This window comes from Clostridium ljungdahlii DSM 13528, assembly GCF_000143685.1.
GTDB lineage: Bacteria > Bacillota > Clostridia > Clostridiales > Clostridiaceae > Clostridium_B > Clostridium_B ljungdahlii.
Genome location: NC_014328.1, coordinates 3,171,935 through 3,287,277, shown reverse-complemented (window position 1 = coordinate 3,287,277; position 115,343 = coordinate 3,171,935). Strand labels below are relative to the sequence as shown.

Here is a 115,343-nt window from a genome sequence, read left to right as displayed (position 1 = left end):
TGCGTAAATTCTATAACAAATATGGCTATGTTTATAAATGCAGTTCAGGACCAGGAATTAAAATCTATGATTCAAGCACACTTCCCAGCACATATTCAAGATTATAATATAAAGGTTGAATATTTAAGTAAAACTACAGGTCCTACACAAAAGTTAAATGTACCATCTTTGGTTAAAACTTTGCAAGATTATACTAAGTCACCAACTAATAATTTTCCATCAATTACACCAAGAACGGATATTCAGCAGATGAACGATAGAGAAATAGCAACTGCATATCTTTTAACTCTAAAAAGGGCAGGAAGGGAATATGCGTGGTCTGCTATGGAAGCTAGTAACCCTGGCGTGAGAGAATTTTTAAAGGATGCGTTTACTATGAGCTGCAATCATGCTTATGAAGTTTGGCAGTACATGGTGAAAAAAGGATATTATCCACTAGAGCCGGCACCTGAAAGTACAATAAATACAATGTCATCTATATATAAGGAAGTTCGTCAACCTTCATTAGTTTAGTTTTAAAAGATCAGCGTGCTATTTAATACGCTGATCTTTTTGTAACTATTTTTAAAGTTTTACATAACATAAATTGAAGTATTTAATTTGGAGGATATTATGCATTTTGACGAATATGAATGTCCCTTTATAAATCACAATTATTGTGGATATAGGGGTGATATGAATATGCATGCCACAAAAGCTGTAGCTCATATAACTGGAGGACCTTTAGCTCCTAATATAAGAGGTACTGTAACTTTTACTCAGGTACGTGGAGGAACTGAGGTTTCTGTAGAAGTAAATGGATTACCTCCTTATAGACCTGCTATGAATGGAAATCCACAAATTGGACCTCATGGATTTCATATCCACCAAAACGGTACATGTGCTGTTGGTAATCCTGAAGAACCATTTAAAGCTGCAGGAGGACATTGGAATCCAACCAATCAGCCTCATGGCAATCATGCAGGAGATTTTCCAGTTCTTTTTTCAAATAATGGTTATTGTAGAATGACCTTTTTTACAAATAAGTTTAATGTTGCTCAGATTATTGGAAAATCGGTAATCATACATGAAAGTCCAGATGATTATAGAACTCAGCCTGCTGGAGCATCTGGTAAAATGCTAGCCTGTGGTGTTATTAAGGCAATGATGTAATTAAAAGAATGCTGCTAGAAGGGTAGAGGGATCTTTTATTTGTGTGAAAAGTTTACATATGAAATATCCCTCTTTTGACATATTACCTATTTTTCAAATTATTTTTAACACCTGTAACCATGTTGACTATATTCATATAAGCTTGTTGTGTACCTTTTGTTACTATTGGTCTTCCAAAACTTACCCAATGAAGTTTTCTTGAAGTATATCCTCCTATATTCATAAGTAAATTGACAGTTGGTTTGGTGTCTACAATAATAAGTTCATCAGTATTTTTGTTAAAAATAGAGTACATATCCATAATAGCAGGTATTACTATGTCTGGAGCATATTTTCTAGCTAAAGTGTATACGTCTGCGTTAAATTCATCTTTTCCAATATAAATTAGCCGTCCAAGATCCTTTTTTTCCATTTTATCAAAGGTCGGTAAATCAAGTAATTCTTTTTTACTTGGTATTCTATCCATTGGCAGGTTCCCAATATGTATATTGGCTGCTACGGCAGTAGAGTGGGCACCTCCCACGTCATGATATATGACTATCATAATTATTTCACCTACTTTTGTGATATCATAGATTTATTATTTTACAAAAGTATAAATATATTCACAATTACGTATTTTACAATGTATTTGGTGTATGATTTCTACATATATTAAAGAGAAACATTAAAAATAGGTAAAGGAGTATTAATATGCGTCAAAAGATATTAATCATTGTTTCTGCTGTATTTGCATATTTTGTCATGCTTTTTGTAAGTTCGGCAAAAATTAATGTAATAAAGAAAATTAAACCAACCCCTAAAAAAGTAATTCATAAAGAATCACCTTATGAAAAGTATGGATATAATATAAATGCAGGTTTGTTAAAATATAAAAATAAATTGAAAAATACAAGTACCCAAAAGGTAAGAATATATTGTATAGGTGAGTCCAATACAAGAGGAGAATATTCCAGCGATGAGATAAACAAATCTTGGGTTGGTGTAATGAAGTCATCACTGCAAAATCAATTTGGAAATGCAGGAGAAGGCTTTATTAGTATTTATGAAGGTGCCCTTCCTTCTGGTACTAAACCTAGATGGAAACTAGGAACAGGTTGGAGTGTTTTTGGGGCCTCTAAAGAATTTACTTCTAATGTTGGTGGTTTTGGTGGATGCTTTGGAATTTCTAATAAAAGTATTTCACCGGCAACTTTGGTTTTTACTGGAACAAGTTTGGATTTGCTGTATTCTAAAGGAAAGGATGGAGGTACAGCTGTTGTAACTATAGATGGCAAAAAAGTAGGTTCTATAGATTGTTTAGGAGAAACAGAAAGCTTTTCACACAAAGTTTCTTATTCAGGCTTAACTAATACAAGGCATACATTAGTAATAACTCCAAATACAATATCCAATATTTTTATAGAAGGTGCAATTGCCTCATCAAGTACTACAGGAATTGAGGTAGACAAGATAGCAATTTCTAGTAAAACGGCAAGTTATTTTACTACAGATACCACAAAGAAAATTTGGAATGTATTATCAAAGCCGGATTTAGTATTACTATCTTTTGGGATTAATGAAGCAGGACGAGGTATTTCTGTTCAAGCTTACAAGGAAAGCATGATAAACTTAGTAAGCTATTGGAAAGAAAGAGGCAGTGATGTATGCTTGGTGTCAAATCAAATGCCTGCTGAGACATGGACAACAAATTGGTCTGCTTATGTTATGTCTTTATACGAAATAGCAGATGCTTATAATACAGGTGTTATAGACATTTATAAAGCTTATTATAAGGATTATACTACTGCACAAAAGGAAGGTTTGTTTGGAATGGCTAGAAACGATTATTCAGGCGGAAGTGGAACAAATACAGCACATCCTAGTGACAAGGGTTATAAATATATTGGAGACATTATATATGGTAACCTGCAGTAATTTTAATGCTTTACAACCATTTAATCTGACTATATAATTGGATAAAGAAGAAGATAAAACCAGTTGTTAATGTTTACAAGGAGTGATAAAAATGGTTAAAAATATTTTAGTACTTACAGGAAGCCCAAGAAAAAATGGTAACAGTGAAATGATGGCAGATGCATTTATTAAAGGTGCTAGGGCCAAAGGGCATATTGTAACAAAATTTGAAACAGCAATGAAAAATATTAATGGTTGTAAGGCTTGTAATACCTGCTGGAGTAAGGGCAGCGCCTGTTCATTTCAGGATGACTTTAGTGAATTAGAACCACTACTTGAAAGTGCAGATGTGATTGTATTTGTAACACCTTTATATTGGTCTGGTATGTCATCACAAATAAAAGCACCAATAGATAGACTATATGCTTATGTATCACCTAATTGCAAACGTCCACTTAAAATAAAGGAAAGTGTACTTATGATTTGTGGAGAAGGTAACGAAGATGGTATGTTTAATGGAGCAATTGAAACTTACAAAGGTATTATTGATTATCTGAAGTGGAACAATCTAGGAATAATTACTGTTCCGGGAGTCGCAGATAAGGGTGATATTGCTAATACTAATGCTTTAGAAAAAGCCGAAAATCTTGGCATGAGTATTTCTTTTACTTGTTAGAGACAAGTCTTAATTATATGAAATATAGATTTACTAAAAAATACATAATTATAATAGGTACTAGCAAATTGCTAGTACCTATCTAATATTATATTTTAATATTAATACCAGTCGTCATAATCACCATACATGATTACAGGGAATACGAATGGCATGAAAGGTCTATGCATCATTCTACGTCTTCTTCTACGTCTGGGTCTTCTACGTCGTCTTCTTCTAGGTCTCCCGTGCCTATATCCATCATCTTCAGGATCAAAGTCATATTCATCAGGATCTTCGTCCTCGTACTCATCATCTATTGGTTCATCATAATAAGACATTGAGTAATATGGACATATATTTTGAGAAACATCGAAGTTTTCAGCGCTTTCTTTGCTACTGCTGTCGCTAGTAGAATTGATATTCATGTAATACCTCCGTGAAAATATTTATATTATATACTATGGTTAAATTGCAAATTTGTTAATAAAATATAATTATTTTAATTGGAAATCACTGTATTTATTCTCAAATCATATTTTGACGGAATGTAAACAGAATTTTCTCCACTGGCATCTTTTTTACTTCTTATGTTAATATCTGCAGAAGACAACGCAGCATGAATGTCAATTTTATCTCCAGGCTTTATAGAGCCGTCTTCAAATTTATAGGTTACATTTTTACCACTTACGGATACAGATGTAGGATTCAGTTTTCCGCCAGTGCTCTCATTTGTAAATATAAAATCATCACAGTACAGTCCATAAATACTATCGTCGATATCTTCATCAAATGCTATTGTTACAGAGCTATTTCCCGTGGTGCTGCTTGCAAACCACAAACTGGAATTAGTTCTTGGAGGAAGCATCATACTGTATACCTTATCCAATCCTTCTTTCAGTGTACGTCCTGCTATATCTTTAGAAATTGAATTTTCAATTGTAAATAATGCATTAACTCCAGCTGACTTCACCGTGTTGATTTTTACATTATCTTGAATTCCACTAGAAAAAGTAAGAATTACTTTACTTCCGTATACAGTACCACCATCAGGAGTCATCCCTGCAACTTTAAAGTCATTTAGGTTTAAATTGTCCAGATTAGAAGTTAGAATAAACTGTACCTTTAGGTCATCACCATTGTAAAAAAATTTTACAGTATTTGAAACAAGAGATGGCCCTGTACTATAATCTCTACTTATGTTATCAACATAGGCTATTCCTGATAAAGTATTTAGAGATTTATCTTTAACATATTCTACACCTACTTTGAGTACATTATTTTCTGAAGTCCCATAGCTTAATATATAATTAGATGGAAATTTAATTAGAACATAAGTATTATCTTCACCAGGAGTAATCACTGCATTATAAGGCAATGTTTCAGTATCACCTGTACCATCTAAAAAATAATAATTTGAAGAATTTTTTAGTGAATCTATATCCATGGGTTCATTGAAAAAAATAACTATTTCTTGAGGATTATCTAATTTTTCAACTATAGCTGTAACTTTGGGATCTATGTTATCTATTCCATTGAAAGTTATAGTATAATCATCCATCACATTAGGCTTTAAGTTAGTATCAATGATATTTTTAATAACTAAAGTGTATGTTACATCTGCTAAGGCATTATCTCTTATAAATTTTATATTATAGGTATTTGTATTGTCATTGTTAACACCAGTAGCAGGCATTATTTCATCAATTTTATAGGTTATGTCTGTTCCATCAGAATCAAGCAATTTATAATTTGATTTATTGGTTGCATATATATTCATTACATATTGGTTGAATTTTATGTTTATTGTTTGACTGTCGAGTATTTTAAATCGTGTAATTTGTGGTTTTACAGTATTATCTTCAACTTCAAAACTCGTACTGGAATTGTCATATATATTATTGCCATAGGCGTCTTTAATATTGTTTGAGACACTTATAATATTACTTCCAATATTAAGTAAAGAATTTATAATTTTTATTTTAACAACTTTATCATTTGATCCCTGACAAAAATCTATGGAGGAGGGCGTTATTGTATTTCCATTTATTTTATAATTATTTATATTAAGTGTGGTTTTAGTATCCATAGATCTATTGTAAGTTACATAAATAATTCCATCTGTAGTATAATTAGCTTTTGCAATTTGAGGATTATCCTTTAATGAATTAATATTAAAATTTATAGAAGTTTCTTCTATAGGAAATCCTGCAGCGTCATCGAACTGTTCACCTGAGATTCCCCGGGAAATTTTAAAAGTATTGACACCTTCTTTAAGGGGTGTATCAAAATAAAGTACTACTTCCATTGACCATACGCCTGATTTTTCATAAAAAGTACTTAAGGATGTATTTAATCCAAGGCCTACTATACTTTGACCATTGATTTTCATGGAAGATAAATTATTTGTACTTATCCTTATTGGCTCTAAAAATTTAAGCACTAATTTATTACTTCCATACAGTGTTAGTGCTTGTATTTTAGGTGCAGTGATGTCTAAAAAGGTAATTTCTTTTTCAATTTTAGGTATCATCACATTTAAATCCTTATCTAGCACAGTGCTTTTTACAGTAAAAATTATGTTTTTATATTGTGAATACGGGTTTGCAAGGGTAACTAGTACAGTTCTATTATCATCTTGCAGCGAAGCTGAAGATATATTGGTGGTAAGGTCAATTCCGTCAATTTGATAATTCCCAACAAATTCAGCTGTTTCTTTATTGATTTCAGTATTGAATGTAATTTTAATTTGATTTAGTCCATTTGTAGTTATTGAAACAATGTCATTAGAAATTGCATTATTTATCTTTGAGATAATATTATCAGAAATAACGTTTTTTCCACCTATGGCATTTAAGTCTGTTAAATTAGTTGCTTTATTTTTTATGTAGTTTAATGCTTCCTCTGTAGATTGGGAATTATCACCATCTACAAGCACTAATGGTGATGACCATTTACCAGCTAAAGAAGAGGCTATAAGAGGATCTGGAAAATCTTCTCCACCTGCATTTGCTATAAACAGCTTATCATTTTTTAATATATCCTGGTATTCATTTAACATATTTAAATTGGTTTCAAATCTGTTAGCTCCACCATTTACTCTTTTCACAGCACCTATTTTATTATACATATTGTCATTTAATACGTTTTGTGTACCAATAACTGTAACATTTGAATTGTTATTTCTAATAAAGGTTAAAACTGGTTCCATTGAGTCGTCATCATTATTTCCGAGTAAAAGAATTTGTCCTTTAGCTGCTGCTATAGGCGCAGCTGATAGGGCATCTGAAAATCCTTTTCCTGAGACAAGCATTACATCCAGGGCATTAACACCTAATTTGACCAATTCATTAGCAACAGATACATTGGTTTCGTATCTACTTTTTCCACCTAATTCTATTAAATTGTAACCATAACTTTTAAGTTCATCTCTTATATTTTGTGATACACAGGAGACTCCTCCTATAATATATATGTTTTGGGGTTTTAAGGTGTCTAATGCAGATTTAGTATATGAATTAAGTAAGTTAGAAGTAGTTAAAAGGATAGGAGCATCTAACTTTTTTGCAAGGGTTACACCACTTACTGCATCTGCATATATTTCACCACACACCAATACTACATTTTTACTGCTAGTCCAATTTGTAGTTGCACTTTTAGCAGCAGTCGCATATCTATTAAATTCTCCGATCCTAGAAACCTGTCCAGAAGCAGCTTGAACTGATTTTGGTATTAAGATTAAGAAACAAATTAGGAATACAAATATGCTATTTATTATAAACCTTCCATAAGTTTTCCACATTTTACAATGCTCCTTATAATTGATTCTAAATAGTGTACCTAATTTAATTGTAATTGTAATCTAGTATCTTCACAACTTATAAAATCTGGTATAAAGTCTGTTATTATGAAAATCATTATTTTTTATCCAGATTATTTTTTTATGAATATTTACATAATGTATATGGTGTCATATTGTTAGAGATATTGGGTAATATAATAGTGTCCTAGGGAAATGACCTTAGCGAAAATGAGGATAGTATAATTATATGTATCTATTGAAAGAGGTAAGTGCTGGTAGCTAACAGTGCTTACTTTCTTATTACAAAGCAGTAAAAAATTTAAAAGCATTTATGCTTATTAACTTATATTGCAACAAGTACTAAATATTCATTCAATTACCTGGAGTAATTTTTTTAAAAATGTAGAAACTTTAAATGTAAGCAGTAAAGTTTACTATAAAAAGGAGTGAGTACTATGACAAACAGTAATAATCCAGTAGTTCCACAAGCTAAAGCAGCATTAGATCAATTCAAAATGGAGTCAGCTAAAGAAGTTGGAGTAAATTTAAAGAATGGTTATAATGGAGACTTAACTTCAAGAGAAGCAGGCTCTGTAGGTGGAAATATGGTTAAGAAAATGATTGAGGCTTATGAACAGAATTTAAAGTAAATATATGATAAAAAATCTGTACCTAAATTAGGGTACAGATTTTTTATTAGAATCAAGACATATTGAAAAAATAACTAGTCAGTATGCTAGCTTATTTTGCGTCTTTGACTTGTTACTTTGTTCCATATACTTAAGTTAACAACATTTTAATTCATAAAGTATTAAAAAAGTAAATAAATATTTAATATATTTGACACCATATTGTCACATAATATAGTTAATATTAACAATATACCGATGAAACAAAGATAGCATAATATTTTGATCCCCAATTATTATATTATGGAAAATAGGCACTAGTTATTACTAGTGCCTATCTTTTATGCAAATAATTCAAAATATATTTTCAAAGTTTATGAAATTTAATTCATTTATATATTTAAATGAATATATTATAATAATGGTAGAGGGGAGGAATGGCTTTGAAAAAAACTTATGTTTTAGACACCAATGTTATTTTGTATTCACCAGGGGCTATATTGACTTTTGATGATGGAGATGTGGTTATACCTGAAGTAGTACTGGAAGAGCTAGATGGATTTAAAAAGAATAAAAATGATCTTGGTGCCAATGCTAGGTATGCAGCTAGGCTTATAGATGACTTTAGGAAAAGCGGTAAGCTTAACCAAGGAGTGGACTTGCCAGGTGGTGGAAAGTTAAGGGTTGAAATGAACCACTATGATGTACAGATGCCCCCGGCTTGGGACAAAAGCAAACCGGATAACAGAATAATACAGGTGTGTAAAGGCCTTAAAGAAAGTGGTGAAAATGTATGTTTGATAACAAAGGACATATTTGAAAGAATTAAGGCTGATATAATAAATATAGAGGTAGAAGATTTCTATGAAAAAGTTGTTCCCGAAGATGAAAGTCAGTATACAGGAAGGATAGATGTATATGCTTCTGAAAAGGATATAACAGAATTTTATAGTAACAAATATATGAAAGTTGATAAAATAACTTGTTATAATGAGGACAATGCAGAATACTTTGATCCACCTCTTTATGTAAACGAGTTTATTATAATACATTGTTTAAGTAATCCTAAACAGACTGCCCTTGGAAGATTTGACGGTAAAGAAATAGTTTCACTTTGTTTTAAGGATAGTACACCTCTTGGAATAGTTCCAAGAAATGTGGGACAGAAATTTATGTTGGAGGCACTTTTAACAAATGCAGAAAAGGCTCCAATTGTGATAATAAAAGGTCCTGCAGGAACGGCAAAAACTTTATTTTCACTGGCAGTAGGTCTCCATAGTATAATGGAAGAAGATAAAGGAAAATATAGAAAGATGCTGGTATGCAGACCTAATGTTACCATGGATGAAGATATAGGATTTCTTCCAGGTACAGAACAGGAAAAGATATCGCCTTTTATGAGACCGATATTAGATAATCTAGAAATATTAGTGGATTCCGATGAAAAAGAAAGATATAAAAACGAAAAGGAATTAGCTGATAAAATAAGAGAATTATTTGACAGGGGAATTATAACTACAGAGGCGGTAGGTTATTTAAGAGGAAGATCTATTGTAAAAAACTGGCTTGTAATTGACGAAGCCCAGAATCTAACTCCAAAACAGGTAAAAGCAATTATAACGAGAGTTGGATCGGGTACAAAACTACTTTTAGTAGGGGATCCAGAGCAAATAGATCAAGCTTTTTTAGATTCAAGATCGAATGGGTTGTGTTATGCTTCAGAAAAGATGAAAGGAAGCAAGTTATGTTATCAAATAACTTTGAAACATGATGAATGTGAGAGGTCTCCTCTTGCATATGAAGCCTCAAAGAGACTGTAAATAGGAAATATAATTTTTAAAATAGATCGAAAATTGGAAAAACTTATTTATAATTTGAAACTTTATACAAGAGCACTTTGGTGTTAGATAATGGATTGTATACTGAACACCAGAGTGATTTTTTTATTTAGTCCTTTATCCGATGACTACCCGCTCTAATACTTCCACTTCTCCAAGTGGGGATAAAGAGCGGCTATGCTATGTCCCTGGATAACGATTTCTAAGCATCAAATGGAGTTTAAAACTCCATCTGATGCTTAGAAATCTGTTTATATTATATAAAGTTTTTAGTATGTTCATAATTATTTCTATTTAAAAATTTTATCATTTATTGTACAATGTTGAAGGATGTATTTTTTTTAGAAAGGAAAGGTTTCAACGTATGAAGAAGGGGAAAATTGAAGGCAAAAAGAAACGGCCAGTTTGGAAACTCATACTGTATTTCATATTATTTGAGTTTATATTTACTGGAATGACTGCTCCATTTTTAGTATTTTACGGTCCTTTTGAAAATGTAAAGAAAACAGTAGTAGGCGCAGCCATGACTACTTTAAGTCATCAGTACATAGCAAAAATATTTTTATCAGATAGTGAAATACAAAAAATACTAAGTGAAGACAAACCTAAAAATATAGAAAAAGATAATTCACCTTTAAAATTTGAAAATAAGCATGATAGTAGTATAGAAAGAGAAGAAATAAGTGATGGAAGAAAATTTAAAGGTTATATGCTTATAATACACGATCCTACTAGAGTTAAAGTAGGATACAGTAAAAAATTAGGGGTAGCTGGAGAACTTACAAGTCAAATAGCAAAAGATCATAATGCTGTAGCTGCTATAAATGGAGGAGCTTTTACAGACAGTTCTTCTAGTGATAGTGACAATAAGTGGACGGGTACAGGAGGGAAACCTACAGGTATACTTATGAGTGATGGCCAGATTGTTGCTAATGATATAACTGATCCTGATGATAAATCAAAAAGTGTAATGGCACTTACAAATAAAGGAGAGCTTATAGTAGGACATCACAGCTTAAATGAACTGAAAGAGAGAAATGTTACAGAAGCCATATCTTTTGAGCCTGCCTTAGTAGTGGGTGGAGAAGGAATGATATCCGGTGATGGTGGCTGGGGAATAGCTCCTAGAACTGCGATAGGACAAAGGTCAGATGGTGCTATTTTATTGCTAGTTATAGACGGACGACAAGCTAAAAGTATTGGTGCTTCCTTGAAGGATGTTCAAAATATAATGCTTCAATATGGCGCAGTAAATGCTACAAATTTAGATGGAGGGTCTTCTTCAACTATGTACTATGAGGGAGATGTAATAAACAACACTTGTGATCCCTTAGGTGAGAGATCAGTGCCATCAGCTATTTACGTAAAACCATAGAAGGTTATAAGATAATTATTAAAGGGGAGTAACGAATGAAAATTTTTAAGAAAATTACTATTTGGATAATTATATCTCTTGTAGTACAGTTTGCAGGATTGTTTTATATAAATAATTATTTTTTATCCTCTCAAACAGAGATAAAAACAAAAAAAATTGTAAAGAGCGAGCCAAAAAAAGCAGATGTTGTTATAAAGGTACCAGAAGATGCTAATAATATTAGTGTTTCCTTTGATGGTAGGTATCTGGCATATTGTGAATCAAATGTTTTGAAAGTGGTGGATACAAAGAATGGAAATGAAAAAAATATAGAATTTAGGGATGGAGTCAAGGTATCTTTTTATAAATGGCAAAACGATAGGGATAGAATACTTATAGCAGAAAAAGAAAGTTCTGATGACGGTTCAAAATTTGAATTATCATATTATGAAGCTGGTAAAGATATAAAAGAAAACATAAAATCATTGGATTCGACATATGAAAAAGCTAAAATTGATGATATAGAAGAATCTCCTTATACCAATGTTATATACGTTAAGATGGAAAGCAGTGGGGAAAGGACAAATATATATAGAATTGATATAATGAATGAAATACAAAAAGTAACTACAAGATCTTATATGGTAGGTAATATGGGAATATTATCTTTAGATGATAAACTTATATATGAAGATAAAGTATATGGTAAGATATATGTTACAGGTGATGATAGGTCACTTATGATAAATGGGGTAGAAAATCCTGTTTGGGTAGGAGTAGATGAAAATGATAAAATATACATAGGTGATGAAAAGGACAATAAAATATCAAATATCTACTGTGGAACTATAAATGACAGCGGAAGTAATTATCAAAACATAAATTTGGGCCAATCTGTGAATAAGGATGACGTGTTTGTCATGCCATCGGGCAAAATATATATAAATGACAATTTAAAAGGAATTGTTACGGAAATTACAAGTGGAAAGCAGTATGTATATAAAGGAAATTTTGTACAAATATATGAAGGCGGAATTGCATCGATAAATGATGGAAAGTTACAAAAAGTAACGTTAAATTAGTAAAATGAGGGGATGAAATTATTTGAATGAAATGATATTGGATAAGATACTTATTATACCAGGAATACTTATAGGGCTTACATTCCATGAATTTGCTCACGCCTTTGTGGCAGATAGATTAGGAGATAAAACAGCTAAATTTCAAGGAAGACTTACTTTAAATCCATTTGCACATATAGATATTATAGGTTTTATAATGATATTACTTGTAGGGTTTGGATGGGCAAAGCCTGTTGAGATCAATCCAAATGCCTTTAAAAATAGAAATAAAGATGATTTAAAAGTTTCTGCGGCAGGTCCTTTGGCTAATTTAATAACAGCATTTTTAGCTGCACTCTTGACAGTGTTTTTATATAAATTTATCTTTTCATCTAGTAATTATAATTTAGTTTCAAATATAGTAGTTAAAATTGTATTGTATGTAGTAAATATAAATTGTATGTTGTTTGTGTTCAATTTAATACCTATACCTGGATTAGATGGATTTCATATACTAAGGGATTTGTTTCCTTCCTTTTACTATAATATATCAGATACTTTATATAGGTATCAGCTTATTATACTTCTTATATTTGTAGCTACACCAATTGCAAACTATGTAGTAGGTATTCCGTCAATGGCCATATACTCTAAACTTATGGCCATTGCCAATAGTATAATCAGATAAACAGAGTTCTTGGCATCAGATGGAGTTTTAACTCCACCTGATGCTTATTAACAGGATTCTTAGTGCTTCAGCACTTAGAAGGCGTTATCCTTTAGGAGAAAATCGTTATCCAGGGACATAGTCGTTCTTTACTCCAACTTGAAGAAAAGCAGATATCCCAAATCTTTGATTTGGTGATAGTCGCTTTCGCTGTGTGCGTGGGAGTATTATAGCGAGTAGTCATCGGATAAACAGAGGAAGATTGTAAAATTGTTTTTTATTTACAATCTTCCTATTATTTTTTGCTGTGAAGTGCAAAGTAATTGTTTATTTCTTCAAATATGGCTTGGACTCCATTTCCCCAATTTGAATCTTCTGCATATTCTTTGCCTATCCACATAAAAGGGTTGTTTTCCTTTGGCATGTTTTCCGATAGATTTATAATAGTTCGTGCAGCTATTCTTGAAGAATCTTTTATATCAGTATTATATTCCTGCCAACTGTGATATACGTTAAAAGGGTTGTTAGCTATTTTAGAGGCACTTGGAGTATTTACAGGTACGAAGTCCTGTTCTTGTCCTGTTATAGCAAATAATAAAATTGGATTTAAATTAAACTCTCTTGCAGTACTCATTATAGTAGAAAAATATGGATCTTTGCCTAGGAGCGAATTGCGGCTGCTTAAGTAGGATTTCAATTTATCTTCATCTATTGTTTGATATTTTAAATATTCAGGAAGATATACATTCGGAAAATTCTTTTTAGCATTTTTTAGAGTTACTTGGTCAACCAGATCTTTTAAATAGCTATTCCCACTTTCAGAAGTACTGGCTATATAAAAAGGAATTTTAAATAGGCTTTTTTGAAAAAAAACTTGTCCTAATACCTGAGAAATTAAAACAAAAAATATAATTGAGGAAAATATTAAAAGTTTTTTATTAAATTTTAACTTGAAAGGTATAGCTGGAGCAGCTGTAGTTTCAATAGTTCTATTGGGGCTAACAGGCTCAGTTATTTTGTTGTTTAGGTTTTCATCTGTAACAGGATTCATTTTTGGATTTGTTATCCCTAAATAGTTGTTTAAATCTTTTTCTTCAACTGAACTTTCTATATTTGCATTTATCCAGCGGGTAATTTCTTTTGTAAAATTTTTCTTTAAAGGTTCGATTTTAATACAGCAGAGAAATATATCATACATGAAAATTGAGGCTTTATTTTTAGAAAAGGTATTTTTTAAAGTGTTTATTTTTACAGTTTGTCTATAATTTTCTGGTAGTTCCTTTAGATTTGTATCTAAAATATGGTGTATGGTGTTGGAAAGCATTTTTGCCTTTTCGCTGGATGGAATCTTAAAATATTTTTTATTAATGTATTCTTGCATTGTTTTTATATCATCAGTGTTAATTATCTTTTTGTTTTTTAGTTCTTCTATAAAGTAATCCATAATTTTCACAACCTGAATAGTATAATATTTTACTTATTATTATCGTATATTGTAGAAAAAACTTTAATAATGTATAGAAAACAATATTTATATAATAGCATTGACAGTTTTGTAATTTAAATAGATAATTTATTTTGTGATTAAAAATTTGGAAAGGAATTTAGAATATGAGACTTAGAAAAAAATGGTGGGCTAGACCTGAAATGGAGGCTAGTTCTTTAACTATAACAGAACCACAAAAGTATAAGGGAAAATGGAAAGAAGAGTTTAAAAATCAGAATGATATATATTTGGAGTTAGGCTGCGGAAGGGGAAAATTCTTGTATACTCAGGCGTTAAACAATACTAATATAAATTATATAGGTATTGATTTAAAAGATGAAGTTTTAATATATGCACTTAAAAAGCTTCAAGAAGCTGAGGTTACAAATGCCAGGATAATGCCTATGAACATAGCTCAAATTGAGGAAGTTTTTGATAAAGACGAGATAAGCAGGATATATATAAATTTTTGTAATCCATGGCCTAAGAGAAGACAAAAGAAAAGAAGACTTACCCATACTGTATTTCTAAACAGGTATAGAAAGTTTTTAAAACTAGGTAGTGAAATATGGTTTAAAACAGATGACAGGGAACTTTTTGAAGAATCTCAGGAATATTTCAAGGAAAATGATTTTGAGATAAAGTACCTTACTTATGATCTTCACAGTAGTGATTTTGCTGAAAATGTAGTTACAGAATATGAGGAAAAATTCACTTCCCTTGGAATGAAAACTATGTTTTTAATAGCAAAAATGTTGTAAGAGGAAGGGGAAAATAAAATGAGTATTGTATGTATTGGAGACAGCATAACTTTTGGTTTTAGAGTTCGTAAAACAGAGAGTTGGGTTAGTGTGTTATCTAAGGAAATAAAAGAAAACATTATTAATAAAGGTATACCAGGTAATACAACAGGCGAAATGAAAGAAAGATTTGAAAAAGATGTTGTTGAGTTTAAACCATCGAAAGTTCTAATTATGGGGGGAACAAATGATGTATTTTTAAAGACAAGTATTAATGATATTTTAAAAAACATAGATATGATGGTTGAGATATGTGAAAAAAATAAATTTGTTCCTATAATTTTAACACCACTGCCGGTTAAAGATGATATTGTAGAAAAGACATGGTTTAAAGATAGGGATTATAAAGAGGTTAATGACTATTTAGGCAAATTGCGGGAACTGTTAGTTGAATATGGCAAAAAGAAAAATATTGAAGTTATAGATGTAGGAACTATTTTAGCTGAAAATGGGAAAATGAAAGAACATTTCTTAGATGATGGAATACATGTGTCAAAAGAGATTCATAATGAAATAGCTAAAATAATAGTTAATTCAAATATAGTACAGTATAGTTAAATAGATGTATTTTTGTTGTTTTTAGAATAAAAGAAATCTATAATTATATAGGACATATAATTATAATTAAAAATATAGGGGATGAAATTGACATGAAAGTAAATAGACTAAACAAAGTATTGGGAAAAATGAAATCTCAAAATGTACCGCAGCTTATTGTATCAGATCCAGCATCCATATTTTATTTAACTGGAAAGTGGATACATCCAGGGGAAAGATTACTTGTACTTTATTTAAATATAAATGGGGATAAGAAGCTGTTTATAAATGAGTTATTTACTTTAGAAGAAGATATAGGGGTAGAGAAAATTTGGTATAAGGATACAGATGATGCTGTGGAAATAATCTCAAAATATACGGACAAAAATTCACCTATAGGTATAGACAAGAATTGGCCGGCCAGATTTCTTTTGAGATTAATGGAATTGAAAGCTAGCAGCAATTTTGTAAATGGTTCTGAAATAATTGATAGAATAAGAATGTGTAAAGATAATGATGAAAGAAGTTTAATGAGAGAAGCATCCAGGCTTAATGATGAGGCTATAGACAAGTTAATAAAACTGATTCCTGAAGGTTATACGGAAAAGAAGATGGGAAAAGCTTTAGAAAATATATATGAAAGTTTAGGAGCAGAAGGTTTTTCTTTTGATCCTATTGTGGCTTATGGAATAAATGCAGCTGACCCTCATCATGAGACAGATAATTCTATACTTAAAGAAGGAGAAGCTGTAACTATAGACATTGGATGTGTTAAAGATTCCTATTGTTCTGACATGACGAGAACTGTATTTTATAAATATGTTCCTGAAAATAGTAAGAATGTATATAATATAGTTTTAGAAGCTAATAAAAGGGGAATTGAAGCAGTTAAACCTGGGGTAAGATTTTGCGATATAGATAAAGCTGCAAGAGATTATATAGATGGGAAAGGTTATGGTAAGTACTTTACACATAGAACGGGGCACTCTATAGGAATAGAATGTCATGATTTAGGTGATGTTTCTTCTGCAAATAGCGATAAGGTACAACCTGGTATGATATTTTCAATTGAACCGGGTATCTACATACCAGGTGAGATAGGAGTTAGAATAGAGGATTTAGTACTTGTTACGGAAGATGGCTGTGAAGTTTTAAATAAATACAGCAAAGATATTATAGTGGTTGAGTAATAAACAGAGTTCTTGGCATCAGATGGAGTTTTGACTCCACCTGATGCTTAGAAATCGTTATCCAGGGACTTAGCGGCTCTTTACTCCCACTTGGAAAAGTGTGAGTATTAGAGCAGGTAGTCATCGGATAAAAAAAGATGTAGATTTCTAAATTTACATCTTTTTTTATTATCAATGAATCTTACTTAGAGGGAGCGTTACAGTAGGGTGACAGAAAAGGGAAGAGACTTTAAGCATGTGTTTAATTCGATTATTATATGGGCAAATAAATATTTAAAAAGTTGCAAAAGAACAGTATGTCATGAGAAGTGTGGAAAAGAAATAGAGATAAAATATTATTGCAAAAATTGTGATGAATATGTTGATGACCTGATAATTAAAGAATTAGAAACGAAAAATCAATAAACCGGGAGTTTTGACTCTCGGTTTATCTTTTCTCAGTATATGATAGCTTACTTCAGTGCTTCTCTAGCTTTTTCCACTTTAAAATCGGCAATAAAGTTTTTAATGTCTTTTAATTTTGTATCCTTTGGAATGGAATTAGGTATATTAAGTTTTTTATACAATTCGTTTAAATCAACTTTAAATGCTTCAGATACTTCTTGCAAAGTCATATAACCTTTTATTTCTTCAGGATTTATTTTAATTTCAGAAGTTTTAGTGCCAGAGGCAGTTGTAGTTTCAAGAGATATTTTAGGAGGCGTATCCTGGTATATTCCTGTAAGTTTAGTAATGCCTATTCCTCCAAAGAACAATAAAATTACAAAGCTTAAAATAAATACTGGTTTAACGGATTTATTTTTAATTTTAAATTCTAAGGCATTTTTTTCAGGACAAGATAGTATACAAGTTTGACAATTAATACATTCAGCAGATTTAATTTCTTTAAGCTCAGAAACTTTAATATTAACAGGACAATTTTTGCTGCATAGACCACAATTAATACAGGTATCATTATTTCTTACTATTTTTGCTGGACTTATTCTTGAAATTATGCCGTAAAATGCACCCATAGGACAAAGGTATTTACAAAAGAATCTGTCATATAATAAAGAGCCAATTATAGTGACTATTAGTATAATAAAAGCAATTAGGTATTCGCCAGTAAGGGAAGATATGCCTTCAGATATATGCCCATATGCTGCCCAGGGGTCATAGGGATTCATCCACAAACCAGCAGTTTTCCATGCGAAATATAGTGTTATTGCAAGGACAATGTACTTAAGGTATCTTAAAGGCTTGTCTATATTTGATGGTACAGTAAGTCTCGTTTTAAATATTTTTTTGCCTATAATCCCAAAGAACTCTTGAAGAGCACCAAAAGGACATATAAGCCCACAAAAGCTTTTCCTGAAGATCAGTGCGATTAATAATGTTATGATAAGGAGAATAAGTGTACCTGAAAATATTTTTTGTATAAATGTTCCGCCAAAGATCAAGCTGTAAAGTGATTCTAAGGCTCCATAGGGACACAGTGCATGTATAGATGGTGATTTGCTGCCTCCAAGCAGTTGATGGAGGTAAGCTTCAATTGTAATAAGTATCAAGAACACTGCAAGTAAAAAGTAGCGTAAGCTTTTTAATAATTTATTGCTTTTCATTCATTTGTCCTCCTGATATTTTTAATTTAAATTTATCATAGGAAAGTTTCCCCTTTGCAAGTTCTTCACATATAGAAGCATTATAATTATTACTTTCAATTTCATTTTTGATATTTAAAAATTCTTTTGTAGTTATTTCACATTTTGCATATCTTTCAATAAGTATAGGGGTATAAGAATTTGAATATTTAATATCTTCAATAATAGATTTCCTTTCTATAAATTCATCGGCAGTAAGGGCACCAGAAGCATATTCTTCTTTAAGTATATCTAGAAGCCTTATTATAAAGGAATTTAAAGAAGGCTTACTTTTTAATACTAAAAATATTAAGACTGAAATAATTAATAGAAGAAATATTAAAATATAAGAACCATAAAACCCTAGTCCCATATGATATCCATGTCTCATCATAATTTCACCTCATTTTTAGACTTTGCTGGAAAAGAAATAGTTATTCTTGTTCCTTTTGTAAGTTCACTTTCTATAGAAAAATGTCCATTTAAAACTTTTACTAATCTTTTTGCAATTGAAAGTCCAAGTCCAGTTCCACCAGCGTTTGAAGTTCTTGATTTGTCAGCTTTGAAAAATTTTTCACCTAAATACTGAATTTCATCTTCGGGTATACCAATTCCATTGTCTTCAATAGTTATACAAATATTTTCATTATCAGAACATGAGGATATCTTTAACTTACCTTTATTTTGTGAAAATTTAATTCCATTATCTAAAAATATTATGAGTAATTGCTTCAACTTGTCATAGTCACTAAATAATGGTGGTAAATTATTCTGTAAAGATAGCTGCAAATCTATGGATTTAGCATCTATTAGGGGCTTAATACTTCGTATGGTGTCATTAACTAGCATATTGATATCTAGTTCATTAAAATCAATCTCTAATTTACCGGATTCTAATTTGCTTAAATTAAGCAAATCTTTAACCATTCTTTCAAGCCTGTTAGTTTCATTTAGGAGTGTAATACAGGTATCTTGTATACATTCTGGTTGAGTTATTCCATCTACAATAGATTCTAAGTTGCCTTTTATGACTGTTAAAGGAGTTCTAAATTCATGTGAAACATTTGAAATAAAGTCTTTTCGCATTTGTTCAAGTTTTTCTTTTTCACTTACATCTTGAATAAGAATTACACCACCTATAACTTGATTTAAATTATTTTTTATAGGAGATATAGAGAAATTTAATACTTTATTTAGATATTCTTTTACTGTAGATTTTTTAGTATCATTTGATATAGTAAAATTAAACTCTTCAATTATATTTAAATTTAGTAATATTTCATTAACTTTTGTGTCTGATTCAATGTTCTTTAAAGACAGCAGTTCTAAGGTAGAGTGATTAATATTTATAATATGAAAATTTGTATCTAGAGATAAAATACCCTCGCTCATACTTGTTAGTACATTACTTAACTTAGTTTTTTCTTCAAAAAGTTTGCCTATGGTGTACTGAAGTTTTAGAGATAATAAATCAAATGAATTTGATAATTCTCCAATTTCATCTTTATGATATATATTTGTCTTTATTCCATAGTGACCTCTTGCCAGTTCAAGTGCAGATGAATTTATTTTTTTTAATGGTTTAGATATATTTTTGGAAAAATAATATCCCATAAATCCAGCAAGGCATATTTCGCCTATAAGAGTTAAAACTATATATATAAAAAATTTGTTCATAGAATTTGATAAATCATATAAAGAAGAATTAAGAATTACTGCACCTATTACAGTGCTGCTGCTATTTTTTATTGGAACTGCTGTAGTCATCATGTATTCTTTATAGTAAGGGTTGTATATCTCACCGTATGTTTCTGAACCAGTGAATACTTTTTTAGTAATAGAATTGTATGTTTTTTTTACATCTGCATCGTTAATGTAAGTGAGAGCAGTATCTTTATTATTTGACGCACTTATAATATTTTTATTGGAATCTAGTATCCAAAGTTTTGCGTTATCAATGGAGTCTATTAAATTTATAATATTTACAAAACTTTTTTCTTTAGTGCTTTGAGACATATAAGGCCTAATAGTATTTGAAATTTCTAAAGCATGTTTTTTCATATTATTTCTTTTGATTTCATAGATATTGTTTTTAAATACATTTAATGCAATAATTCCAATTAAAAGAGTTGAAACGATAACAATTGTTAAAAAGCCAAGGGTAAGCTTAAAAGTAATATTTTTTTTAAACATCTTTCACCTCAAATTTATATCCTATAGCCCAAATAGTTTTAATGTCCCAGTTATATTGCCCATTAAGGTGAAGTTTTGACCTTATCCTTTTTATATGGGTATCTACTGTCCTTGGGTCTCCAAAGTAATCCACACCCCATATGTTGTCCAGTAAATCATCCCTTGAAACTATTTTGTTAGGTGAACTTGAGAGCATCCATAAAACCTCAATTTCTTTTTTAGTAAGATTAATATTCTTACCTTTTAGTTTAACTGAGTAATTGTCAATGTCTAATTCAAGAGATTCATATTTAATTAGTGACATTTTATTACTTTCAGGAAAAGTAATTCTTCTTAAGACAGCCTTTATCCTTGCTACTACTTCTCCAGGGCTAAATGGCTTTACAATATAATCATCAGCGCCGGAATTTAACCCTAAAATTTTGTCGGCATCTTCACTTTTGGCTGTTATCATTATTATTGGAGTATTTGATTTTTCTCTTATTTTATTGCAAACCTCAATTCCATCCATTAAGGGCATCATAATGTCAAGTAAGATTAACTGTGGATTATAATGGTTAAATTTTAATAATGCTTCTTCTCCATCAAGGGCAAAAATTACGGTAAAGCCCTCTTTTTCTATATAAGGCTTTAAGATTTTAATAATTTCTATATTATCATCAGCAATTAAAATATTTTTATCCATCTTGTATCACCTCGTTATCTTGGTTAGATTATATCATCCGTAATAATTAGAAGTGTGAAATAATTGTGGACTATATTTGTTATGATTGTGATTTAATTGTAAACATATTCAAGTAAATTTTAATAAATATAACACAATTAGGACACTTTTTTATATTGAAATTTATTTATTATCATAGTATACCCAACAAATTGAAAGTAAAATTAAGGAGGAATGAAAAGTGAAAGGAAAGAATTTTTTAGCAGCATTGGCGGTGGTATTGGTAGTAGGAGCAAGCGCCACCGTTTATGCAGAAACAACAACTAATTATACAAATCATGGATTAGGATTTGGAAGAATAACTTCCATGAGAGGCTATGATTATGTATCTTCTGTATTAAAGGACAAACTTGGAATGACGGACAAGGAAATAACCGATGGCTTAAATTCAGGAAAGACCATGTATGATTTGGCAAAAGACAAGGGTATGACTATTGACGAATTCAAAGCAGCACTAATTAAAGAAAAGTCAAAATCTATTGATGAAGCAGTATCAAAGGGAACAATTACAAAAGAGCAGGGTGATTCTTTAAAAGAAAATATAAAGAATAATATAAACAGCTGTAATGGTAATACTGGTCATATGCAGGGAAATGGTATGAGAGGAAAAGGGCATAAGTAAATGAGAAATAGTATAATACATTGATTTTTGGTTGCAAATCTAATGTATTATACTATCTTTTTATTTTCAGGAAGTGTTAGTGTGACTAAGTCACTTAGATATTTAAATAATTAATTTATAATAAATTCATAAGAACTAAGCTGACGGAGGGGTTTTATGAAAGAAATTTTTAAATTGTGGAAAAAGTATTCATTTATATTATTAATTGCATTTGTATTATTAGGATTAATTGACCTGAGATTCTCAGTAGTAGCGGTCATCTGTATGGCAGCACCTATAATCGTTTCTATATTTAAAGGAAGATTTTGGTGTGGTAATTTATGTCCAAGAGGAAGTTTTTATGATAATATAGTTTCTAAATTTAGTAATAAAAGAAAAGTGCCTAAGCTTTTAAAATCTTATTATTTTAGGATTTTAGTTGTAGTATTTATGATGACTATGTTTACATTAGGAATTAAACGAAATTGGGGAAATTTTTATGGTATTGGAATGGTATTTTATAGGATTATTGTTGTAACGACAATAATTGGTATAGTATTATCTTTGTTCTATAATCATAGAACCTGGTGTAATTTTTGTCCCATGGGAACTATAGCATCAATTATATCAAAATTTAGAACTAATAAAAAAGTACTACAAGTATCATCGAATTGTGTTTCTTGTAAAATATGCGAAAAAAAGTGTTCATTAGGAATAGTCCCTTATGAATACAAAGGTGATCTTCTGAGTCATCCTGATTGCATACAATGTGAAAAATGTGTAAGTGTATGTCCTAGAAAGGCAATAGGACATAATAAGATTGACTTAAAATAATTGTAATTGTATTAAAGAGGGGATGCTGTATAGTAATTCATCCTCTTTTTTTGATATATTATATGTGTTGCCAAATAAAATATATTTGTTAAAAATTTATATATGGCAAAATCGTGGAGGAAAATAAATGGTTAATCGTGATGAAAATTTAAGCAATAGGTTAAAAAGTATAAAATCTTTATATAAAGCATATCCAGTATTAGAGAAAATCGATATAAATAATAATGGAATATTAAAAAGAAAAGCAATTTTTAAAATTATACATTTTAATGAGTATGCAAAATTAATAGAGGAAACATGTGAAGGAGTACCATTTGTCATAAAAGGTACAATAAAAATACAAAAAATTAATGAAGATGGAGATGAAACTAATCTTTATAACATAGAGCAAGGAGAATTTTGTCATGAAGCTTTGAGTTGTTTGTCAAACTTGAAATCTTTAAAAATAGTAGGTAAGGCGATTCAGAATTCTGAACTATGTATAATTCCATTTAACATAGTCGAAAAGTACCTTATAGAGAATAATGAGTTTTTATCATATATGTATAAAGACTTATATAATAAATTTAATATTGTTATAGAGAACAAGGAAAGAATAATTCATGAATCTTTAGAATCAAGGCTTATCAGGTTACTTATTAATAAAGATAGTAATATAATTTATACAACACACAGTCAATTAGCATTTGAGGTTGATTCGGTTAGAGAAGTTGTTAGCAGAAAACTAAAAGGTCTTGAAAAAAGAGGATATATAAGATTAGAAAGAGGAAAAATAGTAATACTTAAGGATTTGAATGAAATATTAAAAGACTAGACGTATTCTATGCCAGGCTAAATGTTTCAGTAAAAGCAAAGAAATGAAAGAAAAATGGTTGGTAAGTGATAATATACTGCTTTTAAATTACTTAATATATATTGACATGATACATATTAATATATATTATAAGCATATAAGCATTTAATTATAAGGTTATTATCTTGCGGAGGAAAATCATGAATCAACAAGAAGTGAGTGTTAGAATTTTTAAAGCATTGGGGCATCCTATAAGATATAAAATAGTTAAGTTTTTATATGATGGACCCAAATGTGTATGTAAATTAAATGAACATATAGAATTTAGTCAAGCTAATTTATCCCAGCATTTAAAAATACTTAAGGAAGCCGGTATATTATCATCTGAAAAAGTTGGCATGAATATTCATTACAAGATAAGTAGTGAAGAAATAAAAAGTATTATTGATAGTGTTGATAAATTTGCTGTGAGTTATTTGCACGATTTAAAATAAAATATAAATAAATTCAGGAGGTTTAATTATGGAAATAAAAATTTTAGGAACAGGGTGCTCAAATTGTAAGAAACTTGAAGCGAATGCCAGGGAGGCTGCTAAAGAGTTCAATGGAGATGTTAAAATTACAAAGGTAGAGGATATTAAGGATATTATGAAATATGGAGTTATGAGAACACCTGCTATAGTTATCAATGAAAAGGTTAAAATGGTTGGAAAGGTTTCAGGTGTTGACGAAATTAAAAAATATATTAATGATGAAAAATAAAAATAAACTATGTTAAAACGGGACTTGACCCTATTTTAATAGGATTAAAGTCCAATATTTTAAAAGAGAATATAAGTATTTAATTATAAAGTTATCTGATGGCTACCTACTGTAACACTCCCACTTTTATCAAAGTGGGAGCTAACAGTAGCTACGCCCCTAGATAATTCATCTAAACTTAGTGGGAGAAACAAACTCCCACTAAGTAAGATTCATTGATAATTTGAAGGGAGAGATACCATGTTTACACCATTACAAATTTTTGCTGATTGGCTTATTTATAATGTATTTGGAATTGTTAAAGAAAGTAGAATTGGCAGTGCTTTAAATTTCTTTGTATTTGATACAATAAAGATATTTATTTTACTATTAATTATAATTTATGTAATAACTTTTATAAGAAGCTTCTTTCCGCCGGAAAAAACGAAAAAGATACTTGCAAAGAGTAAAGGAAGTACATTTATTGGGCATGTTCTTGCAGCATTGCTTGGAATTGTAACACCATTTTGTTCATGTTCTGCAGTGCCGCTTTTTATTGGCTTTGTTGAAGCAGGAGTACCTCTTGGAGTTACATTTTCCTTTCTAATAGCTGCGCCAATGGTAAATGAAGTTGCATTAGGACTTCTTTATGGTCTGTTTGGAATAAAAATAGCTGTGATTTATGTAGTTTCTGGTGAAATAATTGCGATAATAAGTGGTATTATAATTGGAAAATTAAAAATGGAAAAGTATGTGGAAGGATATGTTTATAAAATGCAAATGAATTCTGATTTGGAATTGCCGGATCCAACTACAAAGGAAAGATTAATTGATTCCTGGAATTTTACAAGAGATTTGATAAAGAAAATATGGCTGTACGTAATAATCGGTATTGCTATAGGTGGCTTTATACATGGATGGATTCCAGCAGGAGCATTAGCAAAATATGCAGGAAAGAGTAATCCATTTGCAGTATTTGTAGCAGTTGTAATTGGAGTTCCATTGTATTCAAATGCTGCTGGAGTAATTCCATTAGTTAGTGAACTTACAAGAGCTGGAGTTGCAATGGGAACATCGCTAGCATTTATGATGGCAGTTACAGCACTTAGTTTGCCAGAGGCAATTCTTTTAAGAAGGGTTTTAAAGCCTAAATTATTAGCAGTATTCTTTGGGGTAGTAGCACTCGGAATAGTATTTACTGGTTATTTGTTTAATTTTGTAATAAGATAAATTAAAAAAGCAACGAAATAGATCTGCACTATGCACATATTGACAAAATTTAAGTAAAACAATAATATAGGTATTATAATTATATAGTAATGTTCTTATATAGTTATAATACTTTCACAGTTTATAAACTTTGCAAAGCAAAGCTTTTGAAAATAACAAAGTTCAAATAACAAAGAACAGATAAAGATGATTTCCATCGTACCTCAGGAAATCTATAATTTTAATATTTCCTGACGTTAGGAAGAAAATTATCCTTATTTGATATTTGAACTTTGAACCTTGTTCTTTAAAAAATTGCTTCGCAATGTTTTTATATTAAGTCAAAATTTTATATGTGCCAAATTTAATATAGTTATACACAAAAATATGGGAGGGTATAAATGCAAGAAATAGAAAAGGCTAAAATAATATCAAAACTACTAAGAGTATTGTCTAATGAAAATAGATTGGTAATAGTGTGCTATTTAATAGAAAAACCTATGACAGTAAGCGAACTTCATGAAAAAATGAGCTATTTAACTCAACCAGCTTTGTCCCAACATTTATCAATACTTAAAGCTAACAGAATATTGGATTCAAATAAAAGTGGATTGACAATAACTTATTTTATTAAAGACGAAAGGATAGTTAATATAATTCAAGTATTGAAGGAAAACTATTGTAAATAAAATTTGTGATAAATGTAATTTGCATATTGACAAAAATAAAATGGCATCTTAATATAAGTATATAAGAAAGTTATTATATATTTATTAGGAGGGTAACATTATGACAAAGGCATCAGAATATCATAAGCAAGGATATACCTGTGGAGAAGCTATAATTAAGGTGTATAATGAAAAAAATGGTACTAGCATTCCAATAAGCCTTGGCAGTGGCATGGGTGCAGGGTTTACTGTTGGAAGCACATGTGGAGCTGTTGGAGCTGCAGCTGTAATTATAGGTTTTATAAGGGGAAGAGAGAACGGTACAGAGAAAAATGAAGCAAGAGGACTTACAAGAGAATTAATGCAAGATGTAAAACAAAAATATGGCACAGAAACATGTAAAGATTTAAAGAGGAATGGTATAGGGTGTGCAGAAATTATAGAACATACTTTTGAAGGTTTAAATCATATTTTAAATAAATAATAGGAAAAATTTTTTTAACTATTATATTGCTATATTTAAATATAGCAATATAAATTTAACTTAAAAAATAATTTGTTATATAAATATAAGTTAAGATAAAAATATTAAAGAAAGGTGAATTTACTATGGTTAAGGTTACTAAGCGGGCGGTTGAAAAGTTTAATAAAATTAAGCAAAAAGATGAAAATATGTTAAATGCAATGTTAAGAATTAGTTTTGGAGGTTATGGCTGAGGTGGCCCCAAATTACAATTAGCTCTGGATGAGTTAAAAAATAATGACGATATACTTGTTAAAGTAGAAGGGATGAGTATTGTTTATAATTTGGATCTTGAAACATATGTAAATGGATCAGTTATTGATTATTCAAATAATTGGTTTAGCCCAGGATTCACTATAAGTAGTCCAAATTCTTCTTCATGTTAAAAATATAAATAACTGTGGAATGAAGGGAGTGGTTAAATGCATAAATTTGATATTAAAAAGTTAGAGAAATTGGATAATCTAAAAAGAAGAGAGAGTATGCCTCCTGAAGAAACTTTAAAAAAGTTTAAAATAGGGGATAAAGGTACATTGATTGATATAGGTTGCGGCATAGGTTATTTTACTATACCAGCATCAAAAATTATTACTAATGGAAATGTAATTGGTGTAGATATAATGACAGAAATTCTTGATATTGCGCGAGAAAAAGCAGGAGATATATCTAATATAGAATTTAAAAAAAGTGAAGAATATTCTTTTCCAGTAGAAGATAGTTCTATTGATTATGTTTTTGTATGTAATGTTGTTCATGAAATAGAGGATAAGGTAAGATTTTTCACTGAAGCAAAAAGAGTACTAAAAGATAAAGGATATGTTTATATAATTGATTGGGATAAAAGAGATATGAAAGATGGACCACCTGCAAATGAAAGAATATCAAAAGAAGAAGTAAGAAATTTAGTTGAAACTTTAGATTTTACATTTTTAGAGGAAGTAAATATTAATACTGAACATTATGGATTAAAATTTAAAATATAATGAAAAAGATATGTTTTAGTAAAAATTATTGACAATTATATCGTTATATCTCAATATATGAATGCAATAATCATACATGGTATTTGAAGAGAAGGGAAAGATTATAGATAAGAATTCTAATAAATATAATGCAACTGCTGAGATACTTAAATTATTATCACATTTGGTTGTATAGAAAAAGGCCTTTTAGATAACGGAGAATGTAATGATTGGAGGAAATATATATGAAAAAAATAGTGATAGTTGGAGGAGTAGCTGGAGGAGCATCAGCTGCTGCAAGACTTAGAAGACTTGATGAAAATGCAGAAATAATATTGTTTGAAAAAGGTGAATATATATCTTTTGCAAATTGTGGATTACCTTATTATATTGGGGAAACCATAAAAGAAAGAGAAAAGCTGTTAGTGCAAACTCCTGAGGCCATGAAGGCAAGTTTTAATATTGATATTAGAGTAAATAGTGAAGTAATAACAGTAGATACTAAAAGTAAAAAAGTAAGGGTTAGTAGTAAAGACAAGGGAGAGTATGAAGAAAACTATGATTATTTAATTTTATCACCTGGGGCAACTCCTATTAAACCCCCTATTCCTGGAATACAAAGTGACAAGATATTTACACTAAGAAATGTACCTGATACTGATAAAATAAAAGCTTATGTGGATAAAGAAAATGTAAAAAATGCAATTGTTATTGGTGGAGGATATATAGGAGTTGAAATGGCTGAGAATCTTAAAGAAAGAGCCTTAAATACAGCTTTAGTTGAAGCGGCACCACATATATTAGCACCTTTTGATTCAGAAATGGTAACTTTTGCAGAAAAAGAATTAGAGGATAACGGCGTAGGAATTGTATTAAATGATGGGGTTAAGGAATTTAAAGAAGATGGAACAGGAGTAAATGTAATTCTAAACAGTGGGAAAATTTTGTATGCAGATATGATTATACTTGCTATAGGAGTAAAACCGGATACTGCCTTTTTAAAGGATTCAGGAATAGAGTTTGGAACTAAAGGTCATATAATAGTAAATAATAAAATGGAAACTAAAGTGGAAGGGGTATATGCAGTAGGAGATGCTATTGAAGTAGTTGATTTTGTAAATGAAAGTAAAACTGCTATTGCACTTGCTGGACCAGCAAATAAGCAGGGAAGGATTGCAGCAGATAATATATGTGGTTTAAATTCAATTTATAAAGGAACAATGGGAACAGCAATTATTAAAGTATTTGGATTGACAGGTTCAAGCACAGGGAACAACGAGAGAACATTAAAATCAAAGAACATACAATATAAGGCTATATATCTTCATCCTAATTCAAGTGCTGGCTACTACCCAGGTGCAGCACCAATGACAATAAAGCTTATTTTCAATGATGAAGGAAAGATACTAGGAGCTCAAGCCTTTGGATATGCTGGGGTAGATAAGAGAATTGATGATATAGCTATTACTATGAGGCTTGGTGGAACGGTTTATGATTTAACAGAATTGGAACTTGCATATGCACCGCCTTATTCTTCAGCTAAAGATCCTGTAAATATGGCTGGGTTTATTGCGGAAAATGTCTTAACTGGCAAAGATGAAATAATACTTACAGAGGACATAGATAATAGAGATAAGGATAAAACACAACTTGTTGATGTAAGAACTGAATTAGAATGCAGCAATGGAATCATAGAAGGAGCTATAAATATACCTTCAGAAGATATAAGAGCTAGAATGAATGAACTGGATAAAAGCAAAGAAATATTAATTTATTGTCAGGTAGGACTTAGAGGGTATATAGTTGCAAGAATTTTAAGGTCAAATGGATTTAAAGTCAAAAATCTAACAGGTGGATATAAAACCTATACTATGGGTAAGTTTAAACCAAGAGATGTTGTAATGAATAATAGTGGTGAAGGCGGTTCTATGGATTTAAGAGGGAAAAAATCTAATGTAAGTTTAGAGAGCAATTTAAATGAATATAAAGAAGCTGATGAAGCATATAAAAAAGGAGACTTTGACAAAAACCTTGATGCTTGTGGAATATGCTGCCCAGGACCTTTAATGCGTGTTAATAGTAATATACAGGATATGAAAGAAGGAGAAGTATTAAAGGTAACGGCATCAGATCAGGGATTTTATGAGGATATAAAATCTTGGTGTGAAAGAACTAATAATGAACTCCTTGACAGGAAAAAGGAAAAAGGTAATATAATAGCTTTTATAAAAAAAGGCAATAAAAAACAAGCAGTTTCAAACAGTAATTCAGTTAATAATGGTACCATTGCACAGAAAGACAATAAAACATTAGTTGTGTTTAGTGGAGATTTGGATAAAGCTTTAGCATCCTTTATAATAGCTAACGGAGCAGCGGCTATGGGTAAAAAAGTTACAATGTTTTTTACATTTTGGGGACTTAATATTTTAAGAAAGCATGAAAAAGTTAGTGTCTCAAAGGGATTTATGGATAAGATGTTTGGATTTATGATGCCAAGAGGAGCTAAAAGATTAAAGCTTTCCAAAATGAATATGCTTGGAATGGGTACAAAAATGATGAAAATGGTAATGAGAAATAAAAATGTTTCTTCACTAGATGAGCTAATTAAAGCAGCTATTGATAGTGGAATAGAAATAGTTGCATGTCAGATGAGTATGGATGTAATGGGACTTAAACAAGAAGAGCTAATAGATGGAGTTAAAGTAGGTGGTGTAGGATACTATTTAGGAGAAGCAGAAGATTCTAACGTTAATTTGTTTATATAAAATTATTTATCAATTGCCATAGATGTGCTCTGTAATTTATATAACGAGACAAGGAGGTTAAATAAGTGAGTAATATTGTTTTATTTATTGTTATTGGATGTATCGCAGGTATTTTGAGCGGATTATTTGGTATAGGTGGAGGAATTATAATAGTACCTGCATTAATTTATCTATGTGGATTTACCCAGTTAAAAGCCCAAGGCACATCTCTTGCAATTTTATTACCTCCGGTAGGCATACTTGCATTTATGGATTACTATAAAAATGGAAATGTCAATATTTTAGCAGGAATATTAATATGCATATTTTTAGTTATAGGCTCAGTTTTAGGAGCTAAAATGTCTCATGTAATACCAGTAGGTATTATGAGAAAATTATTTGGTATTTTAATGATGTTAATAGCTGTTAAATTAATTTTTAGTAAATAAAAATTAATTCAATAAATGTTTTGGGAATGAGAGGAATAAAAGAGAATGTTGCATTATTTCTATAAATGATATAAAATTTTCAGGTAAAGACATATTATGGTGTAGTAAATTTAATTTATAATTTTTAAGAGGTGTTTTATATATTGGAGGAAACTAAAGATAATACATATTTAAAAGTAAATGCCGCAAACAAAATTGCATGTGTAAGAAAGGAGGATGAATTTGAGGAGTTTTCTTATGAAGATGAAGACAAGATAATGAAAACTGAATTAAAGAAAGAACTTAAAAGTTGGAAGCCTATTGAAGAAGACTTTTCACTGGAATATCATTTAAATAGACTAACAAAAGTTGAATTGCTGAATATAGCCAGAAATCTCTATATAAATAAAATTTCAAGTCTAAAGAAAGAGGAACTAAAAAATAGAATATTAGAATTATACGAGGAAAAGTCATATTTTCTTATAGAAAATATAGATGTTGAAAGATTTGAATTCTTAATTGACCTTGCAAGAAAAAAATTTTGTAAAGTTCGATATACAGATATACAAATAAATGATATTGGTTATTTTAGGGATATGGCATTTCTTTTTACAGGAATACTAAATGAAGAAGATGTCATTATTATGCCAGAAGAATTGCAAAAAATAGTTTTAAATAAAGATAACAAAAGTTTGAGAGATAGAATGAAAAATAACGGACAAGTTATAAAACTATTTTGGGGAATGTGTAATTATTATGGTGTTATTCATATTGATGATTTTAAGCAATTAATAAAAAAATATATTGATTTTGATTTATCAAGTATGGATCTTAAAATTGTATTAGAAAATGGAGCAGCTTATTATAATGAATTTGAGTATGATAGGAATATAGGTAATGATGTTTTAGTTGATAATGTGGATGATATATTTTTAAAGCAGCGTAAAAGAATTGATTTGGATTTTTATCCTTTCAAAAAAGAAGAATTGTTGGCAGCAGCAAGAGCAGATTTTCAGGATAAAACAAAAGCATATAAGAAATTTCATAGCTTTTTAATAAATAATTTTGATATAGATGTTAATGTAGCAGAAGATTTAATATTTTCCTTAGAGGCAGATATTAAAAATGATGAAAAAATTTCTGATGCTATTTCAGATTTCTTAAGTAACTTTCAGCTTTCGAATGTTGATGAATCAAATTTTATTGGAAGTGAAGTTATTAAATTTGCTAATAATATAAGGCAGTGGACTATAAAAGGATATACCCCTATGGAACTTAGTCAGCCTACTGCAGTTAACAAAAAAAAGATAGGAAGAAATGATCCTTGTCCTTGTGGAAGTGGAAAGAAGTATAAAAAGTGTTGTGGTAGAGGATAAAATCTTCAAATAAGAGTATATATACCTGCCATTTTAGCTATAATGGCAGGTATTAGTACTTATTTAAGTGATTTATTGGCTTCATTTTTAAATATCTACATAAAGCTTTAACAGTTTCATCTAAAATACGATTCCTGTCAATTGAGCTTTTATAAAGAGAAACATCGTCTACTACAGAATTTATAATAAGTGATGTAACTATGGCGGCAGCTTCATAATCGTCTATATCAATGTATTCTTTATATAGTTTTATAGAATAAAGTGCAGCATCTTGTATTTTTTGTCTTTGATCATCTGAAAGTGCTGCAACCTCTGGATCATAGTAGTAAAGTGTTCTTACTTCTCTTTGAAAATCCACAGATTTATCATGAATATCTATAAGTATTAACATGAATTCACGGAAACATTCTTCTGGTGATTTAAAAAGCAGCATTTTATTCATAAATTCATCTCGAAGTTTATCAAATTGTGCCTGATATTTTTTAAGAATGTCTAAAAAAATTGTATGTTTATCTTTAAAGTAAGAATAAAGACATCCTATTGAAACACCAGCCTCAGTTGCTATTTCTGAGGTTGTTGTCTTGTAATACCCATTTTTACAAATCAGTTTATAGCCGGCTTTAAGTATTTTATCCTTTTTTTCTATACTTCTTTTTTGCTGGGGTTCTCTTATTTTACGTTCATTTATCATGTTATCACATCCCTTATATCAACATTTTAAAAAAATAATAATATGTTGTCAATAAAAAATATGAATAAAAGTTCTTATTTATATATTGACTTATGGATAAACTTGGCGTAATATAATCAACATAAACAAGAATAAACATTCACATTCTGATTTGGAGGCTGTAAATATGAATTCAGTGAAAAGTAAAACAGGAGTAAGTACAGTAATTATAATTATGCTTGGTACATTTATATCTAGTTTTGATATAAATGTTGTAAATACCGCTCTGCCAATAATGCAGTCGTATTTTCATGCCGGTATGTCGTCTATAGAATGGATAATAGTAGGTTATTTAATGGTGCTTGGTGCAACACAGCTTACATTTGGAAGGCTTTCCGATATGTTTGGACATAAGAAAATTTATGTAGCTGGTTTAATGTTATTTACAATAAGTTCCCTTTTTTGTGCACTATCAACGTCTATTGTCATGTTGATTATTTTTAGAATCACTCAAGCAACTGGAGCTTCTATGATTTCTTCCAGCGGCAGTCCAATTATAATTGATGCAGTAGAACCTAAAAATAGGGGGAAATCCTTAGGAATGATAGCCATTTCTGTAGCCGTGGCTGTTTGTACAGGTCCAGCATTAGGAGGACTTTTGGCTTCTAGGGCAGGTTGGAGCAGTATATTTTTTATAAATGTTCCAATTGGTATAGTTGTCTCTATATTAGCTATTAAAGTTATTAAAAAAGATGATAAAAGAAGAAATGAAGTTCAGTTTGATTTTGCAGGAAGTACATTAATTATTGCCGCGATCTTCTTAATATTACTTCCATTAAACCTTTTAAGTAAATCTTATTTTAATATTGGAAGCATTGTTTCTTTTTTAGGAGGTATTTTTGTACTTTTATTGTTTATTGCATTTGAAAAGAAATCTAAGCATCCAATACTTAATATGGAGCTTTTTAAAAATAGAGTTTTTACAGGAAGTACTTTTGCAGCTATGTTTTTTTACATGGGAGAATTTATTTTAGTTTTTCTAGCGCCTTATTATTTGCAAAAGATGAGAATGCTTACTCCTTTTATGTCTGGAGTAATGATGTTGCCTATGTCAATAGCTATGATTATAGCAGCTCCGTTAAGTGGTACAATCTCAGATAATTTTGATAGCCGCTATATAGGATGTATTGGACTTGCAGTAATGGCATTAGCTACTTTATTCGTTGGAGGATTTAATGCTTCAACACCAATTTGGATGTTAGCTGTAGTTTTCTTTATATATGGGTTAGGAGGAGGATTTTTTCAAACTCCAAATACCAGTGCAGTAATGGGAAGTGTAACTGCAGATAGAAGGGGAGTTGCCTCAGCAGCTCTTGGTACAATGAGAACTTTTGGGATGATGTCAGGGGAGGCAATTTCTGCAGCACTTATTGCTTTTAGTATGAACAAGTCAGCAGCTGCATTCATATCAAAGGGGTTGAAAAGTACATTGCTGTGGCAAGCAGAATTTAGGTTTTCAACTAAGGTTACATGTATTGTAGCAGCAATATGTGTTATATCAGCAATAGTATTATCATTTATGCGTGGAAAGTCTGCAGCACCATGTGGAAATGCTGTAGTTAAAACAAATTAGTTGCCTGATATAGTTATATTACCATTGTCTGAGAAAATTTTGATATTGTTGTCATGGATATCTTAAAATCTATTACTTAATTTTTGCATATATAAAATTTTGACTTAATGTAAAAATATTGCGGAGCAATATTTTAAAGAACAAAGTTCAAAGTTCAAATATCAAATAAGGATAATTTTCTTCCTAACGTCAGGAAATATTAAAATTATAGATTTCCTGAGGTACGATGGAAATCATCTTTATCTGTTCTTTGTTATTTGAACTTTGTTATTTTCAAAAACTTTGCTTCACAAAGTTCTTAAACTGAGAAAGTTGAGTCTGTAAATAATAGATTTTGTCTATGCCATTTAATCTAAGGCAAACTCAACAGCAGAAACAGCATGAATTGCTGTTGTATCAAATATTGGAATGTTTACATCCTTTTGTTTTATCAAAAGAGGTATTTCAGTGCAGCCAAGAACTATTCCCTCAGCACCATTTAAAGATAACTTGTTTATTATTTTTTTATATTTTTCTCTTGATGGATCCTTTATTATACCTTTGCATAATTCATTGTATATGATTTGGTGAATAACTTCTCTATCATTTTCATCTGGAATACTTACGTTTATATTGAATTTATCTTTCAGCACTTTTTTATAAAAATCCTCTTCCATAGTAAATTTTGTTCCAAGGAGTCCTACAGTTTTTATATTTTTTTCAATTATTTTTTTACCTGCAGCTTCTGCTATATGTAAAACCTTGATTCCAACTTTACTTTCTATATCAGGAGCTAGTTTATGCATTGTATTAGTACATATTATGATAAAATCAGCGCCACCTTTTTTAAGACTTTGAGCAGCATTAACCATTATATTTGATAATTCCTCCCACTTATTTTGATGTTGAAGAATTTCTATTTCATTAAAGTCTACCGAATATAATATACATTCAGCTGAATGAAGTCCTCCTAAAGTTTTTTTAACAGTTTCATTTATAATTCTGTAATATTCCAAAGTGGATTCAAAACTCATACCGCCTATTAAACCAATTTTTTTCAAGTTAAACATCTCCTTTAAATTATTTCAGATATACTAAGTTGCAATAACTTTATACCTTTTATAATTTCTTCATTTTTAGGATAAGTAAAATTTAACCTTATAAAATTACCTTTTTCATCTTTTTTAATGTAGAAGGAGTCTCCAGTGACATAATTTACTCCATTTTTTAAAGACCTTTTTAAAAGTGACTTTAAGCAAATATTATCTGGAAGCTTACACCAAATGTAAAAGCCACCTTCAGGTTTAAAAAACTTTATACTTCTAATATTGCTTGTAAGTTTTTCAGACATCAAATCTCTTTTTAGAGAATAGCTTTTTCTTATTTTTTTAACATGCTTTTTATAATAGCCCTGTCTTAAAAATTCACATACAATATGCTGACTTAAGGTATTTACATGTAAATCAGTAAGTTGCTTAAACAAACTCAGTTTAGCTATTACCCTTTCTGGAGCAGCGATCCAGCCCACTCTTAAACCGAGAGAAATTACTTTTGAAAAGGTACTTAAATATATTACATAACCACTTTTATCTAATGCTTTTAAAGGCGGAAGATAGTTACCTTCATATCTGAGTTCACCATAGGGATCATCTTCAATTATGGGAATTCCATATTTTTCTGAAATTTTAATGAGATCATATCTTCTTTCAAGACTCATAGTGATTCCTGTTGGATTTTGAAAATTTGGTATGGTATAAATAAATTTTGGGTTAAATTCGTTAATTAAATATTCTAGCACATCAACTTTCATACCGCATTTATCCATAGGAATACTTATGATTTTAGCACCCAGTGTCTGAAGAAGTTGGATAGCTCCGAAGAACGTTGGGTTTTCCACTAATATTACATCATTATAATTTACAAAAGTTCTTACAACTAAATCCAACCCCTGCTGAGAACCAGAAGTAACAATTATGTCGCTTGTAGATATTCTAACTTCTCTATTTAACATAAGTTTTTTAATTTCATTTTTTAAATCTTTGTTTCCAGATACTGGACTTTGAAAAAACATGTTCTTTGCTTCATTTTTTAATAAATCAATTTGTATTTTCTGAAATTCCAATTGAGGAAATAGATCTGGTGATGGCATACCACCACCAAAGGAAATCATTTTGCTATTGATATCGGTATTCATAATTTTAGTTATTGTATTGTCAAAATTATTATTTGAACTTTTGCTGTATATTTCGTCCCAAAACAAGTACTTTTTATGATCATTTTCCTCATGGTTATCGTAAAAGCTAATATAAGTGCCTCTTCTAGCATTTGAATCAATGAGACCTTTTTCTTTGAGCTCTTCATAAGCTTTAATTATGGTACTTCTATTAACTTTTAATGTATTTGCAAGTTGTCTTTCAGATGGTAATATGTAGTTTTTAGGAAGTATTTTGGAATAAATCATATTTTTTATTTGGTTTTCAATTTGAATGTATAAAGCAATTTTACTTTTCCTGTTTATTTTAATTTCCATATAATCACTCGCTTAGCTAAGGTTGTTCTTAAACTTATTATATCAACTTGAGTGTATTTCAAAAACATCCAGTTTAAATATTTATAATACCATCCAGACTTTATTGACAAATAAACTATCATATTATAAAATGAATTACATATTCAGTTTTATATTGGCGGGGATAAAATGGCTCAAATAAAAAAAGACAAAATTAGGCAGGCAATTGAAAGTTCGGCGATAGATATATTTTTAGAAAAAGGGTATCTTAACACAAAAATGAAGGATATTTCTGAAAAAGCAAATATATCAGTAGGAAATATTTATATTTATTTTAAAAACAAAGAAAATTTATTTTATACTGTTTTACCACAATCTTTTGTAGATGCTTTTAGAAATTATAATTCTAATATATTTCCAATATTAACAAAAGCCTTTTTTAATAATGAACAAGATTTAGAAAGGTATGTTCCAAATCATAAACAGGTAGAGGATTTAATAGCAAATCGTAAAAGATTGTTAATATTATTAAGGTGCAGCAAAGGTACAAAATATGAAAATTTGAAAGAAGAGATATTAGAAAATATAATACAGCGGGAATGTAGTTATCTGCAAAAATATAATTTTGCAGATAACTGTAGGACAACTCAAAATTATAAAGTAATAAGAATGGTGTTTTACAATATGCTTAATATGTTACTGGATTCCCTGGAAGGTGATATGAATGGGGATGAACGAAGAAATGTGGTGAGATTTGCGTTTAAATACAATTATGATGGATTTAAAAGATTACTTACAGAATACACTAAGTAAAACTATTGCTATATCTTAAATATAAGTCACAAATAGAAAATATAAACAGAGTTCTTGGTTTCAGGTAGAGTTTTTTCTCCATCTGAAACTTATTAACAGGATTCTTAGTGCTTTAGCACTTAGAAGACGTTATCCTTTAGGGGAAATCTTTATCCAGAGTCGTAGCAGCCGTTATTCCCCACTTTATAAGAAGGGTATTACGGCTGGTAGCTAGCCATCGGATGAAAAATAGCTTAGATATATTGTATAAAGTATTTATAAGGTGGGAATAAAATGATAGATTTATTTAGAGCATTTGCTACAAAGGATGATTTTTTTTATGATGGTGCATTTATTGCCAAGGTAAAATATCAACGATTTCAATCAAAATCAGATAAAGAAACTTATAAAAATGAGATTATAAAAAGCAATAGACGACTTTCTGTAATCAACTGTAGTGGATATGTTAATAATGAAGTTGTAGAAACATTAACAGTTTATTTAATGATGAATGCTACAGTTAAAGAAGCTACTCAATTAGAATCTATCAAAGATGTGGGTACTTTATGGCGTAATTTTTCAAAAAAAGAAATTGCAGATTTTAGTCATCTTACAGGAGATACAAATTCTATTCATCTCACGGAAAATCCTGTTGTACAAGGATTATTTATACTGAAAGAACTTTGTGATACATCTCAAACCAATGAAATAGAAGTAAAGTATGTTCATCCTGTTTATAGTGGTAATCCGGTTTATATAAAATATGAGGGAAATCTCATTAAAGGTTTTAGTAATGGTATATTATGTTTTAAAGCAACCCTGCTTTAAAATATGAATAAAGAAAGTATAAACAGAATTCTTGGCATCAGATGGAGTTTTGATTCCACATAATGCTTAGAGATCGTTATCCAGGGATGTAACTACTCTTAATACTTTCACTTAGAGAAAGGCGAATATTAAGAGTAGATAGTCATCGGATAAAATTACATTGAAAAAGGAGTAGAGACTTTATGATGAATGTAAATAGTGAAAAGTGTATAGGATGCGGACAATGTGTTAAAGATTGTTTTGCAAGAGACATAGAGATAATAGATGGTAAAGCTAAAATAAATAATATTACTTGCATAAAATGCGGGCACTGTATTGCGGTGTGTCCTAAAAGTGCAGTATCAACAGACGAATATAACATGGAAGATATAAAAGAATACAATAAAGAAGATTTTTCCGTAGATGCTGATACTTTATTAAATTTTATCAAGTTCAGAAGAACTATAAGACAGTTTAAGGATAAAAAAATAGAAGATGAAAAAATTCTTAAAATTATAGAAGCCGGAAGATTTACCCAAACAGCAAGCAATATGCAGGATGTATCTTATATAGTTGTAAGAGATGGAATACAGGATTTAAGAAAATTAATAATTGAAAGTTTAAATCAAGTTGGAGAAAAAATACTTAAAGATACAAATGAAAAAAATATACTTTATCAAAGATATGCTAAAATATGGATTGATATGTATAAGGAATATAAAGAAAACCCTAAAAACGATAGATTATTTTTTAATGCTCCAGTAGTAATAGTTGTTACGGCAAGACAGGAAGTAAATGGAGCTTTAGCATCTTCAAATATGGAACTTATGATTAATTCTTTAGGACTTGGAACGTTGTTTAGTGGTTTTTCTGCTGTGGCTGCCCAAATGGATGAAAAAATAAGTAAGTTTCTTGGAGTTAAGAAAGGGAGAAAGGTTGTAACTTTCATGATAGTTGGATATCCTAATGTGAAATATCTAAGAACTGTACCAAGGAGAAAAGCAGATATACGCTGGAAGTAAATATTACAAATTACAAAGTAGTATATTGTAGGGCTTCAAAGAAGCCCTCTGTTACAAGGCAGATACCATGCATTTATTAAAAATGTTCATTTTTTCTATACGATTAAATGCTTCATTCATTTTTTTGGTATTTACTGTCATGGCAAGTCGTATGTATCCTTCACCACATTTACCGAAAGCATTACCAGGAAGTACAAGAACATGAGCCTCATTTAGCATTTTATCTGCTACTTCTTTTGAACTAAGTCCTGTAGCTTTTATATTGACAAAAAGGTAAATACTACCCCGTGGCTTTAAAACTGACATATTTGGAATTGAACAAATTCTATCATAGGCGTAAAAAATCCTCTTTTTATATTCGCAAGCAATCTGCGGTTGTATTTTATCTCTATTTTTAAGTGCATGAATCGCAGCACGCTGGGATATTGAAGGTGAGGCAAACACATTATTTTCATTTATATCTTTAGCAGTTTGAATGATAAATGAAGGTGCAATAAGGTAGCCTATTCTCCATCCTGTCATGGCATAGTTTTTGGAGAAACTGCCAATTGTAATTGTACGCTCACGCATTTTTTCAAGAGTAGTAATTGGAATAAATGGTTCTTCGTAGCTAAATAGTGTATAAATATCATCCGCAATTACGATTAAATCATATTTAATAGCAATTTCTGCAATTTCTTTAAGTGTTTCCTTTTTAAAACATGTTCCTGAAGGGTTGTTTGGTGTATTTATTATTATCGCTTTTGTTCTATTAGTAATTAAGTTTTCTAATCTTTTAGGATTTACTTGAAATCCTTCTTCTTCAAAGGTTTCAAGATGTACAGGAATACCTCTAGCTAGTTTTATTTGCTGTGGATATGGAGTAAAATAAGGATCATGTATTATGACTTCATCTCCATCATCGAGAATGGCTTCTAGAGTCAACCACATTGCATGACATCCACTTGTAGTGATCATGCATTCATCACTTTTAACGTTATAATCATATTTATTTAAGTAAAATTTGCGTATTTCTTTACGAAGTTCTGGATCACCTAAAGAGTCTGTATAGTGTGTATGGCCATTCATGGCATCTTCAAATGCTTTTTTTATTATAATTTCACTAGTTGTAATATCAGGATCTCCGAGACTGAAATCAATAATATCATCAAATTTTTTTAAAAGATCATTACTTTCACCCATTGGAGTGGATATACTATTCCAATATCTTTTAGATAAAAATTTATTTTTCATGCTAAATTATCTCCTTATAATGAAAATTGATTCTGAAACGGTGTTTCAAAAACTATTATAGCATGTATCAAAATATTTTCAATAAATATTCAACAATGTTTATAAATATTCAATAATAAATTGACGTAATTTATAGATAATATTATTATATTAACATAGTGTAATAGAGGAGGGAGTCCCTTTTGACTAATAATTCACAAAATTATGATAGTATTTCTATGGTTGATAGAGCGATTCAAATTATAAATGAAATATATAAATCAGAGGTTCCTATTGGTGTTTCCGAAATATCTTCTAATCTTGACTTACCTAAAGCAACAGTATATAGAATTTTAAATACCCTTTTTCAAAATTCTATTATAGAAAAAGATAAAAATGGGAAATATGGTTTAGGGTTAATCTTTATTCAGTATAGTGAAAAAGTGAAATCCAAAGTTGACTTAAATTTGATTGCAAAACCTTTTATGGTTGATCTTTCTGCAAAAACTGGAGAATCTACAAATTTGGGAATATTAGATGAGGATAATGTAGTGACAATTTCCAGTGTAAATGGAGAAAGTTCAGTACTTGTTTCAAGATTAATACCCGTATCTCCTCTGCATTGTTCATCTATGGGAAAAATATTTCTTAGTTATCAGGATGACGAAATGATTAAAGCTTATTTTAAAAGGCATAATCAAAAAAGAACAGTAAACACTATATCAAATTATGAGGATTTTTTGTTAGAAAGAAAAAAGATAATAGCAGAGCAAATTTCTTACGATATAGAAGAGTATGAATATGGTTTAGGATGTATTTCTGCACCAATATATAATAGTAAAGGAAAGATTGCAGCAGGGATAAGTGTTTCAGGACCTATTAGCCGCATGAGGTTTAAAGGTATAAAGTATATTGAAAATGAGTTAAAAAATGTAGCAAATAAGATCAGTGAGAAAGTGAAAGTACTAGGAATTAATATTACATATTAGGGTGGTTGTGAAGAAGTTATGGAAAGAACGGATGTTAATCAGTATTTAAGAAGTATAGAGCTTAGGAGAGATAAGATAAAATCTTTTTCAACATACCCATTTTGTTTACCAGTTATAAAAAATTTATCCAGTTTAAAGTTCCATCCTAAGGTTACATTTATTGTAGGAGAAAATGGGACTGGTAAATCTACAATTCTTGAGGCAATTGCTGTTTTATCTGGATTTAATGCTGAAGGGGGAACTAAAAATTTTAATTTTGCAACCTGTGATACTCATTCGAAATTATATAATTACATTAGATTGATTAAGGGTATTAGAGCTCCGAAGGATGGATTCTTTTTAAGGGCAGAAAGTTTTTATAATCTTGCAACAAATATTGATGATCTTGAAAAACAAACTCCAGGACTTTTATCGTATTATGGTGGACGTTCATTACATAAGCAGTCTCATGGAGAGTCTTTCTTTTCAGTATTTATAAATAGGTTTAGTGGAAAGGGATTGTACATATTAGATGAACCAGAAGCAGCACTATCTCCATCCAGGCAGATGGCTATGATTTCAAAAATACATGAACTTATAGAAAAAGATTCACAGTTTATCATAGCAACTCATTCTCCAATTATAATGGCATATCCTGACGCAGTTATATATGAGATAAAGGACTCTATTAAAAAAGTTAGATATGAAGAAACAGAACACTATCAAGTGATGAAGAGTTTTTTAAATAATACAGATAAGATGATGGACATACTTATAAATGACAAGTGAGGTAAAGTGACTATAATAAAATCACTTGGGCAATAGAATAGATAAAAAATTCTTATTGCCTCAAGTGATTTATTTTTAAATAGAAAACAAGGTACAACTACTTTTCAAAAACAAGATTTTTAGAGTTACTTGTAATCCAAGGATTTTTTATATTAGCATCAAATGTTATATTTTTAAATGTACTATTACTAAGATAATTTATACTAGCAGGTTTTGTATTTTTAAATGATGTGTCTGCAAAATTTATGTTGTCATCATAGGAATCTTTTAGTCCGGACACAAATATAGCATTACTTTTCGAACTGTCTATGCTACAATTGATAACGGAAATATCTTTAAATTGTGGTAGATTTAAAGCTGGTTTAAAGCCTTGAGCTTTATTTGAATCAGAATAATTGGATGTGAAAGTAAAAGGTTCACCTTCGCTGTCAGTAATGTTTTTGAGTGCAGAATCACGAAAGGTTATATTTTTTGCACCACCACCTGTTTGTGGTGTTGTTTTACATCTAAGGCCTGCACCTGTGCCATTTAACACATTGTCTTCGGCAAGAATATTTTCTATCCAAGCAGCTGTATTACTTCCAGCTACTACAGCACCATGACCGTGGGCAAAGTAATTATCAAATATCCATACATTGTCTACCGGGTTGCGAGTTTTTTCATCTTCTGCACCTTTTCCAGCCGTAAAATTTATATCGTCGTCACCAGTATCAAATACACTATTTAATACGATTAAACCATTTGAATCAAAATCGATACCATCTGCGTTATTACAATCAAAAGTTTTAACAAGGGCACCGTTTAAAACTGTGTTATTGCAGTGACTTGTTACAATAGTGTGCTGTGAAGGATTTTCAAAAGAAAGACCGTCACCTAAATATACATTATCTATATGGCTAATTGAAACAAGATTTGATCTCGTAGAATAGGCCTTAGTATCAGAAAGTCCATTATTTTTTGCTAACTTAAATTGATTGGCTGCCAGGATACCATTTCCTGAAACTGTTTTTAAGCTGCTTTTTAAAGAATTTGGGAATCCAGTGAGGGCATCAGCGTTACCCTGTTTCCATCCGTTTCCGTCTATTGTGCCGCTTCCAATTATTTTTAAATCTTTGCTGTTATTAGTGCCAATAGCATTAATAAGAGCATTACTTTTATTGGTATCTTTTGATGTAGCATCAGTTTTTATATAATCCTCCGGGTTATCTGAGCCAATAAGAGTTCCATCTACTCTGAAAATAATACCAGGTTTCAACCAAAGTGCACCTGACTTAAAAGTCTTTCCCGATGGAAGAATCACTTCTGAACCATTAGTAGAAGCATCAATAGCAGCTTGAATGGACTTTGTATCAAGGGATTGTCCATCACCAATAGCTCCATATCTAGTTACATCAAATATTTTTGGTATTTTAGTTGTAGTTTCAATAATGGTATTGCTGTCCTTTGATTCAGTTCCATTATTGTTAACAGATCTAACAGTAAATTTATAAGTGGTATTTGGTTTAAGTCCTGTAACAGTATAAGTATGCTCACTTATTTTTACGGCTGAATTATTACTAGGATCTTTATAAAAGTTATCAACCAATGATTTGGACTTGGATGATATACTATTTGTATTACCTATGTATTTTCCATTCAAATAGATGTTATATTTAGTAATGTCTTTGTAATTGTCTGGCTTGTGCCATGCTAAAGTAATGCTATTATCATTATAAGCTAAAGTTGGTACTATTAAATTTTGAGGTACTGATGAATCCTTAATAGTTTCATTACTTATACTCTTAGAATTTACGCTGCTGCATCCTATAAATAATGAACCGAGAACTATTAATCCTGACAATAAGCTTAGTAATTTAATATTTATAGTTTTATTCATTAGATCATCTCCTAGTATATTAATAGTATTTTATATCATTTTAATAGCTGATTATTAAAAGAATATATAAAAGTTATTATATTTTAATGAATAAAGCTGTAATACTGTGAAAATTTTAGTGAATATAATTTGATTAATTCATATTTTTTCATACATTTTTTAAAATTGAAGATAATATGTATGAGAGGAGGAATTATTGTGGAAGGAGATAGAACTAAAGATGGTTCCATGGAACTGCCAATTGAAAAACACGATACTGCAGCATGGGCAAATATCCATAAGGAAAAACCAGTTTCAAAAGTATCAGTGCCAAGTGAATTTGATGTTAAGAATGCTAAAGAATATGTAGATTCTAATGAAAAATAATTCCTATTATAAAAGACCTAACTGATTGGTTAGGTCTTTTATCTGATGGCTACCTACTGTAACACTTCCACTTCTATCAAAGCGGAAGATAACAGTAGATACGCCCCTAGATAATTCATCTAAACTTAGTGGGAGAAACAAACTCCCACTAAGTAAGATTCATTGATTGTAATCAATATTTTATTGATGATAATTTCTTGTAAATATCATATCTTTCATGAGCATTATTTTCAGATTCTTTAAATGCTTTTTCAACTGCATCAGGGAAGATAGTTTTTAATGAAGAATAACGGAGTTCTCCATTAATAAAGTCTATATATGATTTTGTAGGCTCTTTGGAGTCTAATATAAAAGGATTTTTACCTTCCTGTTTTAATAGAGGATTATACCTATATAGGTGCCAGTAACCGGATTCAACAGCCTTTTTCTCTTCTGCAATACTAGTACCCATTCCAGTTTTGATACCATGGTTTATACAAGGTGCATAGGCTATGATTAGAGAAGGACCTTTATAAGCTTCTGCTTCTGTAATTGCTTTAATGGTATGGTTCATGTTTGCCCCCATGGCTATTTGAGTTACATATACGTATCCATAAGTCATGGCCATCAAACCAAGATCCTTTTTCCTTATTTTTTTACCGCTGGCAGCGAGCTTCGCAACTGCTCCTGTAGGAGTTGATTTTGACGATTGACCACCAGTGTTTGAGTAGACTTCTGTGTCCATAACAAATATATTTACATCATCGCCTAAGGCAAGTACTTGATCTACACCGCCAAATCCAATGTCATAGGCCCATCCATCACCGCCGATTAGCCAATGAGATTTTTTGATTAAATAATCTTTCTTCATAAATATTTCATTTAAAATACTATTATTTTTTAAACTTTCATTGTTCAGGATTTTTAGTATTTTTGCAGAAGCTCTTTTTGAAGTATCTGCATCATTGAATCCTGCAAGCCATTCTTTAAAGGCTTCTTTCAGTTCAGAATTAATGTCCATTGTCATGGCTGTTTCCATCAAATCAGCTAATAGTTCTCTCATTTGTTTTACACCAAGGAACATTCCATATCCGTATTCTGCATTATCTTCAAATAATGAATTACCCCAGGAAGGACCTTTGCCAAAATTATTTGTAGTGTAGGCTATTGCAGGTGCACTTGCTCCCCAGATTGATGAACAGCCTGTTGCATTTGCTATCATCATTCTATCTCCATAAAGTTGAGTTAAAAGTTTAATATAAGGAGTTTCTCCACAGCCAGGACAGGCACCGTTAAATTCCAGGAGTGGCCTTGCAAATTGACTTCCTTTTACTGTATGCAAATCCATTAATCCTTCTTTAGGAGTAATTTTCATGGCATATTCAAAATTATCAGATTGTTCTTCTATTTCTTCTTTTGCAGGTTTCATTATCAAAGCTTTTCCTGGAGCAGGACATATATCTGCACAATTTCCACATCCGGTACAATCGAGTGGACTTATTTGAATACGATAATGTAAGTTTTCAAGGTCTTTACCAACAGGTTTTTTTGTTAGAAAATTTTCAGGAGCATTTTCTTTTTCTCTATCATCTAGTAAGCAGGCTCTTATTACACTGTGAGGGCAAACATAGGAACATTGATTGCATTGAATACATTTGTCAATTTGCCATTCAGGTATGAAAACTGCAATCCCACGCTTTTCGTAGGCTGTTACACCAAGTGGGTAAGAACCATCTTCCATTCCATTAAAAGCGCTGACTGGAAGTTCATCTCCTTCATGTCTTGCCATAGGTTTTTCAATTTTATTTACAAAATCAGGAAATTCTTTTTTTGGCATATCTGGATCTTTAGCATTTTTCCAGGATTCTGGTACAGTAACTTTATGGGCAGCATTTGCTCCTGCATCTATTGCTGCTTTGTTTGCATTAACTATATTTTCGCCTTTTTTACCATAGGCGTATTCTACAGAGTCTTTTAAGTATTGGATTGCCTGATCTACAGGAATTATATTAGCTAGTTTAAAGAATACAGCTTGCATTATCATATTTATTCTAGAACCTAATCCAACTTTTTGTGCTATTGAAACTGCGTCTACTATATAAAATTGTATGTTATTTTCAGCAATATACCGTCTCATTGAAGCTGGAAGATGTTCATCTAATTCGTTTTCACTCCAAGGGCAGTTTAAAACGAATGCTCCATTTTTCTTCAATCCTTTTAATACATTTATATTGTAAATAAAGGATTTATTGTGACAAGCAGTATAATCTGATTCATAAACTAGATAAGGTGATTTTATTGGTTTATTGCCAAATCTCAAATGAGAAACTGTACTTCCACCTGATTTTTTACTGTCGTAGGAGAAATAAGCCTGACAATATAAATTTGTTTTATCGCCTATGATCTTAACTGCTGTTTTATTTGCACCTACAGTACCATCTGATCCCAAACCATAGAATTTGCATCTTATAGTTCCTTCTGGTGTTGTATCTATTATTTCTTCCTCAGCCAGAGATGTATTTGTAACATCATCAACTATCCCGATTGTAAATCTATTTTTTGAATTAGGATTTTTAAGATTTTTAAATACAGCTAAAATTTGAGAAGGTGTTGTATCTTTTGAACCCAATCCATATCTTCCACCAACAATTACAGGTTTATCTGCATTATTATAAAATAAATTTACTACATCTAAATAAAGAGGTTCTCCTGTAGAACCAGGTTCTTTTGTTCTATCTAAAACAGCAATTTTTTTAACTGTTTTAGGTAAATATTTAAAGAAGTAAGAAGAAGAAAATGGTCTGTATAAGTGTACTTTTATAAGTCCTACTTTTTCATTATTTTGTCTTAAATAATCTACAGTTTCTTCTACAGTATCACAAACTGATCCCATAGCAACAATTATATATTCCGCATTTGGATCTCCATAGTAATCAAATGGATGATATACTCTTCCAGTAAGTTTTTCTATTTCTCTCATATAGCCTTCAACAATATCTGGAACAGCATCAAAGAACTTATTTGAAGATTCTCTTTGCTGAAAATAAATATCGGGATTTTGAGCAGTTCCTCTAACTGAAGGATGTTCTGGATTTAAAGATTTGTCTCTAAATTTTTGGATTGCATTATAATCAACTAATTTTGCCACATCCTCATGGTCAATTACTTCAATTTTTTGATATTCATGAGATGTTCTGAAACCATCAAAAAAATGTAAAAAAGGAATGCTAGCTCTAATTGCAGAAAGGTGGGCAATATTTGCTAAATCCATAACTTCTTGAACACTTGATGATGCTAAAAGCGCAAATCCAGTTTGCCTTGTTGCCATAACATCCTGGTGATCACCAAAAATTGATAGTGCATGAGTTGCAATTGCACGGGCAGTTACATGAAATACCCCAGGCAGCAGTTCACCTGCAATCTTATACATATTAGGTATCATAAGAAGTAGTCCTTGTGAAGCAGTGTATGTAGTTGTCAGTGCACCAGCAGCCAATGATCCGTGGACAGCTCCAGCAGCACCAGCTTCGGATTGCATTTCAACAAGTTTAACTGGTTGACCGAATATATTTTTTTTACCATGGGAGGATAGATCATCTACAAGTTCAGCCATCGGAGTAGATGGTGTTATGGGATAAACAGCTGCAACATCTGTGAAAGCATAGGAAGCTTCAGCAGCAGCTTGATTCCCATCCATGGTCTTTAATTTCTTTGTCATATCATGCTTCCTCCTCTATAAATAATTTTTAACATATTTAGTATTTACAAAGTATGCCTATTGAATTCATGAATTTAGGTTAAATCCTTAACTATTAATTTTTAATTATATTTTATCCCGCTTGCACTGAAAGCAGGTTTCATGAATGGAATTTTAGGAAGCATGAATATATTAACGTTTTCTTCTAAAATTAAACTACTCAATATATAAATTTTAATTCCACAATATTCATATTCATCATAAATTTCTTCTTTATTAAAATATTTTAAAACCTCAACACTGAGATTTGTGACTTTCGTCATCTCACTTGTTCAGCAGCTTATACAGTTAGAACGAGTTCTAATTAAAAAACAGCCTTGAATTTTTTTAGCATATTTAAGGGCTTTTTCTTGAATAGTTATCATATATTTATCACCTCCATAAATTTTGTAAATAAGTTTTATGTATATACAATTGAAATCTTAAAAAAAGTAACCTATACTATAAAATATACTAGTAGTTAATTAAAGGCAACTATTTATTAATATTCTTATAAATAATATATAACTCAGCTTTTGCAGTTTAAAAATAATGCGAATCAAAGCTTCGCAAGTTAAGAATTAATAATGAAAAATTAATGGTGAAGGATGATTTTTAGCTGTCGCAAAAAATCTTTAATTTATATAAATCAGCAATGCTTCGCTTTAGCGAAACAAGTGATGAAAAGCTTAATCAAAGATTTTTTATAGTGTAACGGAAAAAAATCCACATTAACTATTGATTTTTAATTCTTAACTATTAACTAAAGAAATTTTATATGTGCTAAAGTTGAGTATACAAAAAATAGTGTGGAGGAAAAATGCAGGGAATAAGATATTATTTCAGTGATTATAATGGAAATGTAGAAATAAAAAAATGTGAAAACTCAATACATTCATGTAAAGAACATTTCCATAATGAAATCTCTATTGGATTAGTTGAAAAGGGAAGTTGCAGTACAAAAATGCAAAGTGGAAAATATGAAATCTCGGAAAATACAATTTTGATAATACCACAAAATACAGTTCACAAATGTACTCCTTATAGCTATAAAAATTGGAATTTTAGAATGATTTATATAAATGAAGATTGGTTTAAAACTGTATTTAATAGAGATAACTTAGGTATAAAATTTTCATATATAAAATTAAATAAAATTGCATTTAAAAATGCTTACAAATTATTTGCAGACATTGAAAATAACATAATGAATATTGAAAATGAGACTAAACTTATAAATTATATTTCCTTTTTAGAATATGACAGGGACAAAAATTGGAATGAGCAAGCCGTTAAAGTTTCCAATCTAGCTGAATTAGAAAAAATTAAAAAATACATAGATAAAAATTATCTAAATAATTTAACGTTGAAAGATTTAGCTGAAATGTCACATATGAGTAAATACTGTGTAGTTAGACAATTTGAGAATTGTTATGGAATATCACCACACAAGTATATAACTAATCTAAGGATAAATTATGCCAAAAGGCTTATAAGAAAAAATAGAAGTTTTACGGATGCAGCGCTGGAATCTGGATTTTATGATCAAAGTCATTTTATAAAATATTTTAAAGATTATACAGGAGTTACACCAGGTATGTATAAACAATAACTGCAGCCTATAAATGGTGCAGTTATTGTTAATGAAATTTTTTTATTTTAATGTCGGCAAGCTTCCGGTTAAGCTTGTAATTGTTTTTTTACTACCATATAAACAAATTCCGAGATAGTTTAATTCTGATGAATCAGTGCAAGATAATCTTTGTATGTAATCATCGTATATTTTGCATTTTTGAGCTATGTCATTAAAGTCAATTATGGTTATTTCTTTGCTGTATTTTTCTTTTACTATAGTATATAAATCCCTTATTTTATTTTTGGTTGATGATAGTATTGGTATTGGTATTTTTACAATTCCCTTATGTGGAAAGTTGCCTATATCAGAAACATCTTCACCAACAATACTCCCTATAGATTTACCTAAGGTACAACCTAAGATAGCTGAGGTGTTGGCAATTAATCCTAAAGGCAGTTCTTTATCAATTATAATAACGCATTTTTTATCAGTACAGTTCATGTATAAATCCTCCTAAGTTTTTTTATAGTATAATATAATCATTTACTTATATATAGTAAAAAATTGCAGAGGTAAATTTAAAGTTTTATCAAGTGGAAGATTACATTGGAAGGAGCTATATAAGCATGAAAAAATATTTAACTATTGCTTTTTCAGTTATACTTTCAGATGCTGGAGAAGCAACGCGTGCTCTTGAGATAGCAGATGGAATTAGGAAATTTTGTCCTGAGAACTATGAAGTAGACATAGTTTTTTTATCTACAGGGAGTAGGTTTGAAGAAAAAGTAATTTCTAATGGATTTAAAATTTATAAGTGTAATCCTAAACTTCCTGGAATAGGATTTCATCAAGATTTTAAACCTACTAGTTTTAATTTAATCGGTGATAAAAAACTTGCTTTTGAATTGATTAAGGGAGAAATTGATGCACTTAATGAATTAAAGCCTGATGTAGTTATACATGGTTTTTACCCAATAGCAGGTATTGCACGTAGAATGCTTAATAAACCAGTGCTTGGTATTTGCTATCTTCCAATACCTTTACATGAAGACACTCTTAATAAATTGATGAAAGATATTCCGGACATGGTAAGGCCTCTAACATATCTACCATTAAAGCTTCGTAAAAAAATAATAAAATCTATACCAAAATCTTTAATGTTAAAAAATCCATCATTTGTACAAACTAATATTAGAGAAGCTTTTAGAAAATTTAATTACAAGGGACAATCCATAAATAATTTATTTGATATGCTGAGAGCTGACCTTACAATTGTAAATGACTTTGAGGAATTTTATAAAGGTATCACGCTACCAGATACTTTTAAAATTGTAGGACCATTGTATGCATCTTCTTTAAATGATAGAGTAGTAGATGAAAATATTTTTAAAATTTTTAACCATAATAATAAAAACTTAAAAATTTTTTGTACTCTTGGAAGTTCAGGAAAAAAGGAATATCTGTTTGAGGCTATAAAGGCGTTAACTCAAGGTATAGGCAAGAAATGGAGTGCAGTAATTTTAGCTCCTAAGGCAGTATGTCCAATTGATGAAGCAATTGCCTGTGCAAAAGATAGCTCAAATATTTATATAACAGATGCATTTGTACCAGCGCCACTAGTTAATTCACTTGCAGATGTGGTTATATCTCATGGTGGACAGGGTACAATACAGACTGCCATTGCAAGTGGAACACCTATTGTTGGATTTGCCATACAGCCAGAACAGCAGATAAATCTTGATAATGTAGCAACTAGAGGTGGAGCAATAAGAATTCCCATACACAAATGGAATGCAAATAACATACAATCTGCAGTAAAAACTGTAGCAGGAAATCCCTCTTATAAAGAAAGTATAAAAGAACTGAAAAAAGTTTTGGATAGGGTAGATGGTAAGAAGAATTCTGCTGTTGCAATATGGAAATATATATTAAAGAACATGTCTTATAGTGTTTAAAAAAGCGGTAAATTAAAATGAAGTTTTAGAAGGGAGATTTGTAATGGAAATAGTAAATGGTGAATACATATTTACAGATAATGTTGATAAAATTAAACTAGAAGAAGTTTGTAATTTACTAAGACAATCTCATTGGGCTAAAAACCGACCTGCTGAAGTTATTGCTAAGACAATTAAGCACTCCCTTTGTTTTGCAATTTATCATAATGATATACAAATTGGGTTTGCAAGAGTTGTAAGTGATTATGCTGTTTACAGCTTAATATTAGATGTAATTATTGATGAAAAGTATAGAAGAAGAGGATTGGGAAAAAAGCTAATTGAATTTATAAATAAATATCCGGCTATAAAAGATACAAGTAAATTTCTTTGGACAAAGTATGCTGAAAAAGTATATTTGAAATGCGGCTTTAAGGAAGAAGATTGTTATAAGTATATGTTTAACAGACCTTTAAGTTTATGAAATAATATAGAAAGTGGAGACAATTATGAGATTTTTAATACAAATGTTAATTAGGACCTGTATAGAAACAGTGTATTTGACAGGCATAATAATACTAGTTGGAATGCTACTTGGAATTATGAGAAACTACACTATAAAAAATTTTGCTAGAAGTTTTGGCATGAAATCCATAATGATAACGGGATTTATAGGGGTTCCAGTACATGAAATGAGTCATGCAATATTTGCAGCTATTTTTGGACATAAAATAACTGCTGTAAAGCTTCTGCAAAAGCCTGATGAAAATGGGGTAATGGGATATGTAGAGCACAGTTATAATCAAAATAGTATTTATCAGCAGGTAGGAAATTTTTTTATAGGAACTGCACCTATATTTGGAGGTATCTTGTCTGTAGTTGCGCTAATGCGTTTTATGATACCTAGAGCTTATGATGAATTTATAAGTATTTTAAAGGTAAATTCCCATGTAACTGTTATAAACAAAGCTGTAGCTGTACATATATTTAGTATGTATAAAGTTTTGATAAAAAATATATTTTCTACTGCTAACTTTCACAATATATACTTTTACATGTTTTTATTTATAGCAATCTGCATATGTTCTCATATATCATTGAGTTATGCGGATATTAGGGGGGCTTCAGGAGGATTAATTACTATATTTTTAGTATTGTTAATGTTTAATGTTGTTGGGTGGACAAAATATTTATCAATTGAAAACATAGTTAAATATAATGTTCTCATAACGGTTTTTTTGAGTTTAGCTGTATTGCTTTCTGCAATAACATTTTTAATAAGTTTAGTTTTAACTGTAATAAAGCATTGATAAACAGAGTTCTTGGCATCAGATGGAGTTTTTTGACTCCACCTGATGCTTAGAAATCGTTATCCAGGGACGTAGCTGCTCTTTACTACCACTTGGAGAAGTGGGAGTATTAGAGCAGGTAGTCATCGGACAAAAAAATAAAATTAGGTATTTCAATTTTAAATATGGTGAAAATATAATGTAATATTTGCATTGAAAGGAGGCATAAAATTGGAACGATATGTTCTTGTATGTACTATAGGTGGTAATGCACTAAAATTTCATGAAAAGTTGAGAAATGATGTATGCTATAAATTTAAAAAGAGGAAAGCTAAATTACCGGCTCATTTTACAATAAAGGCACCTTTTGAAACGGATAAAATTGAAGATATGTTGAAGGTTTTACAAGAGTTTCAAAAAAACAATCATAAGACCCAAATAAAAATCCAGGAATATGGTAAGTTTAGGAAAGATGTAATTTATATGAATGTGAAGGTGTCACCTGAGGCAAAGAAAACACATGATGAACTTATAGATGAACTTAGCAAAATCCCATGGATAAATTTTAAATCCAACGAGGGTAAAAATAAGGTATTTCATTGTACTATAGTGTCAAAGAGGATACAGGACAAATTTAAAGAAATATGGGATTATGTGAACAAATATCCCTGTGATTTTGACGAGTATTTTGATAATATATCCCTTTATATGTGGAATAAAAATACGTGGATATTATTAAAAAGATATGATTTAAAATAAAAAGACTCATTCACTTGCCATATAGCACTTGTCACTATCCACTAAGTAAATTGATTAATTTACAATTTTTTTATGTTAAGTAAAAATTTTATATATGAGAGAGTTAAGAATTAATAGTGAAAAGCGTAAGAAAATCATCCATAACTATTAATTCTTAACTACCAATTCATAACTATTTCTTATTTGCCATGTTACTTAATGTGTCTGCTACTACGGAAACTTCCTGGACATTAGCAGATACTTCTTCTATTGCAGATGTCTGTTGTTCTGTAGTTTCAAAAGTGGAACTGGAAGTTTCTAGTGCCTTATCTACAGATTCCTGTATTTTTTTAGTAAGATCTGTTATTTTAGAAGCAGTTTCTTTAGAATCCTGAGATAGTTTTCTTATTTCTGCAGCTACTACACTGAATCCTTTTCCAGCTTCTCCAGCTCTAGCTGCTTCTATAGAAGCATTTAAACCAAGCATTTTTGTTTGATCTGCAATACTTTTTATGGAATTTAATATAGAATTTATATCCATAGATATATTTTTAACTCTGCTTATTTCTTCATTTAAAAGATGTTGATTGTTGCTTACATTTACAGCTGAAGCAGCTAGCTCTTCCATAGTTGCTGAAATTTGGCCGAAATTTTCAGATAAATTTTTAGTAGATACACCAAGTAAAAGTGCCTCATAACCTATTTTGGAAAGTGCATTTGCCACGATAAATAAAACTTCAGCAGCTGCTCTTACGCTTTTTTCACTTACTGTATAGACTTTGTTCGATGCATCTACATATCTATCAGCGTTTATACCCATTTCTGCGGCATTTTTTCGAACGACTGATTCATCTACTTTAGAATAAGCAACTTGTCCACCAAGTATTGTTCCTATTGATTTGCCTTCTATTATTATAGGAGCAGCAAAATCAATCAAACCCGCATGGCAAGTATAAATATATGGTTTGCCAGTCCTTGTTGCTTCTTCACCTCCCCTGCGGTGTGACTCTGCACAGCGGGAAGTTCCTTTGGAAGTTGATTGGGTGAGATTTAAACAAAAGTCAGTGTAAGAGCTTGGTTTTGTTACAGGGTGTCCATTTTTGTCAACTGTAACACTTGCAATATTCATACTATCAGCAAAGTTATCCTGAAATTTTTGAAGTGTATTAATATCCAAAACATCCTGTATTTCTAATGAATCTAAGTCAATTTTATCATTATCGGTAAATTTTATCATAAATAATAGCCTCCTATGTTATATAATGTAATAATAGTTTGTTAAAAAGTAATTAAACCATAGTCTATAATACTATATCGTATATAAAAAGCAAGGATTTAGTGATTATTATATGGAACTGACGCTAATTATTAGTAAATGTATACAACTGTAAAACAAAATGTTATAAAAAGTGAACAAAAAGCTGGTTATTAAATAACCAGCTTTTTAACATATAAATCTTTTTCTTTTTTTAAATCAAGGAATCCATTGTCATCAAGTAAAAGAGGATTTCTCAAATCATTCATGTCAACTTGGATGACTTTACAACATTGCTCATTATTTAAAAGTACATTTTCACCCATATAGTAGTTTACTATGTGATTTAAAAACATAGTACAATATTGGCAATCGAGTTTCCCAAGGCTTTGCTGTTGAATAATTTCTAAAGCTTCAAAAGGACCGCTTAGTTCTTTACAATATCTATTGGAGCTTAAATCATCAAACAAATCTGCAATAGCTATTACTCTAGCAAATTTATGAATTTTATCTTCTTTAATACCTAATGGATACCCAGACCCATCCATTCTCTCATGATGCATTAATACACCATAACTTACGGAAGAATCTAAATAGGGGATCTCTTTTACAAAATTATAACCTATGGCAGGATGAGTTTTAAAAATTTTATATTCTTCTGGGGTGAGATTTCCCTCTTTATTTATAACATCCTTACTTATCTTGATTTTTCCAAAATCATGTAGTACTGCTGAGTAAGTTAATAAATTTATATCCCTTTTGCTAAACCCCAACCATTTTCCAAGTATAAAACTTACAGCTGCTACGTTTACGCTGTGTCTGTAAATGGTATCATTGCCACTTCCGTGGAATACTATATTTTTAATAACTAGGCCTGTAGAGTTAAACTCTTCTTGTATTTTTTCTGAAAAAGTTCGTACTTCCTTTATTTCAGGAGCTTTTAAATTAGATATGGTATCAAATATATTTTCCAAGTTGTAAGAAAATTCATTAAAAGTATTCTCAAGTTCTTGTACCGTTTCTATTTTAGCAGTTAAAGGATCCTCGGAAGTATCTTCTACGTAAATTTCTACTTCGTCCACAATAATATTTTGTTTTAGCTTTTCTATAGCCGATTCCGTAATGGCAATATCTTTAGCTAACAGCATTTTATTTTCAAAGGTTATATCACTTGCTGATATCATTCCTGGTTCTAATTCGCTTATTCGAACTAATTTCTTTTTTGACAACATACTATCTCACCTCATATAAATCATTAGAATAGCAATATATAGTAACTATGTATATGTTATCGTAGTATTATTGTATTTCTAAACATGTTTACAATAAAATTAAATTTTATTTATACCTATATTTAAATTTGCATTCAACATTAAAAATATATGGGGCTTTTAAGTGGAAAATCTAATTCTTAAAGCTGTGAATTGGAGCAGGAATTCTTCCACCTCTAGCTATGAAACTTTCACTTGAAAATTTACTTACAGGCATTATAGGTGCTTTTCCGAGAAGTCCTCCAAAATTTGCTTCATCTCCGACATTTTTCCCGTAAACAGGGATTACCCTCACGGCAGTTGTTTTATTATTAATCATTCCAATAGCAGATTCATCTGCTATTATGGCAGATATAGTGGATTCAGGAGTATCACCAGGTATACCTATCATGTCAAGACCTACAGAACATACACAAGTCATTGCTTCCAATTTTTCAAGATTAAGAGACCCTGAATTTACTGCACTTATCATACCCTCATCCTCACTTACAGGTATAAACGCACCACTTAATCCACCAACTTGAGATGCTGCCATTATGCCTCCTTTTTTGACTGCATCATTTAATAATGCTAGAGCAGCAGTAGTACCTGGGCACCCACAACTTTCAAGGCCCATCTCTTCCAGAACTCTTGCAACACTGTCTCCTACAGCAGGTGTAGGTGCAAGTGATAAATCTACTATACCAAAAGGAACACTTAATCTTTTTGAAGCTTCTCCAGCAACTAATTGACCCATTCTTGTTATTTTAAAAGCTGTCTTTTTTATTGTTTCTGCAACTACATTGAAATTTTGCCCCTTAACTTCTTCTAGAGCACATTTTACAACGCCAGGACCACTAACACCTACGTTTATTATGGAATCAGCTTCTCCAACTCCATGAAATGCTCCTGCCATGAAAGGATTATCTTCTACTGCGTTTGAAAATATTACTAACTTTGCACAACCTATACTCTCATTTTCTCTAGTGAGATAGGCAGTTTCCTTTACTATTCTTCCCATATCTTTTACTGCATCCATGTTTATTCCTGCTTTTGTAGTTCCTACATTTACAGAGGAGCAGACTTTTTCAGTAACAGCTAGAGATTCTGGAATGGACTCTATAAGTATTTTGTCACCTTTAGTATAACCTTTATGTACAAGTGCTGAAAAACCCCCAATAAAGTCAATACCTAAAGTTTGGGTAGCTTTATCTAAAATTTTGGCATATTCTACATAACTTTTATCAGAGCTTGCCTGGGCTATCAGTGAAATAGGTGTAACGGATACTCTTTTATGTATTATGGGTATACCATATTCCGTTTCAATCTCATTGGCAGTTTTTACTAGGTTTTCAGCTTGTTTAGTTATTTTATCGTAAATTTTAGTTCTTGCTTTTTTTCCATCACTATCTATACAATCTAAAAGAGAGACACCCATAGTTATGGTTCTTATGTCTAGGTTTTCTTTGTCAATCATGTTTATGGTTTCCATAATGTCTTTAGTATTTATCATTTAACTCAACTCCTTAGTTTAAATTTGGTGCATAGAAGTGAATATGTCTTCTCGTTGAAGCTTAATGACAACTCCTATTTCTTTAGCTTTGTTTTCAAGGTGATTTTTTAGTTCTATAAAATCTGTTTTCATTTTTGATAAATCAACTAGCATTACCATTGTAAAATAGCCTTCTATGAGAGTTTGGTTTATGTCCAAAATATTTATGTTATTTTCAAATAGTACAGAAGTTACCTTGTAAATAATACCAGTTTTGTCTTCTCCAAGTACAGTTATAAATGACTTCATTTTATAATCCATCTCCTTTAAATAGTTTGTATTGATTAATTCTATTATTAGCAATTATAAAAAAAAAGACCAAATTAAATTAGTCTCTGGAAAATAAGATTTTAAACAATAACTATTAATTAAGTCAATAATTATCATTTTGTATAAAATCCTCTGTCCCTTGTACCTGAGAGTTTCACCCAACTTTGGCTTTCCCCTTCGGTGCTCATAAGAGTCTCTCCAGAGGTTCGTCTAATAACGGTTTAAAAATTTAATCCCATTATTTTCATCCGACCCTTTTAAATTATCACAATTATATCATATTAAAAAAGCCAATTCAAATATATTATTGTAAATTTCATTGGAATATCCATGTTGGTTATCATAGGTTAAATTTACGTTAAAAAAAGTTCTATTTAACAACAGCTTAAAAATACCACATTAAAATAAAAGATATGATTAATGTAAATTTATATACTGGAGGAATTTTATGTTAAAAAAATTATTTTTAAGTGCCTCAAAGTTATTTTTTGGTAAGAAGAAAAAGTTTAATCTATCTTTTTTAAACAGTGTGGGAGTGAAAATAGTTTGTGAGATTGGAATACTTATAATATTCATATGCAGTATATTAGGAATAACATCTTATTACAGTGCTTATAGAGCTATGGAAGATAGTATAAAATTTTCGCTTGAAAGTAGAGCAATAGAGTCTTCTAAACTCATAGATGCAACTTTAAAACAGGATGTTAAAGCAATTGAAGAGTTAGCATCAAATGATATTATAAAATCCATGAATACTTCAATACAGACACCTCTTCTTAAGATGAGAGCAAAACAATTAGGATATGTGAACTTAAATGTGATGGATTCAAGTGGTATGATTTATATGCAAACTGGTGAAAAGACTAAAGCTAATTTAGAGGACACCAAGAATTACTACCTTAAAAATGCGTTAAGTGGGAAAATGTCTATTTCAGATCCAGTGATGAATACGGATGGGCAGCAGATAATGGCGGTGGCAGTTCCAATAAAAGATTCTTATGAAAAAGTTGTAGGAGTATTATTTTCAAATGTAAGTATGGAAAGTTTAAATAAATTAGTTCAAAATGAAAAACTGGGTAAAAGCGGATACTGTTTTATAATAAATAAGGAAGGGGTTAAGGTAGCACATAAGGATTTGAAACTGGTGCTAAATAAAGATAATACTATAGAAGATGAAAAAAAAGATCATTCTTTAAGTGAACTGTCAATTTTAGAAAAAAATATGATAATGGGTAAAAGTGGCTCGGGATACTATAAAAAAGATAATGAAGATATGTTTATGGCCTATGCACCAATAGCTGACTTAAATTGGTCGCTGGGGCTTACTATAGATAAGAGTGAAATATTTAGTGAAGTAAATATGTTAAAATACAAAATAATTATGATAACTGTTCTATTTATTTTGATAGGATTCTTTATAGGGTTATTTATAGCTGGAACTATAAAAAAACCACTTCATAAAATAAGAAAGTATGCCCTGGAATTATCAAAGTTTAATTTAAACTACAGAATACAAATTGACAAAAGAGATGAATTTGGAGATACGGCTTCAGCATTAAATTATGCAATGAATGAAATAAAGTATATTATAGAACAAGTAAAACTAAAAAGCGGAGAAGCTTTGGAAGCTGCGGATAATGTAAATAAAATGTTTGAAAAATCGCATTCGGAAATAAAGTTGGTTTCAGATGAATCTTCACAAATATGTTCTAATATGCAGGAGAACTTATCTTCTATAGAAGAAGTGAACCAAAAGATATCAAATATAAAGCATGAAATAAAAAACTCAGCAAAAGAGGCAAATCAAGGCTTGGCTCTTGCAAAAAACATAAGGGAAAGGGCTTTAAATATTAAAAAAGATACGGAAAGCTCAAAGCATGACTTTGAAAATTATTATACACAGTATAGTAATGAATTAAGACATGCACTGGAAAATGTGAAAGTAGTAAAAAATATTTCTATAATGGCTGAAGAAATAAAAACTATATCAGATAGAACAAATATATTAGCATTAAATGCCAATATAGAAGCCGCAAGGGCTGGCGAATATGGCAGGGGATTTATGGTGGTGGCAGAAGAGGTAAGAAAATTAGCTATGCAATCTTCTGATATGGTAAGTAATATACAATTAAATGTAAAAAGTGCTTTAAAATCGGTAGAAAAACTCTCCAAATCAGCTGAAAGTGTATTGAAAATTTTAGAGAAAAATATTTTGTCGGATTACAGAAAAATGGTGGACATAAGCAAAGATTATGAAGAGGATGGAATGAGATTTGAATCTGTATTAAAAAAGGTTTGTGGGCTTATGGAAAATATAGATGAGTCTTTTTTAGTAATAACTAAAATAATGTGTATTATAGTGGAGTCATCAAATGATGGAACTAAAGCATCCGTAGATATATCAGATAATATAGATGAAATAGCAAATGAAAATAGGGACATATCTTTGTATACTATGAGAAATGCAAGTGGGTCTGAGGAGCTTCTTCACATTTTAAGTAAATTTAATGTATAATATTAATTGAAAAGTAAATTTTATGTTAATGTAGGAAGGATAAAATCATTATGGAAAATTTAGGCGGAAAAGTAGCAATAGTAACAGGAGCTTCTAGAGGAATAGGAAGAAGTATTGCTATAAATTTAGCAAAATGTGGTGCAAATGTAGTAATAAATTATAAAAAAGATGAGAAAGAAGCCTATAAAACCTTGGATATGATAAAACAAGCCGGTTCGGTAGGAATGGTAGTACAGGGGGATGTTAGTTTATATAGTAATGCTGAAAGAATAGTGCAATATGCATTAAGTAAAATGGGGAAAATAGATATACTTGTTAATAATGCAGGAATTTCTAAAATAGGACTTTTTGTAGATATGAAAGAAGATGAGTGGAATTCTATTATAGATGTGAATTTAAAGGGTGTACTTAACTGTTCTCACTCTGTATTAAAACATATGATTTCTAAAAAATCAGGATCTATAATAAATATTTCTTCTATGTGGGGAAATGTAGGTGCTGCCTGTGAATCCATTTATTCTGCATCTAAAGGAGCTATAAATCTTTTTACAAAATCTATTGCAAAGGAAATGGCACCTTCGAATATAAGGGTAAATGCAGTTGCACCAGGGGTAATTGATACGGAAATGAACTCCTGGTTAAAAGAGGATGAGAAGAAAAGTTTAATCGAAGATATACCTATGGGTAAATTTGGACAATGTAAAGATATAGCAAAAACTGTATGCTTTTTGGCAGGTGATTCATCTGCCTACATAACAGGACAGATAATAACGGTAGATGGTGGAATGATATGAGAAATGAACCTTTAGTGTAATATACATATAAAATAATAGTAGTAGTGGACGATAAATAGAATATGGAAAAATTAATTTTAATAAAAGGGATGGTTAAAATATTGATGTTATAGGATGAATAATTATGAACAAAGTTATAATATTAGATGATATGATATATGTAAGATATAGGGTGAGACGCGTATTAGAAGATGCTGGAATTGGGGTATATGAATGTGGAAATTCCTTTGAGTTCTTTAATAGGTTATATGATAAAAAAGAAGAAATAAATTTGATAATACTTGAGGTGGGATTAAGCACTGAAGATGGATTTGAAGTACTTAAAAAGATAAAGGCTAAAAAATTAAACATTCCTGTAATGATACTTACAAAATTAAATTCTAGAGAAGCATTTATAAAAGGCATAAAAGCAGGTACTTCAGAGTATATATTAAAACCTTTCAATAGTAAAAATTTAGTTAAAAGAATAATGAAACTCATAAAATCTAGTAGAAATTCAGATAGACCAGAAGAAATAGTATACTTGAATTTTCAGGAGTATATTGCCAGACAAATCATGAAATGTGGGTCACAAAATAAAAAGCTTTCAATTATTATGGTAAGCTTAGTAAAAAAATACTATACAGAACAAGAAGAGAAAATAGAAGTAAAAGACAGTTATCTTATTTTACTTGATTTGGTTTATGAAAAGTTGAGAAGTCTTTTTAAGGTACCAGATTTATTTGAGAAATACGGATTATCTACGTTTATAAGTGTAGTTCCAGACTGTAATTACAGAAAAGTTGTTTCAGTTGTTCATCAGATGGAATGTGTTTATAATAAAATAAAAATTATGAATGAAAAGTATAGTGAGTATGATCTTAAATGCAGCTATGTTATTTTTCCTGATGATGGAACAGATAAAAATTATTTAATGAATAAATTAAATATTAAAATGAAAATGAAAATAAATAAAGAAAAGTAATGTTTTTCTGGCAATAAAAAAATAATATTGTGTAGATAGTTCTACACAATATTATTTTTTTATTTTATCCGATCGCTACCATTGCTAACACCCCCATCGCACTCTGTGAAAGCGACTATCACCAAATCAAAGATTTGGGATATCTGCTTTTCTTCAAAGTGGGGGATAAGCACTGCTACGCGCCTGGATAAGTTCTTCCCCTAAAGGATAACGTATTCTAAAGTGCTAAAGACACTAAGAATACTGTTAATAAGGTTCAGATGCAGAAAAGGTATTCCTTATAAGAAAACTCCACCTGAACCTAAGAATCACTTGATGTAATCTGAATGAACATATCCTGTTAAGGAACCAACAGTTACTTTATACCAACGCCCATCTGTGCCTGTTATGGTTACTTTGGTTCCAGAAGATAGAGTGGATACAATACGACCAGTCCAAGGGTTACTTCGTAAGTTTAATACTGAAGACTTATTACTTAATGTTACAGTACCAGTTTTCAAAGTTGTAGACTGAACGCTTGCAGCAGTTGCTACTATGGACTGTGAATTACTTATATAGCTAGAAGAAACATATCCTGACTTTCCGTTTGCAGTTACTTTATACCAACTTCCACTAGTTCCTAATATATTTACAGCAGTACCATTAGCAAGCGATCCTATTACAGAACCTCCTGGAGATGTTCTTAAGTTTAAAGATGATGAACTGTCACTAAGCTTAACATAACCTGATTTCGCAGAAGCTGGAGATAAATATTGTGCTTCCGAATTAGAAGAAGGCTGACTACTAGGACTAGCTTGTGAGCTTGCACTTATAAAAGAAGAGCTCACATATCCGTAAGAAGAATTATATTTAATTTTATACCAACTTCCAACTGATCCTACTATAGCAACGGATTGTCCTTTCTTTAATCCTCCTATAACGCCAAAGGACGTAGCTGCCCCATTCCTTACATTCAATGTGGAACTGCTATTTGAAATGTTAACAATTCCTGTTTTGGAAATATTAGTAACAGGGGCTGAATTTGAACTACTGTTATTGCTAGGCGAAGGATTGCTAGCTGGAATAGACTTTCTGCCATCGCCTACATATATGTATCCTTTAAGGTACAAATTTCCTCTATTTTTTATAGCCTCTTTTGAAAGCGTTTTTTCACTTCCGTCATAATTTCCTCTTATATTGAAGTTTCCTTCGTTAAAATATACAGTATCTCCACTTACTTCTTCCACAAAGCCAACGTGTCCATATCCATGTGGACCGCCACCCCATACAACTATGGAATTTGCTTTAGGTTCTGAGCCATAAGGGTATACGTTTGAACTGGCATTTGCATACCACCAGTCTACTGCATTACCGTAAAATTGTGATGGCAGTGCAATTCCTAATTTTTCAAGTACTCTTCCATAAGTAAACCAGGTACATTGCCCGGTGTATCCTGATTTTGCAAATATATTTCCAACAGCAGTATAAGCACTACTGCTCATATTTGGTACATCAGCAGCATATACAGTACTTACCAAGCCCTTACTATTCATAAGAGATGCTGACATAAAAAAAGCAAAGATCAGTTTTTTAGACGTGTTCATGCTCTTTCCTCCTGAAATTATAGTATATTTAAAAATAACATTTTAAATTCACATAAATTTTATATAATATAATTATTTTTAATAATATTAAAAAAATGTTTAATTTAATTATACTATGGTTTAAAATAATTTTCCATTAGTTTTAGCAAAGTTTTCATATTTTATACGATAAAAATAAATAAAATTGGAAACTTACTGTTGACATAAGGAATAAACATGCTATAATTGAGAACAAATAGATTAAGAATTAATTTATAAAATTAGTGGCATTATTTGCAATGGAGGGGAAATTTAATGAAAAACATCATTAGAAAGGAAATAGAAGCAATAAGTGAAAAATATTATTTTAACTTTACTTTTAGCTGGGGCTATTTTTATTTTAGCGCTAGTTACTTTTGCTTCTCAAAAAAATTGAATCCTTTTCTAATGAGTAATATAATTGTAGATACATGATTGAATAATTTTACGTACACAAAATGTATTTGATTAATTTAGGCAGAGCTCATTAGGAGCCCTGCCTTTTTTATATTATTAATTAAAATTTCAAGGTAAATAACTTCTAGAGCTAGCATAGAAGTTAAGATATAAAATTTTAGGAGGTACTAGAAATTGATAGTTATTATGAGACCACAAACCACACAGGAAGAGATAAACATGCTTAAACAAAAAATTGAAAGTGAGAATGACGTAACAGTGAATGTAATAAATGGAAAAGAATGTTCTATATTAGGACTTGTTGGAGATACTACAAAAGTGGATGCAGATAAAATAAGAGCTAATGAATTTGTGGAAAATGTTGAGAAGGTACAGCAGCCTTACAAATTGTCCAATAGGTTATTTCATCCGGATGACACTGTAATAAAAGTAAAAAATGCTTCTATAGGTGGGGATGAGCTGGCTGTTATAGCAGGACCGTGTTCTGTTGAAAGTGAAGAGCAAATTGTAAAAATTGCACAAGATGTAAAAAAAAGTGGTGCTAAATTTTTAAGAGGTGGGGCATTTAAGCCAAGAACATCGCCTTACAGCTTTCAAGGTCTCAGAACTAGAGGATTAGACCTTTTAAAAATAGCAAGGCAGGAAACAGGGCTTCCTATAGTAACTGAAATTATGTCTGCGGATATGATAGACAAATTTGTAGAGGATGTGGATGTAATACAGGTAGGAGCAAGAAATATGCAAAACTTCGAGCTTTTAAAACAGCTAGGTAAAACAAATAAGCCAATTCTTTTAAAAAGAGGACTTTCTGCTACTATTCAGGAGCTTTTGATGTCCGCAGAATATATAATGTCTGAAGGAAATGAAAATGTAATACTTTGTGAGAGAGGAATAAGGACTTTTGAAACTTATACAAGAAATACTTTAGACTTAAGTGCTATTCCTGCCATAAAAAGATTAAGTCATCTTCCAGTAATAGTGGATCCAAGTCATGCTGCAGGACTTTGGTGGATGGTAGAGCCATTAGCTAAGGCAGCAGTGGCAGTAGGGGCTGACGGACTTATGATAGAAGTACACAATGATCCTGCTAATGCAAAATGTGATGGACAGCAATCCATAAAACCAAAAGTATTCGAACAGCTTATGAACGATATAAGCAAAATTCCAGGAAAAACAATTCATAAAGCATATGATACTGTAAATGTGTAAAAATTCTAGGACAGGGGGAATATGGATTGGATGATTCTGATTTTAAACTTAAGGTAGCAATTGTGGGAATGGGGCTTATTGGCGGTTCTTATGCCATGGCCCTAAGGCCACTAAACACTGAACAGGTTATTGGAATAGACAATGATAAAAATACACTTGAAAGTGCTTTAAATATGGAGATTATAGATAGAGGCTACGAGAGAGGAGGAAGTTTCTTAAAGGAAATTGATCTTATAATAATTGCTCTTTATCCTAAGGATACAGTTAAATTTGTAAAGGACAATTTTAAATATTTAAAAAGTGGGGCTATTATAACGGATACATCAGGTATAAAACAGTGTGTGGTGAGTGAAATAAATTCATTCTTGCCAGAGCGCTTGGAGTTTGTACCAGGACATCCTATGGCAGGAAATGAATTTAAAGGTATTGCAGGAGCTTCTAAAGATATTTTTAAAGATGCAAATTATATAATAACACCTACAGCTAAAAATACTTCTAGAGGTATTAATTTAATAGGTAAAATGGCTAGAAAAATAGGATGCAGCAATGTAACTTGTATAAGTCCCGAAAGGCACGATAGAGTAATTACTTTTACAAGTCAACTTCCTCATGTTATAGCTGTATCTCTTATGAATTCACAGGATCAGAATGAAGAAAACATAAAGTCGTTTACAGGTGGAAGCTTTAGAGATGCAACTAGAGTAGCCCAAATTAACACTTCACTATGGACTGAACTATTTACTATGAATTCGGATATATTAGTGGAAGAAATAGAAAAGTTTGAAGAAAGTATTAATTTATTAAAAAAAGCTATAATATCTAAAGATGTAGATTCCATAAAAAATATTTTTGAAAAAGCATCCTCAAGTAGAAAAGAATTAGTTAAAGGATAAGGATAGTGATTTTGATGAATACAATTTCTATAAATATAAATCTTAAAAAGAAACAATATAAAATTTATATGGAAAGAGGAATTTTAACTTCCATAGGAAAAAAATTACGGCAAGTTTATGAGGGGAGAACTTTAGTTGTAATTACGGATAAAAATGTTGAACGATTATATATGAAAGAATTGAAGCAATCTTTTTTGGATAATGGATTTAAAGTAAATGTCATATCTATAGAACCGGGAGAAAAAAGCAAAAGTTTGGATATGCTAAAGAAAATATATGAAAATTTGTGTGAATTGAAGATAAAGAGAAAGGATGTAATAGTTTCTCTTGGAGGAGGGGTAGTTGGAGATTTATCAGGCTTTGCAGCAGCTACTTATTTGAGAGGGATAAGTTATGTTCAAATACCAACATCACTTTTGGCACAAGTAGACAGCAGTATAGGTGGGAAGGTAGCTGTGGACCTTCCTTGGGGAAAAAATCTAGTGGGGAATTTTTATCACCCGGATGCTGTATTTATAGATCCAGAGGTGCTTAAAACTTTAAGTGATAGATTTTTTAGTGATGGAATGGCTGAAGTTATAAAGTATGGTTTTATAAAAGATAAAACTATTTTAGAAGATCTAAATTCCTATAAAAGCAAAGAAGAGGCTTTGAACAATATAGAAAATATAATATATAAATGCTGCAGCATAAAAAAGCAATTGGTAGAAGAAGACGAAAAAGATTTAGGGAATAGGATGCTACTGAATTTTGGACACACGTTGGGGCATGCCGTTGAAAGATATTATAATTACAGTAAATATAGTCATGGAGAAGCAGTTTCCATTGGTATGGCATATATAACAGGAAGAACGGAAGAGCTTTCTATTACTAAAGAGGGTACTTATTCTTATATGGTAAATATTTTAAAAAAGTATGGGCTTCCGGTTTATATACAGGGTGTGGATAAAAATGTTTTAGTAGACACCATAGCACTAGATAAAAAATCTTCAGATAAAAATGAAATTAATTTAATAATGGTTGAAGAAGCAGGAAAGAGCAAAATAAGAAATACTAAATTGTCTGAAGCAGCTAATTTTTTATTTCCTGAAAATCTAATCAAATAAATGGAAAAGGAGCAGTTTATGAAATATGTATCTATAAAGCCTACTAAACTTAAAGGGCAAATACAAGTTCCTCCTTCTAAAAGTGTATGTCATAGGGCACTCATATGTTCTGCCTTAGCCCAAGGGGAAAGCAATATAAAAAATGTAGATTTTTCAGAAGATATAGAAGCTACTTGTAGTGCTTTGGAAGCTTTGGGAGTAGATATTAAAAGAGATAAACATACTTTAAATGTAACAGGAAATTCTGTTATTAGAATGAAAAATTCAAATATACACTGCTTTAAATCTGGTTCTACTATTAGATTTTTAATACCTATAGCTGCTACTTTAGGAGAAAAAGTAACTTTTACGGGAGAAGATAAATTAATAGAAAGACCTTTAGATGTTTACTATGATATATTTGATAAGCAAAAAATTTTTTATAGAAATTTCCAAGGTAAATTACCTTTAACTATAAATGGAAAGTTAAAGCCTGGGGAATATAGAGTAAAGGGAAATATAAGTTCTCAATTTATAAGCGGTCTTTTGTTTGCGCTGCCTCTTTTAGATGGGGATTCAAAAATAGTAGTTACCACAGAACTTGAATCTAAATCTTATGTAGATATTACACTGGATATGCTGGAAAGGTTTGGAGTCTATGTGGATAAAAAAGACTATAGGGAATTTCTAATTAATGGAAAGCAGACTTATAAAAAAAATAACTGTAGTATAGAAGGAGACTTTTCTCAGGCAGCTTTTTGGATGACTGCAGGAGCGCTTGGAGATGGAATTATATGCTCTAGTCTCAATATGAATTCTCTACAGGGAGATAAGGCTGTAATACGGATATTAAAAGATATGGGAGTTGAAATTGAAGAAAAAGGTGATACTTTAAAAGTTAATCCTTCTGAAACTCATGGAACGTACATAGATGCATCCCAGTGTCCTGACTTAGTACCAGTACTTGCGGCACTGGCATCTGTAAGCAGTGGTACCACCGAAATTACAAATGCAGCTAGACTTAGAATTAAAGAATCAGATAGACTCAAGGCTATATCTACAGAATTAAATAAAATTGGAGCAGATGTAAAAGAAAGAGAAGATGGACTTATTATAAATGGTAAGGAAAGGCTCAAGGGAGGAAAAGTTACAAGTTGGAGAGATCACAGAATAGCAATGGCACTGGCTGTTGTATCTTCAAAATGTGTAAATCCTATGATAATGAAAGAAGCTGAATATGTTAAAAAATCATATCCTGGTTTTTGGCAAGATTTTAGACGATTGGGAGGTAATATAGATGAGTGGAATGTGGGGGAATAAAATAAAGTTATCAATTTTTGGAGAATCTCACGGAAAAGCCATAGGCATTGTAATAGATGGACTAAAAGCTGGAACTGAAATTGATTTAGAATACATAAGAAAGCAGATGAAAAGGAGAGCACCAGGCTTTAGTAAACTTTCCACTCCTAGAAAAGAGCAGGATGAATTTGAAATTTTAAGCGGATATTTTAATGGAAGAGCAACGGGAACTCCTCTTTGTGCAGTTATACAAAACAGCAATACTCATTCTAAAGACTATGAAAAAACAGCTTCGCTTTTAAGACCCGGCCATGCTGATTTTACGGGAAAAATAAAGTATAGAGGATTTAATGATTATAGGGGCGGTGGACACTTTTCAGGTAGACTTACGGCACCTATAGTTTTTGCAGGGGCTTTATGCAGAAAAATATTAGAAGAAAAAGGCATATTTATAGGTAGTCATATAAAGAGTATAGGTACAATTGAAGACCCAAAATCCTTTAAATTCACTTCTATAGAAAAAAGTAGTTTAGAAAAACTTTCTGAAAGTAAATTTCCAGTTTTAGATGAAAACTGTGGCGAAAAAATGCAGCAGTATATTTTAAAGCTAAAAGAAGAAGGAGACTCTTTAGGAGGAATTGTAGAAACTGGAGTTATAAATTTGCCACCAGGTATAGGAGATCCTTTCTTTGAGTCCGTAGAAAGTACTATCTCGGGGCTTTTATTTTCTATACCCGCAGTAAAAGGGGTAGAATTTGGAGAAGGTTTTGATATATCAAAAATGAAGGGCTCTGAAGCAAATGATGAATATTTTATATCAGACAATAATGTTATAAAAACTTACACTAATAATAATGGAGGAATTTTAGGAGGAATTACAGATGGAATGCCTCTTATATTTAGAACTTGTATAAAACCTACTCCATCTATATCAAAAGCTCAAAAAACTGTAGATATTGAAAAAAGGAAAGATGCACTTTTAGAGATAAAAGGAAGACATGATCCCTGCATTGTACCTAGGGCGGTACCAGTAATAGAAGCAGCTGCAGCACTTTCACTACTCAATTTAATGGAAGATTAAATTACTTATGGAGGTGATATTTTGGAAGATTTGGAGTATTTAAGAGATGAGATAAATAAAATAGATAAAGAAATGATTGAACTTTTTGAAAAGAGGGCAAAAGTATCTCGCAAAGTAGCAGAATATAAAATGGAAAATTCTATGGATATACTTGATAAATCAAGAGAAGAAGAGGTAATAAAGGTTAACTTAAAAAATCTTAAAGATAAGTCTATAAAAGATGAAACTAAAATCTTTTTGAAGAATGTTATGGAAATAAGCAGGAACATACAAAAAAGAGAATTCAAACAATCTTCTAAAAGTAGTGAAATTAAGCCTAAAGGGCAAAATAGTGATTTATTTAAAATTGGATTTCAAGGAGTACCAGCATCTTTCAGTCATGAAGCACTGTTAGAGTATTTTGGAAATGAATCAGAAGCATTAAACTTTGAAAGCTTTAAAGATGTATTTGAAGCTCTAAAAAATGGGGCTATAAAGTATGGCGTTCTTCCTATTGAAAATTCCTCTACAGGTGGCATCCCACAGGTTTATGATCTTATAGGAGAATATGACTTTTACATAGTTGGAGAAAAATGTATTGAAGTAAATCACAATTTATTAGGAGTAAAGGGAGCGTCTATTTCCGATATAAAAGAAGTTTATTCTCATAGTCAAGCATTTATGCAAAGTAGTAAATTTCTGGAGAAACACAAGAATTGGAAGCTAAATCCCTATTTTAATACAGCTAGAAGTGCCAAATATATAAGTGAGCAAAATGTTAAGAGTAAAGCTGCTATAGCAAGTAAAAATGCAGCAAAACTTTATGGACTTGATATAATAGAAAAAAATATAAATTATAACAGCAATAATTACACTAGATTTATAATAATAGGAAAAAATATAGAAAGTGATAAACAACGTGACAAGATAAGTATATTGATTACTCTGCCGCATGAACCAGGAACTCTTTATAATGTTTTGAAGTATTTCCATGAAAATAACTTGAATATGACTAAAATAGAGTCAAGGCCTATAATAAATAAATCCTGGCAGTACTTCTTTTACATTGATTTTAATGGAAATATTATGGATAAAGATACTAGGTATGCTTTAAATGGTATAGAAGAAGAAAGCGCATATTTTAAACTTTTGGGGAATTACAAAGGAGATTGTTTTTAGATAGTAAATAAAAAGGAGGCGATTCATATGAGCAACTTGCAGGGACTTATAGGGGAAAAGTTATCACACAGTTATTCAGCTGTAATACACAAATTGGTTTTAGAGAAATTAGGTATAAATGGAGAATATAATTTATTCGAAATAGAACCTCAGAACTTAGGTAAAAGTATGGAGGCTTTTAAAGTTTTAGGATGCAAGGGAATAAATGTAACTATACCTTATAAAATTGCCGTTATGAACTATATGGATGATATATCAGAAGAAGCAAAGAATATAGGTGCTATAAATACTATAGAATTTAAGAAAAATAGTTTAAAAGGATATAATACAGATTACTATGGTTTTGGTCTTACTTTAAAAAAGAATCACATAGATGTATTAAATAAAAATGCAGTGATACTTGGTACAGGGGGAGCATCTAAAGCTGTTGTCAGATACATCTTAGATGAAGGTGCCTCAAATATTACTTATGTAAGCAGGCATCCTGAAAAAATTAAGCAAAGTGATTTTGAAATTATTTCTTATGAAAAACTCAGAGAAATAAAGAGTGGAGATATAATAGTGAACTGTACTCCCTGTGGTATGTACCCTAATTTAAATAATTGTCCTATAAATAGAAACATATTGTCCAAATTTAATACAGCTGTAGATTTAATATATAATCCTGAGTATACACTTTTTTTAAAGATGGGTAAAGAAATGGGACTTAAAATTGCAAATGGACTATATATGCTTGTAGCACAGGCTGTAGCAGCAGAAGAAATTTGGCACAAAAAGAATATATCGATAGAAACTATAAATGAAATATATGATGAATTAATTAAAATAGAGTACAACAAATAGGGAGGGATATAATTATGGAGACAGAGACTAAAAACATAGTTCTTATAGGTATGCCTGGATCAGGGAAAACTACTTTAGGTAATCTTTTAGCCTCTAGATTAAATAGAAAATGTATAGATTTAGATGATTATATAGAATCTGAAAATGGATGCAGTATTCCAGATATCTTTAAAAATGGTGAAGAATGTTTTAGAAAATTAGAATCAAAGGCAGTAGAGGAAGTAAGTGTAGAAAAAAATATTATAATAGCTACAGGAGGTGGGGTAATAAAAAGGAAATGCAATATAGAAAATTTGAAAAAGAACGGAATTGTAGTTTTTATAGATAGACCTTTGGAAAATATAATTTCTGATGTTGACATATCAGGGAGGCCTCTTTTAAAAAAAGGAATTAATGAAATAGAAAAAATTTATAATGAAAGATATGATATCTATAAAGAATATTGTGATTTTTCAGTTAATAATATACTGAATCTTGAAGCAATGGTGGAGGATATAGTTAAATCTTGTAATGGATACATTTAATGAATACTAAAATAAATATTTAGTGTTTATCTATATATGATTTTGTAGTAAAAAGCTGAAGGCAAAGAGATTTTGTCGTCAGCTTTTTAGCATATTCTCTGCCTTGCCAGTAATATTATAATATGTACGGTGTATTATATACTTAATAGTATTTTTCTATTTTAAGGTAGGAGAGGATAGCTGTGGAAAAACTAAAATCAAAGTTGAAATCTATTTTGCTTGAAATTTCTATCATAATTATAATATTTTTAATTGTTTGTGTAGCAGCATTTGTAGATATAAGGTCTGGCAGGGAGTATTCCGCCAGTAATAGTACAACTAAAGAAATGTATTTAAGCATTCAGCAAAGCCAAAATGAAATTCAAAATTTAAAAAATAACCTCCAAAAAGAGCAAAATAGTTTAGAAAAATTGAAGAGTCAGGTAGATTCTACAAAGTCTCAAGGAGAAACCAGTAAGTGGAATAATGCAGTTATAGCATATAATACCCAACTTGAACAATATAATACAGACGTGAAAAATTATAATGATAAGTTTAAAGTATATAATCAAAGAGTGGAGCAGTATAAAAAAGTGGACAAGAAAAATAAAAATATAATAGAATGGATTAAGAGTATAATTGGCATAGATTGATAAATTAATGTAAAATATAATAAAAATACTACAAAAGGTAAGTGATGATTATGAAAAAGAAGCACGTAATTTTCCCATTAGTATTTCTGATTTTTGGCATAGCTATAATAGCGACTATTTCTGGGTTATCTATAAAAAGATATATTAGGGAAAATGAATTTAAAAATATTTCAGCTAAAAATAATGTAACTGAAAAAGACGTACAGGCGGAGAAAGGAAAGTTGTTTTTTGAAGCTCCAAAGCAAAAACCGGAAAAGACTTCAATAAAAATTTATAAGGGAAAAAGAGCAATGGAACTTTATGGAGATAATGAATTGATTGGAAGGTTTAAAGTTGGACTTGGAAGAGTTCCCTCAGGTAAAAAAGAAAAGGAAGGAGATTTAAAAACTCCAGAAGGAACCTATTACATATGTTATATAAATCCTAAAAGTAAATATGATTATTTTTTTGGAATAAGTTACCCAAATATAGATGATGCTAAAGAAGCTTTAGATAAGAAAGTCATAGGTAAAATCAATTATGACAGAATAGAATGGGCTATAAATAATAAAGAACAGCCGCCTTGGCATACTTCACTTGGAGGGGAAATAGGAATACATGGTGGTGGTTCTAAATACGACTGGACTTATGGATGTATTGCCCTATCTAATAAAGATATGGATATATTAAAAGAATATGTTGGACTTAAAACTACAGTAGAAATATATCAATGAATCTTACTTAGTGGGAAAAGCAGATATCCCAAATCTTTGATTTGGTGATAGTCGCTTTCGCTGTGTGCAAGCAGATATCCCAAATCTTTGATTTGGTGATAGTCGTTTTTTCCACTAAGTTTAGATGAATTATCTAGGGGCGTAGCTACTGTTAGCTACCACTTTGATAGGAGTGGGAGTGTTACAGTAGGTAGCCATCAGATAAATGAATATATTAAAAATTGAAAAAATGTTATAAATAAGAATATATATGGTAAAAAAGGTGCAAAATAAAATAGAGAAAACATATAATGAGGTGGTGCCTATGACTCATCAGAAATGGTTTAAAGTTTTTTTTATTTTGTTTTTAGTAGTACTTTTTTTAAGCAGTGGATTTATAATAATGCAGTATAAGTCAAGTTCTATGGCTAAAGATCTGGAGGAATATAGATCCTATTATTTTGTAATCACAGGCGATAAAACCATATGTAAGATTGACACAGTTACAAATCAAATTATAAGTAAAATTAATGTAGATGGTAAACCAGAGGACATTCAAATTTCACCAGATGGTAAAATTCTAGTAGTAGTTGCTTCAAATTCCAAAGATGAGGATGGAACAGGGTTCTTGTTATTTTATCAGATTAAGGACGATAAGCTTTTAAAAAAATTAGAGGTAGGTAAGCATCCTTCAAAAATTTCATTTACTCCAGATAAGAAATATGCACTTGTAGCAAACAAAGAGAGCAATGATATATCTTTAATAGATTTTCAGAATTATACCATACTTCAATCTATAGCAGTAGGGAGGAAACCTAAGAACTTTTGTATATCTTATGATGGAAGATACTGTTATGTGGCAAATACAGGAGAGGATACTTTAAGTGTAGTGGATATGAGAAGTTTTAAAAGTATAAAAAAAATAAGAGTAGGTAGATATCCTACTGATGTTACTATAGATAAAGCTAATGGAAATGTTATGGTAACTTTGAGCAGGGAAAAGGCTGTGGCTCTTGTTAATCCCAATACAGAAAATATTGAAAAAGTAGATTTGGATGATAAACCTACAAAAATATATAATTAAATTTGCACTTAAAAATTTTAGGCATATAAAAAATAACTAGTTTATTTTTTATATGCCTTATTTGCGTTAATTATTAAATGAAGTGGGAGTTTACGCTAGGTAGGCATCAGATAAATTTTGTTGACAAGAAGAGCAAATTAAATTATACTTAAAACATAAACATATGAACATATGTTGCTGATAACTGGGAGGTGGATTAGAATGAACAACACTATGGAAGTAAAGTTACAAGATAATAGAAAATCAAAAAATAAGTATATTAAAAAGGAATTTATTCTCGAAGGACTTGATTGTGCACACTGTGCTGCAAAAATAGAAAACAAAATTAATGAAATACCTGAAATAAAGAATGCTTCTGTGGATTTTTTATCTAAAAAGCTTAAATTCGAGTTGTACGATGAAAAAAAGTTTAATAATACTGTGGAAAATATAAAATCTATAGTTAAAAGGTTAGAACCAGATGTAAAAGTTATATATGAAGTTAATGAGAAATCAAGAAAAGTTGAGAAACCTAAGGAAAAAAGTAAAAAAATTGGAGACATAATCTCAATAGTTGGCATTTTGATATATATTACGGGCATAATATTTAAATTTTCATTTCAAGTTGAACTTACACTTTTTCTTTTAAGTTATATTGCTATAGGAAAGGATGTACTTTGGAAAGCAGTTAAAAATATTTCTCACGGACAGTTATTTGATGAAAATTTTTTAATGTGCATTGCAAGTATAGGAGCTTTTACAATTGGACAATTTCCTGAGGCAGTTGCTGTTATGCTTTTTTATAAAATAGGTGAATATTTTCAAGATAGGGCAGTAAATAATTCAAGAAAATCTATAGCAGACCTTATGGATATAAAACCTGAATTTGCAAATGTAAAGACTAAATCAGGATTAAAAAAGATGAAGCCTGAAGATGTAAATATAGGTGAACTTATTTTAGTAAAACCAGGTGAAAAAATACCTTTGGATGGAGAAATTATAGAAGGCAAATCTATGGTAGATACTTCTGCATTAACGGGAGAATCTCTTCCAAAAGAAGTAGGACGTGAGGATGTAGTGCTTGGTGGATATATAAATGAAAATGGAGTTTTAACTTTGAAGGTAACTAAAAGCTTTAAAGAATCTACTGTATCTAAAATATTGGATTTAGTTGAAAATGCTAGCAGTAAAAAAGCTCCTACAGAAAATTTTATTACAAAGTTTGCTAGATACTATACTCCTGCAGTTGTAGCATTTGCAATAGGACTAGCTTTATTGCCACCATTAATGGGAGGAGAAAGTTTTTCTAAGTGGATTTATAGAGCTCTTGTATTTTTAGTAGTTTCCTGTCCTTGTGCACTGGTTATTTCAGTACCTCTTGGGTTCTTTGGAGGAATAGGAGCAGCTTCTAAAAATGGCATTCTTGTAAAAGGTGGAAATTACCTTGAAGCTTTAAATAGCATAGATACAGTAGTTTTTGATAAAACAGGAACACTTACTAAAGGAATATTTAAAGTTACCCAAGTAAAAGCTTTTAATGGTTTTACAGATGAAGATGTTTTAAAGTATGCAGCTTTTGTAGAATCTTATTCTAATCATCCTATAGCTTTGTCTATAGTGAAACAGTACAATCAAGATATAGATAGAAATCTAATAAAGGATTATGCTGAGATTTCAGGAGAAGGTATTAAAGCAGCAATAGATGGAAGAGAAATTATTGCAGGAAATACCAGACTTATGGAAAAAGAAAAAATAAATTATGATATATCAGAAGTTATTGGGACTGTAATTCATGTTGCACTGGATAAGATTTACATGGGTTATATAGTAATATCCGATGAAGTAAAAGAAGATTCTAAAGATACAATTAGAATGTTAAAAGATATAGGAATAAAGAAAACAGTAATGCTCACGGGAGACAACAAAAAAATTGGAGAAGCAATAGGGTATAAATTAGGATTGGATGAGGTTCATGCACAGCTTCTTCCAGATCAAAAAGTAGAAAAATTAAATGACATAATTACTGAAAAGTCTTCTAACAGAAAAATGATTTTTGTAGGAGATGGAATAAATGATGCTCCTGTGCTTGCAAGAGCAGATGTTGGAATCGCTATGGGCGGTATTGGTTCAGATGCTGCTATTGAAGCTGCAGATGTAGTTATTATGACAGATGAACCTTCAAAAATAGTAACTGCCATTAAAATAGCTAAGAGAACTAAAAAAATAGTATTCCAAAATATAGTGTTTGCCCTTGGAGTAAAACTGGTGATTTTAGTTCTAGGAGCTGTGGGAATAGCTAATATGTGGGAAGCAGTTTTTGGGGATGTAGGGGTAGCTCTTATAGCAGTATTAAATTCTATGAGGGCAATGAAAGTAGAAAAAGCTTAAATGCTAAAACAAGCATAACTAAAAGAATTCCTAAACGAAAAATAAACTTATGCTGCGAATATTTTTACAACCACAAGTACGATTAAATATTTTGATAATTCTAAGTAGAAAATTTGCAAAAACCCAAGGACTTTTGAAAACTCGTACCTCAGACAATTCAAAAGTCCTAAGTTTTTTTACAAATTTTTCACTAAGACTTATATGCAAAATATTTAAATGTACTTGTTTATTGTAAAATATTTCTACGCATAAGTTTATTTTCTTGTTAGAATATTTGCATTCATCATGTATATTTTAGTATACTTTTACTTCCATATGTAAGATCAATTATCAAGTGATTCTTAGGTTCAGGTGGAGTTTGCTTATAAGGAATACTTTTTCTCCATCTTGAACCTTATTAACAGTATTCTTAGTGTCTTTAGCACTTAGAATACGTTATCCTTTAGGGGAAGAACTTATCCAGGTGCGTAGCAGTGCTTATCACCCATTTTGAAAAAGATGGGGTTAGCAATAGTAGCAATCGGATAAAATGAATATAAATTGTACCTATAGGAAAACATTTATTATATAATTAATATGGAGATCCTAAGTTGGAACATACTTCAGTATATTTATGAGTATAAGATCAAATTTTACTTAGGATATATATGTGATATTTCTAACTTGAAAAATATTTTATTTAGGAATTTACATATAAACTTTAGAAAAACAGGGGGAAGAACATGATAGAAGAATTACATAAATTGCAAAATGGTACTGATATAAGAGGAATTGCAATTGAAAATCCGGAAAAGAAAGTTAATTTGACTGCTGTAGAAGTAAAAGCCATAGCAGGTGGTTTTATAAAATGGCTTAAAGACAAAAAAAATATAAGAAAAGGAAAAATAAAAATTGCAGTAGGCATGGATTCAAGACTGTCAGGACCTGAAATTAAAGAAGTTATTTTAAATGAACTTGTAAATTTGGGGTGCAGCGTATATGACTGCGGACTTTGTACTACCCCAGCTATGTTTATGACTACTGTACTGGGAAATTATAAATGCGATGGATCTATTATGATAACTGCAAGCCATTTGCCTTATTATCACAATGGATTAAAGTTTTTCACTGAAAATGGTGGATGTGAAAAAGAGGATATAAAATACATATTAGATAGTGCAGTGGAGAAAGACTTAAAATACCCTTCGTATAAAGGAGAAATTTCTAAAGTTGACTTCATTGACACATATTCAAATTTATTAGTTGAAAAAATTAGGAAAGGTATAAATTCAAATGAAGATTACGAAATGCCTCTTTCCAAGTTTAAGATTATTGTGGATGCAGGCAATGGAGCAGGGGGATTTTTTGCAAGTAAAGTTTTAAAAAAGTTAGGTGCAGAAGTTGAAGGAAGTCAGTTTATTAATCCAGATGGAAGATTTCCAAATCATATTCCTAATCCTGAAGCAAAAGAAGCCATGGATTCTATTAGAAAGGCAGTACTTGAAAATAAAGCAGATCTTGGCATAGTATTTGATGCAGATGTAGATAGGGCAGCTATTGTAGATGCTGGAGGCATGGAGATAAATAGGAATTCCCTAATAGCTTTAATATCTTCTATAATTTTAGAAGAGCATCCAGGCAGTACTATAGTAACTGATTCTGTAACTTCAAATGGATTAAGTGAATTTATTGAAAATTTAGGTGGAAAACATCATAGATTCAAAAGAGGTTATAGAAACGTAATAAATGAGGGAATAAGGCTAAATGAGCAGGGTGAAAAATGCTACTTGGCTATTGAAACTTCAGGACATGCAGCACTTAAAGAAAATTACTTTTTAGATGATGGAGCTTATTTGATATCTAAAATACTAGTAAAAATGGCTAAACTTCATAAACAAGGTAAAAGTATAGAGGACTTAATAAAAAGTTTAAAAATTTCACCTGAAAGTTTAGAGTTTAGATTTGATATTTTAAACAGTAGTTTTAAAGACTATGGATATAGAATACTGGGTGATTTAAAGAAATATGTAGAAAAAATCAATGGATGGAATGAAGCACCTAATAATTATGAAGGAGTTAGGGTAAATTGTAATAAACTTAATGGAGATGGATGGTTCCTTCTTAGGATTTCTCTTCATGAACCAGTATTGTGTTTGAATATAGAGTCGGATTCCAAAGAGGGAATAAAAGTGATTATGGATAATTTAAAGAATTTTTTAATAAACTATAATGAACTTGATATTAGTAGTTTTAAATAGGAAAATGTGTTATTATATGCTATACTAAATATGCAATTTGTACTATACATGTTAATAATGATATACTATAATATATTATATAGTATATCATTATTGCTTTTACAAATTAAATAAATTGTATATATTAAAAAGGAGAAAATGACCATGATTTTCTATGATGAGAATAATTTAGATATAATAGAAAAAGATTTAAGATATCTTCAATTATTATCTAGAGAATATCCCACAATATCTAGTGCCAGTACGGAAATTATAAATCTTCAGGCTATATTGAATTTACCAAAAGCTACAGAACACTTTATAAGTGACATTCATGGAGAATATGAATCCTTTACCCATATGCTTAGAAATGCATCTGGTGTAATAAAGAGGAAAATTGATGATGTGTTTGGAAATTCATTGAGAGAAGAACAGAAGGCATCACTGGCAACCCTTGTATATTACCCTGAGAGAAAAATAGAATTAATTAAGGAAAAAGAACACAATTTGGAAGAATGGTATAGAATAAGTTTATATCAATTAATTGAATTGTGTAAGAATGTATCTTCAAAATATACTCGCTCTAAAGTGAGAAAAGCACTTCCATCAGATTTTTCATATATAATAGAAGAACTGCTTCACGACCAGGATGATAAGGTAGATAAACAAGCGTATTATAACGGTATAATAAAAACTATAATAGATATAAATCGTGCACCTGAATTCATCATAGCTATTTCAAATGTAATACAGAGGTTAGTTGTAGACAGACTTCATATAATTGGGGATATATATGACAGGGGACCAGGAGCTGAAATTATAATGGATGCTCTTATGAAACATCATTCTGTGGATATTCAATGGGGAAATCATGATATGCTCTGGATGGGAGCGGCAGCTGGCTGCGAAGCTTGTATAGCTAATGTGCTCAGAATATCACTTAGATATGCTAATTTGCATACTATTGAAGATGGATATGGAATAAACTTACTTCCGCTTGCTACTTTTGCCCTTGAATTCTATAAAGATGATCCTTGTAAGAATTTTATTCCTAAGACTTTAAACAAGGATATAAGTAAAAATGAACTTAATTTACTGGCAAAAATGCACAAGGCTATAGCTATAATGCAATTTAAATTAGAGGCAGAAATAATAAAAAGGCATCCTGAATTTAAGATGGATGATAGACTTCTACTTGATAAAATAGATATAGAAAAATGGGAAATAGATATATATGGTCATAATTATAAGTTAAATGATAGCAAGTTTCCTACTATAGATTGGAATGACCCATATAAACTTACAGATAGGGAACAAGAGTTAATTGAAAAGTTGACTAGTTCTTTTGTAAACAGTGAGAAACTTCAAAGACATATTAAATTCTTATATGGTAAAGGGAGTATATACTTGGTATATAATTCAAATCTTTTATACCACGGGTGTATTCCATTGAATAAAGATGGTAGTTTTAGAGAAGTGAAAATAGGAAAAATAAGCTACAGCGGCAGAGAACTTTTAGATAGGTATGACCGTTTAGCGAGAGATGCTTTTTTCTTTAAAAATAATACTAATAGTAAAAAATATGGTATGGATATGATGTGGTATATGTGGTGTGGAGAGGATTCACCTGTGTTTGGAAAAGTTAGAATGACAACTTTTGAAAGATATTTTATTGATGATAAGATAGCACACTATGAAAAGAAGAATTATTATTACCAATATAGGGATGATGAGAATGTGTGCAAGAATATACTGGCAGAATTTAATTTGCCACCTGAAAGTTCTCACATTATAAATGGTCATATTCCAGTAAAAACTAAGGAAGGGGAAAGTCCTATAAAGGCAAACGGAAGATTACTTGTAATAGATGGAGGATTTTGCAAAGCATATCAGCCTGAAACCGGAATAGCAGGGTATACTCTAATATATAATTCTTATGGATTGCTGCTCACTTCTCACGAACCGTTTGGTGCTATAAAAAATGCTATAGAAGAGGACAAAGATATTTTATCTTCTACGGTGATTTTGGAACATGTAACTAAAAGAAAAAGGGTAGAAGATACAGACATAGGAAAAGATCTGACAAAACAGATAGCTGATTTGGAAAAGCTTTTAATAGCATATAGGAAGGGATTAATTAAAGAAGATAACAATCAAATTGAGTGAAATTGTCAATAAGGGCTTTGTTACGCTAATTAATTAGTGTATCAGCCCTTTTGATGAGTATATATGTTTTTAAATTTTAGGCTATAACAATGAAGAAAATATTTTGCAAAAAGCTTCAAAAGATTTAGTAAAAAGAGATAAATTATCAAAGTATTTAGAACTAGCTATCTTACTGTTTTTAAGATCATGAAAAAACAAATCTTCAAGTTCCATTGTGGTATCCTCATCATATATCATAGCATTTATTTCATAATTTAATTGATAGCTTCTTATATCCATATTAGCAGTACCTATGGTACATATTTTACCATCTATAGATGTGGTTTTAGAGTGAATGAAACAATTTTTGTTATAGAAATAAACCTTAACATCACTTTTAGCTAAATCTGCTAGATAGGTTCTTGAAGCATAGTACACTAATATATGATCATATCTTCCAGGAAATAGTATACGTACGTCTATACCGCTTAAAGAGGCTATTTTAAGTGCATTTAATATACTTTCAGTAGGTATGAAGTAAGGAGTTGTAATGTAAATATGATCCTTTGCCATGCTAATCATCTTTAAAATGGCTTGTTCAATAGCAGGAAATTCAGAATCTGGACCACTCTTTACAAGCTGCATTATTTTATTGCTGTTTCTGCCTGATGAAATTTCAGGAAAAATTTCCTTGAAGTTTCCGTCATAAAAGAAATATTCTTTGTTAGCAGATTTTATTGTAACAAAGTCATCTACGAAGACTGCCTGAAGTCCCAAAACAAAATCACCTTTTACCATTATATGAGTATCTCTCCAATACCCGTATTTACTCTTTCCTATATATTCATTTCCTATATTTATTCCACCTACAAAACCTACTTTTCCATCAATAACTACTATTTTTCTGTGATTTCTATAGTTTATCTGGGTGTTTATGTACTTCAAAATTGGTGCTAGAAAGTAAGAATATTGGACCACGTTAACTCCAGCACTTTTCAAATCACTTATATACTTTTTATCAAGGCCTATACAACCTACTCTATCCAGTATGAGACGTACGTCTACACCACTTAAACATTTTTTTATCAATATATCTTTTATTTCATTTCCAATTTCATCACTTTTTATTATGTAATATTCCATATGAATATGATGTTTTGCATTTAGCAATTCCCTTTTAAGATATTTGAATTTTTCAACTCCGCTTTTGAAGATCTTTATAGAATTGTTTGTAAATAATGGCGATTCACTGTTTTTAGAAAGAAGTTCTATTAAAGGGGCATAAGTAGTATCTTTTATATTTTTAATAGCTTCAGATATTAATTCTTTTATATTTACATTTGTTTCATTGTTAAGTTTATGCTTTTTCCAATTTCGTCCCAAAAATATGTAAGCTATTAAACCAAAAGGAGGCATAACTATAAAAATTAACAGCCATGCAATTGTTTTTTCGGGATTTTTTCTTTCCAACATTATAACAGCTATGGACAATATGGCATTTATTACAAAAATCGAGTAAAAAATATTTCGCATAAAAAGATGGCTCCCTATTAAATTCTATGTTAATTGGTAAATTATCTATAGTAATAGTTTGATTTTTATAGGTAGATAATATACACTTTTTATATGAAACTTATAACATTTTTATAATTTTTTATAAGTGTAATACGATAAAACCTGTGCTATAATAATAATATAAAATATAATAAAAATCCACTATAATATAATTAGGAGGGAATAAATTGTTAAAATGCCAAATATGTGGTAAACCAGCGGATAAGCATCATATAGTTTATAGATCTCAGGGAGGAGTGGATTTCCCTTTGAACTTTAAATATCTTTGTTCAGAACATCATAGAGGAAAGAGTGGACCTCACAAGAATAGAAAATTGGACTTGTTGTATAAAGTGGAAATGCAGCAAAAGCTTGAAAAGTTGCTTTACAAAGAGTTTTATACGTTGGATGAATTAGTCAATCTCCTACAAATAAATAAAGGAATGTTAAAAAAACTTCTAAAAGAATATAAATTATATAAAGAAGGATACAGAAGTTTTGATGTTATATATAGATTAATGGGAAAAAAGAAATACACAGAATACATGCTTCAAGAATATTATGATTTTATAGGAAACTTTTAATAACACAGCCTTTTGAAATAGATGTTTCATACTGTTAAATATCTAGAGATAAGTGAGTAAGTATAAAAACTTGTCATTTATTATAAATATAGATTTTTTAATAAAAATTATCTCTCGATAAACGCTTTATATTAACTTAAGTTTTACGAAATATATTAAAAGGGATAATGGATGTAAGTCGCTTTCTAAAAAAGATTAAGTTAGATAAGGGGGTTATTAACATGAAAGAGAATATACTTATGCTGTTAACGTTGGAGGAAATAAGTAATATAACTAAGGGGCTAAAACTTACTATAGAAGCTGTAAAGAACGATAATGTTGAAATTGATGAAAAATTAGAAGATGATATAGAGGAAGTACTTAAAAAGTTGCTTCAAGTAGAGGCTGAATGTTCAAGGTAGTATTGTGAGGGTCAATTATTATTTCTTCTTAAGATTAATAATTGACCTTGTAACTAAGTTCTTTGATTCTAGGATTGTGTAATTTCAAATTTAAATAGTATATTTAAAATAAAAGTATTAAGGAGTAGAAGGACATATGAATATAGCATTTTTTCTAACACCTAAAGAGGAAGTTGTTTGTGAAACTCCAAATTCAACTATGAGACAGGCACTGGAAAGAATGGAAAGGCATAGATATACAGCAATTCCACTAATTGATAGCTGCGGTAAGTATGTGGGAACTCTGACAGAAGGTGATTTGTTGTGGAAACTAAAAAATACTCCAGATTTGAATTTTAAAAATACCAGTAAAGTATTGTTGAAACAAATTTCTAGGCGTATGCATAATAAACCAGTGAAAATTAATTCTAACATGGAAGACTTGGTATCACTTGCGGTAAATCAAAATTTTGTACCTGTAATAGATGATAAGGACATATTTATAGGGATCATAAAAAGAAGTGATATAATAAACTATTGTTACAGACAAATATTTAATGAAAATGCTAACCCAGCTTATGGTGCTAAATAAAAGTGAAAATACTTATTGACATGAAGAAGAATAAGTGATAACATATACTTAATTTAAAAATAAATCCTTTGACGAGGAATAGTAGCAATATTATTAAAGTTACAGAGAGTTGAGAATGGTGGGATCTCAATACTATTGTGTGTTGTGAATGGACCTAAGAGGAGTAAATTGAAATTCGCAGAGCGAAGAGTAGTGGTTAACGTATTCCATACGTTATAATGGATAGGACATGTTAGTGTCTGAAAAAGAGATACTTTTTTAAAGTATAATTTAGGTGGTACCGCGGATATCTCCGTCCTAGTTTTTAGGATGGAGTTTTTTTATTTTATTAAAAAATAAAGTTTGTTAGAAAGAAGTATAGGTGGTGTATGCTATGTTGTGAAAGAAAAGTAGGAAAAATTTATTTATAGATAATTGTAATAATATCAGTTGTATTTTTAATTTAAAGAATATTCAGATTATAGGGAATATTCAAATTTAGATTTAAGGAGAGTGTAAATATGAACTTAAAAAAGATGATTATAAATTCTATACTACTTGCTATAGGTGCAGTGCTGCATCAGATTGCACCACCACTTATACTTGGAATGAAACCTGATCTTTCTCTTGCAATGCTTTTTATAATACTTATGTTTAACAAAGAATATAAAACTTGTCTCTGTGCAGGTATTGTAGCAGGTATTCTTGCAGCTGCAACTACTACTTTCCCTGGGGGGCAATTTGCAAATGTAATAGACAAATTTGTAACTATAAACATAATGTTTGTGCTTATAAAACCTCTTAGAGATAGGATAAACAATCAAATAACTATTTTATTAGTTACTGCTGTAGGTACAATTATAAGTGGTTCCACATTCTTAATGGTAGTATTGCTTACAGTAGGATTAAAGACAAGTTTTACAGCATTGTTCTTATCTGTAGTTTTACCTGCTGCAGTTATAAATACCATAGCAGGAGCAATTTTATTTAATATAATAAATGTAGCTTTAAAAAGAGGAGCTATAAGACAAGTATAAACTAGATTAAGGGCGTAGTTCAAATATGATGGACATTTTTATTTATAATAATATGGATGAAAAAACAGAAAATTAACCAATTGAAGAAGAAAAGTAATTTTACATTAACTTCAAACAAATTAGTTCTACTATGAAATCTATTATCTAACAAATACCCAATGGATTTCATAGTAGAAAAAACATAAAAAAAGCTCAACCTCTAAATAAAACTAAAAGTTTTAAAGGAGGTTGAACATACCATACATTATTATAATGCTATAAATAAAGATAATTACGCATCAATTAATATAGATAAAAAAACAATTAGAAGAATTATAGTAAGTTGTGATGTTGAATGCAATGGAAGCATTGAAGATATTCAAGCACATCTTGAAAATATATTTGATATTCATATATCTGCAGGAAGTATCTCTAATATTTTAACTGAAGCTGCCGAGAAAGCCAAAGGATCTAACGACTTAATTTAACTTGATAGAATTAAAATTGGAGTGCAAATGTTAAGAAACATAAATTTTTCGATTTTCAAAAAATATTAAAAGCAAGCAAGTTAAAAACAATTACTATTGATATAGATAGTACTGTAGAAAATGTTGAAGGTAATCAAGAAGGAGATATGAAAGGATACACCCCAAGAAATATGGCAATAAATGCTATAATGCTTTGATGTCCTTTTTCTCTTCCTATATTTGTATTGGGACAACCACCTGCTTTTATCTTTTGGAAATTCTATATCAACCTGCTGAATTACACTTTCTAAAGCACCTGCAATTTTTTCACTAACATTACCAAGCCAAAACTTATTGATTTTTTTACTACTTTGTTTTACCATAATATCACCTTATTGCCTGTAATTTCTTTTTCAAATTTATCAAAATCTATGGTGTATACACTGTTTGTGTTTACCAGACCGCTGCACACAAGCTTTCTCCCATTGTTTTTTACAGCGTCCATAAAAGGATGATAATAAATCGAAGTCTGTACCATTATGCCATCCTGTGGCCTTGGCATAATCTGTACAAACTAGTTTATGGCAGGCACTACTCCTGGGGAAAAACGCAGCCACTCTTGGTTTACCTTATAATTATGATATTTTTGCTCCCATTTCATAAAGACTTTCTGATAGGAGACTGGAACCTTATAGTATCCAAACACTCCCAACTTCAGATATTTCTCTAAGGCCTTTTTGTTATGCATCTGGTAACCTTAAAGTCCATATCTGCTATCCACATGCCTTGCAGATTCGCTTCTCCAAACGTTGCCTCTAGATTATCCCACTTATTGCAGTCTGTATTCCTACGATCTACAAATACTATTTCCCTGTTCATTGTCTCATTTTCTATATAAGCATGCTTAATTATATGTACAATAGCTTATAAAAGATAATAATGCAATTTATAGAATTTGATTATAGTTCATGCTGGATAAATTCGAAATTACTATTTTACATTTTAATTTATTATATATAAAATAGTATTAATTAGGGAGAATATTGGGAATTATTAAATTAATGAAATGGAGGCATCTTATGAAAAAAATTGTTACATTACTTCTTTGTGTTGTAACCATGATAGCAATGCTAGCTGGATGTAGCAGCACAGGGGAAAAAAATACCGCATCAGAAAATAAAAAGGAGGACAAGACTATTAATGTTGCTACCTCTGGAGATTATCTTGGCTTTACAGTGTATAATGAATCATCAAAGACCTGGTCAGGCTTTGAGATAGACATGTGGAATGAAATTGCTAAACGTATAGGCTACAAGGTAAAATTTGTACAGGAGGATGTAGCTTCCGCCTTTGGAGATTTGGGAACAGGGCATGTGGATACGGTAGCGAAACAGATAAGTATAACACCTGCCCGTAAGGAGAAATATGACTTTACAACCCCATACTTCTTCAGCCCTTACTGCCTTATGGTAAAAGGCGATAATACCAACATAACCAGCTGGAAGGACATGGCAGGAAAGACTATAGGTCTTGCTGATGGAAGTGCAATGAACGAGTTTGTCACTAAACTTGATCCTAACAACAAGGTAAAGAAAACTACATATGAATCTTTTTCTACAATTCCACAGGAGGTTGTGTCTGGACGTATAGATGCAATGCCTTATGCATATCTGCTGATACCTTACCTGATACAAAAAAATCCTAACTGGAATTTAAAGGCTGTTGATACAGCACATCCTATCTATACTGAGGTAAATGGTTATCCATTTGCACGTACGGAACGTGGTACTAAGCTGCTCAAGCTGGTAAACGGAGCCTTAAATGACATGATTAAAGATGGAACCCACAAAAAATTGTGTGAGAAGTGGTTTAAATATGATGTTATGCAGACTAATGCTGCAAAGGAATACTACAATAAGAATAAATAAGTATATTTGTCAGATGCCCCTATTTGAGAGACACCTGCTGTAATATAACTTTTCAATTAAGGAGACATGCCATGGACTTTAATATTGAATATTTTTTTTCTATGTTTCCCGTTATTCTTAGGGGATTGCCTATAACTGTTGAGGTGGCAGGAGCATCGCTGTTTTTTTCAGTTATACTAGGCTTTGTAATTGCGGCCTTTCGCTATTATAACATACCTATGCTTAAGCAGCTTTCCACTGTGTTCGTATCCTTTTTTAGGAGCACTCCATTTATTGCACAGCTGTTTGTTTTTTATTATGGTATTGCACAGGTATCAAAACTAGTAAAGAATATGCCCAGCTTCTGGGCGACAATAATAGTGCTTTCTTTGAGCTTTGCAGCCTATATGAGTGAGGATATAAGAGGAGCTATAACATCAGTCGATAAGGGTCAGTTTGAGGCTGGCATATCTATAGGGCTTAGCTCTTGGCAGACTGTATATCGTATTATTATTCCACAGGCAGTAAGAGTGGCTATACCAGGCATGATGAACAGCTTTGCAAATCTATTCAAATCTACCTCTCTTTGCTTTATTGTGGGCTTGAAGGACATGATAGCTTATTGCAAAAATGAGGCTAATGTATCCTTCCGTTATCTGGAGGGATATATGGCAGTGCTGATTATATACTGGATAATACTTTCTTCCATATCCTATCTTCAGTCCAGGCTGGAGAGGCACATGAATAAAGCCTATTAACAGAATAGAAAAATGAGGTAATATTATGTTAAAGATTAAAGGTTTAAAGAAAAAATTTGATTCTCTAGAGGTATTAAAGGGAATCGATTTAACTGTTGAAAAAGGACAGGTAGTAGCTATTATTGGACCATCTGGAACAGGAAAATCTACACTGCTGCGGTGTATCAACTACCTTGAAAAACCTACAGATGGTACTATTACTATAGGAGACGTGACACTTAGTGGATGGCATCATAAGCATAAGGACGTTTATGCCTTAAGAAGGAAGACCGCAATGGTATTCCAGAACTATAATCTGTTTAAGAACAAAACTGCCCTTCAGAATATAATGGAGCCAATGATAAAATGCCAGGGTATGAATGTAAAGGAAGCAGAGGCTAAGGCTATGGAGATTCTGACCTCTGTGGGGCTTAAAGATAAAAGGAATGTGTATCCGTCACATATGTCAGGAGGACAGCAGCAGCGTGTAGGAATAGGACGTGCCATGGCAGTAAAACCTGAGGTTATGCTGTTTGATGAGCCTACCTCCTCCCTTGATCCGGAGCTGGTAAATGAGGTGCTGGAGGTTATAAGATCCCTGGCCTCAACACATACAATGACGCTTTTAATTGTAACCCATGAGATGAGGTTTGCCAGAGAGGTGTCAGACCGTATAGTGTTTATGGAAAATGGATTTATTGTTCAGGAAGGAACTCCCGAAGAGATATTTAATAGCAGCAACCCAAGAATACAGAGGTTCGTGGGGTCTATTTCAGTATAGGAGGAGGATATTATGCATAGGTTGTGCAGAATGTATCCTTCATGGATGTAAAATGCATGATATGATGAAGACCATGGAGGACTGTCCGAGCAAAAATGGGGAGATACAGAGGAAAGCAAAAAGAGCTATACAAGGATGAGGAGAACCATAAAATACCCTATATAATGCTGCACTTGTAGAGGCGGAGGACTATGGACGTCTTTTACTCGCATGGAGGAGATAATGCTGTTCATGAATAAGGCTGGTTACTAGAGAATAGGTCTTATATTGTGTATTGGTCTTTACAGTGAAACCAAGGAAGTTGACAGGATATTGACTCATAATGGCTTTGAGGTGATTTCAATAATATGTAAGAATGGTGATGTTCCAAAGAGCTTTATGGGGATAAGGGATGATGAAACGGTGTCAGGCTGTGCAAGGGAAAGCAAGTGCAACCCCATAGGATAGGCACTTCTTATGAACGAGCAGGAAACTGAGTTTAACATATTGCTTGGGCTTTGTGTGGGGCACGATACTCTGATGCTTAAATACATGGAGAAACCTGCAACTGTCCTTGCAGTTAAAGATCGTGTAACCAGGACATAACCCGCTTGCAGCTATATACCTGGCTGAGGGCAAGGGTGTCTGCCGTGAGGCAGAATCTGAAGGAAGCTGATGTTTGGATATGGTACTCTTGAACGTATTCTTGCTAGAGGGAACATGTGGCAAGAATATGATAGAGTTGTATCTAACAAGGGAAGCCATAGCGTTGATAAGATGGATGTTTATTAACTTAACGTGAGTTCGAAAATTTGATGCTATTTATGGATAACATTATCATATTATTCCAGATGGCTTAAATTAAGCTATAGCAACGTATTTGTCTAATTTTAGGGATGGTTTCTTAGGAAGAAAGCTGTATGCTATTAAACCTGAAACTGTATTAACCATAAAATTGCTGACACTCCTGTGTCTGCTGTGTTCTATTTGACATATATTTTTCAAATGGTCATTTATTGTTTCAATTACTGCTCTTTTCCTAAGAAGAATTTTATCTTCCATTAACATTAGTTTATTTTTCATATTTTTTCTCAATTTTGTTATCAAGTGTATACCTTTTGGATATAGAATATCTGAAATTTTCTGCGATAAATAGCCTCTATCTCCAAGTAATTTTCCAAATAAATCCTTTGTTAGGTTTTTTATAACATCTAAATTTCTATCATCTACATTTCCAGGGGTTAAGTAGAATGATAAAATTTCACCTTTTATTGAAATTTTGCATAAAATCCCATCCCTTTGTTTTAGTTTTGTTTGTTTTATCACTTACAATAATAAAACATTTTGGTGGGGTTTTTTATACCTTAAATATTTCCATTTAACTCATCGAACTCACGCTAAATAAGTTGATTTTTAAACCAAACTGCATTACTGTAATTAGCCAAGTGGAAGTAGTTTCTTCTTTACAATTGTCTTGAGTAAAGGTAAAATTATTCATAGGATAATACCTGCCTTTCTTAATTTTTCTCTGCAAAGAAAATTATACTTTAAGGCGTGGTATTATCCTACTATTTATTTTTTGGAAACTACAATATGGAAAATACTAAAGTTTTGTTTGTACAAAACTTAGGTAACTATTAATTTAATATTATTTGTTATATTTTTTTAATATTCCTTCCAGTATTCGTGCATGGCGTCCTTCATCTTTTGAAGCTGAATTGAAAAATTCTTTTGCTGCATCTATTTTTTGTTCTTCTGCTTTTAGAGCATCCTCATGTTTTGCATTGTTTGCAAAAATTTCTCCTTCTAGCATTTGTTTTATATCTTCAAAGCAATCATTTGTTATCATATTGTTCAATTCTGCACAAGTTGCAGCGTGCTCTACTTCTTCTTTTGCAAGGACTTTTAGTATTTCGGCAATATCGCCATATCCCTGCCTTTGGGCCTGGCGTGCTATGGCAGTATATAATCCTGCTTCCTTGGTTTCACCATTAAAAGTTTGTTTTACAGACCTTTCTAAATTAGTTCCCTTAGTATCTCCTAAAGTTGTTTCATAAGATAATTTTACATCTTCCATATTAATACCCTTCCTTTTTTTTAATAATTAATTTTTTGTTATATTTTTATGAGATAAATAAGATTCCTGTATTTTATCTGCTACTTTTGAATTGTCTAATTTTATATCATTTAAGTATAGGAGCACACTGCCATTATAATCTTTTGGGTTTCCAAATAAAATTACTTCGCAGGCACTTCTTAAAATATTTATTATGCAATCTTCATCATGATATGCGTTACAATTTTTACATTGATTTAGTATAAAGCCAACAGTATCTATTACAGAGGATTCATCAAAAACTTTTGTATCAAATAAAGGAATGTTTTCTATTTCATTTTCTAGAAATTGTTCATTAGATTTAAGACAAGCAAGTAGATTTTTTTTACAATATCCTATAATGCAATTGGAAGTATCGCACTTACCTCCGCAGTTTTCCTTCCCTAAACAACAGGTTTCCATGGATGTTATTAAGGAATTAAAATCTATATCAGTTTCCATATTATATCATCTCCCTTTATAATAATAATTATATAATATTTATTATTAGTTGTAAAGAGGTTAACTTAAATTTTCCAAAAAACTCAAGTTAAAATATAACTTATAATAATATTTCCTCCAATGCAAATAATAAAGAAAATAATAATTTTATTTAAGAGGGAAGTATGTACATATTAATTTTTGCTATAGGTTTCATTATAGGAATGTTATTAAATACTGTAATAGAAAGTATCTCATATAATATTGTTAAAAACGATAAAAAAACCGGGAGTATTTTTATACCTATTATTTGTAGTCTATGCTTTGAAGTTTCATTTTTACGATTAGGGTTTACTATTATACTCGCTAAGGCAATAGTGATGATATTAATTTTAATTATAATTTCTTTTATTGATCTTAACTATAGAATTATACCTGATTTTATGGTGATTATAACTTTGATTATGGGAATAATGCTTCCTTTTTTCATTAGGAGTTCATTTATAGATACAATACTTGGAATGATATTTGGAGGAGGAACAATGTTTTTATTATCCCTTGTTCCTAATGTTATGGGTGGTGGAGATATAAAGCTTATGTTTGCTATTGGATCTTTTTTAGGATTAAAGAAAACCTTGTGGGCAATTTTTTTAGCCTTTGTCCTATCTTCGATAGTTGGAATTATTTTAATATTATTTAAAGTAAAAGGAACTAAAGATTATATTCCCTTTGGTCCATTTTTATCACTAGGAAGTTTTATTTCACTATTAGTTTTCATGTGAATTTAATTTGGTTTGGTTGTACTTTAAATGAAGGGAGAATATGATGAATAATATAAACTTGGATGTTAACGCTATTAATAAAATAATCAAAAATGTAATAGATGAGATAAGTTCAAGTAGAGGGCAAGTGCTCAGTATTGTTGATTATATAAGAAAAGATCACGAAGATTTAAAGCTTAAACTAGATAAAGTTAAAAAAGATATTGCTAGTGTTATAGATGAAGTTGACGAATTGGAAGAACAGGATAAGGCTGCTAGAAGAAGATTGGCTCATGTATCTGCAAACTTTAATAAGTATACTGAAGATGATATTAAGAAAGCTTATGAAGCAGCATCTGATATGAGAATTAAGTTTTATACGAAAATAAATGAAGAAAAGTCATTGAGAAAAGAAAGAGATAGCCTGGAAATAACCATAAAAAAGATAATGGATAATATTGAAAATGGTGAAAGGATAATTAATCAAATAAGTATTGCTATGGGTTATTTAGAAGGGGATGTTCTTTCTGCTTTAGAAGGATCAGACAAGAATTCTGAGATGTTTATTGGTATAAAAATTTTAGAAGCTCAGGAAAGTGAAAGAAAAAGAATTGCAAGGGATATTCATGATGGGCCAGCTCAACATATGGCTAATGCAGTTATGAAAGTAGATATATGCAAGATGGTTATTGAAAAGAATTTGGAAGAGGGACTTAAGGAGTTAGAAGATTTAAAGGAAAGTGTTAAGGTGGCATTAAAAGAAGTTCGAAGTATTATTTTTGATTTAAGGCCTATGTCTTTGGATGATTTAGGTTTAAGCCAAACTATAGATCAAACAGCAAATGCTATTTTCAAAGAGTCAAATATTGATGTAAAGATAAAAATGAAGCCAATCAAAATGGAAATAGAACCTATTATTCAAGTAGCAGTATATAGAATTGTTCAAGAAATATTTAATAATATCAGAAAACATTCTAAAGCAAAGCATGCAAATGTAAGAATGGATTTTGGTACAAAGTATTTAATGTTAATAATAAATGATGATGGTGTTGGCTTTAATGTAGAAGAGACTTTAAAGAGGGTAAAGACCAAAGGAGCTTCCTATGGGCTTATTGGAATTTTAGATAGAGTAAAGCAACTTCAGGGAGAAATTGAAATCAAATCCTCTGAGAAAGTAGGCACAACTTATACTGTTAAGCTTCCTATTAATCGAGAGGTGATAAAGGATGAAGAACAAGGTGATTAGAATATTAATTGCTGATGATCATGATATAATAAGGCATGGTTTAAAAAGAATTATAAGTTTTGAAAGTGATATGGATATTGTATGTGAGGCGGAAAATGGAGAGAAGGCTCTGGAATTTTTAAAATATCATGAGTTAGATGTTATTGTATTGGATTGCCATATGCCTATTATGGATGGCATTCAGGTTCTTAAAAGCATAAAGGATAAGGACAATAAAATTAAGGTTATAATGTTAACTGTTGAAGATGATAGAAAGACCCTTAATACGGCTATAAGTATTGGAGCAGATGGCTACATGCTTAAGGATTCAGCTGGAACAGATATTGCAGAAGCAATTAGAAGAGTATATAAGGGTGAAAAATACATTGATAAGTCTTTGGTTTCCACACTTTTTTCTGATATAAAGATTAAGGCAAAGAAAGCATCTAATATTTTAGATAATCTCTCAAAAAGGGAAATTGAAGTGCTTAGTAAAATTTCAAAAGGATATAGCAACAAAGAAATTGGAAAACAATTATATATTTCTGAAAAGACAGTTAAAAATTATGCTACAAATCTTTTTAAGAAGATAAATGTAGACGATAGGGTTCACGCCGCAATTGTTGCAATAGAAAATAATATTGATGAATATTATAGAAGTAAATATGAAACTTAATCGTATAAAAATAGGGACTTTGGTCTCTATTTTTTTCTGACTTTTTTACCTATGATATGTGACTTTTGAAATCTGCCAAGTTAAAAATGGTAGATTTATAATAAAATCAATAGAAAAATAAATTTAAAGGGGATGAATAATATGCTGCAAAAATTTAAAGGATATGCCTTAAATAAGTTAAAAGAAGAAAAAGGACAAGGTATGGTTGAGTATGCACTAATAATAGGACTTGTAGCAATAGTAGTTATTGCCGTATTGGTACTACTTGGACCAGCGATTTCTGCAAAATTTCAGGATATAATAAATGCCCTTCAATAAAATAGAAAAAGTTCTGCTGAGGTTTTTCCAAAATACTCTAATCACAAAAAGGTGGTTAGAGTATTTTGAAAACTAATCAAAAGGAAGTGGTTATATTGAAAAACTTAAAGAATGAAAAGGGGCAGGCTTTAGTTGAATTTGCAATAATCCTTCCAATCCTTCTATTAATTGTAATGGGAATAGTTCAATTTGGAATGGTGATAAATTCCTACATTACTATTGAAAATGCATCGAGAGAAGGTGCAAGGGCAGGAATTATAGGCAGCACTGATCAGGAAATTCAATATTTAATTGTAACTACTTCTCCTAATTTAGATCCTAAGAATTTAACAGTAACTATAACTCCTAGTGAAAGTAGCAGAAGATCCGGAGATAGCCTTATTGTAAAAGTAACTTATAAATATAATCTCACTGTTCCAATTATAAGTAGTCTTTTTAATAATGTAATAGTATTAAATGGGCAGACAACTATGAGGGTTGAGTGAGGAGAGATATAAATGAGAAAGTTAAATGATAGAGGAAATGTTGCCATTATTTCCTGTTTACTCATTACCGCATTACTTGGCTTTACTGCTTACGTACTTGATATAGGTATGATTTATATTGAAAAGACAAAGTTAACAAATGCAATCGACTCAGGGGCCTTAGCAGCTGCACTTGAATTACCTGATAATGAGGTGAGGGCAAGGACTGCAGCTGTAGATTATCTTCAAAAAAATAATGTAGATCCAAGTCTAGCTCTAATAACTGTTGGTGCAGATCATAAGAGCATTCAAATAGAAGAAGTTAAAAATGTAAAACACCTGTTTGCTCAAATAATAGGAATAAACAGCAGCAATATAAAGGCTAAGACAAAGGCTGTGGTTGCACCTGCAAAATCAGTAACAGGTGGGATAAGGCCTTTTGCTGTAGAAGTATATAAATTTTCGTATGGGGACTTAGTAACACTTAAAGAAGATGCAGGAGATGGATATTCAGGAAATTATGGTGCAGTTTCGCTTGGTGGGTCTGGTGGAAGTGTTTTTAGAGCAAATGCACTGTATGGTTACAGTGGAACAATATCAGTAGGCGATTATATAGATACTGAACCGGGTAATATGGCAGGAGCTTGTAATGATATAAAAAATTATATCAACTCTGAACACAGCACTTTTGATAACTTTCCTAGAGATTCCATAAGGCTGTGGATAATGCCCTTAGTAGATTCTTTAGCTGTAAGTGGACAAAAGTCAGTATTAGTAGTAGGATTTGCAGCGTTTTATGTAGAGAATGTAACTAATAATTCAGGGAAAATAGAAGTTAAAGGAAGGTTTGTTAGATTTGTTTTAAATTGTCCGGTTGATACAAATTTAAATGACACAGGGTTATATGGTGCAAAATTATCAAAATAAATAGAATTACTAATATGGGATGAAGGAGGATAGTGATGAAAGGCAGAGGACAAAAATTGATATTGATATCTTTTATTTTAGCACTAATAGCTGCAGTGGCTGCTTTTGCATATTTACAATCTTTGAAATCGTCAAGTGAAGCAGCTAAAAAAACAACGATTTTAGTAGCAGCTGAGACAATATCTCCAGGAACCCTTATAGATAAGAAAATGATAAAAAAGATACAGGTGCCTTACAATCCTATTTTTGATAACTATATTAAGGATTCTTCGAAAATTGCTGGAAAATATACAACTGAAACAATTTCAAAAAATGAAGGGTTTCATATTGATAAACTTTTGGAGAAAGGTGGAGATGAACTTAACTTAAAAATAGATAATGATTATAGAGCAATTTCCATTAGTGTCACAGGTGATTCAGGAGTTTCAGGATTGTTAAAACCAAAAGATTATGTGGATATCATTGTGTATACATCTGAAAAAAGAGATGGAATAAAAGTAGTTAGACCAGATGAAGCAAAAATTGTATTACAGAACATTCAGGTATTAGCAGTAGATAAACAGATAAGCAGAGACAATAAAGAAAGTAATAGTAATAAAAGCAGTGATAATGGAAAAGCACCAACAAATTTTTTAGTAACCCTATCAGTTAAAGTATCAGATTTGGAAAAGGTAGTACTTGCTCAAAGTATAGGAAGCATCAAGCTAGCTCTTAGACCATTAAAAGATGAAATAACTACACAAACAAATGGAACTACATGGGAAGATATGTCTGTTAATACGGATGAAAAGACCTTCAATAAAGAAAATAATTTAAATATTACAAGTAGTGAAAATTATAAAAGTTATACAGTGGAACCTGGGGATACTTTAAAAAGTATTAGTAGGAAAGTTTATGAAAATGAAGATAAATATACAGCTATAAAAGAAGCAAATAATATACAGGATGAGAATTTAATATTAACTGGTGAGACAATTAAAATTCCAATACTCGGGCAGTAGGGGGATGAAACAATGAATAAGATCAAAGTGCTAATTGCAGATGATATTGAAGAAACTAGAAATGTAATAAAAAAAATATTGAAGTTAGATAAAGAAAATATTGAAGTTGTAGGAGAAGCGGATAATGGTGAAGAAGTATTCAAAATTATACCAAAGGTAAAGCCTGATGTGGTTTTGATGGATATTAATATGCCTGTTTTAAATGGCTTAGAAGCTACTGAAAAAATAACCACGGAGTACCCTTCTGTAATGGTAATCATTATGTCTGTTCAGGCTGAAAGTGAGTATTTAAAAAAGGCAATGTTTCATGGTGCTAAAGAATATATAATAAAACCTTTTAACTATAACACCTTAATTGAGACTATAACAACAACTTATGAAAAGTGCAGGGAACGACAGGTAAAGCTTACAGGAAGTGCAGAAAAAGTGAAAGATGCAAAAACTATAGCTTTCTTTAGTTCTAAAGGTGGTGTGGGAAAATCAGTTTTAGCGGTTAATACAGCTATTGTTTTAAGTAAGGAATCCGATAAAAAAGTACTCCTTATGGACATGGATTTGCAGTTTGGGGATATATCCATGTTGGTTAATAAGTATAATGAAAAGACTATTCTAGATGCAGTGGAGGATGGACAAATAGATTCTTATGAAAATATAAAACCTTATTTATATAAATATAATAATAATCTTGATATATTCTTTGCTCCTCAAAAACCAGAAGCAGCGGAATATATAACAAAAGAAACTATTGAGAAAATAATGAAGGATGTAAGAAAGGAATACGACGTAATTGTTGTAGACACAGGTATTAATTTTAATGATAGTACCCTTTATATTTTAGATATGGCACAAAAAATACTTATGGTGTCAACTATGGAGATTATGGCTCTTAAGAATACTAAATTGGGTCTTAAAGTTATGGAATCCGTTGGATATGATAAAGACAAAGTTAAGCTTGTTATAAATAGATTTAATGTAAAGTATGGAATAAACAAAAAAGAAGTGGAGGAGGCTTTTAAGGATGGTGTCTTTGCATTTATACCAGATGAAGAAAAGACTGTTATTGTTTCAGTAAATAAAGGGATTCCTTTATGTCATGATGACAAATACTATAAATTAAAAGTAGGAAAGGCACTGGATGAAATGTGTAAGAGCTTGATTAAGGCATTTTGAAAGAAATAACAAGTCACTATGGGAAGAATATTTGACTTGTTATTTTTTTAAGACTTAAGTAGGAGGAATTACTATGTCTCTTATGAAAAGACTGGAAGAAATAAATGTAGATAAAAAAGCCAATAAATCTGTTAGGGAAGAAATAGATCCTTATTATGAATTGAAGATGAAAATTCAAAATAGGGTAATCGAAGAACTTGATATAGATTTTGATGAAATTTCTGAACATAATCAGGAACTAAAGCAAAAAATTGATTATATTGTCACCAAGCATATTGAAATGGAATCACTAAATATGACCAATAATCATAAGAAAAAAATAAAAGAAGAGCTGTTAAATGAAATTATAGGATTTGGTCCGATTACAGGATTGCTTTCAGATAATAGCGTTACTGAAATTATGGTTAATGGTCCAGAGCATGTATATATTGAAAAAAACGGAAAGCTGGTGCTTACAGATGCCAAGTTTAAAGATGATAATCACGTACTTCATGTTATAAAAAAAATTGTAGCACCAATTGGAAGGAGAATAGATGAAAGTTCACCTATGGTAGATGCTAGGCTCCCTAATGGCTCTAGAGTAAATGCTATAATATCTCCCTTAGCCATTGATGGTCCCTCTATCACTATTAGAAAATTTGCAGAAGATCCATTTAAAGTAGAGGATTTGGTTAGCTTTGGAACAATGACTCAAAGCATGGCAAAACTTATAAAATATTGTGTAGAAGGAAGATTAAATATAGTTGTTTCAGGTGGTACAGGAAGTGGTAAAACTACTACGTTAAATGTTCTTTCATCATTTATACCTGAGAATGAACGCATAGTGACTATTGAGGATGCAGCAGAGCTTCAGCTTTCTCAGGAGCATGTGGTGAGGCTTGAGACGAGACCGGCAAATGTAGAAGGAAAAGGGGAAATTACTATAAGGGATTTAGTTAGAAATAGTTTAAGAATGCGTCCTGACAGAATTATTGTAGGTGAGGTTCGTTCTGGAGAAGCTTTGGATATGCTGCAAGCTATGAATACTGGCCATGATGGATCTCTTACAACAGGTCATGCTAATTCACCAAGAGATATGTTATCTAGAATTGAAACCATGGTGCTTATGTCGGGAATGAATCTTCCAATTAAGGCTATCAGAGATCAGGTGGCTTCTGCTATTGATATAATAGTTCAGCAATCAAGGCTCATGGATGGAAGTAGAAAAATCACTTATATAACGGAGGTTCAAGGCATGGAGGGGGATGTAATTATACTTCAGGATATATTTAAGTTTGAGCAAAAGGGCGTTGATAATAGGGGAAAAGTAAGAGGAGAATTTGTTTCTACAGGTATTATGCCCAAATTTGTACAGAAGCTTAAGGAGAAAGGTATAAATGTACCACCAGATATTTTGAGATAACTTCTTATTTTCTTTCAAATGCCTAAAGCAAAATCAAGGAGGAGGGCTTATGATATATGTTATAGTAACAGCGATATTTTTAATGGTGTGGCTTTTTATAAGCACTGTATTAATTGCCTTATTTAGTAAAGATAAGCCTATTCGTAAGCTTAAATATTTTGATGAAGATTATGCTATTTCCCAAAAGTATAAAGATAATAAGAAGGACAGGATAAGCATATTAAAAACTCTATCAACTTTAATTCCTAAGATCTGGTTAAATAAAAAGAAAGATAAAAAGCTTGAGATTGAACTTATGAAGGCAGATTTATCTATTACTGTAGAGGAACTTCTAGTTATAAAAATACTATTTTCCTCTGCTTTTGCTTTTCTTGCATTTGCAGTTTTTAAAAATTATTTTATTATCATTTTAATTTACATTCTAATATGGAACGTTCCCCAATTTATAATAAGAAAGAGGAAAAAAGATAGAATAAAGCACTTTGACAGTGAATTAAATGAGGGTATAACTATAATTTCAAACTCCTTAAAAGCAGGATATTCTTTCTTACAAGCTATAGCTGTAGTATCAGAAGAAACCAGTGATCCTTTTTCAAAGGAATTTAAGAAATTACTCAAAGAGATGAGTCTTGGGATTTCTGAAGAAGATGCTTTAAAAAATTTGCTTAGTAGAGTTGAATCAGAAGATCTCAGACTTATAGTGAATGTTATTTTAATACAGAAAGATATAGGAGGAAATTTATCTGAAGTACTTGATAATATATCGGAAACTATAAGGGAAAGACAAAAGATAAAAAGTGAGCTAAAAACACTGACAGCTCAGGGAAGATTATCAGGCATTATTTTAATGCTTATACCTATTTTTTTAGGAGTAACGATTTATCTTTTTAACAAGGAGTATATACTTTTGCTATTTACAACTTCTATTGGCTTAATTATGGTAGCGGCTGCTGTCTTAAGTGAGTTTCTTGGATTATTAATAATAAGAAAAATTATTAATATAGATATGTGAGAAAGGAGAGAGGTACATGCTTTATTTTGCATTTTTTATCTTCTTTTTATCAATTTTCTTTCTTTTCTATGGAATACTAACAGCTATAAACAGTGACAAAATAAAAATTAAAAAGAGATTTACAGAGCTTAATGAGCTGGATAAGTTGAAAGAAGAAGAAATTGAGAATAAGACTTTTTCAGAAAGAATGATAATGCCCTTTTATGAAAACTTTAGTAAGGTTTTGCTTAGAATAACGCCTCATCAAAAAATTGTAATGCTTAACAAAAAGTTAGAAAGAGCAGGAGTTTTAAAAAATAGCACTGTTCAAAAATGGATACTTAAAAAGAGCATGATTATCTTGATTTTTTCTACAATTCTAGGAGTACTGGTGCTAATGGTTGATTTTAATATAATGAAAGTTATTGTTTTTACAATACTTGTAGTGATAACTATTAATGTCTTCTTTAATTTTTATCTATCAAGAAGAATTCAAAATAGAAAAAACAAAATTTTAAAGGACTTACCTTATACTTTAGATTTAATTACAGTTAGTGTTGAGGCAGGTTTGTCCTTTGATGGTGCTATAGCTAGAGTTATAAGTAATATAAGGGGAGAACTTTGTGACGAATTTGCAAAGAGTCTTAAAGAAATTACTATGGGAATAGAGCGAAAAGCCGCCCTTAAGAATATGAGTGAACGTTGTGATGTAAAGGAACTTTCCATGTTTATTAGTTCCTTAATCCAGGCAGATGAATTGGGAGTAAGTTTAAGCAAAGTGCTCAGAATTGAATCTGCAAATTTGAGAGAACATAGGAGACAGGTGTCTAGAGAAAAGGCCATGAAGGCTCCTATTAAAATGCTTTTTCCATTAATCTTTTTTATTTTTCCTACCATATTTATAATTATATTAGGTCCTGCTGTTATAAGGATGATTACTATATTTGCTAAGAGGTGATAATGTGGTCAAGATTTTAGTGTATGAGTCAAAGGTTATAGCTGAAATATTTATAGCGGATAGTTTTGTTAAAAGATTTTTAGGGTTTATGTTTCGGAAAAAACCACATCATGAGGGAATTTTGATTAAGCCTTGTAACAGCATTCATACATTCTTTATGAAATTCTCTATTGATGTTTTGTTTGTAAGTGAGGACATGAAAGTGATAAAAAAAGTAGAAGACCTGAAACCAGGGAAGATTATAATGCCCCAGGGAAAAGCTAAAATGGTTATAGAAGGAAGCACTGGAACATTTAAAAATGTTGAAGAAGGAAAGTTAATAGAGATTCGTAAAAAAATTTACATAAAGTAAAAGAATGCAATTTTTTTACGATTCAGAATAAAGCTTCATGCCTTCAATGATACTTTTCTTTTTTATGTATGAAATAAAGTTATGAACAGCAGGAGGAAAAATTCTATTTTTCTTATAAGCAAGGTAAATTTTCCTAGAGTATTTGGGATTAGTAATTTTTAATTTTTTTATTTTTGCATGTTTTAATGCAGGTGCTTCTGCTATGATAGATATGCCAAAGCCTGCAGAAACTAGTGCAGTAATTGCATATTCATCTGCAGCTTCACAAATTATTTTAGGTTTTATGTTTATGCTCCTCAGTAAGTTAGAAATAAATTTTCCAAGACCAGAATCTCTGTCATATCCCACTAAAGGATAAGATTTGATATCAACAAGATCAATATTATTAAGTTTACCAAGTGGGTGGTTTAGTGGAACTATAACAAATAGCTCTTGTTCAATAATTGGAACAAAAGTTATATCTGGTTCCTCTTCTACATAAGATGAAAAAATCAAGTCATATTTATCACTTTTTAAACCTTTAATAAGTTCATTTGTAAATCCTTGGTTGAATGTAAAAGTAACATTTTTGTTATCTTCTAAATCTAAAAAGTTACGTACTGTATTTGGAATGTAATGATGTGCTAGTGGAGAAATATATGCAATGTCAACATGACCTGTATCACCGCTGGCTAATTGCTGCATCTTTTTTTTGGCATTTTCCAATTCATTAAGTATTCTTTCTACATCTTTTAGAAATATACGACCATATTTTGTCAGTGTGACATTTCTACCTTGCTTTTCAAATAAACAAAGACCAAGTTCTGATTCTAAATTTGCCATTGAATTACTTAAACTTGGCTGAGAAATATTTAGTTCAGATGCTGCTTTTCTAAAGTGTTCAAGTTTTGCAACAGTTCTAAAATAGTATAATTGATTTAAATTCATATTATGGCTACCTCCAATATACATTAAAAATAATATACCATAATTCATAGAAAAAAACTATCAATAATCATAAAAAGATGTATTAGAATTATGGAAGATAATGAATTATAATGTAACTAAGAAATGTTAAAAAAATAACTATTATGTTGTTAAAAATAATACGATTTTTGTGAATTAAAAAATTACTTTTATTAAATTATAAATTTAGTTAAAAAATAAAAAAGATTGACGTTTAATTTTTTTATGAGTTACGATAACGATTACTATAAAATCGGAAGGAATGAAAATATGAAAAGTATAGTAAAAGTTAAAAATGTAAAATTAGGAGAAGGAATTCCTAAAATTGCAGTACCTTTTATGGGAAGAACTAATGAAGAGTTAGAGGATGATGTAAAATACTTAAAGACAATTAACCTTGATCTTGTGGAATGGAGAATTGATTACTACAAGGATGTAGAAGACATTGAGAAGGTAAAAGAAATTTTAACTAAGATTAGAGTTCAATTAGGTGACATTCCACTATTGGTAACTTTTAGAACTGCAAAGGAAGGTGGAGAAAAAGAAATTACGCCAGAATATTATGTTGAGCTCAATAAGGCAATTGCGGCGACTAAGAATGCAGATTTAATTGATGTTGAATTATTTATTAGTAATAGCAAAATAGTAAAAGAAATTGTTGATACGGCACATGAAAATGGAGTAAAAGTAATTATGTCAAATCATGATTTTCATAAGACTCCATCAAAACGAGAAATAGTATCTAGATTGTGTAAGATGCAGCAGCTAGGAGCAGATATACCCAAGATAGCAGTTATGCCTTCAACTCCTGATGATGTACTTGAGCTTTTAAGTGCAACTAATGAAATGAGGCGTGATCACGACCAAACTCCAGTTATTACTATGTCAATGGGACCTCTTGGAGTTATAAGCCGTTTAGCAGGTGAAACTTTTGGCTCAGCACTTACTTTTGGTTCAGCTAAAGCAGCATCAGCACCAGGGCAATTACAAGCAAATGAATTAGATAAATTACTTAAACTTATAACAGCAACTAAATAGTAGAATATAAGTAAAAATAAATATAATGTGAATGGGAGAGGTTATTATGACAGAAAGAATTACAGGACATACAGAACTTATAGGATTGATTGCATATCCCATAAGACATTCAAGTTCACCAGCAATGCACAATGAGGCATTTGCAAAATTAGGACTTGACTATGCTTATCTTGCATTTGAAGTTGGAAATGAAGAACTTGAAGATACAATAAAGGGTTTTAGAGCAATGAAAGTACGAGGAGCAAATGTATCAATGCCTAATAAAACAGTAGTACATAAATATCTAGATAAATTGTCAGAGGCAGCAGAACTTTGTGGGTCAGTAAATACAATTGTAAATGATAATGGTGTTTTAACTGGACATGTTACAGATGGTATTGGATATATGCAATCATTAAAGGATAATGATATAGATGTAATAGGAAAGAAAATGACAATAGTAGGTGCTGGTGGAGCTGCTACAGCAATTGAAGTACAAGCAGCACTAGATGGAGTAGCAGAGATATCAATATTCAATAATAAGGACAAATTTTTTGAAAGAGCAAAGAAGACAGTAAAAGATATAAATGAAAGAACTAAATGCAAAGCTAAATTATATGATTTGGCTGATCTTGATAAATTAAAGGAAGAAATAGCAGATAGCTACTTGTTTGCTAATGCAACAGGAGTAGGAATGAAACCTTTAGAGGGTAAGACATATATTCCAGATAAAAGCTTTTTGAGGCCAGATTTAATTGTAACAGATACTGTTTATGCACCAAGAGAAACAGTACTTCTAAAAATGGCAAAAGAAGTGGGATGTAAGAAGACAATGAATGGACTAGGAATGATGTTGTTCCAGGGAGCAGCAGCTTTCAAATTGTGGACGGGAAAAGATATGCCTATTGAACACATGAAGAAAGTATTAGACATTGAATATTAAAATAGAAATTGTATTTTAGTATTTTTGCGAGAGGTATTGAGCTTTAAGCTCCTTACCCTTGCTATGTTGTTTTTTAAAGATAAGTTTCGGAAAATTCTGTATTTTAACTGAATATGTTTTTTTGTGTGCACTTGAAAGCATCAGATTTTTTTTAGCATATACTTTTATCATATTTGCTAAAAGCAAGGTAGAATATAGGAAAATGGAGGAATAGAAAATGACAAAATATAAAAATATTTTTAGTTCACTAAAAGTGAAAAATATGATATTAAAAAATAGAATAGTTATGCCGCCAATGGGTACAAATTATGCAGCAGAAGATGGAGAAATCAATGAAGAACATATTAAATATTATGAGCAAAGAGCTAAGGGTGAAACAGGATTAATAATTATAGAGAATGTAGCTGTTGATTTCCCACTAGGTTCAAATGGAACAACACAACTTAGAATAGATCAGGATAGTTATATGCCTGGACTGTATAAATTAACTGAAAGATTACACAGATACGGTGCAAATGCTGCAGTACAAATCAACCATTCAGGTGCATCAGCAGTTCCATCTAGAATAGGTTGTCAGCCGGTTTCTTCTTCAAATATACCTTCTAAAACTGGAGGAGCTGTTCCAAGACCACTTGAAAAAGATGAAATATTAGATATAGTCCAAAAGTATGGTGATGCAGCAAAGAGAGTTCAAATAGCTGGATTTGATGCGGTAGAAATACATGCAGGTCATTCATATTTGATAAGTCAATTTTTATCTCCTCTCTATAATAAACGTACCGATGAATTTGGAGGGAGCGTTGAAAATAGGACAAGATTTGGAAGAATGGTAATTGATAGTGTGAGAAAAGCAGTAGGTCCTAAATTTCCAATATTATTGAGATTTAGTGCAGATGAATTTTTAGAGGGTGGTAATACTCTAGAAGATACATTAAAAATATTAGAATACTTAAATGATGAAGCTGATATATTTGATGTATCTGCAGCTTTAAATGATTCAATACAATATCAGATAGACAAGGCAGATCTTAAAGATGGATGGCGTTCATATATGTCTAAAGCTGTAAGAGATAAGTTCCATAAACCAACAATAACAGTAGGGAACATAAGAGATCCAAAAGTAGCTGAAAAAATACTAGCTGATGGAGAAGCAGATTTAATAGCAATAGGTCGTGGATTAATTGCTGAACCTAAATGGGTATCAAAAGTTAAAAATGGACAAGAAGACATGCTTAGAAAGTGTATATCATGTAATGTTGGATGTGCAGGACATAGAATAGGTTTAAACAAGCCAATAAGATGTACAGTTAATCCGGACATTATATATGAGGATACTTATAAAAAAAGAAAAGTTACAAAACAGACGAATGTAGTTGTTATAGGTGGTGGAACTGCTGGACTTGAGGCAGCTTGCACAGCAGCAGAATTAGGGTGCAGCACATTTTTATTTGAAAAGAAATCATATGTAGGTGGACTTGCAAGAGAAATATCAAAATTCCCAGCTAAGTACAGAATAGGTTATTTTCCTAGTTATCTAATAAAAAGAGCTGAAAACTTAAATAACCTAACAATATTTACAAATACCAAAGCTGATATTAAGAAAATAGAAAATCTTAATCCGGATTTAATAGTAAATGCAACTGGATCAAAACCATTACTTCCTCCAATAAAAGGGCTTGAAGAAAATATAGGTAAAGAAGGAGGAAAAGTAGATTCAATTTTTGGTGTATTTAGTAAAATTAGTGAATTTGAAAAAATGGATCTTACAGGTAAAAAAGTGGTTGTTATAGGTGGTGGAGCTGTAGGCTTAGATGTTATAGAATTTTTCTCAGAAAGAAAAGCAAAGACTTCAATAGTTGAAATGCTTCCTATGCTTGGCAAAGATTTAGATGTAGTATCAAAATCAGCTGTAAAGGAAATGCTGAAAAAATATGATGTTGATGTAAATACAAGTACAGCTCTTGTGGAAGTAAATGAAGATAACTTCAAGGTTAAAAAAGATGAAAAAGAAGTAACAATGAATTTTGATTATGGTTTCGTATGTCTTGGAATGAGATCACAAATTGAAGGATTAAAAGAAATTCAAGAGTACTTTGGAGAGAAGAATGTTGAAGTAGTAAATATAGGTGATAGTGTTAGAGCAAGAAAAATAATTGATGGCGTTAGAGAAGGAAGAGATGTTATTCTCGCATTAGAAAAAATAGGTGTACTGTAAAGGTTTTATGATAATTGAGCATATTTAATAACAAAATTTTTGATGGAAAGAGGAATGTATCATGACTAATGAATGCAAGAAAAGTACTTGCAAGCCACCCATCACAGTAAGTTCATGGACATTAGGTGATCAATGTAAATTTGAAGAAAGAGTTAAAGCTGCAAAAGAAGCGGGTTATGACGGAATAGGTCTTCGTGCCGAAACATATGTGGATGCGTTAAACGAAGGTTTATTTGATTCTGATATTTTGTGTATTCTCAAAAAATATGATATGAAGGTTACTGAAGTTGAATATATTACACTTTGGGCTGAAGATAATCGTTCTTATGAGCAAAAATACAAAGAGCAAATATGTTTCCATATGTGTGAATTATTTGGTGTTCAACATATAAACATTGGTTTAATGGAAACTTATAGTGTAGAACATACCGCACAGAAGTTAAGAGAATTATGTCAAAGAGCAGGCAAATATATTATTGGTGTTGAGCCTATGCCATACAGTGGTATTCCAGATATCAAAAAAGGTTGGGAAGTAGTTAAAGGCGCTGGTTGTGATAATGCCAAACTTATCTTGGATACATGGCATTGGGTAAGAGCAAATCAAGAAAATGATATTGAATTATTAGAAGGTATTCCAGCTGATAAGATTGTATCTATACAGATTAATGATGTTTATGAAAGACCTTATGCAAAATCCATATTAAGAGATGAATCAATGCATGACAGACTTGCACCAGGTACTGGAATTAATGCAACAGAAGGCTTTGTTCGTATGATCAAAGAAAAGGGAATCAAACCTGTATGTATTGGTGTTGAAGTAATAAGCGATGCTATTTTATCAAAAGGTGTTGCTGAGGCAGCTAAATTTACATATGACAATGCTAAAAAAGTGCTTGACAAAGCTTGGCCGGAGCTTTCTCCAAAGACAAAATAGTAAGTGCAATCAATCTTAAAAAGTGAAAGGATGATTTATCTTATGATATTTAAATCTATGTTTACACCAATAAAAATTGGTCCTATAACAGTTCCAAATCGTTTTGTAGTTTCGCCTATGGGAAATAATTTTGCAAATACAGATGGGTCTATGAGTGATAAGTCTTTGGCATATTATAGTGCTCGTGCTTGCGGCGGTTTTGGATTAATTACTTTTGAGGCTACTGTTGTTGATAAGAAAGCTAAGGGGGGAATTCGTAAACCCTGCTTATATGATGATAGTACTATAGAAAGCTTTAAACGTGTTATAGATGCATGTCATGAGGCTGGTGCAAAGATATCTATTCAACTTCAACATGCTGGAGCTGAAGGAAATGCAAAAGCTGCTGGGTATCCTTTAAAAGCTGCCTCTGCAATTCCAGCAGCAGTAGGTCGTGATATACCTATAGCTATGACAAACAAAGAAATTTATGAATTAATAGAGATATATGGAGATGCAGCAGTACGTGCAAAAAAAGCAGGAGCTGATGCAGTTGAAGTACACTGTGCACACGGCTATTTGGTTAGCAGTTTTATTTCTCCAAGAACAAATAAGCGTGTGGATGAGTTTGGCGGATGTTTTCAAAATAGAATGAGGTTATCCCGTCTTATTATTGAAAATATACTTAAAAAAGTTGGACATTCTATGGCAATTATTTGTCGTATAAACAGTTCAGATGAGATGGATGGAGGGTTAGATGTTCACGACAGTGCAGCAGTTGCTGCTTATTTAGAGGAATGTGGAGCAGATGCTATAAATGTTTCACGTGCGATACATCTTCATGATGAGTATATGTGGGCACCTACGCTTGTACATGGAGGATTTAATGCCGAATTAGTTACAGAAATTAAAAAAGCGGTAAATATTCCTGTTATTGCTGTAGGACGTTTTACAGAACCATATTATGCAGAATTATTAGTTCGTGAAGGAAGATGTGATTTGGTAGCATTTGGACGTCAGAGTCTAGCTGATCCAGAAACACCTAATAAAGCTGCAGCTGGACGTTTGGATGAATTAAGTCCATGTATTGCTTGCCTTCAAGGATGTGTTTGTAACATGTATCAAGGAAAGCCAATAACTTGTCTTGTTAATCCGCTGCTTGGAAGAGAAGCTGAACTTAAGAAAGCAGATACTAGTAAAAAAGTAGTAGTTGTGGGCGGTGGAGTTGGCGGTATGCTTGCAGCATGGATATCTGCTAATAGAGGACATGATGTAACATTATTTGAAGCAACTGACACACTTGGAGGACAAATGCGTTTAGCAGCTTATCCTCCAGGAAAAGGCGATATTACAAATTTAATACGCAGTTATATTACTAAATGTAAAAAGTATGGTGTAAAAGTTCGTTTAAATACAAAAGTAACTCCTGAACTTATAACTGAAGAGAAACCGGATGCAGTAGTTCTAGCTACCGGAGCAACACCACTTATATTACCTATACCAGGAATTAATGAATCTGGATTAATTCATGCAGTTAACCTTCTTGACGGAAAAGATTCCTGTGGCAAAAATGTTCTTGTTGTAGGTGGTGGAATGGTTGGATGTGAAGTTGCTGATTTCTTAGCTGAATTAGGCCACGATGTTACTGTTATTGAGCTTCGTGATGAAGTTGGAGCTGATGTAATTTCAGAGCACCGTAAATTTTTGATGAAGGACTTTGATAAATACAAAATTAGGACTGTTACTGGAGCTAAAGTTGCAAAGTTTTTTAAAGGTGGAGTTTCATACACACTAGCAGATAATAATGAATACAAGTTAGAAGGATTTGACTCTGTTGTTCTTGCTATGGGATCACGTAACTATGATCCATTAAGTGAAGAAGTTAAAAAAGTTATAAAAGAAACTTATGTTGTTGGTGATGCAACAAGAGCACGTAGAGCAATAGATGCAACAAGAGAAGCATTAGATGTAGCACTTAAAATATGATAACAGAAGGTTGAAGCAGTTTTAGGAGGCTTATATTTTAAATAGTTTTTTAATATATGCACTTAAATTTTTTCGTAAAGGCTTTAAGTTGGGTTGGATTTTGTGTCCAACCTAACTATTAGAGGTAAAAGGTTAAGAAATTAACAATAAAGTAAAAATTACCAAGATGATAGATTTATATGCATTAAATAGATGAATACATTAAGAAATAACCTTTCCTTGAGAGAATGAAAGGAGAAAGTAAATGAATAATAAAAAATATTATCCGACGGCTTTGGCATTATATTTAGCCTATTTTATACATGGTATTGGAGTATCAATTTTAGGACAGTACAAGCAAAACTTTGCGGGTGTATGGGGTGCGAAAACATTAGCTAATGGTACTTTTGATGTAAGTGTAGTACTTGCTGTTATTGCCGCACTTGGATTAGGACGTCTTATTGGATATCCTTTTGCTGGACCTGTTTCGGACAAGCTTGGAAGAAGGGTCTCTGGATTAATTGGTATAGTTTTTTATATCGCATATTTTGTAGGTATTATAATAGCACCAAATATGTATGTTGCGTATATATTTGCACTAATCGGTGGTGCAGCTAACTCGTTTTTGGATACATGTATCACTCCATCATGTTTGGAGATTTTTGTAGATTCAGGTGATGCTGCCAATATGTTTACAAAGTTTTCTATATCATTAGGACAACTTTTGCTTCCATTTGGGATAGGTTTTGTTTCAGCAAGCCATATGTCGTATAAAACAATCTTTATTGTAACGGCTATTTTACTTGTTATAGATGGTATTTTGATTGCAACTATGCCTTTCCCACCAATGAATAATAATGCCAAGGGTAAACCTAAAGAAAAAAGGATGAAATTTACAGTGACTAGTATTGCATTAATTTGTATAGGTTTTACATGCACTTCTACATTCCAGTTATGGTTAAATTGCAACCAAGAATTAGGAAAGTTATATGGACTTGCTAACCTGGGACAAATTCAATCATACTATGCAGTAGGATCAATGCTTGCTGTATTAATAACAGCAGCTCTTGTAAAAGGATTTCTTAAACCAGTTAGGGTACTTGTTCTATATCCTTTAATTTCTACAATTATGCTTATAATTATATATTTTATACAGACACCAACTATTTGTTTAATAGGTGGATTTGTAATTGGATTTACAGCAGCAGGTGGAGTGCTTCAGTTGGTCACATCTACAGCAAATGCAATGTTCCCAGCAAATAAAGGTAAGATTACTTCTATAGTCATGATTGCATCTAGTATAGCAAACTATGTTATTTTAAATATTGCAAGTGTTATAACAAAATCAGGTGGCGCAAATGGGCCAAAATATGTTGTATTATTCAATGCTGTAATCACTATTATAGGAGTCTTACTTTCAGTATTTGTAAATAGGCAATATGCAAAATATGCAATAGAACAATAGGAATAGAGTCTAATAAATAAGTTCAATTACAGTTATTATAATACATGAAATTAAATCACATTTATTTAAAAAAATAATTGTTTGAAAATTTTTAAAACTTTAATTGCGAAAGTTAAAATTAATTTAAATAAATTTAATGAAGGATGGAGGAATAACAATGCGATAATATGACACTAATAGTTTAGAGAAAAACAACTAAAGAAAGGTGGTTTACATGGTTTTTTAAATGTTTGGATGTTAAGTGAGTATTATGGTTATTGGTACAGACTGTATATTAATTTTAAAATTATGTTAAATCAATAGTTAAATTAAATAATTTTTTATAAAGGAGGAATATATCAATGGAAACTTCAACAAAAAAAATACCTGGAGCAAGATGGCTGTATATTATGCCAGTATGTTTTATTACAACTTTTTTCTATTTTATAGACCGAAATATTATAAGCATAGCGTTGCCAGGAGGTCTTCAGAAAGGGCTTGCGTTAAATTCTACAATGGCAGGTTTAGTAGCAGGGGTATTTTCAATCGGCATATTGTTTCTTTCTGTACCAGCGGGGCAGATGGCTCAAAAAGGAAAAGTTAAAAAATTTGTTTCATTTTGTATTGTTGGATGGAGTGTATTTACTATACTTACTGCATTCGTTCAAAATGGATGGCAGCTAGTGGTAGTTAGATTTATTATTGGATTTTTTGAAGGTGCATTCTCTCCAGCAATAACTACTATATTTACATTTTGGTTTCCAGATAAACATGGGGAACGAAATAGGGCAAATTCAACTTATTTTACAGCTATTTCAATAGCAGCAGTTTCTATGGGACCTATTGGAGGAGCTCTCATACAATTTTATGGATGGAGAAATTTATTTATCATACTTGGTGTATTAAGTTTAGTAGGTTTTGTTTTATGGCAATTTCTTATATTTGACAGACCTGAACAGGCAAAATGGTTGAGTAAAGAAGAAAGAGATTACATAGAAACAACTATACAGCAAGAACGTGAAGAGGCTAAAAAAGTAGCAGGGGATGTTGAAGTAAAAAGTGAAAAGTTGCCTTTAGGGCTTCTACTGCGTAACAAATATGTATGGTGTTTATGTATTGTAGGTTTTACTGTAAATATTGGCCAATTTGGATATACAATTTGGATGCCTACTATGATTAAAGCTATTACAAAAACCAATATTTTAAATGTAGGTTTTATATCCATAGTACCAAACATATTTACGGTAATTGGGCTTTGGCTGTGGACTTATCTTGCAACTAAGATAAAGAGCAGGAGACTTACTACAGGTTTACCACTTATTATGTTTGCTGTATTTTTGGTAATAGCGAGTTTGCCATTAGGACTAAACCCAGTAATTAAAATTGGATTATTATGTCTTGTCAGTATATTTGTACAGGGGCATATGCCGAGTTACTATTCAATACCATCTCTTGTATTGGTAAAAGAGCTTGATGGACCAACAAGAGGTTTGATGGCTGCTGCTATGGGGTTAGGTTCATTTGTTGGACCATATGCAGTAGGTTATTTTATTACACTAACTGGATCATCAAGTGCTGGAATGTACTTTTTAACAGCTATGCTTGTAATAGGAGGGTTGTCTACCCTAATGCTACCGAAAAATATGGTAGCAGGTTCTTCAGAATCTAAATAAGTATAAAGCTTAATGATAACGTTTGTAATTTGTTGCCAAGCTTTAATTATTAAGCGACGATTATATTTTGTAATATTTATCCGATGGCTACCATCCGTAATACCCCCATCGCACACAGCGAAAGCGACTATCACCAAATCAAAGATTTGGGATATCTGCTTTTCTTATAAAGTGGGGGATAACGGTTGCTACGCCCCTGGATAACGATTTCTAAGTTTCAGATGGAGAAAAAACTCCACCTGAAACAAAGAACTCTGTTTATTTGCTGCGATAAGTATACAATAAAAATATTACTACAATTAGGAGGAGATTGTTATGTTGAATAATAATGATGGAATTGGCGTGGAAGTATCAAATGAGGCATTAATAATGTTAGATGTAGAAAAGGTTTTTAAAAAAACTTACTTAGATATTCCATATGCCAATGAAAGTAAACATCAGAAAATGGATATAATTATTCCAAATGAAGGAGAAGGGCCATTTCCAGTAGTTATTAATATTCATGGAGGTGCATGGTTCTTTGGAGATAAGAGAAATGTGCATACAAGGTCAGCAATTCAGTTAGCTTTTGAAGGATATGCTGTTGCAACTATTAATTACAGATTAAGTGGTGATGCAAAGTGGCCTTCACAAATATATGATTGTAAGGCAGCTGTAAGGTTTTTAAGAGCAAATGCTGCTAAGTATAATATAAAAACAGATAAGATTGCAGTGTTAGGCAGTTCAGCAGGAGGTCATCTTGCTGCGATGCTGGGGGTCACAAATGGACGCCCTGAGTATGAAGATTTATCAATGGGTAATTCAGAATATTCTAGTGATGTACAAGCTGTAGCAACATGGTTTGGAGTTTTTGATTTTGTTAATACAGAAAATCATAAAAGACAGCTTGTTAGAGAAGGAGAAACCTATAAGTGTCAAGATGATGGTGTTGCAGATCGTCTAATGGGATGCAGCATGGAAGAAAACAAAGATAAATATATTTCAGCATCTCCAATTTATCAGATGAGAAAGAATATGCCCCCAATGTTAATTCAACAGGGTACATCTGATAAAGTAGTACCATATCTTCAAGCAATAGAGTTCTTTAATAAGTATATAAAGATTTGTGGAGATGAAAATGTACACATTGATTTGCTTGAAGGGGCTGGTCATGGTGATAATGCCTTTAGAACTGATGAAAATATGTACAAAGTTCTTAGGTTTATGGATAAATATATTATGGGAGTTAAAGATAGGACATATGGTCCAATTCCTAAGATACCAATGAT

Annotated in this window: 109 protein-coding genes, 3 pseudogenes, 1 riboswitch and 1 other annotated feature (2 of these 114 running past the window's edge); of the genes and pseudogenes, 86 read left to right on the top strand and 26 right to left on the bottom strand. The window is 31.0% G+C overall.

Going from position 1 to position 115,343, the window contains the following annotated elements:
- Together CLJU_RS14695 and CLJU_RS14690 are read left to right on the top strand one after the other, a co-directional pair.
- On the top strand, positions 1-513 hold the 3' portion of the coding sequence (locus CLJU_RS14695; RefSeq protein WP_013239617.1) for a spore coat protein. 51 nt of this gene lie to the left of the window's left edge; 513 of the gene's 564 nt are visible here — the last part of the coding sequence; the start codon falls outside the window, past its left edge; its stop codon occupies positions 511-513.
- A gap of 99 nt (positions 514-612) precedes the next feature.
- Positions 613-1,152 (top strand): superoxide dismutase family protein, encoded by a 540-nt coding sequence (locus CLJU_RS14690; protein ID WP_013239616.1) that lies wholly within the window; start codon positions 613-615, stop codon positions 1,150-1,152.
- A gap of 82 nt (positions 1,153-1,234) precedes the next feature.
- On the opposite strand, the gene CLJU_RS14685 is transcribed toward CLJU_RS14690, so the two are convergent.
- A complete protein-coding gene (locus CLJU_RS14685) occupies positions 1,235-1,696 on the bottom strand; it encodes a DUF3189 family protein (RefSeq protein ID WP_013239615.1) in 462 nt (153 codons plus the stop codon).
- Between the two features lie 149 nt (positions 1,697-1,845).
- Between CLJU_RS14685 and CLJU_RS14680 the strand changes: the two genes are divergently transcribed.
- Entirely contained in the window at positions 1,846-3,069 is a 1,224-nt protein-coding gene (locus CLJU_RS14680) for a GDSL-type esterase/lipase family protein (RefSeq protein WP_013239614.1), read from the top strand.
- 91 nt (positions 3,070-3,160) lie between these two features.
- A complete protein-coding gene (locus tag CLJU_RS14675; RefSeq protein WP_013239613.1) occupies positions 3,161-3,724 on the top strand; it encodes a flavodoxin family protein in 564 nt (187 codons plus the stop codon).
- A 101-nt stretch (positions 3,725-3,825) separates the two neighbouring features.
- Here the strand turns inward: CLJU_RS14675 and CLJU_RS14670 are convergent, their stop codons facing one another.
- Positions 3,826-4,131: a hypothetical protein gene (locus CLJU_RS14670; protein WP_013239612.1), complete on the bottom strand. Its 306-nt coding sequence runs from the start codon at positions 4,129-4,131 to the stop codon at positions 3,826-3,828.
- 74 nt (positions 4,132-4,205) lie between these two features.
- Positions 4,206-7,505, bottom strand: coding sequence for a cell wall-binding repeat-containing protein (locus CLJU_RS14665; RefSeq protein WP_013239611.1), 3,300 nt, complete (start codon positions 7,503-7,505; stop codon positions 4,206-4,208).
- Between the two features lie 455 nt (positions 7,506-7,960).
- Between CLJU_RS14665 and CLJU_RS14660 the strand changes: the two genes are divergently transcribed.
- The 5 genes from CLJU_RS14660 to CLJU_RS14640 all read left to right on the top strand — a co-directional run bounded on the left by CLJU_RS14660 (position 7,961) and on the right by CLJU_RS14640 (position 13,075).
- Positions 7,961-8,155: an alpha/beta-type small acid-soluble spore protein gene (locus CLJU_RS14660; protein WP_013239610.1), complete on the top strand. Its 195-nt coding sequence runs from the start codon at positions 7,961-7,963 to the stop codon at positions 8,153-8,155.
- Between the two features lie 422 nt (positions 8,156-8,577).
- Entirely contained in the window at positions 8,578-9,954 is a 1,377-nt protein-coding gene (locus CLJU_RS14655; RefSeq protein WP_041705158.1) for a PhoH family protein, read from the top strand.
- 382 nt (positions 9,955-10,336) lie between these two features.
- Positions 10,337-11,347 (top strand): phosphodiester glycosidase family protein, encoded by a 1,011-nt coding sequence (locus tag CLJU_RS14650; RefSeq protein ID WP_013239608.1) that lies wholly within the window; start codon positions 10,337-10,339, stop codon positions 11,345-11,347.
- A gap of 35 nt (positions 11,348-11,382) precedes the next feature.
- Positions 11,383-12,408, top strand: coding sequence for an NHL repeat-containing protein (locus CLJU_RS14645; RefSeq protein ID WP_013239607.1), 1,026 nt, complete (start codon positions 11,383-11,385; stop codon positions 12,406-12,408).
- 31 nt (positions 12,409-12,439) lie between these two features.
- Complete coding sequence (locus CLJU_RS14640; RefSeq protein ID WP_029702351.1) at positions 12,440-13,075, top strand: site-2 protease family protein; 636 nt, start codon at positions 12,440-12,442, stop codon at positions 13,073-13,075.
- 274 nt (positions 13,076-13,349) lie between these two features.
- On the opposite strand, the gene CLJU_RS14635 is transcribed toward CLJU_RS14640, so the two are convergent.
- Positions 13,350-14,498 carry a hypothetical protein gene (locus CLJU_RS14635; protein ID WP_013239605.1) on the bottom strand — a complete coding sequence of 383 codons (1,149 nt, stop codon included), beginning with the start codon at positions 14,496-14,498 and terminating at the stop codon, positions 13,350-13,352.
- 167 nt (positions 14,499-14,665) lie between these two features.
- Here CLJU_RS14635 and trmB point away from each other — a divergent pair, with 167 nt between their 5' ends.
- From trmB to CLJU_RS14615, 4 genes are all read left to right on the top strand, one after another.
- A complete protein-coding gene (gene trmB / locus CLJU_RS14630; protein ID WP_013239604.1) occupies positions 14,666-15,301 on the top strand; it encodes a tRNA (guanosine(46)-N7)-methyltransferase TrmB in 636 nt (211 codons plus the stop codon).
- An 18-nt stretch (positions 15,302-15,319) separates the two neighbouring features.
- Positions 15,320-15,898 (top strand): GDSL-type esterase/lipase family protein, encoded by a 579-nt coding sequence (locus CLJU_RS14625; RefSeq protein WP_013239603.1) that lies wholly within the window; start codon positions 15,320-15,322, stop codon positions 15,896-15,898.
- A 92-nt stretch (positions 15,899-15,990) separates the two neighbouring features.
- Entirely contained in the window at positions 15,991-17,067 is a 1,077-nt protein-coding gene (locus tag CLJU_RS14620; protein WP_013239602.1) for a M24 family metallopeptidase, read from the top strand.
- A 207-nt stretch (positions 17,068-17,274) separates the two neighbouring features.
- Positions 17,275-17,472, top strand: coding sequence for a hypothetical protein (locus tag CLJU_RS14615; protein ID WP_023162028.1), 198 nt, complete (start codon positions 17,275-17,277; stop codon positions 17,470-17,472).
- Positions 17,473-17,519: 47 nt separating this feature from the next.
- Here CLJU_RS14615 and CLJU_RS14610 read toward each other — a convergent pair whose 3' ends face one another.
- From CLJU_RS14610 to CLJU_RS14595, 4 genes are read right to left on the bottom strand one after another with little or no spacing between them, the layout of a single operon-like run.
- Positions 17,520-18,668, bottom strand: a complete 1,149-nt coding sequence (locus CLJU_RS14610) for a 4Fe-4S binding protein (protein WP_013239601.1) — start codon at positions 18,666-18,668, stop codon at positions 17,520-17,522.
- Complete coding sequence (locus CLJU_RS14605; protein ID WP_013239600.1) at positions 18,655-19,080, bottom strand: SHOCT domain-containing protein; 426 nt, start codon at positions 19,078-19,080, stop codon at positions 18,655-18,657. The genes CLJU_RS14610 and CLJU_RS14605 overlap by 14 nt, the downstream gene beginning before the upstream one ends.
- A complete protein-coding gene (locus CLJU_RS14600) occupies positions 19,077-20,879 on the bottom strand; it encodes an ATP-binding protein (protein WP_013239599.1) in 1,803 nt (600 codons plus the stop codon). Before CLJU_RS14600 ends, CLJU_RS14605 begins: the two co-directional genes overlap by 4 nt.
- Complete coding sequence (locus CLJU_RS14595; protein WP_013239598.1) at positions 20,872-21,564, bottom strand: response regulator transcription factor; 693 nt, start codon at positions 21,562-21,564, stop codon at positions 20,872-20,874. Before CLJU_RS14595 ends, CLJU_RS14600 begins: the two co-directional genes overlap by 8 nt.
- Positions 21,565-21,784: 220 nt before the next feature.
- Here CLJU_RS14595 and CLJU_RS14590 point away from each other — a divergent pair, with 220 nt between their 5' ends.
- The 13 genes from CLJU_RS14590 to CLJU_RS14535 all read left to right on the top strand — a co-directional run bounded on the left by CLJU_RS14590 (position 21,785) and on the right by CLJU_RS14535 (position 32,482).
- Entirely contained in the window at positions 21,785-22,225 is a 441-nt protein-coding gene (locus CLJU_RS14590; RefSeq protein WP_013239597.1) for a hypothetical protein, read from the top strand.
- Positions 22,226-22,381: 156 nt separating this feature from the next.
- On the top strand, positions 22,382-23,038 hold the full coding sequence (locus CLJU_RS14585) for a 4Fe-4S binding protein (RefSeq protein ID WP_013239596.1): 657 nt from the start codon (positions 22,382-22,384) through the stop codon (positions 23,036-23,038).
- Positions 23,039-23,165: 127 nt separating this feature from the next.
- The gene (locus CLJU_RS14580; RefSeq protein ID WP_013239595.1) at positions 23,166-23,852 is read left to right on the top strand and encodes a Crp/Fnr family transcriptional regulator; all 687 of its coding nucleotides are present in this window, start codon (positions 23,166-23,168) and stop codon (positions 23,850-23,852) included.
- A gap of 179 nt (positions 23,853-24,031) precedes the next feature.
- Positions 24,032-24,325 carry an ArsR/SmtB family transcription factor gene (locus CLJU_RS14575; RefSeq protein WP_013239594.1) on the top strand — a complete coding sequence of 98 codons (294 nt, stop codon included), beginning with the start codon at positions 24,032-24,034 and terminating at the stop codon, positions 24,323-24,325.
- 28 nt (positions 24,326-24,353) lie between these two features.
- The gene (locus CLJU_RS14570) at positions 24,354-24,593 is read left to right on the top strand and encodes a thioredoxin family protein (RefSeq protein ID WP_013239593.1); all 240 of its coding nucleotides are present in this window, start codon (positions 24,354-24,356) and stop codon (positions 24,591-24,593) included.
- 240 nt (positions 24,594-24,833) lie between these two features.
- Positions 24,834-25,802: a permease gene (locus CLJU_RS14565; protein ID WP_013239592.1), complete on the top strand. Its 969-nt coding sequence runs from the start codon at positions 24,834-24,836 to the stop codon at positions 25,800-25,802.
- Between the two features lie 380 nt (positions 25,803-26,182).
- Entirely contained in the window at positions 26,183-26,470 is a 288-nt protein-coding gene (locus CLJU_RS14560) for an ArsR/SmtB family transcription factor (protein WP_013239591.1), read from the top strand.
- Positions 26,471-26,570: 100 nt separating this feature from the next.
- Complete coding sequence (locus CLJU_RS14555; protein WP_013239590.1) at positions 26,571-26,933, top strand: C-GCAxxG-C-C family (seleno)protein; 363 nt, start codon at positions 26,571-26,573, stop codon at positions 26,931-26,933.
- 125 nt (positions 26,934-27,058) lie between these two features.
- Complete coding sequence (locus CLJU_RS23290; RefSeq protein ID WP_338032499.1) at positions 27,059-27,358, top strand: HesB/IscA family protein; 300 nt, start codon at positions 27,059-27,061, stop codon at positions 27,356-27,358.
- 36 nt (positions 27,359-27,394) lie between these two features.
- Positions 27,395-27,955: a class I SAM-dependent methyltransferase gene (locus CLJU_RS14550; RefSeq protein ID WP_013239588.1), complete on the top strand. Its 561-nt coding sequence runs from the start codon at positions 27,395-27,397 to the stop codon at positions 27,953-27,955.
- 224 nt (positions 27,956-28,179) lie between these two features.
- Positions 28,180-30,699, top strand: coding sequence for a CoA-disulfide reductase (locus CLJU_RS14545; RefSeq protein WP_013239587.1), 2,520 nt, complete (start codon positions 28,180-28,182; stop codon positions 30,697-30,699).
- Positions 30,700-30,764: 65 nt separating this feature from the next.
- Entirely contained in the window at positions 30,765-31,127 is a 363-nt protein-coding gene (locus CLJU_RS14540) for a sulfite exporter TauE/SafE family protein (RefSeq protein ID WP_013239586.1), read from the top strand.
- 143 nt (positions 31,128-31,270) lie between these two features.
- Positions 31,271-32,482, top strand: coding sequence for a YecA/YgfB family protein (locus CLJU_RS14535; RefSeq protein ID WP_013239585.1), 1,212 nt, complete (start codon positions 31,271-31,273; stop codon positions 32,480-32,482).
- 52 nt (positions 32,483-32,534) lie between these two features.
- Here CLJU_RS14535 and CLJU_RS21410 read toward each other — a convergent pair whose 3' ends face one another.
- Positions 32,535-33,173: a TetR/AcrR family transcriptional regulator gene (locus CLJU_RS21410; RefSeq protein WP_013239584.1), complete on the bottom strand. Its 639-nt coding sequence runs from the start codon at positions 33,171-33,173 to the stop codon at positions 32,535-32,537.
- 166 nt (positions 33,174-33,339) lie between these two features.
- Here CLJU_RS21410 and CLJU_RS14525 point away from each other — a divergent pair, with 166 nt between their 5' ends.
- The gene (locus CLJU_RS14525) at positions 33,340-34,785 is read left to right on the top strand and encodes an MFS transporter (protein ID WP_041705156.1); all 1,446 of its coding nucleotides are present in this window, start codon (positions 33,340-33,342) and stop codon (positions 34,783-34,785) included.
- A gap of 347 nt (positions 34,786-35,132) precedes the next feature.
- On the opposite strand, the gene CLJU_RS14520 is transcribed toward CLJU_RS14525, so the two are convergent.
- Both CLJU_RS14520 and pdxR read right to left on the bottom strand, forming a co-directional pair.
- Entirely contained in the window at positions 35,133-35,825 is a 693-nt protein-coding gene (locus CLJU_RS14520) for an aspartate/glutamate racemase family protein (protein ID WP_013239582.1), read from the bottom strand.
- 14 nt (positions 35,826-35,839) lie between these two features.
- The gene (gene pdxR, locus CLJU_RS14515; protein WP_013239581.1) at positions 35,840-37,294 is read right to left on the bottom strand and encodes a MocR-like pyridoxine biosynthesis transcription factor PdxR; all 1,455 of its coding nucleotides are present in this window, start codon (positions 37,292-37,294) and stop codon (positions 35,840-35,842) included.
- A 168-nt stretch (positions 37,295-37,462) separates the two neighbouring features.
- Between pdxR and CLJU_RS14510 the strand changes: the two genes are divergently transcribed.
- The 3 genes from CLJU_RS14510 (at position 37,463) to CLJU_RS14500 (ending at position 39,894) form a co-directional block, all read left to right on the top strand.
- Complete coding sequence (locus tag CLJU_RS14510) at positions 37,463-38,086, top strand: TetR/AcrR family transcriptional regulator (RefSeq protein ID WP_013239580.1); 624 nt, start codon at positions 37,463-37,465, stop codon at positions 38,084-38,086.
- Positions 38,087-38,359: 273 nt separating this feature from the next.
- Positions 38,360-38,893, top strand: a complete 534-nt coding sequence (locus CLJU_RS14505; protein ID WP_013239579.1) for a MaoC family dehydratase — start codon at positions 38,360-38,362, stop codon at positions 38,891-38,893.
- A gap of 182 nt (positions 38,894-39,075) precedes the next feature.
- Positions 39,076-39,894 (top strand): nitroreductase family protein, encoded by an 819-nt coding sequence (locus tag CLJU_RS14500; protein WP_013239578.1) that lies wholly within the window; start codon positions 39,076-39,078, stop codon positions 39,892-39,894.
- Between the two features lie 51 nt (positions 39,895-39,945).
- Here CLJU_RS14500 and CLJU_RS14495 read toward each other — a convergent pair whose 3' ends face one another.
- Complete coding sequence (locus CLJU_RS14495; RefSeq protein WP_013239577.1) at positions 39,946-41,127, bottom strand: pyridoxal phosphate-dependent aminotransferase; 1,182 nt, start codon at positions 41,125-41,127, stop codon at positions 39,946-39,948.
- 182 nt (positions 41,128-41,309) lie between these two features.
- Here CLJU_RS14495 and CLJU_RS14490 point away from each other — a divergent pair, with 182 nt between their 5' ends.
- On the top strand, positions 41,310-42,095 hold the full coding sequence (locus CLJU_RS14490; RefSeq protein WP_013239576.1) for an IclR family transcriptional regulator: 786 nt from the start codon (positions 41,310-41,312) through the stop codon (positions 42,093-42,095).
- Positions 42,096-42,113: 18 nt separating this feature from the next.
- Positions 42,114-42,863, top strand: a complete 750-nt coding sequence (locus CLJU_RS14485) for an AAA family ATPase (RefSeq protein WP_013239575.1) — start codon at positions 42,114-42,116, stop codon at positions 42,861-42,863.
- A gap of 97 nt (positions 42,864-42,960) precedes the next feature.
- Here the strand turns inward: CLJU_RS14485 and CLJU_RS14480 are convergent, their stop codons facing one another.
- Complete coding sequence (locus CLJU_RS14480) at positions 42,961-44,739, bottom strand: glycosyl hydrolase family 28 protein (RefSeq protein WP_013239574.1); 1,779 nt, start codon at positions 44,737-44,739, stop codon at positions 42,961-42,963.
- Positions 44,740-44,967: 228 nt separating this feature from the next.
- On the opposite strand from CLJU_RS14480, the gene CLJU_RS21405 reads away from it, so the two are divergent.
- Entirely contained in the window at positions 44,968-45,105 is a 138-nt protein-coding gene (locus CLJU_RS21405) for a CDIF630_02480 family spore surface protein (RefSeq protein WP_455551084.1), read from the top strand.
- A gap of 172 nt (positions 45,106-45,277) precedes the next feature.
- Here the strand turns inward: CLJU_RS21405 and nifJ are convergent, their stop codons facing one another.
- Complete coding sequence (gene nifJ / locus CLJU_RS14475) at positions 45,278-48,802, bottom strand: pyruvate:ferredoxin (flavodoxin) oxidoreductase (RefSeq protein WP_013239572.1); 3,525 nt, start codon at positions 48,800-48,802, stop codon at positions 45,278-45,280.
- Positions 48,803-49,640: 838 nt separating this feature from the next.
- Here nifJ and CLJU_RS21400 point away from each other — a divergent pair.
- The gene (locus tag CLJU_RS21400; RefSeq protein ID WP_013239571.1) at positions 49,641-50,432 is read left to right on the top strand and encodes an AraC family transcriptional regulator; all 792 of its coding nucleotides are present in this window, start codon (positions 49,641-49,643) and stop codon (positions 50,430-50,432) included.
- Positions 50,433-50,474: 42 nt separating this feature from the next.
- Here CLJU_RS21400 and CLJU_RS14460 read toward each other — a convergent pair whose 3' ends face one another.
- A complete protein-coding gene (locus tag CLJU_RS14460) occupies positions 50,475-50,897 on the bottom strand; it encodes a DUF2000 domain-containing protein (RefSeq protein WP_013239570.1) in 423 nt (140 codons plus the stop codon).
- 125 nt (positions 50,898-51,022) lie between these two features.
- Between CLJU_RS14460 and CLJU_RS21395 the strand changes: the two genes are divergently transcribed.
- The 4 genes from CLJU_RS21395 (at position 51,023) to CLJU_RS14440 (ending at position 54,378) form a co-directional block, all read left to right on the top strand.
- The gene (locus tag CLJU_RS21395) at positions 51,023-52,351 is read left to right on the top strand and encodes a nucleotide disphospho-sugar-binding domain-containing protein (RefSeq protein ID WP_013239569.1); all 1,329 of its coding nucleotides are present in this window, start codon (positions 51,023-51,025) and stop codon (positions 52,349-52,351) included.
- Between the two features lie 43 nt (positions 52,352-52,394).
- Positions 52,395-52,814: a GNAT family N-acetyltransferase gene (locus CLJU_RS14450; protein ID WP_013239568.1), complete on the top strand. Its 420-nt coding sequence runs from the start codon at positions 52,395-52,397 to the stop codon at positions 52,812-52,814.
- 25 nt (positions 52,815-52,839) lie between these two features.
- A complete protein-coding gene (locus CLJU_RS14445) occupies positions 52,840-53,640 on the top strand; it encodes a hypothetical protein (RefSeq protein WP_013239567.1) in 801 nt (266 codons plus the stop codon).
- Between the two features lie 210 nt (positions 53,641-53,850).
- Positions 53,851-54,378 carry a 2'-5' RNA ligase family protein gene (locus tag CLJU_RS14440; protein WP_013239566.1) on the top strand — a complete coding sequence of 176 codons (528 nt, stop codon included), beginning with the start codon at positions 53,851-53,853 and terminating at the stop codon, positions 54,376-54,378.
- Positions 54,379-54,550: 172 nt separating this feature from the next.
- On the opposite strand, the gene CLJU_RS14435 is transcribed toward CLJU_RS14440, so the two are convergent.
- The 4 genes from CLJU_RS14435 to CLJU_RS14420 all read right to left on the bottom strand — a co-directional run bounded on the left by CLJU_RS14435 (position 54,551) and on the right by CLJU_RS14420 (position 58,663).
- Positions 54,551-55,594, bottom strand: coding sequence for a PocR ligand-binding domain-containing protein (locus CLJU_RS14435; protein ID WP_013239565.1), 1,044 nt, complete (start codon positions 55,592-55,594; stop codon positions 54,551-54,553).
- Positions 55,595-55,785: 191 nt separating this feature from the next.
- Complete coding sequence (locus CLJU_RS14430) at positions 55,786-56,844, bottom strand: HD-GYP domain-containing protein (RefSeq protein WP_013239564.1); 1,059 nt, start codon at positions 56,842-56,844, stop codon at positions 55,786-55,788.
- A gap of 172 nt (positions 56,845-57,016) precedes the next feature.
- Positions 57,017-58,375 carry a PFL family protein gene (locus CLJU_RS14425; RefSeq protein ID WP_013239563.1) on the bottom strand — a complete coding sequence of 453 codons (1,359 nt, stop codon included), beginning with the start codon at positions 58,373-58,375 and terminating at the stop codon, positions 57,017-57,019.
- Positions 58,376-58,393: 18 nt separating this feature from the next.
- A complete protein-coding gene (locus CLJU_RS14420; protein WP_013239562.1) occupies positions 58,394-58,663 on the bottom strand; it encodes an ACT domain-containing protein in 270 nt (89 codons plus the stop codon).
- 143 nt (positions 58,664-58,806) lie between these two features.
- Positions 58,807-58,896: riboswitch (glycine riboswitch) on the bottom strand.
- 236 nt (positions 58,897-59,132) lie between these two features.
- Between CLJU_RS14420 and CLJU_RS14415 the strand changes: the two genes are divergently transcribed.
- From CLJU_RS14415 to CLJU_RS14405, 3 genes are all read left to right on the top strand, one after another.
- Positions 59,133-61,199 (top strand): methyl-accepting chemotaxis protein, encoded by a 2,067-nt coding sequence (locus tag CLJU_RS14415; protein ID WP_013239561.1) that lies wholly within the window; start codon positions 59,133-59,135, stop codon positions 61,197-61,199.
- A 50-nt stretch (positions 61,200-61,249) separates the two neighbouring features.
- Positions 61,250-61,993: an elongation factor P 5-aminopentanone reductase gene (gene ymfI, locus CLJU_RS14410; RefSeq protein ID WP_013239560.1), complete on the top strand. Its 744-nt coding sequence runs from the start codon at positions 61,250-61,252 to the stop codon at positions 61,991-61,993.
- A gap of 124 nt (positions 61,994-62,117) precedes the next feature.
- Positions 62,118-62,957, top strand: coding sequence for a response regulator transcription factor (locus tag CLJU_RS14405; protein ID WP_013239559.1), 840 nt, complete (start codon positions 62,118-62,120; stop codon positions 62,955-62,957).
- A 308-nt stretch (positions 62,958-63,265) separates the two neighbouring features.
- On the opposite strand, the gene CLJU_RS14400 is transcribed toward CLJU_RS14405, so the two are convergent.
- Complete coding sequence (locus tag CLJU_RS14400; RefSeq protein ID WP_013239558.1) at positions 63,266-64,540, bottom strand: SH3 domain-containing protein; 1,275 nt, start codon at positions 64,538-64,540, stop codon at positions 63,266-63,268.
- A gap of 294 nt (positions 64,541-64,834) precedes the next feature.
- Here CLJU_RS14400 and CLJU_RS22645 point away from each other — a divergent pair, with 294 nt between their 5' ends.
- The 15 genes from CLJU_RS22645 (at position 64,835) to CLJU_RS14330 (ending at position 82,224) form a co-directional block, all read left to right on the top strand.
- The gene (locus CLJU_RS22645) at positions 64,835-64,993 is read left to right on the top strand and encodes a hypothetical protein (RefSeq protein ID WP_013239557.1); all 159 of its coding nucleotides are present in this window, start codon (positions 64,835-64,837) and stop codon (positions 64,991-64,993) included.
- Between the two features lie 156 nt (positions 64,994-65,149).
- Positions 65,150-66,184, top strand: a complete 1,035-nt coding sequence (gene aroF / locus CLJU_RS14395; RefSeq protein WP_023162006.1) for a 3-deoxy-7-phosphoheptulonate synthase — start codon at positions 65,150-65,152, stop codon at positions 66,182-66,184.
- 26 nt (positions 66,185-66,210) lie between these two features.
- Complete coding sequence (locus tag CLJU_RS14390) at positions 66,211-67,077, top strand: prephenate dehydrogenase (RefSeq protein WP_013239555.1); 867 nt, start codon at positions 66,211-66,213, stop codon at positions 67,075-67,077.
- 14 nt (positions 67,078-67,091) lie between these two features.
- Entirely contained in the window at positions 67,092-68,183 is a 1,092-nt protein-coding gene (aroB, locus tag CLJU_RS14385; RefSeq protein WP_013239554.1) for a 3-dehydroquinate synthase, read from the top strand.
- Positions 68,184-68,201: 18 nt separating this feature from the next.
- The gene (gene aroA, locus CLJU_RS14380) at positions 68,202-69,482 is read left to right on the top strand and encodes a 3-phosphoshikimate 1-carboxyvinyltransferase (protein WP_013239553.1); all 1,281 of its coding nucleotides are present in this window, start codon (positions 68,202-68,204) and stop codon (positions 69,480-69,482) included.
- The gene (gene aroC / locus CLJU_RS14375; protein ID WP_013239552.1) at positions 69,460-70,542 is read left to right on the top strand and encodes a chorismate synthase; all 1,083 of its coding nucleotides are present in this window, start codon (positions 69,460-69,462) and stop codon (positions 70,540-70,542) included. The genes aroA and aroC overlap by 23 nt, the downstream gene beginning before the upstream one ends.
- 21 nt (positions 70,543-70,563) lie before the next feature.
- Positions 70,564-71,700, top strand: a complete 1,137-nt coding sequence (pheA, locus tag CLJU_RS14370; RefSeq protein WP_013239551.1) for a prephenate dehydratase — start codon at positions 70,564-70,566, stop codon at positions 71,698-71,700.
- A 27-nt stretch (positions 71,701-71,727) separates the two neighbouring features.
- Positions 71,728-72,543 (top strand): shikimate dehydrogenase, encoded by an 816-nt coding sequence (aroE, locus tag CLJU_RS14365; protein ID WP_013239550.1) that lies wholly within the window; start codon positions 71,728-71,730, stop codon positions 72,541-72,543.
- A 14-nt stretch (positions 72,544-72,557) separates the two neighbouring features.
- Entirely contained in the window at positions 72,558-73,067 is a 510-nt protein-coding gene (locus CLJU_RS14360) for a shikimate kinase (protein WP_013239549.1), read from the top strand.
- Positions 73,068-73,249: 182 nt separating this feature from the next.
- Positions 73,250-73,699, top strand: a complete 450-nt coding sequence (locus CLJU_RS14355; RefSeq protein WP_013239548.1) for a hypothetical protein — start codon at positions 73,250-73,252, stop codon at positions 73,697-73,699.
- Between the two features lie 50 nt (positions 73,700-73,749).
- Positions 73,750-74,412 (top strand): L,D-transpeptidase family protein, encoded by a 663-nt coding sequence (locus tag CLJU_RS14350; RefSeq protein ID WP_013239547.1) that lies wholly within the window; start codon positions 73,750-73,752, stop codon positions 74,410-74,412.
- A 304-nt stretch (positions 74,413-74,716) separates the two neighbouring features.
- Positions 74,717-75,475, top strand: a complete 759-nt coding sequence (locus CLJU_RS14345; protein WP_013239546.1) for a YncE family protein — start codon at positions 74,717-74,719, stop codon at positions 75,473-75,475.
- A gap of 201 nt (positions 75,476-75,676) precedes the next feature.
- Complete coding sequence (locus tag CLJU_RS14340) at positions 75,677-77,842, top strand: heavy metal translocating P-type ATPase (protein WP_013239545.1); 2,166 nt, start codon at positions 75,677-75,679, stop codon at positions 77,840-77,842.
- Positions 77,843-78,564: 722 nt separating this feature from the next.
- Positions 78,565-80,079, top strand: coding sequence for a phosphohexomutase domain-containing protein (locus tag CLJU_RS14335; RefSeq protein ID WP_013239544.1), 1,515 nt, complete (start codon positions 78,565-78,567; stop codon positions 80,077-80,079).
- Positions 80,080-80,223: 144 nt separating this feature from the next.
- The gene (locus CLJU_RS14330) at positions 80,224-82,224 is read left to right on the top strand and encodes a fructose-bisphosphatase class III (RefSeq protein ID WP_013239543.1); all 2,001 of its coding nucleotides are present in this window, start codon (positions 80,224-80,226) and stop codon (positions 82,222-82,224) included.
- An 81-nt stretch (positions 82,225-82,305) separates the two neighbouring features.
- Here the strand turns inward: CLJU_RS14330 and cls are convergent, their stop codons facing one another.
- Positions 82,306-83,736, bottom strand: a complete 1,431-nt coding sequence (gene cls, locus CLJU_RS14325) for a cardiolipin synthase (RefSeq protein ID WP_013239542.1) — start codon at positions 83,734-83,736, stop codon at positions 82,306-82,308.
- A 209-nt stretch (positions 83,737-83,945) separates the two neighbouring features.
- Here cls and CLJU_RS14320 point away from each other — a divergent pair, with 209 nt between their 5' ends.
- The 5 genes and pseudogenes from CLJU_RS14320 to CLJU_RS23010 all read left to right on the top strand — a co-directional run.
- Complete coding sequence (locus CLJU_RS14320) at positions 83,946-84,341, top strand: HNH endonuclease (protein WP_013239541.1); 396 nt, start codon at positions 83,946-83,948, stop codon at positions 84,339-84,341.
- 221 nt (positions 84,342-84,562) lie between these two features.
- Positions 84,563-84,742 (top strand): hypothetical protein, encoded by a 180-nt coding sequence (locus tag CLJU_RS14315; protein WP_013239540.1) that lies wholly within the window; start codon positions 84,563-84,565, stop codon positions 84,740-84,742.
- A gap of 136 nt (positions 84,743-84,878) precedes the next feature.
- Positions 84,879-85,313: a CBS domain-containing protein gene (locus tag CLJU_RS14310; protein WP_013239539.1), complete on the top strand. Its 435-nt coding sequence runs from the start codon at positions 84,879-84,881 to the stop codon at positions 85,311-85,313.
- Between the two features lie 59 nt (positions 85,314-85,372).
- Positions 85,373-85,616, top strand: a binding site (T-box leader).
- A gap of 197 nt (positions 85,617-85,813) precedes the next feature.
- Complete coding sequence (locus tag CLJU_RS14305; protein WP_013239538.1) at positions 85,814-86,329, top strand: tryptophan transporter; 516 nt, start codon at positions 85,814-85,816, stop codon at positions 86,327-86,329.
- A 491-nt stretch (positions 86,330-86,820) separates the two neighbouring features.
- Positions 86,821-87,001: pseudogene (locus CLJU_RS23010) on the top strand (IS1380 family transposase); the annotation flags it as partial.
- Positions 87,002-87,151: 150 nt separating this feature from the next.
- Here CLJU_RS23010 and CLJU_RS21390 read toward each other — a convergent pair.
- Complete coding sequence (locus tag CLJU_RS21390) at positions 87,152-87,313, bottom strand: hypothetical protein (RefSeq protein ID WP_156496164.1); 162 nt, start codon at positions 87,311-87,313, stop codon at positions 87,152-87,154.
- Positions 87,314-87,836: 523 nt separating this feature from the next.
- Here CLJU_RS21390 and CLJU_RS14290 point away from each other — a divergent pair.
- The 5 genes and pseudogenes from CLJU_RS14290 (at position 87,837) to CLJU_RS22055 (ending at position 90,971) form a co-directional block, all read left to right on the top strand.
- Entirely contained in the window at positions 87,837-88,703 is an 867-nt protein-coding gene (locus CLJU_RS14290; RefSeq protein ID WP_013239534.1) for a transporter substrate-binding domain-containing protein, read from the top strand.
- A 71-nt stretch (positions 88,704-88,774) separates the two neighbouring features.
- Positions 88,775-89,440 carry an amino acid ABC transporter permease gene (locus CLJU_RS14285; protein WP_013239533.1) on the top strand — a complete coding sequence of 222 codons (666 nt, stop codon included), beginning with the start codon at positions 88,775-88,777 and terminating at the stop codon, positions 89,438-89,440.
- 25 nt (positions 89,441-89,465) lie between these two features.
- Positions 89,466-90,200 (top strand): amino acid ABC transporter ATP-binding protein, encoded by a 735-nt coding sequence (locus CLJU_RS14280; RefSeq protein ID WP_013239532.1) that lies wholly within the window; start codon positions 89,466-89,468, stop codon positions 90,198-90,200.
- 267 nt (positions 90,201-90,467) lie between these two features.
- Positions 90,468-90,785 (top strand): annotated as a pseudogene (locus CLJU_RS23005) (DUF1847 domain-containing protein).
- Positions 90,786-90,854: 69 nt separating this feature from the next.
- The gene (locus tag CLJU_RS22055) at positions 90,855-90,971 is read left to right on the top strand and encodes a reverse transcriptase/maturase (RefSeq protein WP_087877540.1); all 117 of its coding nucleotides are present in this window, start codon (positions 90,855-90,857) and stop codon (positions 90,969-90,971) included.
- A gap of 69 nt (positions 90,972-91,040) precedes the next feature.
- Here the strand turns inward: CLJU_RS22055 and CLJU_RS14270 are convergent.
- The 3 genes and pseudogenes from CLJU_RS14270 to CLJU_RS14260 all read right to left on the bottom strand — a co-directional run.
- Positions 91,041-91,445 (bottom strand): annotated as a pseudogene (locus tag CLJU_RS14270) (transposase); the annotation flags it as partial.
- Positions 91,446-91,827: 382 nt separating this feature from the next.
- Positions 91,828-92,256 carry a ferritin family protein gene (locus CLJU_RS14265; protein ID WP_013239529.1) on the bottom strand — a complete coding sequence of 143 codons (429 nt, stop codon included), beginning with the start codon at positions 92,254-92,256 and terminating at the stop codon, positions 91,828-91,830.
- 27 nt (positions 92,257-92,283) lie between these two features.
- Positions 92,284-92,736, bottom strand: coding sequence for a hypothetical protein (locus CLJU_RS14260; RefSeq protein ID WP_013239528.1), 453 nt, complete (start codon positions 92,734-92,736; stop codon positions 92,284-92,286).
- A 164-nt stretch (positions 92,737-92,900) separates the two neighbouring features.
- Here CLJU_RS14260 and CLJU_RS14255 point away from each other — a divergent pair, with 164 nt between their 5' ends.
- The 12 genes from CLJU_RS14255 (at position 92,901) to CLJU_RS14200 (ending at position 102,960) form a co-directional block, all read left to right on the top strand.
- A complete protein-coding gene (locus CLJU_RS14255) occupies positions 92,901-93,497 on the top strand; it encodes a prepilin peptidase (RefSeq protein WP_013239527.1) in 597 nt (198 codons plus the stop codon).
- Positions 93,498-93,537: 40 nt separating this feature from the next.
- Positions 93,538-94,722, top strand: coding sequence for a sensor histidine kinase (locus CLJU_RS14250; RefSeq protein ID WP_242825680.1), 1,185 nt, complete (start codon positions 93,538-93,540; stop codon positions 94,720-94,722).
- Positions 94,703-95,377 (top strand): response regulator, encoded by a 675-nt coding sequence (locus CLJU_RS14245; RefSeq protein WP_013239525.1) that lies wholly within the window; start codon positions 94,703-94,705, stop codon positions 95,375-95,377. The genes CLJU_RS14250 and CLJU_RS14245 overlap by 20 nt, the downstream gene beginning before the upstream one ends.
- A gap of 141 nt (positions 95,378-95,518) precedes the next feature.
- Positions 95,519-95,695 (top strand): Flp family type IVb pilin, encoded by a 177-nt coding sequence (locus tag CLJU_RS14240; protein WP_013239524.1) that lies wholly within the window; start codon positions 95,519-95,521, stop codon positions 95,693-95,695.
- 65 nt (positions 95,696-95,760) lie between these two features.
- Complete coding sequence (locus CLJU_RS14235) at positions 95,761-96,180, top strand: TadE/TadG family type IV pilus assembly protein (protein WP_013239523.1); 420 nt, start codon at positions 95,761-95,763, stop codon at positions 96,178-96,180.
- Between the two features lie 12 nt (positions 96,181-96,192).
- A complete protein-coding gene (locus CLJU_RS14230; protein ID WP_013239522.1) occupies positions 96,193-97,086 on the top strand; it encodes a pilus assembly protein TadG-related protein in 894 nt (297 codons plus the stop codon).
- Between the two features lie 35 nt (positions 97,087-97,121).
- On the top strand, positions 97,122-98,087 hold the full coding sequence (gene cpaB / locus CLJU_RS14225; RefSeq protein WP_013239521.1) for a Flp pilus assembly protein CpaB: 966 nt from the start codon (positions 97,122-97,124) through the stop codon (positions 98,085-98,087).
- A gap of 12 nt (positions 98,088-98,099) precedes the next feature.
- Entirely contained in the window at positions 98,100-99,257 is a 1,158-nt protein-coding gene (locus CLJU_RS14220) for a CpaE/TadZ family protein (protein WP_013239520.1), read from the top strand.
- Between the two features lie 73 nt (positions 99,258-99,330).
- Entirely contained in the window at positions 99,331-100,659 is a 1,329-nt protein-coding gene (locus tag CLJU_RS14215) for a TadA family conjugal transfer-associated ATPase (protein WP_013239519.1), read from the top strand.
- A gap of 49 nt (positions 100,660-100,708) precedes the next feature.
- Positions 100,709-101,671 carry a type II secretion system F family protein gene (locus CLJU_RS14210; protein ID WP_013239518.1) on the top strand — a complete coding sequence of 321 codons (963 nt, stop codon included), beginning with the start codon at positions 100,709-100,711 and terminating at the stop codon, positions 101,669-101,671.
- Between the two features lie 16 nt (positions 101,672-101,687).
- Positions 101,688-102,608, top strand: a complete 921-nt coding sequence (locus CLJU_RS14205) for a type II secretion system F family protein (RefSeq protein ID WP_013239517.1) — start codon at positions 101,688-101,690, stop codon at positions 102,606-102,608.
- A gap of 4 nt (positions 102,609-102,612) precedes the next feature.
- Complete coding sequence (locus CLJU_RS14200; RefSeq protein WP_029169982.1) at positions 102,613-102,960, top strand: DUF192 domain-containing protein; 348 nt, start codon at positions 102,613-102,615, stop codon at positions 102,958-102,960.
- A 15-nt stretch (positions 102,961-102,975) separates the two neighbouring features.
- Here the strand turns inward: CLJU_RS14200 and CLJU_RS14195 are convergent, their stop codons facing one another.
- On the bottom strand, positions 102,976-103,887 hold the full coding sequence (locus tag CLJU_RS14195; protein ID WP_013239515.1) for a LysR family transcriptional regulator: 912 nt from the start codon (positions 103,885-103,887) through the stop codon (positions 102,976-102,978).
- A 288-nt stretch (positions 103,888-104,175) separates the two neighbouring features.
- Between CLJU_RS14195 and aroD the strand changes: the two genes are divergently transcribed.
- The 8 genes from aroD to CLJU_RS14155 form a co-directional block, all read left to right on the top strand.
- The gene (gene aroD / locus CLJU_RS14190) at positions 104,176-104,943 is read left to right on the top strand and encodes a type I 3-dehydroquinate dehydratase (protein ID WP_013239514.1); all 768 of its coding nucleotides are present in this window, start codon (positions 104,176-104,178) and stop codon (positions 104,941-104,943) included.
- A 46-nt stretch (positions 104,944-104,989) separates the two neighbouring features.
- Positions 104,990-105,865 (top strand): shikimate dehydrogenase, encoded by an 876-nt coding sequence (locus tag CLJU_RS14185; protein WP_013239513.1) that lies wholly within the window; start codon positions 104,990-104,992, stop codon positions 105,863-105,865.
- 217 nt (positions 105,866-106,082) lie between these two features.
- Positions 106,083-108,080, top strand: a complete 1,998-nt coding sequence (locus tag CLJU_RS14180) for an oxidoreductase (RefSeq protein ID WP_013239512.1) — start codon at positions 106,083-106,085, stop codon at positions 108,078-108,080.
- A gap of 61 nt (positions 108,081-108,141) precedes the next feature.
- On the top strand, positions 108,142-109,014 hold the full coding sequence (locus CLJU_RS14175) for a sugar phosphate isomerase/epimerase family protein (RefSeq protein WP_013239511.1): 873 nt from the start codon (positions 108,142-108,144) through the stop codon (positions 109,012-109,014).
- A gap of 42 nt (positions 109,015-109,056) precedes the next feature.
- Positions 109,057-110,979, top strand: coding sequence for an oxidoreductase (locus CLJU_RS14170; RefSeq protein WP_013239510.1), 1,923 nt, complete (start codon positions 109,057-109,059; stop codon positions 110,977-110,979).
- 244 nt (positions 110,980-111,223) lie between these two features.
- On the top strand, positions 111,224-112,423 hold the full coding sequence (locus CLJU_RS14165; protein WP_013239509.1) for an MFS transporter: 1,200 nt from the start codon (positions 111,224-111,226) through the stop codon (positions 112,421-112,423).
- Positions 112,424-112,764: 341 nt separating this feature from the next.
- A complete protein-coding gene (locus tag CLJU_RS14160; protein WP_013239508.1) occupies positions 112,765-114,075 on the top strand; it encodes an MFS transporter in 1,311 nt (436 codons plus the stop codon).
- A gap of 315 nt (positions 114,076-114,390) precedes the next feature.
- Positions 114,391-115,343: the 5' portion of an alpha/beta hydrolase gene (locus CLJU_RS14155; RefSeq protein ID WP_013239507.1), read on the top strand. The gene runs 19 nt beyond the window's last position; only the first 953 of its 972 coding nucleotides appear in the window; the start codon lies at positions 114,391-114,393; its stop codon lies beyond the right edge, outside the window.

Excerpts from the sequence above, each read along its gene's own strand:
- CLJU_RS14565 (WP_013239592.1), top strand. The coding sequence starts at position 24,834 with ATGTTTACACCATTACAAATTTTTGCTGATTGGCTTATTTATAATGTA.
- cpaB (WP_013239521.1), top strand. The coding sequence starts at position 97,122 with ATGAAAGGCAGAGGACAAAAATTGATATTGATATCTTTTATTTTAGCA.
- CLJU_RS14680 (WP_013239614.1), top strand. The coding sequence starts at position 1,846 with ATGCGTCAAAAGATATTAATCATTGTTTCTGCTGTATTTGCATATTTT.
- CLJU_RS14420 (WP_013239562.1), bottom strand. The coding sequence starts at position 58,663 with ATGAAGTCATTTATAACTGTACTTGGAGAAGACAAAACTGGTATTATT.
- CLJU_RS14620 (WP_013239602.1), top strand. The coding sequence starts at position 15,991 with ATGAAAGTAAATAGACTAAACAAAGTATTGGGAAAAATGAAATCTCAA.
- CLJU_RS14350 (WP_013239547.1), top strand. The coding sequence starts at position 73,750 with ATGAAAAAGAAGCACGTAATTTTCCCATTAGTATTTCTGATTTTTGGC.
- CLJU_RS14585 (WP_013239596.1), top strand. The coding sequence starts at position 22,382 with ATGAAAGAAATTTTTAAATTGTGGAAAAAGTATTCATTTATATTATTA.
- CLJU_RS14255 (WP_013239527.1), top strand. The coding sequence starts at position 92,901 with ATGTACATATTAATTTTTGCTATAGGTTTCATTATAGGAATGTTATTA.
- aroE (WP_013239550.1), top strand. The coding sequence starts at position 71,728 with ATGAGCAACTTGCAGGGACTTATAGGGGAAAAGTTATCACACAGTTAT.
- CLJU_RS14345 (WP_013239546.1), top strand. The coding sequence starts at position 74,717 with ATGACTCATCAGAAATGGTTTAAAGTTTTTTTTATTTTGTTTTTAGTA.
- CLJU_RS14165 (WP_013239509.1), top strand. The coding sequence starts at position 111,224 with ATGAATAATAAAAAATATTATCCGACGGCTTTGGCATTATATTTAGCC.
- CLJU_RS14645 (WP_013239607.1), top strand. The coding sequence starts at position 11,383 with ATGAAAATTTTTAAGAAAATTACTATTTGGATAATTATATCTCTTGTA.
- CLJU_RS14250 (WP_242825680.1), top strand. The coding sequence starts at position 93,538 with ATGATGAATAATATAAACTTGGATGTTAACGCTATTAATAAAATAATC.
- CLJU_RS14445 (WP_013239567.1), top strand. The coding sequence starts at position 52,840 with ATGAGATTTTTAATACAAATGTTAATTAGGACCTGTATAGAAACAGTG.
- CLJU_RS14335 (WP_013239544.1), top strand. The coding sequence starts at position 78,565 with ATGATAGAAGAATTACATAAATTGCAAAATGGTACTGATATAAGAGGA.
- CLJU_RS14610 (WP_013239601.1), bottom strand. The coding sequence starts at position 18,668 with ATGAAAAGCAATAAATTATTAAAAAGCTTACGCTACTTTTTACTTGCA.
- cls (WP_013239542.1), bottom strand. The coding sequence starts at position 83,736 with ATGCGAAATATTTTTTACTCGATTTTTGTAATAAATGCCATATTGTCC.
- CLJU_RS14560 (WP_013239591.1), top strand. The coding sequence starts at position 26,183 with ATGCAAGAAATAGAAAAGGCTAAAATAATATCAAAACTACTAAGAGTA.
- CLJU_RS14525 (WP_041705156.1), top strand. The coding sequence starts at position 33,340 with ATGAATTCAGTGAAAAGTAAAACAGGAGTAAGTACAGTAATTATAATT.
- CLJU_RS14415 (WP_013239561.1), top strand. The coding sequence starts at position 59,133 with ATGTTAAAAAAATTATTTTTAAGTGCCTCAAAGTTATTTTTTGGTAAG.
- CLJU_RS14185 (WP_013239513.1), top strand. The coding sequence starts at position 104,990 with ATGACAGAAAGAATTACAGGACATACAGAACTTATAGGATTGATTGCA.
- CLJU_RS14595 (WP_013239598.1), bottom strand. The coding sequence starts at position 21,564 with ATGGATAAAAATATTTTAATTGCTGATGATAATATAGAAATTATTAAA.
- trmB (WP_013239604.1), top strand. The coding sequence starts at position 14,666 with ATGAGACTTAGAAAAAAATGGTGGGCTAGACCTGAAATGGAGGCTAGT.
- CLJU_RS22055 (WP_087877540.1), top strand. The coding sequence starts at position 90,855 with ATGTTTGGATATGGTACTCTTGAACGTATTCTTGCTAGAGGGAACATG.
- CLJU_RS14545 (WP_013239587.1), top strand. The coding sequence starts at position 28,180 with ATGAAAAAAATAGTGATAGTTGGAGGAGTAGCTGGAGGAGCATCAGCT.
- CLJU_RS14430 (WP_013239564.1), bottom strand. The coding sequence starts at position 56,844 with ATGTTGTCAAAAAAGAAATTAGTTCGAATAAGCGAATTAGAACCAGGA.
- CLJU_RS14505 (WP_013239579.1), top strand. The coding sequence starts at position 38,360 with ATGATAGATTTATTTAGAGCATTTGCTACAAAGGATGATTTTTTTTAT.
- CLJU_RS14260 (WP_013239528.1), bottom strand. The coding sequence starts at position 92,736 with ATGGAAACTGATATAGATTTTAATTCCTTAATAACATCCATGGAAACC.
- CLJU_RS14280 (WP_013239532.1), top strand. The coding sequence starts at position 89,466 with ATGTTAAAGATTAAAGGTTTAAAGAAAAAATTTGATTCTCTAGAGGTA.
- CLJU_RS14500 (WP_013239578.1), top strand. The coding sequence starts at position 39,076 with ATGATGAATGTAAATAGTGAAAAGTGTATAGGATGCGGACAATGTGTT.
- CLJU_RS14460 (WP_013239570.1), bottom strand. The coding sequence starts at position 50,897 with ATGAACTGTACTGATAAAAAATGCGTTATTATAATTGATAAAGAACTG.
- CLJU_RS14640 (WP_029702351.1), top strand. The coding sequence starts at position 12,440 with ATGATATTGGATAAGATACTTATTATACCAGGAATACTTATAGGGCTT.
- CLJU_RS14480 (WP_013239574.1), bottom strand. The coding sequence starts at position 44,739 with ATGAATAAAACTATAAATATTAAATTACTAAGCTTATTGTCAGGATTA.
- CLJU_RS21410 (WP_013239584.1), bottom strand. The coding sequence starts at position 33,173 with ATGATAAATGAACGTAAAATAAGAGAACCCCAGCAAAAAAGAAGTATA.
- CLJU_RS14605 (WP_013239600.1), bottom strand. The coding sequence starts at position 19,080 with ATGATGAGACATGGATATCATATGGGACTAGGGTTTTATGGTTCTTAT.
- CLJU_RS21395 (WP_013239569.1), top strand. The coding sequence starts at position 51,023 with ATGAAAAAATATTTAACTATTGCTTTTTCAGTTATACTTTCAGATGCT.
- aroD (WP_013239514.1), top strand. The coding sequence starts at position 104,176 with ATGAAAAGTATAGTAAAAGTTAAAAATGTAAAATTAGGAGAAGGAATT.
- CLJU_RS14670 (WP_013239612.1), bottom strand. The coding sequence starts at position 4,131 with ATGAATATCAATTCTACTAGCGACAGCAGTAGCAAAGAAAGCGCTGAA.
- CLJU_RS14575 (WP_013239594.1), top strand. The coding sequence starts at position 24,032 with ATGAATCAACAAGAAGTGAGTGTTAGAATTTTTAAAGCATTGGGGCAT.
- aroA (WP_013239553.1), top strand. The coding sequence starts at position 68,202 with ATGAAATATGTATCTATAAAGCCTACTAAACTTAAAGGGCAAATACAA.
- CLJU_RS14290 (WP_013239534.1), top strand. The coding sequence starts at position 87,837 with ATGAAATGGAGGCATCTTATGAAAAAAATTGTTACATTACTTCTTTGT.
- CLJU_RS14265 (WP_013239529.1), bottom strand. The coding sequence starts at position 92,256 with ATGGAAGATGTAAAATTATCTTATGAAACAACTTTAGGAGATACTAAG.
- CLJU_RS14665 (WP_013239611.1), bottom strand. The coding sequence starts at position 7,505 with ATGTGGAAAACTTATGGAAGGTTTATAATAAATAGCATATTTGTATTC.
- CLJU_RS14230 (WP_013239522.1), top strand. The coding sequence starts at position 96,193 with ATGAGAAAGTTAAATGATAGAGGAAATGTTGCCATTATTTCCTGTTTA.
- CLJU_RS14580 (WP_013239595.1), top strand. The coding sequence starts at position 23,166 with ATGGTTAATCGTGATGAAAATTTAAGCAATAGGTTAAAAAGTATAAAA.
- CLJU_RS14570 (WP_013239593.1), top strand. The coding sequence starts at position 24,354 with ATGGAAATAAAAATTTTAGGAACAGGGTGCTCAAATTGTAAGAAACTT.
- CLJU_RS14635 (WP_013239605.1), bottom strand. The coding sequence starts at position 14,498 with ATGGATTACTTTATAGAAGAACTAAAAAACAAAAAGATAATTAACACT.
- CLJU_RS14450 (WP_013239568.1), top strand. The coding sequence starts at position 52,395 with ATGGAAATAGTAAATGGTGAATACATATTTACAGATAATGTTGATAAA.
- CLJU_RS21400 (WP_013239571.1), top strand. The coding sequence starts at position 49,641 with ATGCAGGGAATAAGATATTATTTCAGTGATTATAATGGAAATGTAGAA.
- CLJU_RS14485 (WP_013239575.1), top strand. The coding sequence starts at position 42,114 with ATGGAAAGAACGGATGTTAATCAGTATTTAAGAAGTATAGAGCTTAGG.
- CLJU_RS14305 (WP_013239538.1), top strand. The coding sequence starts at position 85,814 with ATGAACTTAAAAAAGATGATTATAAATTCTATACTACTTGCTATAGGT.
- CLJU_RS14550 (WP_013239588.1), top strand. The coding sequence starts at position 27,395 with ATGCATAAATTTGATATTAAAAAGTTAGAGAAATTGGATAATCTAAAA.
- CLJU_RS14555 (WP_013239590.1), top strand. The coding sequence starts at position 26,571 with ATGACAAAGGCATCAGAATATCATAAGCAAGGATATACCTGTGGAGAA.
- CLJU_RS14245 (WP_013239525.1), top strand. The coding sequence starts at position 94,703 with ATGAAGAACAAGGTGATTAGAATATTAATTGCTGATGATCATGATATA.
- CLJU_RS14210 (WP_013239518.1), top strand. The coding sequence starts at position 100,709 with ATGATATATGTTATAGTAACAGCGATATTTTTAATGGTGTGGCTTTTT.
- CLJU_RS14220 (WP_013239520.1), top strand. The coding sequence starts at position 98,100 with ATGAATAAGATCAAAGTGCTAATTGCAGATGATATTGAAGAAACTAGA.
- CLJU_RS14340 (WP_013239545.1), top strand. The coding sequence starts at position 75,677 with ATGAACAACACTATGGAAGTAAAGTTACAAGATAATAGAAAATCAAAA.
- CLJU_RS14310 (WP_013239539.1), top strand. The coding sequence starts at position 84,879 with ATGAATATAGCATTTTTTCTAACACCTAAAGAGGAAGTTGTTTGTGAA.
- ymfI (WP_013239560.1), top strand. The coding sequence starts at position 61,250 with ATGGAAAATTTAGGCGGAAAAGTAGCAATAGTAACAGGAGCTTCTAGA.
- CLJU_RS14690 (WP_013239616.1), top strand. The coding sequence starts at position 613 with ATGCATTTTGACGAATATGAATGTCCCTTTATAAATCACAATTATTGT.
- CLJU_RS14625 (WP_013239603.1), top strand. The coding sequence starts at position 15,320 with ATGAGTATTGTATGTATTGGAGACAGCATAACTTTTGGTTTTAGAGTT.
- CLJU_RS14360 (WP_013239549.1), top strand. The coding sequence starts at position 72,558 with ATGGAGACAGAGACTAAAAACATAGTTCTTATAGGTATGCCTGGATCA.
- CLJU_RS14685 (WP_013239615.1), bottom strand. The coding sequence starts at position 1,696 with ATGATAGTCATATATCATGACGTGGGAGGTGCCCACTCTACTGCCGTA.
- CLJU_RS14205 (WP_013239517.1), top strand. The coding sequence starts at position 101,688 with ATGCTTTATTTTGCATTTTTTATCTTCTTTTTATCAATTTTCTTTCTT.
- CLJU_RS14400 (WP_013239558.1), bottom strand. The coding sequence starts at position 64,540 with ATGAACACGTCTAAAAAACTGATCTTTGCTTTTTTTATGTCAGCATCT.
- CLJU_RS14240 (WP_013239524.1), top strand. The coding sequence starts at position 95,519 with ATGCTGCAAAAATTTAAAGGATATGCCTTAAATAAGTTAAAAGAAGAA.
- CLJU_RS21405 (WP_455551084.1), top strand. The coding sequence starts at position 44,968 with ATGGAACTGCCAATTGAAAAACACGATACTGCAGCATGGGCAAATATC.
- CLJU_RS14170 (WP_013239510.1), top strand. The coding sequence starts at position 109,057 with ATGATATTTAAATCTATGTTTACACCAATAAAAATTGGTCCTATAACA.
- CLJU_RS14215 (WP_013239519.1), top strand. The coding sequence starts at position 99,331 with ATGTCTCTTATGAAAAGACTGGAAGAAATAAATGTAGATAAAAAAGCC.
- CLJU_RS14160 (WP_013239508.1), top strand. The coding sequence starts at position 112,765 with ATGGAAACTTCAACAAAAAAAATACCTGGAGCAAGATGGCTGTATATT.
- CLJU_RS14285 (WP_013239533.1), top strand. The coding sequence starts at position 88,775 with ATGGACTTTAATATTGAATATTTTTTTTCTATGTTTCCCGTTATTCTT.
- CLJU_RS14510 (WP_013239580.1), top strand. The coding sequence starts at position 37,463 with ATGGCTCAAATAAAAAAAGACAAAATTAGGCAGGCAATTGAAAGTTCG.
- CLJU_RS14660 (WP_013239610.1), top strand. The coding sequence starts at position 7,961 with ATGACAAACAGTAATAATCCAGTAGTTCCACAAGCTAAAGCAGCATTA.
- CLJU_RS14195 (WP_013239515.1), bottom strand. The coding sequence starts at position 103,887 with ATGAATTTAAATCAATTATACTATTTTAGAACTGTTGCAAAACTTGAA.
- pdxR (WP_013239581.1), bottom strand. The coding sequence starts at position 37,294 with ATGGAAATTAAAATAAACAGGAAAAGTAAAATTGCTTTATACATTCAA.
- CLJU_RS14330 (WP_013239543.1), top strand. The coding sequence starts at position 80,224 with ATGATTTTCTATGATGAGAATAATTTAGATATAATAGAAAAAGATTTA.
- CLJU_RS14650 (WP_013239608.1), top strand. The coding sequence starts at position 10,337 with ATGAAGAAGGGGAAAATTGAAGGCAAAAAGAAACGGCCAGTTTGGAAA.
- CLJU_RS14425 (WP_013239563.1), bottom strand. The coding sequence starts at position 58,375 with ATGATAAATACTAAAGACATTATGGAAACCATAAACATGATTGACAAA.
- CLJU_RS14675 (WP_013239613.1), top strand. The coding sequence starts at position 3,161 with ATGGTTAAAAATATTTTAGTACTTACAGGAAGCCCAAGAAAAAATGGT.
- CLJU_RS14315 (WP_013239540.1), top strand. The coding sequence starts at position 84,563 with ATGAAAGAGAATATACTTATGCTGTTAACGTTGGAGGAAATAAGTAAT.
- CLJU_RS22645 (WP_013239557.1), top strand. The coding sequence starts at position 64,835 with ATGAAAAACATCATTAGAAAGGAAATAGAAGCAATAAGTGAAAAATAT.
- aroC (WP_013239552.1), top strand. The coding sequence starts at position 69,460 with ATGAGTGGAATGTGGGGGAATAAAATAAAGTTATCAATTTTTGGAGAA.
- CLJU_RS14175 (WP_013239511.1), top strand. The coding sequence starts at position 108,142 with ATGACTAATGAATGCAAGAAAAGTACTTGCAAGCCACCCATCACAGTA.
- CLJU_RS14435 (WP_013239565.1), bottom strand. The coding sequence starts at position 55,594 with ATGATAAAATTTACCGATAATGATAAAATTGACTTAGATTCATTAGAA.
- CLJU_RS14600 (WP_013239599.1), bottom strand. The coding sequence starts at position 20,879 with ATGTTTAAAAAAAATATTACTTTTAAGCTTACCCTTGGCTTTTTAACA.
- CLJU_RS14405 (WP_013239559.1), top strand. The coding sequence starts at position 62,118 with ATGAACAAAGTTATAATATTAGATGATATGATATATGTAAGATATAGG.
- aroB (WP_013239554.1), top strand. The coding sequence starts at position 67,092 with ATGAATACAATTTCTATAAATATAAATCTTAAAAAGAAACAATATAAA.
- CLJU_RS21390 (WP_156496164.1), bottom strand. The coding sequence starts at position 87,313 with ATGGTACAGACTTCGATTTATTATCATCCTTTTATGGACGCTGTAAAA.
- CLJU_RS14180 (WP_013239512.1), top strand. The coding sequence starts at position 106,083 with ATGACAAAATATAAAAATATTTTTAGTTCACTAAAAGTGAAAAATATG.
- nifJ (WP_013239572.1), bottom strand. The coding sequence starts at position 48,802 with ATGACAAAGAAATTAAAGACCATGGATGGGAATCAAGCTGCTGCTGAA.
- CLJU_RS14495 (WP_013239577.1), bottom strand. The coding sequence starts at position 41,127 with ATGAAAAATAAATTTTTATCTAAAAGATATTGGAATAGTATATCCACT.